This window comes from Chromobacterium rhizoryzae, assembly GCF_020544465.1.
Lineage (GTDB): Bacteria > Pseudomonadota > Gammaproteobacteria > Burkholderiales > Chromobacteriaceae > Chromobacterium.
This window is the reverse complement of record NZ_CP066126.1, coordinates 510970-625692: the sequence shown is the minus strand read 5'-3', so window position 1 is coordinate 625692 and position 114723 is coordinate 510970. Positions and strand designations below refer to the sequence as shown.

The 114723-nt window shown below is 61.8% G+C and carries 112 protein-coding genes, 5 tRNA genes and 1 riboswitch (1 of these 118 only partly in view); of the genes, 36 read left to right on the top strand and 81 right to left on the bottom strand.

All coding sequences use genetic code 11. The features are described from left to right. Nucleotides 1–54 precede the first annotated feature (54 nt). The 8 genes from JC616_RS02895 to JC616_RS02860 form a co-directional block, all read right to left on the bottom strand. Nucleotides 55–1089 carry an ABC transporter substrate-binding protein gene (locus JC616_RS02895; RefSeq protein ID WP_107797952.1) on the bottom strand — a complete coding sequence of 345 codons (1035 nt, stop codon included), beginning with the start codon at nt 1087–1089 and terminating at the stop codon, nt 55–57. 65 nt (nt 1090–1154) lie between these two features. After that, a complete protein-coding gene (locus JC616_RS02890) occupies nt 1155–2189 on the bottom strand; it encodes an ABC transporter substrate-binding protein (protein WP_227106605.1) in 1035 nt (344 codons plus the stop codon). A 65-nt stretch (nt 2190–2254) separates the two neighbouring features. Further along, nucleotides 2255–3283, bottom strand: a complete 1029-nt coding sequence (locus tag JC616_RS02885; protein WP_227106603.1) for an ABC transporter substrate-binding protein — start codon at nt 3281–3283, stop codon at nt 2255–2257. A 67-nt stretch (nt 3284–3350) separates the two neighbouring features. Then, nucleotides 3351–4160, bottom strand: coding sequence for a class II aldolase/adducin family protein (locus JC616_RS02880; protein WP_227106601.1), 810 nt, complete (start codon nt 4158–4160; stop codon nt 3351–3353). Nucleotides 4161–4239: 79 nt separating this feature from the next. After that, entirely contained in the window at nt 4240–5280 is a 1041-nt protein-coding gene (locus JC616_RS02875; RefSeq protein WP_227106600.1) for an ABC transporter substrate-binding protein, read from the bottom strand. Between the two features lie 40 nt (nt 5281–5320). Further along, nucleotides 5321–6424 (bottom strand): ABC transporter ATP-binding protein, encoded by a 1104-nt coding sequence (locus JC616_RS02870; protein ID WP_107797948.1) that lies wholly within the window; start codon nt 6422–6424, stop codon nt 5321–5323. 147 nt (nt 6425–6571) lie between these two features. Continuing rightward, a complete protein-coding gene (locus JC616_RS02865) occupies nt 6572–7201 on the bottom strand; it encodes a response regulator (protein WP_107797947.1) in 630 nt (209 codons plus the stop codon). Then, complete coding sequence (locus tag JC616_RS02860) at nt 7198–9585, bottom strand: PAS domain-containing sensor histidine kinase (protein ID WP_227106599.1); 2388 nt, start codon at nt 9583–9585, stop codon at nt 7198–7200. The genes JC616_RS02865 and JC616_RS02860 overlap by 4 nt, the downstream gene beginning before the upstream one ends. 334 nt (nt 9586–9919) lie before the next feature. Between JC616_RS02860 and JC616_RS02855 the strand changes: the two genes are divergently transcribed. Further along, the gene (locus JC616_RS02855; protein ID WP_107797945.1) at nt 9920–10468 is read left to right on the top strand and encodes a cupin domain-containing protein; all 549 of its coding nucleotides are present in this window, start codon (nt 9920–9922) and stop codon (nt 10466–10468) included. A gap of 154 nt (nt 10469–10622) precedes the next feature. On the opposite strand, the gene JC616_RS02850 is transcribed toward JC616_RS02855, so the two are convergent. The 3 genes from JC616_RS02850 to JC616_RS02840 all read right to left on the bottom strand — a co-directional run bounded on the left by JC616_RS02850 (nt 10623) and on the right by JC616_RS02840 (nt 14743). Continuing rightward, complete coding sequence (locus JC616_RS02850; RefSeq protein ID WP_227106598.1) at nt 10623–12059, bottom strand: sodium:solute symporter family protein; 1437 nt, start codon at nt 12057–12059, stop codon at nt 10623–10625. Nucleotides 12060–12390: 331 nt separating this feature from the next. Continuing rightward, a complete protein-coding gene (locus JC616_RS02845) occupies nt 12391–13611 on the bottom strand; it encodes a DUF2399 domain-containing protein (protein WP_227106597.1) in 1221 nt (406 codons plus the stop codon). A gap of 88 nt (nt 13612–13699) precedes the next feature. Then, nucleotides 13700–14743: a GGDEF domain-containing protein gene (locus JC616_RS02840; RefSeq protein WP_227106596.1), complete on the bottom strand. Its 1044-nt coding sequence runs from the start codon at nt 14741–14743 to the stop codon at nt 13700–13702. Nucleotides 14744–14937: 194 nt separating this feature from the next. Here JC616_RS02840 and JC616_RS02835 point away from each other — a divergent pair, with 194 nt between their 5' ends. The 9 genes from JC616_RS02835 to kynA all read left to right on the top strand — a co-directional run bounded on the left by JC616_RS02835 (nt 14938) and on the right by kynA (nt 22910). Next, nucleotides 14938–15453: a GNAT family N-acetyltransferase gene (locus tag JC616_RS02835; RefSeq protein WP_227106595.1), complete on the top strand. Its 516-nt coding sequence runs from the start codon at nt 14938–14940 to the stop codon at nt 15451–15453. A 115-nt stretch (nt 15454–15568) separates the two neighbouring features. After that, a complete protein-coding gene (locus JC616_RS02830) occupies nt 15569–15961 on the top strand; it encodes a hypothetical protein (protein WP_107797941.1) in 393 nt (130 codons plus the stop codon). Nucleotides 15962–16033: 72 nt separating this feature from the next. Then, complete coding sequence (miaB, locus tag JC616_RS02825; protein ID WP_107797940.1) at nt 16034–17368, top strand: tRNA (N6-isopentenyl adenosine(37)-C2)-methylthiotransferase MiaB; 1335 nt, start codon at nt 16034–16036, stop codon at nt 17366–17368. 84 nt (nt 17369–17452) lie between these two features. Then, a complete protein-coding gene (locus JC616_RS02820) occupies nt 17453–17740 on the top strand; it encodes a YciI family protein (protein WP_107797939.1) in 288 nt (95 codons plus the stop codon). Nucleotides 17741–17822: 82 nt separating this feature from the next. Next, complete coding sequence (locus JC616_RS02815; RefSeq protein ID WP_107797938.1) at nt 17823–18809, top strand: PhoH family protein; 987 nt, start codon at nt 17823–17825, stop codon at nt 18807–18809. Next, on the top strand, nt 18790–19296 hold the full coding sequence (gene ybeY, locus JC616_RS02810; protein WP_107797937.1) for an rRNA maturation RNase YbeY: 507 nt from the start codon (nt 18790–18792) through the stop codon (nt 19294–19296). Before JC616_RS02815 ends, ybeY begins: the two co-directional genes overlap by 20 nt. A 3-nt stretch (nt 19297–19299) precedes the next feature. Next, a complete protein-coding gene (locus JC616_RS02805) occupies nt 19300–20151 on the top strand; it encodes an HlyC/CorC family transporter (RefSeq protein ID WP_019102982.1) in 852 nt (283 codons plus the stop codon). A 269-nt stretch (nt 20152–20420) separates the two neighbouring features. Next, nucleotides 20421–21905: an apolipoprotein N-acyltransferase gene (lnt, locus tag JC616_RS02800; protein ID WP_227106594.1), complete on the top strand. Its 1485-nt coding sequence runs from the start codon at nt 20421–20423 to the stop codon at nt 21903–21905. A 162-nt stretch (nt 21906–22067) separates the two neighbouring features. Then, complete coding sequence (kynA, locus tag JC616_RS02795) at nt 22068–22910, top strand: tryptophan 2,3-dioxygenase (protein ID WP_227106592.1); 843 nt, start codon at nt 22068–22070, stop codon at nt 22908–22910. Between the two features lie 168 nt (nt 22911–23078). On the opposite strand, the gene JC616_RS02790 is transcribed toward kynA, so the two are convergent. From JC616_RS02790 to JC616_RS02775, 4 genes are all read right to left on the bottom strand, one after another. Next, nucleotides 23079–24716: a methyl-accepting chemotaxis protein gene (locus JC616_RS02790; protein WP_107797935.1), complete on the bottom strand. Its 1638-nt coding sequence runs from the start codon at nt 24714–24716 to the stop codon at nt 23079–23081. Between the two features lie 173 nt (nt 24717–24889). Then, nucleotides 24890–26377 (bottom strand): CoA-acylating methylmalonate-semialdehyde dehydrogenase, encoded by a 1488-nt coding sequence (locus JC616_RS02785; RefSeq protein ID WP_227106590.1) that lies wholly within the window; start codon nt 26375–26377, stop codon nt 24890–24892. Between the two features lie 42 nt (nt 26378–26419). Then, nucleotides 26420–27736, bottom strand: a complete 1317-nt coding sequence (locus JC616_RS02780) for an aspartate aminotransferase family protein (protein ID WP_227106588.1) — start codon at nt 27734–27736, stop codon at nt 26420–26422. 178 nt (nt 27737–27914) lie between these two features. Continuing rightward, a complete protein-coding gene (locus tag JC616_RS02775) occupies nt 27915–29771 on the bottom strand; it encodes a methyl-accepting chemotaxis protein (protein WP_227106585.1) in 1857 nt (618 codons plus the stop codon). 267 nt (nt 29772–30038) lie between these two features. Here JC616_RS02775 and JC616_RS02770 point away from each other — a divergent pair, with 267 nt between their 5' ends. From JC616_RS02770 to gmtX, 6 genes are all read left to right on the top strand, one after another. Then, nucleotides 30039–31436, top strand: coding sequence for an aminotransferase-like domain-containing protein (locus JC616_RS02770; RefSeq protein ID WP_107797932.1), 1398 nt, complete (start codon nt 30039–30041; stop codon nt 31434–31436). Nucleotides 31437–31471: 35 nt separating this feature from the next. Next, on the top strand, nt 31472–32269 hold the full coding sequence (locus JC616_RS02765; protein ID WP_107797931.1) for an MOSC domain-containing protein: 798 nt from the start codon (nt 31472–31474) through the stop codon (nt 32267–32269). Between the two features lie 52 nt (nt 32270–32321). After that, the gene (locus tag JC616_RS02760; RefSeq protein ID WP_227106583.1) at nt 32322–33233 is read left to right on the top strand and encodes a glutaminase; all 912 of its coding nucleotides are present in this window, start codon (nt 32322–32324) and stop codon (nt 33231–33233) included. 647 nt (nt 33234–33880) lie between these two features. Next, complete coding sequence (gene gmtY, locus JC616_RS02755; RefSeq protein ID WP_227106581.1) at nt 33881–35275, top strand: gamma-mobile-trio recombinase GmtY; 1395 nt, start codon at nt 33881–33883, stop codon at nt 35273–35275. 79 nt (nt 35276–35354) lie between these two features. After that, nucleotides 35355–37901, top strand: a complete 2547-nt coding sequence (gene gmtZ / locus JC616_RS02750; RefSeq protein WP_227106580.1) for a gamma-mobile-trio integrase GmtZ — start codon at nt 35355–35357, stop codon at nt 37899–37901. Next, nucleotides 37898–38560 carry a gamma-mobile-trio protein GmtX gene (gene gmtX / locus JC616_RS02745; RefSeq protein ID WP_227106578.1) on the top strand — a complete coding sequence of 221 codons (663 nt, stop codon included), beginning with the start codon at nt 37898–37900 and terminating at the stop codon, nt 38558–38560. The genes gmtZ and gmtX overlap by 4 nt, the downstream gene beginning before the upstream one ends. A 287-nt stretch (nt 38561–38847) precedes the next feature. Here gmtX and rplQ read toward each other — a convergent pair whose 3' ends face one another. The 48 genes from rplQ to rsmD form a co-directional block, all read right to left on the bottom strand. Next, a complete protein-coding gene (gene rplQ / locus JC616_RS02740) occupies nt 38848–39243 on the bottom strand; it encodes a 50S ribosomal protein L17 (protein ID WP_048411916.1) in 396 nt (131 codons plus the stop codon). 25 nt (nt 39244–39268) lie between these two features. After that, nucleotides 39269–40252 (bottom strand): DNA-directed RNA polymerase subunit alpha, encoded by a 984-nt coding sequence (locus JC616_RS02735; RefSeq protein ID WP_039755788.1) that lies wholly within the window; start codon nt 40250–40252, stop codon nt 39269–39271. 23 nt (nt 40253–40275) lie between these two features. After that, on the bottom strand, nt 40276–40896 hold the full coding sequence (gene rpsD / locus JC616_RS02730) for a 30S ribosomal protein S4 (protein ID WP_043594097.1): 621 nt from the start codon (nt 40894–40896) through the stop codon (nt 40276–40278). Between the two features lie 18 nt (nt 40897–40914). Then, on the bottom strand, nt 40915–41310 hold the full coding sequence (rpsK, locus tag JC616_RS02725; RefSeq protein ID WP_008955659.1) for a 30S ribosomal protein S11: 396 nt from the start codon (nt 41308–41310) through the stop codon (nt 40915–40917). 19 nt (nt 41311–41329) lie between these two features. Then, complete coding sequence (gene rpsM, locus JC616_RS02720; RefSeq protein ID WP_048411917.1) at nt 41330–41692, bottom strand: 30S ribosomal protein S13; 363 nt, start codon at nt 41690–41692, stop codon at nt 41330–41332. 70 nt (nt 41693–41762) lie between these two features. Beyond that, nucleotides 41763–41876: a 50S ribosomal protein L36 gene (gene rpmJ / locus JC616_RS02715; RefSeq protein ID WP_011137711.1), complete on the bottom strand. Its 114-nt coding sequence runs from the start codon at nt 41874–41876 to the stop codon at nt 41763–41765. Nucleotides 41877–42139: 263 nt separating this feature from the next. After that, entirely contained in the window at nt 42140–43459 is a 1320-nt protein-coding gene (gene secY / locus JC616_RS02710) for a preprotein translocase subunit SecY (RefSeq protein ID WP_039755684.1), read from the bottom strand. 11 nt (nt 43460–43470) lie between these two features. Further along, on the bottom strand, nt 43471–43902 hold the full coding sequence (rplO, locus tag JC616_RS02705) for a 50S ribosomal protein L15 (RefSeq protein WP_048413704.1): 432 nt from the start codon (nt 43900–43902) through the stop codon (nt 43471–43473). 3 nt (nt 43903–43905) lie between these two features. Then, nucleotides 43906–44091: a 50S ribosomal protein L30 gene (gene rpmD / locus JC616_RS02700; RefSeq protein WP_011137715.1), complete on the bottom strand. Its 186-nt coding sequence runs from the start codon at nt 44089–44091 to the stop codon at nt 43906–43908. After that, on the bottom strand, nt 44084–44602 hold the full coding sequence (gene rpsE / locus JC616_RS02695; protein ID WP_043594101.1) for a 30S ribosomal protein S5: 519 nt from the start codon (nt 44600–44602) through the stop codon (nt 44084–44086). The genes rpmD and rpsE overlap by 8 nt, the downstream gene beginning before the upstream one ends. A 13-nt stretch (nt 44603–44615) precedes the next feature. Beyond that, the gene (gene rplR / locus JC616_RS02690; protein ID WP_048411919.1) at nt 44616–44969 is read right to left on the bottom strand and encodes a 50S ribosomal protein L18; all 354 of its coding nucleotides are present in this window, start codon (nt 44967–44969) and stop codon (nt 44616–44618) included. A gap of 13 nt (nt 44970–44982) precedes the next feature. Next, complete coding sequence (rplF, locus tag JC616_RS02685) at nt 44983–45516, bottom strand: 50S ribosomal protein L6 (protein ID WP_019104496.1); 534 nt, start codon at nt 45514–45516, stop codon at nt 44983–44985. 9 nt (nt 45517–45525) lie between these two features. Beyond that, nucleotides 45526–45921: a 30S ribosomal protein S8 gene (gene rpsH, locus JC616_RS02680; RefSeq protein WP_019104495.1), complete on the bottom strand. Its 396-nt coding sequence runs from the start codon at nt 45919–45921 to the stop codon at nt 45526–45528. A gap of 14 nt (nt 45922–45935) precedes the next feature. Beyond that, nucleotides 45936–46241, bottom strand: a complete 306-nt coding sequence (gene rpsN, locus JC616_RS02675; RefSeq protein ID WP_081546296.1) for a 30S ribosomal protein S14 — start codon at nt 46239–46241, stop codon at nt 45936–45938. A gap of 4 nt (nt 46242–46245) precedes the next feature. Next, nucleotides 46246–46785, bottom strand: coding sequence for a 50S ribosomal protein L5 (gene rplE, locus JC616_RS02670; RefSeq protein WP_019104493.1), 540 nt, complete (start codon nt 46783–46785; stop codon nt 46246–46248). 10 nt (nt 46786–46795) lie between these two features. Further along, a complete protein-coding gene (gene rplX, locus JC616_RS02665) occupies nt 46796–47110 on the bottom strand; it encodes a 50S ribosomal protein L24 (protein WP_048413703.1) in 315 nt (104 codons plus the stop codon). A gap of 9 nt (nt 47111–47119) precedes the next feature. Next, entirely contained in the window at nt 47120–47488 is a 369-nt protein-coding gene (gene rplN / locus JC616_RS02660) for a 50S ribosomal protein L14 (RefSeq protein ID WP_019104491.1), read from the bottom strand. 203 nt (nt 47489–47691) lie between these two features. Further along, complete coding sequence (gene rpsQ / locus JC616_RS02655; protein WP_043594104.1) at nt 47692–47955, bottom strand: 30S ribosomal protein S17; 264 nt, start codon at nt 47953–47955, stop codon at nt 47692–47694. A 1-nt stretch (nt 47956) separates the two neighbouring features. Continuing rightward, a complete protein-coding gene (gene rpmC / locus JC616_RS02650) occupies nt 47957–48145 on the bottom strand; it encodes a 50S ribosomal protein L29 (protein ID WP_011137725.1) in 189 nt (62 codons plus the stop codon). Continuing rightward, the gene (rplP, locus tag JC616_RS02645; protein ID WP_019101458.1) at nt 48145–48561 is read right to left on the bottom strand and encodes a 50S ribosomal protein L16; all 417 of its coding nucleotides are present in this window, start codon (nt 48559–48561) and stop codon (nt 48145–48147) included. The genes rpmC and rplP overlap by 1 nt, the downstream gene beginning before the upstream one ends. Next, nucleotides 48545–49246 carry a 30S ribosomal protein S3 gene (gene rpsC / locus JC616_RS02640; protein WP_043594108.1) on the bottom strand — a complete coding sequence of 234 codons (702 nt, stop codon included), beginning with the start codon at nt 49244–49246 and terminating at the stop codon, nt 48545–48547. Before rpsC ends, rplP begins: the two co-directional genes overlap by 17 nt. Nucleotides 49247–49256: 10 nt before the next feature. Beyond that, nucleotides 49257–49586, bottom strand: a complete 330-nt coding sequence (gene rplV, locus JC616_RS02635) for a 50S ribosomal protein L22 (RefSeq protein WP_019099946.1) — start codon at nt 49584–49586, stop codon at nt 49257–49259. A gap of 9 nt (nt 49587–49595) precedes the next feature. After that, entirely contained in the window at nt 49596–49874 is a 279-nt protein-coding gene (gene rpsS / locus JC616_RS02630) for a 30S ribosomal protein S19 (RefSeq protein WP_019099947.1), read from the bottom strand. Between the two features lie 6 nt (nt 49875–49880). Beyond that, nucleotides 49881–50714 carry a 50S ribosomal protein L2 gene (gene rplB, locus JC616_RS02625; protein WP_082158849.1) on the bottom strand — a complete coding sequence of 278 codons (834 nt, stop codon included), beginning with the start codon at nt 50712–50714 and terminating at the stop codon, nt 49881–49883. Nucleotides 50715–50725: 11 nt separating this feature from the next. After that, nucleotides 50726–51034: a 50S ribosomal protein L23 gene (gene rplW / locus JC616_RS02620; RefSeq protein ID WP_019100830.1), complete on the bottom strand. Its 309-nt coding sequence runs from the start codon at nt 51032–51034 to the stop codon at nt 50726–50728. Further along, on the bottom strand, nt 51031–51651 hold the full coding sequence (rplD, locus tag JC616_RS02615) for a 50S ribosomal protein L4 (protein ID WP_048413700.1): 621 nt from the start codon (nt 51649–51651) through the stop codon (nt 51031–51033). The genes rplW and rplD overlap by 4 nt, the downstream gene beginning before the upstream one ends. Continuing rightward, nucleotides 51651–52295, bottom strand: coding sequence for a 50S ribosomal protein L3 (rplC, locus tag JC616_RS02610; protein WP_107797928.1), 645 nt, complete (start codon nt 52293–52295; stop codon nt 51651–51653). The genes rplD and rplC overlap by 1 nt, the downstream gene beginning before the upstream one ends. Before the next feature lie 158 nt (nt 52296–52453). Further along, nucleotides 52454–52765, bottom strand: a complete 312-nt coding sequence (gene rpsJ, locus JC616_RS02605) for a 30S ribosomal protein S10 (protein ID WP_011137734.1) — start codon at nt 52763–52765, stop codon at nt 52454–52456. 15 nt (nt 52766–52780) lie between these two features. After that, nucleotides 52781–53971 carry an elongation factor Tu gene (tuf, locus tag JC616_RS02600; protein WP_227106574.1) on the bottom strand — a complete coding sequence of 397 codons (1191 nt, stop codon included), beginning with the start codon at nt 53969–53971 and terminating at the stop codon, nt 52781–52783. 76 nt (nt 53972–54047) lie between these two features. After that, on the bottom strand, nt 54048–56144 hold the full coding sequence (gene fusA / locus JC616_RS02595; protein ID WP_107797909.1) for an elongation factor G: 2097 nt from the start codon (nt 56142–56144) through the stop codon (nt 54048–54050). Between the two features lie 27 nt (nt 56145–56171). Beyond that, nucleotides 56172–56642, bottom strand: a complete 471-nt coding sequence (gene rpsG / locus JC616_RS02590; protein WP_019103492.1) for a 30S ribosomal protein S7 — start codon at nt 56640–56642, stop codon at nt 56172–56174. 109 nt (nt 56643–56751) lie between these two features. Beyond that, nucleotides 56752–57123 carry a 30S ribosomal protein S12 gene (gene rpsL, locus JC616_RS02585; RefSeq protein ID WP_019103491.1) on the bottom strand — a complete coding sequence of 124 codons (372 nt, stop codon included), beginning with the start codon at nt 57121–57123 and terminating at the stop codon, nt 56752–56754. Between the two features lie 207 nt (nt 57124–57330). Further along, nucleotides 57331–61527 (bottom strand): DNA-directed RNA polymerase subunit beta', encoded by a 4197-nt coding sequence (gene rpoC, locus JC616_RS02580; protein WP_107797908.1) that lies wholly within the window; start codon nt 61525–61527, stop codon nt 57331–57333. 54 nt (nt 61528–61581) lie between these two features. After that, nucleotides 61582–65757 carry a DNA-directed RNA polymerase subunit beta gene (gene rpoB, locus JC616_RS02575; RefSeq protein ID WP_227106576.1) on the bottom strand — a complete coding sequence of 1392 codons (4176 nt, stop codon included), beginning with the start codon at nt 65755–65757 and terminating at the stop codon, nt 61582–61584. A gap of 158 nt (nt 65758–65915) precedes the next feature. Continuing rightward, nucleotides 65916–66287 (bottom strand): 50S ribosomal protein L7/L12, encoded by a 372-nt coding sequence (rplL, locus tag JC616_RS02570; protein ID WP_019102910.1) that lies wholly within the window; start codon nt 66285–66287, stop codon nt 65916–65918. 36 nt (nt 66288–66323) lie between these two features. Further along, nucleotides 66324–66821 carry a 50S ribosomal protein L10 gene (gene rplJ, locus JC616_RS02565; RefSeq protein ID WP_107797906.1) on the bottom strand — a complete coding sequence of 166 codons (498 nt, stop codon included), beginning with the start codon at nt 66819–66821 and terminating at the stop codon, nt 66324–66326. Nucleotides 66822–66907: 86 nt separating this feature from the next. Continuing rightward, nucleotides 66908–66982: transfer RNA gene (locus JC616_RS02560), tRNA-Thr, on the bottom strand. A gap of 179 nt (nt 66983–67161) precedes the next feature. Beyond that, nucleotides 67162–67857 (bottom strand): 50S ribosomal protein L1, encoded by a 696-nt coding sequence (gene rplA / locus JC616_RS02555; RefSeq protein ID WP_048416069.1) that lies wholly within the window; start codon nt 67855–67857, stop codon nt 67162–67164. After that, nucleotides 67857–68288 carry a 50S ribosomal protein L11 gene (gene rplK / locus JC616_RS02550; RefSeq protein WP_048416070.1) on the bottom strand — a complete coding sequence of 144 codons (432 nt, stop codon included), beginning with the start codon at nt 68286–68288 and terminating at the stop codon, nt 67857–67859. Before rplK ends, rplA begins: the two co-directional genes overlap by 1 nt. A gap of 99 nt (nt 68289–68387) precedes the next feature. Beyond that, complete coding sequence (gene nusG / locus JC616_RS02545) at nt 68388–68921, bottom strand: transcription termination/antitermination protein NusG (RefSeq protein WP_048411720.1); 534 nt, start codon at nt 68919–68921, stop codon at nt 68388–68390. Next, nucleotides 68921–69277: a preprotein translocase subunit SecE gene (gene secE / locus JC616_RS02540; protein ID WP_107797905.1), complete on the bottom strand. Its 357-nt coding sequence runs from the start codon at nt 69275–69277 to the stop codon at nt 68921–68923. The genes nusG and secE overlap by 1 nt, the downstream gene beginning before the upstream one ends. A 68-nt stretch (nt 69278–69345) precedes the next feature. Next, nucleotides 69346–69421 (bottom strand) — tRNA-Trp (locus tag JC616_RS02535). Between the two features lie 10 nt (nt 69422–69431). Further along, nucleotides 69432–70622 (bottom strand): elongation factor Tu, encoded by a 1191-nt coding sequence (gene tuf, locus JC616_RS02530; protein WP_227106574.1) that lies wholly within the window; start codon nt 70620–70622, stop codon nt 69432–69434. Nucleotides 70623–70662: 40 nt separating this feature from the next. Then, nucleotides 70663–70737, bottom strand: a tRNA-Thr gene (locus tag JC616_RS02525). 22 nt (nt 70738–70759) lie between these two features. Next, a tRNA-Gly gene (locus JC616_RS02520) sits at nt 70760–70833 on the bottom strand. Between the two features lie 53 nt (nt 70834–70886). Beyond that, nucleotides 70887–70971: transfer RNA gene (locus JC616_RS02515), tRNA-Tyr, on the bottom strand. Nucleotides 70972–71109: 138 nt separating this feature from the next. Continuing rightward, complete coding sequence (locus tag JC616_RS02510) at nt 71110–71361, bottom strand: YfhL family 4Fe-4S dicluster ferredoxin (RefSeq protein WP_107797927.1); 252 nt, start codon at nt 71359–71361, stop codon at nt 71110–71112. Nucleotides 71362–71465: 104 nt separating this feature from the next. Further along, the gene (gene rsmD, locus JC616_RS02505; RefSeq protein ID WP_107797926.1) at nt 71466–72023 is read right to left on the bottom strand and encodes a 16S rRNA (guanine(966)-N(2))-methyltransferase RsmD; all 558 of its coding nucleotides are present in this window, start codon (nt 72021–72023) and stop codon (nt 71466–71468) included. A 237-nt stretch (nt 72024–72260) separates the two neighbouring features. Here rsmD and ftsY point away from each other — a divergent pair, with 237 nt between their 5' ends. The 4 genes from ftsY (at nt 72261) to rpoH (ending at nt 76086) form a co-directional block, all read left to right on the top strand. After that, nucleotides 72261–73418 carry a signal recognition particle-docking protein FtsY gene (gene ftsY / locus JC616_RS02500; RefSeq protein ID WP_227106572.1) on the top strand — a complete coding sequence of 386 codons (1158 nt, stop codon included), beginning with the start codon at nt 72261–72263 and terminating at the stop codon, nt 73416–73418. Between the two features lie 60 nt (nt 73419–73478). Next, entirely contained in the window at nt 73479–74132 is a 654-nt protein-coding gene (gene ftsE, locus JC616_RS02495; RefSeq protein WP_043592279.1) for a cell division ATP-binding protein FtsE, read from the top strand. Beyond that, the gene (gene ftsX / locus JC616_RS02490; RefSeq protein ID WP_107797924.1) at nt 74129–75037 is read left to right on the top strand and encodes a permease-like cell division protein FtsX; all 909 of its coding nucleotides are present in this window, start codon (nt 74129–74131) and stop codon (nt 75035–75037) included. Before ftsE ends, ftsX begins: the two co-directional genes overlap by 4 nt. A gap of 185 nt (nt 75038–75222) precedes the next feature. After that, on the top strand, nt 75223–76086 hold the full coding sequence (gene rpoH, locus JC616_RS02485) for an RNA polymerase sigma factor RpoH (RefSeq protein ID WP_107797923.1): 864 nt from the start codon (nt 75223–75225) through the stop codon (nt 76084–76086). A 72-nt stretch (nt 76087–76158) separates the two neighbouring features. Here the strand turns inward: rpoH and JC616_RS02480 are convergent, their stop codons facing one another. From JC616_RS02480 to JC616_RS02460, 4 genes are all read right to left on the bottom strand, one after another. After that, nucleotides 76159–77943 carry a PglL family O-oligosaccharyltransferase gene (locus JC616_RS02480; protein WP_227106570.1) on the bottom strand — a complete coding sequence of 595 codons (1785 nt, stop codon included), beginning with the start codon at nt 77941–77943 and terminating at the stop codon, nt 76159–76161. A gap of 75 nt (nt 77944–78018) precedes the next feature. Beyond that, a complete protein-coding gene (locus JC616_RS02475) occupies nt 78019–79836 on the bottom strand; it encodes a PglL family O-oligosaccharyltransferase (RefSeq protein ID WP_227106568.1) in 1818 nt (605 codons plus the stop codon). A 53-nt stretch (nt 79837–79889) separates the two neighbouring features. Then, a complete protein-coding gene (locus JC616_RS24490) occupies nt 79890–80342 on the bottom strand; it encodes a pilin (RefSeq protein WP_256477540.1) in 453 nt (150 codons plus the stop codon). A 19-nt stretch (nt 80343–80361) separates the two neighbouring features. Continuing rightward, nucleotides 80362–80784 carry a pilin gene (locus tag JC616_RS02460; RefSeq protein WP_319792917.1) on the bottom strand — a complete coding sequence of 141 codons (423 nt, stop codon included), beginning with the start codon at nt 80782–80784 and terminating at the stop codon, nt 80362–80364. 192 nt (nt 80785–80976) lie between these two features. On the opposite strand from JC616_RS02460, the gene JC616_RS02450 reads away from it, so the two are divergent. From JC616_RS02450 to JC616_RS02435, 4 genes are all read left to right on the top strand, one after another. Further along, a complete protein-coding gene (locus JC616_RS02450) occupies nt 80977–82329 on the top strand; it encodes an adenosylmethionine--8-amino-7-oxononanoate transaminase (protein ID WP_227106566.1) in 1353 nt (450 codons plus the stop codon). A 102-nt stretch (nt 82330–82431) separates the two neighbouring features. Continuing rightward, on the top strand, nt 82432–83934 hold the full coding sequence (locus tag JC616_RS02445) for a hypothetical protein (RefSeq protein WP_227106564.1): 1503 nt from the start codon (nt 82432–82434) through the stop codon (nt 83932–83934). A gap of 189 nt (nt 83935–84123) precedes the next feature. Then, on the top strand, nt 84124–85242 hold the full coding sequence (proB, locus tag JC616_RS02440; RefSeq protein ID WP_107797916.1) for a glutamate 5-kinase: 1119 nt from the start codon (nt 84124–84126) through the stop codon (nt 85240–85242). A 79-nt stretch (nt 85243–85321) separates the two neighbouring features. Beyond that, complete coding sequence (locus JC616_RS02435) at nt 85322–86395, top strand: ABC transporter substrate-binding protein (RefSeq protein WP_227106563.1); 1074 nt, start codon at nt 85322–85324, stop codon at nt 86393–86395. A gap of 48 nt (nt 86396–86443) precedes the next feature. On the opposite strand, the gene JC616_RS02430 is transcribed toward JC616_RS02435, so the two are convergent. Beyond that, entirely contained in the window at nt 86444–86851 is a 408-nt protein-coding gene (locus tag JC616_RS02430) for a hypothetical protein (protein WP_107797914.1), read from the bottom strand. A gap of 117 nt (nt 86852–86968) precedes the next feature. Further along, nucleotides 86969–88003 (bottom strand): Holliday junction branch migration DNA helicase RuvB, encoded by a 1035-nt coding sequence (gene ruvB / locus JC616_RS02425; protein WP_107797913.1) that lies wholly within the window; start codon nt 88001–88003, stop codon nt 86969–86971. Nucleotides 88004–88091: 88 nt separating this feature from the next. Next, a riboswitch (FMN riboswitch) is annotated at nt 88092–88238 on the top strand. Nucleotides 88239–88363: 125 nt separating this feature from the next. Here ruvB and ribB point away from each other — a divergent pair. From ribB to JC616_RS02400, 5 genes are all read left to right on the top strand, one after another. Then, a complete protein-coding gene (ribB, locus tag JC616_RS02420) occupies nt 88364–89023 on the top strand; it encodes a 3,4-dihydroxy-2-butanone-4-phosphate synthase (RefSeq protein ID WP_227106561.1) in 660 nt (219 codons plus the stop codon). A 52-nt stretch (nt 89024–89075) separates the two neighbouring features. Next, entirely contained in the window at nt 89076–90485 is a 1410-nt protein-coding gene (locus JC616_RS02415) for an ATP-binding protein (protein ID WP_107797912.1), read from the top strand. Then, a complete protein-coding gene (locus JC616_RS02410) occupies nt 90482–91012 on the top strand; it encodes a hypothetical protein (RefSeq protein ID WP_227106559.1) in 531 nt (176 codons plus the stop codon). Before JC616_RS02415 ends, JC616_RS02410 begins: the two co-directional genes overlap by 4 nt. After that, nucleotides 91009–92358, top strand: a complete 1350-nt coding sequence (locus JC616_RS02405; RefSeq protein WP_107797910.1) for a sigma 54-interacting transcriptional regulator — start codon at nt 91009–91011, stop codon at nt 92356–92358. Before JC616_RS02410 ends, JC616_RS02405 begins: the two co-directional genes overlap by 4 nt. 300 nt (nt 92359–92658) lie before the next feature. Next, complete coding sequence (locus tag JC616_RS02400) at nt 92659–93345, top strand: BON domain-containing protein (protein WP_227106557.1); 687 nt, start codon at nt 92659–92661, stop codon at nt 93343–93345. A gap of 158 nt (nt 93346–93503) precedes the next feature. On the opposite strand, the gene JC616_RS02395 is transcribed toward JC616_RS02400, so the two are convergent. The 5 genes from JC616_RS02395 to amgK all read right to left on the bottom strand — a co-directional run bounded on the left by JC616_RS02395 (nt 93504) and on the right by amgK (nt 97347). After that, a complete protein-coding gene (locus JC616_RS02395; RefSeq protein WP_227106555.1) occupies nt 93504–94313 on the bottom strand; it encodes a substrate-binding periplasmic protein in 810 nt (269 codons plus the stop codon). A gap of 104 nt (nt 94314–94417) precedes the next feature. Further along, nucleotides 94418–95011, bottom strand: a complete 594-nt coding sequence (gene ruvA, locus JC616_RS02390; RefSeq protein WP_107797902.1) for a Holliday junction branch migration protein RuvA — start codon at nt 95009–95011, stop codon at nt 94418–94420. 38 nt (nt 95012–95049) lie between these two features. After that, nucleotides 95050–95601: a crossover junction endodeoxyribonuclease RuvC gene (ruvC, locus tag JC616_RS02385; RefSeq protein ID WP_227106553.1), complete on the bottom strand. Its 552-nt coding sequence runs from the start codon at nt 95599–95601 to the stop codon at nt 95050–95052. A 4-nt stretch (nt 95602–95605) separates the two neighbouring features. Beyond that, nucleotides 95606–96313, bottom strand: a complete 708-nt coding sequence (gene murU, locus JC616_RS02380) for an N-acetylmuramate alpha-1-phosphate uridylyltransferase MurU (protein WP_227106551.1) — start codon at nt 96311–96313, stop codon at nt 95606–95608. Between the two features lie 2 nt (nt 96314–96315). Then, on the bottom strand, nt 96316–97347 hold the full coding sequence (gene amgK / locus JC616_RS02375) for an N-acetylmuramate/N-acetylglucosamine kinase AmgK (protein ID WP_227106549.1): 1032 nt from the start codon (nt 97345–97347) through the stop codon (nt 96316–96318). 74 nt (nt 97348–97421) lie between these two features. On the opposite strand from amgK, the gene JC616_RS02370 reads away from it, so the two are divergent. Genes JC616_RS02370 through pdxA form a run of 3 tightly spaced genes read left to right on the top strand, consistent with a single transcriptional unit; the run spans nt 97422 to nt 101976 of the window. Beyond that, nucleotides 97422–99695, top strand: coding sequence for an LPS-assembly protein LptD (locus JC616_RS02370; protein ID WP_107797899.1), 2274 nt, complete (start codon nt 97422–97424; stop codon nt 99693–99695). Nucleotides 99696–99704: 9 nt separating this feature from the next. Next, complete coding sequence (locus tag JC616_RS02365) at nt 99705–100994, top strand: peptidylprolyl isomerase (RefSeq protein ID WP_227106548.1); 1290 nt, start codon at nt 99705–99707, stop codon at nt 100992–100994. A 1-nt stretch (nt 100995) separates the two neighbouring features. Continuing rightward, nucleotides 100996–101976 (top strand): 4-hydroxythreonine-4-phosphate dehydrogenase PdxA, encoded by a 981-nt coding sequence (gene pdxA / locus JC616_RS02360; RefSeq protein WP_227106547.1) that lies wholly within the window; start codon nt 100996–100998, stop codon nt 101974–101976. Between the two features lies 1 nt (nt 101977). On the opposite strand, the gene JC616_RS02355 is transcribed toward pdxA, so the two are convergent. The 3 genes from JC616_RS02355 to JC616_RS02345 are packed head-to-tail and all read right to left on the bottom strand — an operon-like array spanning nt 101978 to nt 103927. Beyond that, nucleotides 101978–102484: a TPM domain-containing protein gene (locus JC616_RS02355; protein WP_227106546.1), complete on the bottom strand. Its 507-nt coding sequence runs from the start codon at nt 102482–102484 to the stop codon at nt 101978–101980. Further along, complete coding sequence (locus JC616_RS02350) at nt 102484–103323, bottom strand: TPM domain-containing protein (protein WP_227106545.1); 840 nt, start codon at nt 103321–103323, stop codon at nt 102484–102486. The genes JC616_RS02355 and JC616_RS02350 overlap by 1 nt, the downstream gene beginning before the upstream one ends. A 1-nt stretch (nt 103324) precedes the next feature. Further along, the gene (locus tag JC616_RS02345) at nt 103325–103927 is read right to left on the bottom strand and encodes a LemA family protein (protein ID WP_227108514.1); all 603 of its coding nucleotides are present in this window, start codon (nt 103925–103927) and stop codon (nt 103325–103327) included. Nucleotides 103928–104244: 317 nt separating this feature from the next. On the opposite strand from JC616_RS02345, the gene JC616_RS02340 reads away from it, so the two are divergent. Then, on the top strand, nt 104245–108096 hold the full coding sequence (locus JC616_RS02340) for a DUF3683 domain-containing protein (protein ID WP_227106544.1): 3852 nt from the start codon (nt 104245–104247) through the stop codon (nt 108094–108096). 16 nt (nt 108097–108112) lie between these two features. Beyond that, on the top strand, nt 108113–108661 hold the full coding sequence (locus JC616_RS02335; RefSeq protein WP_227106543.1) for a cysteine hydrolase family protein: 549 nt from the start codon (nt 108113–108115) through the stop codon (nt 108659–108661). A gap of 48 nt (nt 108662–108709) precedes the next feature. On the opposite strand, the gene JC616_RS02330 is transcribed toward JC616_RS02335, so the two are convergent. The 3 genes from JC616_RS02330 to JC616_RS02315 all read right to left on the bottom strand — a co-directional run bounded on the left by JC616_RS02330 (nt 108710) and on the right by JC616_RS02315 (nt 112578). Continuing rightward, nucleotides 108710–110320 (bottom strand): glycosyl hydrolase family 18 protein, encoded by a 1611-nt coding sequence (locus tag JC616_RS02330; RefSeq protein ID WP_319792915.1) that lies wholly within the window; start codon nt 110318–110320, stop codon nt 108710–108712. A 527-nt stretch (nt 110321–110847) separates the two neighbouring features. Then, a complete protein-coding gene (locus tag JC616_RS02320) occupies nt 110848–111105 on the bottom strand; it encodes an acid-shock protein (protein ID WP_107797890.1) in 258 nt (85 codons plus the stop codon). 174 nt (nt 111106–111279) lie between these two features. Then, nucleotides 111280–112578, bottom strand: a complete 1299-nt coding sequence (locus JC616_RS02315) for a hemolysin family protein (protein WP_227106541.1) — start codon at nt 112576–112578, stop codon at nt 111280–111282. 178 nt (nt 112579–112756) lie between these two features. Here JC616_RS02315 and JC616_RS24550 point away from each other — a divergent pair, with 178 nt between their 5' ends. Further along, complete coding sequence (locus JC616_RS24550) at nt 112757–113422, top strand: HIT family protein (RefSeq protein ID WP_319792914.1); 666 nt, start codon at nt 112757–112759, stop codon at nt 113420–113422. A 39-nt stretch (nt 113423–113461) separates the two neighbouring features. After that, complete coding sequence (locus JC616_RS02305) at nt 113462–114298, top strand: sulfurtransferase (RefSeq protein WP_227106539.1); 837 nt, start codon at nt 113462–113464, stop codon at nt 114296–114298. A 2-nt stretch (nt 114299–114300) separates the two neighbouring features. Here the strand turns inward: JC616_RS02305 and JC616_RS02300 are convergent, their stop codons facing one another. Beyond that, nucleotides 114301–114723 carry the 3' portion of an RBBP9/YdeN family alpha/beta hydrolase gene (locus JC616_RS02300; RefSeq protein ID WP_227106537.1) on the bottom strand. Its footprint extends 171 nt past the window's final position, so the window shows 423 of its 594 coding nt (coding positions 172–594); the start codon falls outside the window, past its right edge — the gene reads right to left on this strand; it ends in the stop codon at nt 114301–114303.

Below are 114723 nucleotides of genomic sequence, written 5' to 3'. Positions count from 1 at the left end.
TTACTCCGTTATGGCCGCCGAAAGGCGGCCTCCGCTAAATGAAGGATGAGCGCCCTACTTCGCCGCCCAGGCGTTGAAACGCTGCTCCAGGTTCTCCGCGTGGTCGGCCCAGAACTCCAGATTGATCTTCAGCGCGTCCTTGATGTTCTGCGGCGCGGTCGGCAAATCCGGCAGCTCGTTCTTGTCCAGCAGCGGAATCGCCCGCTTGTTGCTGGGACCGTAGGCGATGTTCTGCGAATAAACCTTCTGGTTTTCCGGCTTGCTGGCGAAGGCGATGAACTGGTAAGCCTGGTCGCGCTTGGGCGTGCCCTTGGGAATCGACCAGTAATCGAAGTCGTAGAGATTGCCGTTCCACACCACTTTCAGGTTCTTGCCCTCCTTGCGCGCCACCGCGATGCGGCCGTTGAAGGCGGAGCTCATCACCACATCGCCGGAGGCCAGGTATTGCGGCGGCTGCGCGCCGGCCTCCCACCACTGCAGATAGGGCTTGATCTGGTCCAGTTTCTTGAAGGCGCGGTCCACGCCGGCCGGCGTGCCCAGCGCCGGATAGACGTCCTTGGCGGCCACGCCGTCGGCCAGCAGCGCAATCTCCAGCGTGCCCTTGGCGCCCTTGCGCAGGCCGCGCTTGCCGGGGAATTTCTTCAGATCCCAGAAATCCTTCCAGCCGGCCGGCGCGGTCTTCAGCTTGTCGGCGTTGTAGGCCAGCGCGGTGGACCAGACGAAGATGCCGATGCCGCAGGGCTGGGCCGCGCCGGGCACGAAGTCGGCCTTATTGCCGATGCGCGCGTAATCCAGCCGCTCCAGCAGACCTTCGTCGCAGCCGCGCACCAGTTCCGGCGACTCCACTTCCAACACGTCCCAGGACACGCTCTTGGTGTCCACCATGGCCTTGAGCTTGGCCATTTCGCCGTTGTATTCGCCGCTGACCAGCTTGAGCCCGCTGCTCTTCTGGAAGGGCGCGTAATAAGCCTTGGCCTGGGCGTCCTTGTTGGCGCCACCGTAGGAAATCACCGTCAAATCCTTGGCCGAAGCCGCGCCGGCCAAAGCCAGCGCGGCGCCCAGCAGCATGCATTTTTGTTTAAACGCCATCCTCATTCTCCTTGTTGACTGCATCGTGACGCCGGCCAGGCCGGCGTGGCTTTCAAAACCAACCATCAGCGCAGGGCCCAGGCATTGAAGCGCTGCTCCAGGCTTTCGCCGTGGTCGGCCCAAAACTCTATATCCACCTTCAAGGCATTCCTCATGTTCTGCGGCGCGGTGGGCAGCTCCGACACTTCCGCCTTGTCCAGCAGCGCCAAGGCTTTCTGATTGCTGGGTCCGTAGCTGATGTTCTGGGAATACACTTTCTGGTTTTCCGGCTTGCTGGCGAAGGCAATGAAGCGGTAAGCAGCGTCCTTGTTAGGCGAGCCCTTGGGAATGGCCCAGGAGTCGAAGTCGTACAGGCTGCCGTCCCAGACGATTTTCAGTTTCTTGCCCTCTTTCTGCGCCGCGGCGATGCGGCCGTTGTAGGCGGAACTCATCACCACGTCGCCGGAGGCCAGGTATTGCGGCGGTTGCGCGCCGGCTTCCCACCACTGGATATGCGGCTTGAGCTGGGCCAGCTTCTTGAAGGCGCGCTCCACGCCGGCCGGCGTGGCCAGCAGGCGATACACGTCCTTGGCCGGAACGCCGTCGGCCAGCAGAGCGATCTCCAAAGTGTATTTGGCGCCCTTGCGCATGCCGCGCTTGCCGGGATAACGCTTCACGTCCCAGAAATCGGCCCAGCCGCGCGGCGCGGTCTTGAGTTTGTCCGCGTTGTAAGCCAGCGCGGTGGACCAGACCAGGGTGCCGATGCCGCAGGCTTGGGCCGCGCCCGGCAGGAAATCCGCCTTATTGCCGATGCGCGCGTAATCCAGCCGCTCGAACAGCCCTTCGTCACAGCCGCGCGCCAGCTCCGGCGATTCGACTTCCAGCACGTCCCAGGACACGCTCTTGGTGTCCACCATGGCCTTGAGCTTGGCCATTTCGCCGTTGTACTCGCCGGCCAGGATCTTGATGCCGGTGGCTTGCTGAAACGGCTGGTAATAGGCCTTGGTCTGCGCCGCCTTGCTGGCGCCGCCAAAGGAAATCACGGTCAGATCCCGGGCCTGGGCGACGCCGGCCAATGCCAACGCGGCGCCCAGCAGGATGAACCCTTGTCCAACTGCCATCCTCATTCTCCTTATTGGCTGCATCGTGACGCCGGCCAGGCCGGCGCGGCTTTCAAAACCGACCATCAGCGCAGGGCCCAGGCATTGAAGCGCTGCTCCAGGCTTTCGCCGTGGTCGGCCCAAAAGTTGGAATCCACCCGTACCGCGCTTTGCAGATTTGCCGGCGCGGTGGGCAGTTCGAGTTGTCGCGCCGGCGCCAACAGCGCCATCGCCTGGCGATTGATCGGGCCATAGGCCATCTGTTGCGAATACGCCACCTGGGCTTCCGGCCGGCTGGCGAAAGCGATGAAACGCCTTGCCGCCGCGCCCTGTTGCGCGCCCTTGGGGATGGCCCAGTAGACAAAGTCATACAGGCTGCCGTCCCAAACTATCTTCAGATTCCGGCCCTCTTGCTGGGCCGAGGCGATGCGGCCGTTGTAGGCCGAACTCATTACCACATCGCCGGAGGCCAGGTATTGCGGCGGCTGCGCGCCGGCCTCCCACCACTGGATATGCGGCTTGAGCTGGGCCAGCTTCTTGAAGGCGCGCTCCACGCCGGCCGGCGTGGCCAGCAGGCGATACACGTCCTTGGCGGCAACGCCGTCGGCCAGCAGAGCGATCTCCAAAGTGTATTTGGCGCTCTTGCGCATGCCGCGCTTGCCCGGGTAGCGCTTCACGTCCCAGAAATCGGCCCAGCCGCGCGGCGCGGTCTTCAGCTTGTCCGCGCTGTAAGCCAGCACATTGGACCAGACGAAGAGGCCGATGCCGCAGGGCTGCAGCGCGCCATCGACCACCTCTGCGCGCGCGCCGGCCAGCGCCGGGTCCAGCTTTTCGAACAAGCCTTCGTCACAGCCCCGCGCCAGCTCCGGCGCTTCCACCTCCAGCACGTCCCAGGACACGCTCCGCGCCGCCACCATCGCCTTGACCTTGGCCATTTCGCCGTTGTATTCGCCAGCCAGCACCTTGATGCCGGTCGCGCGCTGGAAGGGCTGGTAATAGGCCTGAACCTGGGCCGCCTGGTTGGCGCCGCCAAATGACACGATGGTCAGCGCCTGCGCCTGACTGGCCGCCAGCGCGGCGCAAGCCAGAAGCAAGGATTTACCGTGTATCGCCATGACCCCTACCTCCTTTATGTCAACGCCGCTTGCCCGCTGGCCGGGCCGCGGCAGCCGCCCCTCCCGGTCAAAGTTTGTAGCCGGGATCGAGCCGGTCCAGCAGGCGCAGCAGCGCCGCCCAGGCCAGGTCGACGAACCTATCGTCCTTCAGCTCCCGCTCGCCCACCTCGCGCTCCGGCTCGTTGAACTGGCGCTCGGTCCGCCGGCAAACCGCCACGGACGGCAGGCGCAAGGCTCCGGCCGCCTGCGCGCTCAGCTGGATGTCGCAGGCCTTCTCCAGGTAGTACATGCGCAGGAAAGCCTGCTTGACCGTCTCCCCCACGGTCAGCAAGCCGTGGTTGCGCAGGATCAGCACCGGCTTGTCGCCCAGATCCCGCACCAGGCGCGCCTGCTCGTTGAGGTCAAGGGCGATGCCTTCGTAATCGTGGTACGCCGCCTTCCCGTAGAACTCCATCGACATCTGGTTCACCGGCAACAAGCCCTCCGCCAGCGCCGCCACCGCGCAGCCGGCCCGGGTATGGGTGTGCAGCACGCACTGGGCATCCGGTCTTGCCGAGTGGATGGCGCTGTGGATGACGAAGCCGGCCGGATTGACCAGGGCGTCGTTCTCGTCCAGCGCCCGGCCGTCGAGACCGATCTTGACCAGGCTGGACGCGGTGATTTCGTCGAACATCAGCCCGTAGGGATTGATCAGGAAATGGTGTTCCGGCCCTGGCAAGCGCACCGAGATATGCGTCGAGATCAGATCGCTCATGCGAAAGTGCGCGATCAGCCGATAACAGGCCGCCAGTTCTCGACGTAGTTGCCGCTCCCCTTCCGACTCCACTGGCTGGGCGGCTTGCTGCGGGGCAGGGCTGAGCTTTGCTGAGCGTTCCATCATGACCTCGGTGTGTTGTGCATCCGCCCCCATCCGGGGGGCCAACTGGCGACGCCGGCGGGCGCCGCGGCAACCGCGCTTACTTGGACTTGGCCACCCAGGCGTTGAAGCGCTGCTCGAGCTCCTCGCTCCTGTCCACCCAAAACGCCGTATCCTCGCTCAGCGCCACCGCGAGATTCCGCGGCGAGGTCGGCAGATCCCGGCTCCTTGTCGCGTCCAGCATCTGGATCGCCTTGCGGTGGGTGACGCCGTAATCGATGGTGTCGGCATAGACTTTCTGATTGGCCGGCTGCGTGGCGAAGCGGATGAACTTCAGCGCGTCGTCCTTGCGCGGGCTGCCCTTGGGAATCGCCCAGTAGTCGTAGTTGTAAACCGAGCCGTTCCAGACCGCCTTCAGGTTCTTGCCTTCCTTCCTCGCTTCGGAAATGCGGCCGTTGTAGGCCGAGCTCATCACCACATCGCCCGAAACCAGAAATTGCGGCGGCTGGGAGCCGGCTTCCCACCACTGGATGTTCGGCCTGAGCTGGTCCAGCTTGCGGAAGGCCCGATCGACGCCCGCCGGCGTGGCCAGCACCTTGTAAACGTCCTTCGGGGCGACGCCGTCCGCCATCAGCGCGAACTCCAGATTGTCCTGCGCGCCCTTGCGCAGACCGCGCTTGCCCGGGAAGGTCTTCACGTCCCAGAAATCCTTCCAGCCAGCCGGCGCCGTTTTCAGCTTGTCGGCGTTGTAGGCCAGGACGATGGACCAGACGTTCATGCCTATCCCGCAGCTTTGCACCACGCCGGCGAGAAAATCCGCGGGCTTGCCGATCTTGCTGTAATCCAGCTTTTCGAACAGGCCTTCGTCGCAGCCGCGCGCCAGCGCCGCCGGCTCGACTTCGACCACGTCCCACGACACGCTGCGGCTATCGACCATGGCCTTGATCTTGGCCATCTCGCCGTTGTATTCCGCCCCGATCACCTTGATGCCGGTCTCCCGCTGGAAGGGGCGGTAATACGCCTTGTCCTGGGCGGACTTTCCCGCGCCGCCGAACGAGATCACGGTCAGAGCGGCCGCCATGGCTTGGCCCGCGAAAGCCAAACCCAGGGCCGTGACGGCCAGCTTGATGCTTGCAGACATTCCAGGTCCTCCTGTGCAAAGGGAGCGGCGTCGCGCCTTGCTATTCGTGAACCAGCGGATCGAGCGCGCGCACATGCTCCACCTGCCAGCCCAGCGGCACCACGTCGCCGACGGCGAGCGTGGCGTCCAGTTCGGCGATGGCTTGTTTGACGAAGAAGTTGGGCTTGCCGCACACCTCCATGCGCACGCGCACGTGGTCGCCCAGATAGATGAATTCGGCCACCCGGCCGGAGAAGCGGTTGTCGCAGCGCTCGCTATGGCCGTTGAGCAGGATGCGTTCGGGGCGGATGGACAGCGACACCGGGCTGCCGGCCTCGCCCACCTTCACCGCCAGCGCCGTCACCCGTTCGCCGCGCTCCAGTTCCACCAGGCAGCGCTCGCCGTCCTGGCTCAGCAGGGTGCCTGGCAAGCGATTGTTCTCGCCGATGAAGTTGGCGACGAAGGCGTTGTCCGGCCGCTCGTAGAGCTGGGCCGGCGCGTCGATCTGCTGGATTTCGCCCTGATGGAACACCGCCACCCGGTCCGACATGGTCAGCGCCTCGCCCTGATCGTGGGTGACGTAGACCACGGTGACGCCCAGCCGCTGATGCAGATGCTTGATCTCCATCTGCATGTGTTCGCGCAATTGCTTGTCCAGCGCGCCCAGCGGTTCGTCCATCAGCACCAGCTGCGGCTCGAACACCAGCGCGCGCGCCAGCGCCACCCGCTGCTGCTGGCCGCCCGACATCTGGCCCGGATAGCGGCCGGCGAAGGCGTCCAGCTGCACCATGGCCAGCGCCCGCTTCACCTTGTCCTGGATGTCCGCCTTGGACACCCCGCGCACCGACAGCGGGAAGGCCAGGTTTTCCGCCACCGTCATGTGCGGGAACAAGGCGTAGTTCTGGAACACCATGCCGATGTTGCGCTTATGCGGCGGCACCCGGTTGAGGGAGCGGCCGGCCAGTTGGATCTCGCCGCCGGTGGGGGTTTCGAAACCGGCCAGCATCATCAGGCTAGTGGTCTTGCCGGAGCCGGACGGCCCCAGCAGGGTGAGGAATTCGCCGCGGCGGATGTCCAGGTTCAGGTTTTTGACGATGAGGTTTTCGCCGTCATAGCTTTTCTGGACGTTGAGGAAGCGGACAAGCACATCGCTGGCTGCGGACATGGCGGCGACACCTGAAAGTGAATGCGTACGCCAACCATGCTAGGGAGCGCGGCGCGCGCCCGCCATCGGCGGGCGGCGGATTTTGCCGTCGGGATAAACGGCGCGCGCTGTAGGGAAATTCTTAGTGCGCCGCAGCAGCCAAGCGCGTTAAAACAGCTGATGCTCGATCGCGTAGCGCACCAGATCCGCCAGCGACTGCGCGCGCAGCTTCTGCATCAGCCTGACCTTGTGGGTGCTGACGGTTTTGGCGCTGATCGCCAGCAGCTGCGCCACCTCGTTGACGTTGGCCCCCTGCGCCAGGCGCTGGAACACCTGGAACTCGCGCTCGGACAACTGGGCGTGCGGCGGCCTCTCGTCGCTGAGATTGACTTCGAACACCAGCCGGTCCGCCAGTTGCGGGTCGATGTAGCGGCCGCCGCCGGCCACTTTGCGGATCGCGGTCAGCAGCAGCGCCGGATCGCTGTCCTTGGTGGCGTAGCCGGCGGCGCCGGCCTTGAGCGCGCGCGCCGCCATCTGCACCTCGTCGTGCATGGACAGCACCAGGATGGCCGGCGGCTGCGCCAGCGCCCGCAAGCGCGGGATCACGTCCAGGCCGCTCAGGCCCGGCATGGAAATATCCAGCAGCAGCACATCGCAGGCGGCGGCGCGCAAGGCGTCGAACACCGCGGCGCCGTGGGCGGCTTCGCCGACCACTTGCAAATCGTCGGCCAGGCCGATCAACTGCTTGATGCCTTCGCGCACAATGGTGTGGTCTTCCGCCACAATCACTCGAATCATGTCTTCTCCTCCCCTTCATCCGGCCGCAAGGGCAGCCGGGCCGTCAAACTACAGCCCTGTCCCGGCGCGCTGGCCACGTCCAGGCCGCCGCCGAACATCAGCAGGCGCTCGCGCATGCCCACCAGGCCGTAGGAACTGCCCGCTTCCCCCGGCCGCCGCTCGAAGCCTTTGCCGTCGTCGATAATGCTCAGCACCAGTTCTCCCGGCAAGGCCTGCAAGTGCAGCGTCACCGTGTGAGCCTCGGCGTGACGCATCACATTGGTCAGCGCCTCCTGCAATACCCGGAACAGGCCCACCGCCTTGGCGTCGTCCAGGCGCAGCGGCGTGTCCGGCACCAGCACCAGACAGGGTATGCCGCTGCGGGCTTCGAAGCGGCGCGCCTGCCATTCCACCGCCGAGGCCAGGCCCGCGTCCAGGATGGGCGGCCGCAGCGCGGTGGCCACGTCGCGGACCAGGGCGAAGGTCTGGGCGATCAGCTTCTTGATGCTGGCCAGCCGCTCCGCCGCCGCGCCCTCCGGCCGCCCCAGACTCAGTTCCAGCATCGAGGTTTCCAGCTTGAGCACGGTCAGCACCTGGCCCAGCTCGTCGTGCACCTCGCGTGCGATATGGGCTTTTTCCTCCTCGCGCACCGTTTCGAGGTGGGCGGCCAGATCGCGCAGCATGGCGCGCGACGCGCTCAGCTCCAGTTCATTGCGCTTGCCGGCGCTGATATCCCACAGGATGCCATCCCACACCATGCCCGTCGCGCCGTGGCGGCGGGCGCTGGCGCGCAGATCGGCCCAGCGCTCCGCGCCGTCCCGGGTCAGAATCCGGCCCTGCCAGCTCCAGTCGCGCTGCTCGCGCCAGGCGGCTTGCCAGCTGTCGCGCAGCGCCGCGGCGTCCTCAGGGTGTGCCAGCGCTTGCAAGCCCTCCGGCCGCGCCAGCAAGTCCGCGGCCGGGTAGCCGGTCAGCGCCAGGCTGGCCTCGCTGACGAAGGCCAGCCGCGGGTCTTCCGCCGCGTCGGCGCGCTCCAGCCGGAACACCAGGCCCGGCACATTGCCGGCAATGCCCTTGAAACGCGCCTCGCTCTCCCGCAGGGCGGCGCGCGCCTGCCGCTTTTCGGTGACGTCGTGCATAAAGGCCACCAGGTAGTCGGCGCCGCCGAAGCGCAGAAAACTGAGCGAGACGTCCAGCGGCAGGCTGCCGCCGTCGGCGCGCAGGCTATCGGTTTCAAACTGCAGCAGGCCCCGGCTCCGCGCCCGGCCCCACAAGTCCAGCCAGCCGTCCATGTCCAAGCCCGGCTGGAAGCGAGACAGCGGCTGCCCCACCGCCTCCGCCTCCGCGCACCCCAGCATCGCCAGCGCGGCCTGATTGGCGTAACGCAGCCGGCCTTCCCAGTTCAGCCACAGAATGCCCACCGTGCTGTGATCCACCGAGAACTGGGTCAGCCGCAAGGCCTCGGCACCGGCTTCCCGCTGGGCCAGCGCCTGCCGCGCCGCCGCCAGCGCTTGCCGCGACTGCCGCTGCTGCCGGCCCTGCCACAGCAGCGCGCCGGCCAAGAGCAGGATGAGCAGCAGCGAGACCTGGCTCAGCCTGCGCCAAAACGGCAGGCTGTCGGCCAGCGGCGTCGGCTCCGCCTGCACCCAGCGCGTGTAGAGATGGCCGCGCTGCGAGGCCGGCAGCGCGCTCAAGGCCCGGTCCAGCAGCATCGCCAGCTGCGGCCAGTCCTGCCGCGACGCCACCCGCAGCAGCCGGGTGGCGCCGCTGTCGCCCACCGCGCGCAAGTGCGAGAATTCCGGCTCGCGCAGCAGCTGGTTCAGCTGCGCCTCGTCCACCACCGCGTAATCCGCCCGCTGCTGCTGCACCTGCTGCAGCGCGTTGCGGTCCGAGCCGGCCGGCAAGCGCCGCAAGGCCGGATAATTGGCGATCAGAAAGGCCGCCGCCGCGCCCGGTTCGAGCACCGCCACCCGCGCGCTGTCCGGCAGCTGTTCCAGTTCCAGCGCCGCCGCCGGCTCGCCGCGCCCGACCAGTTTGTAGGGGATGCGCAGGAAGGGACCGGAAAACAGCCAGTAACGCAAGCCGGCCGGGGTTTGTTCCAGGCCGGGCGCGACATCCACCCGCCCCGCCCGCGCCGCCGCGCTCAACTGCGTCTTGTTCGGATAGAAGGTCCAGGCCAGTTTGAGGCCCAATTCGGCGGCCAGCCGGTTCATCAGTTCCACATGCGCGCCGCTCAGCGCCTGCCGGCGCGCGTCCAGCACCGCGTACGGCGCTTGCGGCACCACGCCCACCCGCAGCACCGGGTGCCGGCTCAGCCAGTCCCGCTCCGCCGCCGACAGGCTCAGCGCCCAGCTCGCCGGCGCCAGCCATAGCGCCGCCCATCCCGCCATCCACAATAAGGCTCTCAATGCGTCTCTCCGGCGCGCCGGACGGCGCGCATGCCACCATACTGTGGCAGCGCGGCGACGCTGTCTAAAAAATCAAACACAAAGCGGGAAAGTCTGTGGCAAGCGGCGCAGGCGACGGGCCTGGCGGGACGGCGACGGGAGGATTGAGAACGCGGGCAGACGCGGCGACGGTCCGGAGAATGGTCCCAGGCTTCGAAAATGCGCCGCCGCCGGCCGGAAAACGCGAATTGCTCTGCATCGCCGGCGGCGACATCAGTATACTGTGACGCTATTCGAAAAATTGTCGAAAATACTAAGCAGAGGCCGACAAGGGCACGCCACCGAGGTTACAGGCATGGATATTGGATTACGCGTCAAACAAGTGCGCGAGCACTTCGCGCTGTCTCAACGCGAGCTGGCGAAACGGGCCGGCATGGCCAACGCCACCATCTCGCTGATAGAACAGAACCGGGTCAGCCCGTCCATCAGTTCGCTATTGAAGCTGATTCAGGGTTTCCCCATGACGCTGACCGAATTCCTGACCTTTGGCGAACCGCCGCCCAGCGACCCTTACACCTTCCGCCGCGAACAACAGCCGGATCTGGGCCGCGACGGCCTGAAGCTGCTGATCATCGGCGCGTCCAATCCCAATCGCCAGATGCGCATGCTGCGCGAGCTGTATTCGCCGGGCGCGGACACCGGCAAGGAAATGATCACCCATCCCGAGGGCGAGGAGTGCGGCGTAGTGGTGCGCGGCAGCGTGGAGCTGACCGTGGACGGCCACATCAGCATCCTCTCCGCCGGGGACGGCTATTACTTCCCCAGCACCCTGCCGCACAAATTCCGCAATATCGGGCCGGACGAGGCGGAGATCATCAGCGCCAACACCCCGGCCAACTTCTGATAATCCGTTTACGATCCGCTGCGCGTCGAGGACGCCTTACACGGTGAGTACCGCTTCGAAATGCTCATCTACCGTATGACCATTCCGCTGTCTCGGCCGCTTTCGCCTTAGCTCGCCTTGGCTCGCGAGATCGTAAACAGGCTCTAAGGCCGGGTCAGGCCCGGCCCATCCCCGCCAAAGCCTGCCGTCCCAGCCGCTGCGGCAGCAGGCTGCCGGCCACCATGCCGACAATGCTGAAACCCAGGCCCACCAGCTGCGGCGGCCAGAACGGATCCGCCGGGCCGAACCAGTCCAGCGCCAGCCAGCTGCCCAGGCCCAGCGCGATGGCCAGCAAGGCGCCCTGCGGCGTGGAGCGCTTCCAGAACAGGCCGGCGAACAGCGGCGCCACCGCCGACACCAGCGTCACCTTGTAGGCGTTGCCCACCATCTCGTAGATGGTGGCGTCGGACAAGAGCGCGAACACCGTGGTGACGATGGCCAGGCCCACCACGGTCAGCCGCATCGCCAGCAGGAACTGGCGGTCCGACATCACCGGGATGAAACGGCTGAGCACGTTCTCGGTAAAGGTCACCGACGGCGCCAGCAAGGTGCCGGACGCGGTGGACATGATGGCGGACAGCAGCGCGCCGAAGAACATCACCTGCGCGAACAGCGGCGTGCGCTCCAGGATCAGGCTGGGCAGAATCATCTGCGCGTCCTGCTGCATCCAGCGGCTCACCATGGTCGGGTCGATCAGCGTGGCGGCGAAGCCGATGAAGATGGGCAGCATGCAGAAGGTCAGGTACAGGCCGCCGCCGACGATGGACGCGCGCGCGGCGACGTTCTCGTTCTTGGCCGACATCACCCGCTGGAAAATATCCTGCTGCGGAATGGAGCCCAACATCATGGTCAGCAAGGCGCCGACGAAGCCGACCACGTCCTTGGGCGCCATGCTGGGAATCATGGTGAACTTGTCCTGCGCCGCCGCGTGCTGCAACACCTTGACCGGGCCGCCGGCCATGTCGCCGATCAGCCAGGTCAGATAAAGCAGGCCGGCGACGATCACCGTCATCTGGAAAAAGTCGGTCAGCGCCACCGACCACATGCCGCCGAACAGCGTGTACACCAGCACGATGCCCGCGCCCAGCAACATGCCGGCGTTGGCGCTGATCGCGCCCTGGGACAGCACGTTGAACACCACGCCCAGCGCGGTCAGCTGCGCCGCCACCCAACCCAGGTAGGAGGCGATGATGCACAGCGACACGAACAGCTCCACATTGCGGCCGAAGCGCTGCTTGTAGAAGTCGCCTATGGTCAGCAGATTGAGCCGGTACAGCGGCCGCGCGAACAACAGGCCCACCAGCACCAGGCACATCGAGGAGCCGAACGGGTCTTCGACGATGCCGGCGAAGCCCTTGTCGATGAAGGTGGCCGGAATGCCCAGCACCGCCTCCGAGCCGAACCAGGTGGCGAACACCATGGCGGTGACGATGGGAAACGGCAGGCTGCGGCCGGCCACGGCGAAATCGCGGGCGTTGCGCACCCGGGTGGCGGCGTAGAGGCCGATGCCCACGGACAGCAGCAGATAGACGACGACGAAGCCAATCAACATGGGAAGGATATTCCTCTTCTTCTGGCGGCGCGCGCACGCGCCAAAACGGCGGCCCAAAAGCAAGAGGCCGGCGGGGGTGCCTGACACCCCGCCAGCCTCTCTCAATTCCTGAAAACCCTGATATCTTGCCTTTGCCATCAAGGGTTTGGGGGGCGATGATAACGCAGCTTTTTCCCGCTGTGTACCCATCGCCGGGCAGTTTTTTCACACCCGCCCCAATTTGCCCGAATGTCATTGCCGGCGCGCCGCCGCCCGCCGGTATTTTCCGCCGCCCGCCCGTCGGCCAAGCCGGATTTCCGCGCCCGTTTTCAGCGGGCCGGACGGCCGGCGCTCAGTCCCCCCAGTCCTCGATGAACAGCGCCTCTTGCTCCACCTTGCACTGCTTCTCCTGCATCTCCATCGCCAGGCCGTGCAGCAAGGGCGGCAGGCCGCCGCCCATCAGGCGCGCCAGCTGCGCCTGCTCCGCCTCGCTCAAGGGCTGGGCGCCGTTGGCCAGGGTCAGTTGCTCCGGCTGCATCCGCCACGGCGACCACGGCCGTCCGGCCTGCTCCGCCACCTGGCCGGCGGCCATGGCGACGGCGATGCCGGACGGGGCCAGGTCGCAGGCGATCTGCACCGGCACCCGCAGCAGAGTCAATAAATGGCGCACCGCCTCGCGCCAGCGCTGATGCGGCTGGCCCGGCACCCAGATGGTCAGCACCGGCAGCGCCTGCTGGCTCAGCGTCTGAAACACGCTGAGATTCTCCACGATGCGCACGCTGCGGATCGCGCCCTCCACCGCGCTCACGCTCATCAAAGCCTCCGGCCCCAGGGCCACGCCTTGTTGCAGCAAGGCGGCGGACAGCAGGCACTGCTGCCCGGCCCACAGGCCCAGCGGCCCGGACAGGAAGACGTGCGGGGTGTGACGGGCGATGCCGCAGGCTTCCAGATCGATGCCGAATTCCGCCAGCCATTGCCGGTCCGCCGCGCCGAAGGCTTTGCTGCGCCCCAGCGCGCGCTGCGAAAACTGGCGCTCGGTGCCCCAGCAGCCGTCCAGCAGCCATTGGTCCAGCGCCTGGGCCAGCTTCAGCCGGCGCTCCAGCGTGGAGAATTGCAGATGCGGGCTCAGGCTTTCCGCCAAGCCCAACAGCAGCGGATGGCGCGGCTGCCAGCCGCGCCACAGCTCCACCACCTCGGTCTGGGGCCGCGCGTCGGCCATGCCCAGCAAATGGCGCAGGCCGTACATGTCCAGCCATTGCACCCAGAACGGTTCCAGCTGACTGAGGCGCAGGCCGGTTTCGGCGTGCAGCTCCACCTCGCACCAGCCGGCCTCCAAGAGCCGGCGCAGCAGGTTCGCCGCCAGAGCGTGACTGTCCGCCAGCGCGAGCAGGCTGCTCCAGCGCATGCGATTGCGGCGCGATTTGAGCCAGCCGTCCACCAGTTCCTGCTCCTCCTGGCTCAGCAACAGCGGCTGCGGCGCGGCCTGCGGCGTCAGCAGCAGATTATGGCCGCGCGCGCCCAGCGGGGTGCGGCGAACGGAATCGGGATCGATCTGGGACAACCAATGCGACATAGCGGGCGACTCGGTGAAAAGGCGGATGAGGAATAGACCATTTTTCCGCCAGAAATTCAATGCCGCGCCGCGTATCGGGAGCCGGCCCTCAAGCCGCTTGCCAGGCGATCACCCGGTCCCGGCCGCCGGCCTTGGCCTGGTACAAGGCCTGATCCGCCCGGTGAAAAGCCTGCTGCAGCCCGCCGTTCCCCACTTGGCAAACGCCGGCGCTGACCGTCACCTGGCCATGGGAAAAAGGCGCGGCGCGCACCTGCTGGCGGAAACACTCCAGCCGCGCCTGCCCCGCCGCGTCGCTGCGCGCCGCCAGCAGCACGCCGAACTCCTCGCCGCCGATGCGGCCGTAAATCTGATCGTGGAAGGTCTCGGCCAGCAAAGCGCTGACATCGCGTATCGTCTGATCCCCCACCGCGTGGCCGTGGGTGTCGTTGATGCACTTGAACAGATCGATATCGATGATGGCCAGATAGAAGGCGATGTCCTCGTGCCCCAGCGCGTATTCCGCCTGTTGCAAAAAGGAGCGCCGGTTGGGCAGGCTGCTCAGCGAATCGTAAAAGGCCTGCCGCCGCAGCTTGTTCAGCAGCAGGTGGTTGCTGCGCAGGGTCTGCACCACCTGCACATGCACCAAGACCATGCCGCCGATGATGAGGGCCAGAAAGCCGAAGCCGTAAATCGTCTGTTCGCCGCCCAAACGCAGAAACACCCGCGCCGGGTCGAACACCAGCAGCAGCAGCCCCCAGAAGCTCAAGGTGTGCCATACGCTGGACATGCTGATCGACATCACCAGCGCGGACACGCCCAGCGTCGGCAACAACAGGAATTCGCCGTAGCCGCCGGCATCCAGCGCGCGCTTCATCGCCAGGCAATAGCCAATGGCGAACAAGACCTGCCACAACAGCAGGGAACGGCCGCGCCGCGCCCAGATCTGCAGCAGGATCAGGCCGCCCAGGCCCAGGCCTACCGCCAGAAACAGCCATCCCGGCACCATGCCGCCGTACAGGCGGCGCACCAGCAGAAAGCCCAGCGCGGCCAACACCCCCACCCCCTGAAAGCCCAGGCTGCGCCATTGGAAGGCGTCGATCAGATAAGCGTCGAAATCTTGTTCCAGCGGCCGCACCGGCGCAGGTATCGTCATCGCATCATGCTCCCGCCCACACGCGTCTGACATCGCGTCTTGCTGTGGTATAGGCGCCTGGACCGCCCCCATGCAATCCTCTCCGGGGCCGGCTGGCCCCCCGCTCTCCCGGAGGCTATAATCGCCGCCTTCGACACCGCGCGGCTCCGGCCGCGCGCTTTGCTTTTTGTCTTCCATGGATTGGCCCGCACCCGATGTCCGCAGTCTGTCGCCGGCAGGACGCCATTGTCCTGCGCCCGATGCAAGTTCAAGATTTTCCCGCCGTGCTGCAAGTTCAGCAACACTGCTATCCGCCGTCGCTGATCGAGAGCCGGGACGCGCTGGCCTCGCGCCACCGCCTGTCGCCGGACACCTGTTGGGTGGCGGAGCGTCCCGGCCAGCTGCTGGGCTATGTGTTCGCCCATCCCTGGACCGCCGGCCGGCCGCCCAGCCTCAACCACCCGCTGGAGAGGCTGCCGGACGCGGTGGACACCCTGTTCATCCACGATCTGGCGCTGCATCCGGACGCGCGCGGCCACGGCCTGGGGCCGCGGCTGGTGCAAACCGTGCTGGGCCAGGGCCGGCGGCGCGGGCTGCGCCAGGCGCGGCTGGTGGCGGTTCAGGGCGCCGCGCGCTATTGGAAACGCTTTGGCTATCAGCCCTGCGCGCGCGACGATTACACCCGCCGGGCTTACGGCGAAGGCGCGGTCGGCATGCGGCGCTCCTTGTGAACGCAGGGTGAACGCGGGCCGCGTCGGCGCGCCAAAACGCCTATGCTGCAAGGAAGATTTGGCCAGCCCCATGGCCAAGCTATGATAGAATCGCGCGCAACGTATTCAATTCCTTATGAAAATACTCATAGTCGCCCTTTGCGCGGCATGGCTCGCCGCCCCGGCCCTGGCCGGCCGTTTGCTGCCGATGGAACTGAAGGCCGGCACGGTCCGCGCCGCTAACGACGCCACCATCGAGTTCGTCAAGAAAGACCGCTCCTTGCTGGAAAGTCTGCTCGGCATCTTCATCCGCTCCGAGCGCCAATTCCCGTTGGCGCCCGGTCTGCGCATCTTCGACGAGAACAACCGCTTCCTGCTGCGCGGCCAACTGGACAATCTGGAAGGCCGGCCGGTGGGGGTCACCTTCAATATGCAAGGCCAGATCAACCGGATCTGGGTGCTGCGCCCCGAGGAAGTGGACTTGCTGAAGCAAAGGGAAGCCGAAGCGGCCGCCCAGCCGTCCCAATAAACTCAGCCGCTCGCGGCGCGCTTGTCGGGTCCGGCCCGGCGGCGAACTGAAACACGCTGGAATCTAGCTGCAATGAAAAAGGTATACATCAAGACGTTCGGCTGCCAAATGAACGAGTACGACTCGGACAAAATGGCCGACGTGCTGTCCGACTCCGAAGGCATGATCAAGACGGACAAGCCGGAAGAAGCCGACATCATCCTGTTCAACACCTGTAGCGTGCGCGAAAAGGCGCAGGAAAAAGTGTTTTCGGACCTGGGCCGCATCCGTCCGCTGAAAGAGGCCAAGCCCGATCTGATCATCGGCGTCGGCGGCTGCGTGGCGTCGCAGGAAGGCGAAACCATCGTCAAGCGCGCGCCTTACGTCGACGTGGTGTTCGGCCCGCAAACCCTGCACCGCCTGCCGGACCTGATCAAATCGCGCCAATCCAGCGGCAACTCCCAGGTGGACATCTCCTTCCCGGAAATCGAGAAGTTCGACCACATCCCGCCGGCCAAGGTGGAGGGCGGCGCGGCTTACGTATCCATCATGGAAGGCTGTTCCAAGTATTGCTCCTTCTGCGTGGTGCCCTACACCCGCGGCGAGGAAGTCAGCCGCCCCTTCGACGACGTGCTGACCGAAATCGCCGGTCTGGCCGTCCAGGGCGTCAAGGAAATCACCCTGCTGGGCCAGAACGTCAACGCCTATCGCGGCATGATGGCCGACGGCGAAATCGCCGACTTCGCGCTGCTGCTGGAATACGTGCACGAAGTGCCGGGCGTGGAGCGCATCCGCTTCACCACCAGCCACCCGCGCGAGTTCAGCCAGCGCATCATCGATTGCTACGGCAAGCTGCCCAAGCTGGTGTCCCATCTGCACCTGCCGGTGCAAAGCGGCGCCGACCGCGTGCTGGCCGCGATGAAGCGCGGCTACACCGGCCTGGAGTACAAATCCATCATCCGCAAGCTGCGCGCGCTGCGGCCGGATCTGTGTCTGTCGTCCGACTTCATCGTCGGCTTCCCCGGCGAGACCGAGGCCGACTTCGAACAGACGCTGAAGCTGGTCAAGGACATGGAAGTCGACTTCAGCTATGTGTTCATCTACAGCCCGCGTCCGGGCACGCCGGCGTCCAATCTGCCGGACGACACCCCGCACGCGGAAAAAGTGCGCCGGCTGGAAGCCCTGAACGAGGTGATCGAGGCCAAGGGCTTCGCCATCAACCAGGCGATGGTGGGCACGGTGCAGCGCGTGCTGGTGGAAAGCGTGTCCAAGAAAGACGCCGCCATGCTGGCGGCGCGCACCGCCAACAACCGCGTGGTCAACTTCGCCGGCCACCCGCGCCTGCTCAATCAGATGATCGATCTGCGCATCACCGAAGCCCGCCCCCACTCGCTGGTGGGCGAGGCGCTGATCGCGGAAACCGCCTGAGCATGACGCCCGTCCGCCATTTTTTCGCGCCGGCCGCCGCGGGCCGGCGTATGCTTGGCGCTTTCCCTTCACGCTGACGCCGCCATGTTCATTGTTTCGCTAAGCTACATCGCCCCGCTGTCCGACATCGACGCGCAGCTGGAAGCGCACGTCGCCTGGCTGCGGCAGGGCTACGCCGCCGGCCTGCTGCTGGCCTCCGGCCGCAAGACGCCGCGCACCGGCGGCGTGATCCTGGCGCGCGGCGAACGCGCCGAGCTGGAAGCGCTGCTGGCGCGCGACCCCTTCGCCGTCGCCGGCCTCGCCCGCTACGAAATCACCGAGTTCCACGCCAGCATGAGCGCGCCGGAACTGGATTGTCTGCGGAACATTTAATGAGCGCCGCAGCCCTAACCCTTGTCCATCGGCCATCCCGCCCCGCGGCGGGCCGCCGACAACGACCCAGACTACGAGCCGCATGACTACATCGCACGCCGAACCCCTGAGCTTCAACCCTGTCGACAATGAACGGCTGGCCCGCCTGTGCGGCCCGCTGGACGAAAACCTGAAACAGATAGAAACCGGCCTGGACGTGACGGTGCAGCGCCGCGGCGAAAGTTTCCGCGTCCAGGGCGAACAGGCCAAGACCGCGGTGGAGGCGCTGACCCGGCTCTATCTGCTGGCGGAAAAACAGGAGCTGTCGATAGACGACGTGCAACTGTGCCTGGTGGAACTGCGCCGCCACGCGCCCCACGGCGCCGCGGCCGCGACCGACGACGAAGACGCGCCGGTGCTGGTGACCCGCCGCGGCGATCTGCGCGGCCGCACGCCGCGCCAGAGCCGCTACATCAAGGCCATCCAGCAACACGACATCACCTTCGGCATCGGCCCGGCCGGCACCGGCAAGACCTATCTGGCGGTGGGCTGCGCGGTGGACGCGATGGAGCGCGACGCGGTCAAGCGCATCGTGCTGGTGCGCCCGGCGGTGGAGGCCGGCGAGAAGCTGGGCTTCCTGCCCGGCGACCTGGCGCAGAAAGTGGACCCGTATCTGCGGCCGCTGTACGACGCGCTGTACGATCTGATGGGTTTCGACCGCGTGACCCGGCTGTTCGAAAAGAACCTGATCGAGATCGCGCCGCTGGCCTATATGCGCGGCCGCACGCTGAACAACGCCTTCATCATTCTGGACGAGGCGCAGAACACCACGCCGGAGCAGATGAAAATGTTCCTGACCCGCATCGGCTTCGGCTCCAAGGCGGTGATCACCGGCGACGTGACCCAGATCGATCTGGCCCGCCATCAGAAAAGCGGCCTGGTCGAAGTGGAACGCATCCTGGACAAGGTCCGCGGCATCCATTTCCACCATTTCCAGAGCGACGACGTGGTGCGCCACCCGCTGGTGCAGAAAATCGTCGACGCCTACGACCAATACCAAAGCAAGCAAGATGAAAAGAGCCAAGCGTAACCCGCTGCTGGCGCGGCTGGCCGCGCGCCTGGAACTGAGCCTGGACGTGCGCAGTCAAACCGCCGCGCTGCCGCGGCCCGCCGATCTGCGCCGCTGGAGCCAGGCGGCGCTGCAAGCCGGCGTCAAACAGGCCCAGGTCAGCATCCTGATCGTGGATGCCGACGAAGGCCGCCAAATGAACCATGACTACCGCGGCAAGGACTACGCCACCAATGTGCTGAGCTTCGCCCTCAACGAGGGCGAGCCGGTGCCCGGCCTGCCCTTGATCGGCGATCTGGTGCTGTGCGCGCCGGTGGTGGAAAAAGAGGCGGCCGAGCAAAACAAGCCGCTGCAAGCGCATTACGCCCACCTGTTGGTGCACGGCATGCTGCACCTGCAAGGCTTTGACCACGAACAAGACGACGAAGCCGAAACCATGGAGGCGCTTGAAACCGTCATCATGCAGAGGCTAGGATATCCCGACCCTTATCGAGAGGAGCAGTTCTAAGAAATGGAAGACCCCAGTAAACCGCGGCCGACTTGGCTGGAACGCCTGTCCACCATGTTGCTGCGCGAGCCGGAAGATCGCGAAGAGTTGATCGAGCTCTTGCACAACGCCTTCGAGCGCAATCTGCTGGACGCGGAAGCGCTCGGCATGATCGAGGGCGTGCTGGAAGTCAGCGAGCTGACCGTGCGCGACGTGATGATTCCGCGCAGCCAGATGAACGTGATCAGCTGCGACGACCCGATCACCCGCTTCCTGCCGATGGTGATCGACTCCGGACACTCGCGTTTTCCGGTGATAGGCGACAGCAAGGACGACGTGCTGGGCATTCTGTTGGCCAAGGAACTGTTGCGCTATTTCCACGCGCCGGCCAGCTTCGACTTGAAGGCGGTGCTGCGCCCGGCGGTGTTCGTGCCGGAGTCCAAGCCGCTGAACGTGCTGCTGCGCGATTTCCGCGCCACCCACAATCACATGGCGGTGGTGGTGGACGAATACGGCGGCGTGTCCGGCCTGGTGACCATCGAGGACGTGATCGAGCAGATCGTCGGCGACATCGAGGACGAATACGACACCGAGGACGACGAGGAAGACATCCTGCCGGTGCGCGGCCATCAACGCTACCGAGTCAAGGCGCTGACCGAGATCGAGGACTTCAATCATTACTTTGAAACCGATTTCGAAGACGACGACGTCGACACCGTCGGCGGCCTGGTGATCTCGCTGACCGGCCACCTGCCCAAGCGCGGCGAGGCGGTGGAAGCCGCCGGCCTGCGCTTCACCGTGCTGCGCGCCGACAACCGCCGCGTCGACACCCTGCTGGTGGAGCGGATTCAGGCCGGGGAAACCAGCGAGGTCTGAGAAGCGGCGCGCCTTCCGCTTCGCGGCGGAGGCCTGGCTTGAGCACGGCTGAGAAACGCCCATGCGCCGCCTGCGCATTGCGCTTTCCCAGCCGTTTCGGCCTTGTCTCGCCCACGCTCGCAAGAGCGTGAACAGACGCTGAACGCCGCTGCCGGAAGCCGGCGGCCGGATTGGGCTTGGAGCCCGCGCCGCCCGCTCCTAAGATGAAGATCAGCTATTTGACAATCCGTCGGCCGGCTTTTGCCGGCCGGCTTCGCCTGATGCCTACCATGCGCACTTTACTGGTCCTGCTGGCAGCCGCCTTGGCTGGCAGCCTCACACTGTTCGCCTTCGCCCCCTATCGGCTATTCTGGATCATGCCGCTGTCTTTGGCGGCGCTGGCCGACCTGACTCAACGCCACCCGCAGCGCGCGTTCTGGATCGGCTATGTCTGGGGTCTGGCCGCCTACACCAGCAACTTCAACTGGATCTACAACAGCCTGCACGACGTGGCCGGCCTGCCGGCCTGGATCGCCCTGCCGCTGGTGCTCTTGCTGCCGGCCTATCTGGCGCTCTACCCGGGCCTCGCGATGTGGCTGAGCGCCCGCGTCACCGCCAAGCCGTGGCAGCGCTGGCTGCTGGCCTTCCCGGCGCTGTGGGAACTGGGGGAATGGCTGCGCGGCTGGGTGCTGACCGGCTTCCCCTGGGCCGCCGCCGGCTACTCGCAGATCACGGAAAGCCCGCTGGCCGGCTATACGCCGCTGGGCGGCTCCCACCTGGTCACCTACCTGGTGGCGCTGTCCGCCGGCGCGCTGGCCTTGATGGTCCACAGCGGCTGGAAGATGCGCGCCGGCCTGCTGGTCGCCGCGCTGGCGGTGTGGGGCAACGGCTTCTGGCTCAAGAGCGTGGAATGGACCCAGCCGCAGGGCAAGCCGATCAGCGTGGCGCTGGCCCAGGGCAATATCGCTCAGGAACTGAAATGGTCGCCGGAAAACCTGGAAGAATCGCTGCGCGTGTATTACCAGCAAGTGGCCACCACCCGCGCCGACCTGATGCTGCTGCCGGAAACCGCGCTGCCGCTCTTCCTCGACGACCTGCCGTCCGGCTATCTGAGCATGATGGAAGGCCAGGCCCAACGCGCCGGCATGGCGCTGGCCACCGGCGTGCCGCGCCGCACCAACGACGGCCGCGGTTATTTGAACGCGGTGGTGGCGCTGACCACGCCGGGCCGGCCCTTCTTCGCCAAAGACCATCTGGTGCCCTTTGGCGAGTTCATCCCGGTGCCCGGCCTGATCGGCTGGATCTACCAGTTCATGAATATGCCGATGTCCGGCTTCAGCAGCGGCGGCGCCAATCAGCCGCCGCTGGCGCTGGCCGGCGAGAAGATCGCCTTCAACGTCTGCTACGAGGACAGCTTCGGCGAAGAGCTGACAGGCCCGGCCTCCCAGGCCAGCATCATGGCCAACGTCAGCAATCTGGCCTGGTTCGGTAAGAGCGTGGCGATGAGCCAGCACCTGCAGCTGTCCCAGGCCCGCGCGATGGAAAACGGCCGCTACATGCTGCGCGCCACCAATAACGGCATGACCGCCATCATCCGCCCGGACGGCGAAATCGCCGCGGTGGCCGCGCCCTACACCCGCCAGGTGCTGCAGGGCTTCGCCCAGGGCCGCCAGGGGCTGACGCCCTATATGCGCCACGGCAATATGCCGGTCTTGATAGGCTGCGCGGCGCTGCTGCTGCTGGCCATGCTGCTGGGCCGCAAACACCGGCCTTGAACGGTCCCTCCCCTTGCTAACGCGCGATGTTTCCACACAGGAACATCGCGCGTTTTGACATTCGGCCCCGGATTCCCGATCATCATTCGCCGGCGACGCGAAACCGGTCCCGTACCGGACACACACCAAGAAACGACGCGCCGCCTCTACAAGGGAAACACCATGAACGAGAGAAAACTGGAAGCCGGGATCGTCACCAACTTTTCCGAGCGCATGAGCTACGGCGGCTATCTATGCCTGGACGAGCTGCTGGCCTGTCAGAAACCGCTGTCCAACCCGCCGCATCACGACGAGTTGCTGTTCGTGATCCAGCATCAGACATCGGAATTGTGGATGAAGCTGATGCTGCACGAGCTGCAGGCCGCGGTGCGCTTCGTCCAGCAGGACACGCTGGGCCCCAGCTTCAAATGCCTGGCGCGGGTCAAACAGATCCAGCGTCTGCTGTTCGAGCAATGGGCGGTGCTGGAAACGCTGACGCCGTCGGAATACATGGAATTCCGCGACGTGCTGGGCAATTCCTCCGGCTTCCAGTCGCATCAATACCGCTCCATCGAATTCCTGCTGGGCAACAAGAACCAGGCGATGCTGAACGTGTTCGCCCATGAAGCGGACAAACACGCTTCGCTGAAGGCCATCCTGGACGCGCCCAGTCTGTACGACGAATTCCTGCGCCATCTGGCGCGGCGCGGCCTGCCGGTGCCGGCCTCCAGCCTGGAACGCGACTGGTCGCAGCCCTATCAGCGCAACCCGGAACTGATCCCGCTGTTCAAATTGATCTACGACCAGCCCCAGCAGCACTGGGAAGCCTATGAGATGGCGGAAAAACTGGTGGACGTGGAGGAATACTTCCACCTGTGGCGCTTCCGGCACATGAAGACGGTGGAGCGGGTGATCGGCTTCAAGCAGGGCACCGGCGGCTCCAGCGGCGTGCGCTTCCTCAAGCAGGCGCTGGAGCTGACTTTCTTCCCGGAGTTGCTGGACGTGCGCACCGAGATCGGCCGCTAAGAACCTGCTTACGATCGGCTGCGCGTCGTGACGCGTTGCACGGTGAGTACCGCTTCGAAACGCTCATGCAGTAAACCTGCATTCGGCGTTCTCAGCGGTTTTCACCTTATCTCGCTCTCGCCCGCGAGATTTCGAATCGGCTCTAAGACCGCCTAGCGCGCCGCCGGCTCAACAGCGGAAGCGCGACACCAGCCCGCGCAGATTGCCGGCCAGCTGGTTCATGTCCGCCAGCGCCGCCGAAGCGGTGGACGCCGCCTGCGCGTTCTTGCTGGAGCTCATTGCGATCTGTTCAACGTACTGGGCGATGTCCTGGCTGGCGGTGCCCTGCTCCTTCAGCGCGTGGGAAATATCGTTGACCACGCCCAGCACCCCGCCGGCGCTCTGACGGATCTCGCCCACCGCCTCGCCGCCCTGCTCGGCCAGTTCCAGGCCGTTCTTGGCGCGCCGCACCGCCTCTTCCATCGAACCGTGAGACTGGGTGGAGCTTTGTTGGATCTCGGCGATCATGCCGGCGATCTCCTCGGTGGCCTGGGCGGTGCGTTCGGACAGCTTGCGCACCTCGTCCGCCACCACCGCGAAGCCGCGGCCCTGCTCGCCGGCGCGCGCCGCCTCGATCGCCGCGTTCAACGCCAGAAGATTGGTCTGATCGGCGATGTCCTTGATCACCTGCATGATGCCGGAGATCACTTGCGCCTTGTCCACCAGCTCGTTGATGGTGCCGGCGGCCAATTCCACCGATTCATTGATGCGGCGCATTTCCGCCACCGCGCGCGAAATCACCTCGCTGCCCTGCTGCGACGATTCGCCGGATTGCTCGGACAGATTGCGGGCGTCCTGAGCGCGGTCGGAAATATGGTTGATGCTGACGGTCAGTTCTTCGATCGACGCCGCCATCGAGGTGGCCGCCTCGCTTTGCTTCTCCGAACCGTTGGCCACTTCGCTGGCGTGGCTGCTGACGTCGGCGCTCATCTCCGACACCCGGCTGGCCGCGGCGGCGATGTCGCCCACCAGCTGCCGCAACTGCCCCTGCATGCCGGCCACATTGGCCAGCAGGCTGTCGCGGTCGCCGGCTTTCACCGGCACGTCCATATCCAGCTGTCCGGCGGCGATGCGTTTGACGATGTCCACGGTGACCGCCGGCTCGCCGCCCAGCTGGCCCAGCACGCTGCGCATGATGTAGCCGCCGAGACCGGCCAGCAGCAGCAGGATCACGCCGACTTCCAGCGCCAGGTTGAACAGCGATTTGTGATAGGCGGCCGCCACATCGTCCAGATAGATGCCGGTGCCCAGCACCCAGCCCCAGCCGGGCGAGGTCATCAAATAGGATATCTTGGGCTGCGGCGCGTCGAAGCCCGGCTTGTCCCAGACATAAGCGGCATAACCCTTGCCGCCGCCGGCGCTCAGCGCCTGGTCGAACAACTGGCCCATGTCCTGGCCGCTGCCCTCCTTGACCCCGTGCAGATTCTTGCCGATCAAGGCCGGCTTCACGCCGTGGGCGACATAGGTCAGGCCCTTGTCGAAGGCGAAGAAATATTCGCGCTCGTCGTAACGCATGCTGCTCAGCGCCGCCGCCGCCAGTTGCTTGGCCTGCGGCTCGCTCATCTTGCCGTCCGCCGCCATCTTCTCGTAGGACGTCACCAAGGCCGCCGCCGATTCCACCAGATTGCGCGTCTTGTCCTTGCGGTCCAGCAACATGGTGTCCCGCTCGCGCATCACCGACAACACGCCTATCGCCGTCACCAGCAGGGCCATCGCCACCAAAAGCAGCAGCAAACGGCCGCGCAGGCTCATTGTTGTTTTGTTCATTTCCATCTCCCCACACCTTGTTAGCTTATTCTAGACAGCGCTGATCGCTCTTTTTATGCGATTAATCCCAGTTTGATACATTTCGATGAAAAATATCAACAGCATAAAAAAAACCCGGATCGCTCCGGGTTTCAACTGAACGCGAGCACGCGTCCAGAGTCGTCATTCCATCCTTACTTCATCGTCGGCATCACGAATTCGGCGGTCATCTTGGCCGGCCAGCGGCTGGTCACCGTCTTCATCCGGGTATAGAAGCGCACGCCTTCCGGGCCGTGCATATGATGGTCGCCGAACAGCGAAGCCTTCCAGCCGCCAAAGCTGTGGAAGGCCATCGGCACCGGGATCGGCACATTGATGCCCACCATGCCCACCTGGATGCGGTGGCTGAATTCGCGCGCGGCGCCGCCGGAGCGGGTGAAAATACTGGTGCCGTTGGCGAAGGGATGGGCGTTGATCAGGCTGACCGCGCTGTCGAAGTCCGGCACCCGCACCACCGCCAGCACCGGCCCGAAGATTTCCTCCTTGTAGATGGTCATCTCCGGCGTCACATGGTCGAACAGGCAGCCGCCCAGGAAAAACCCGTCCTCGTGGCCGGGATGGCGGTAGCCGCGGCCGTCCACCACCAGCTGCGCGCCTTCGGCCACGCCCTGATCGACATAGCCCGTCACCTTGTCCAAGTGCTGGCGCGTCACCAGCGGCCCCATTTCCGCCGCCGCGTCGTCGCCCACGCCTATCTTCAGACTGCGCGCGCGCTCGGCCAGCCGCTCCACCAGCGCGTCGCCGATGTCGCCCACCGCCAGCACCACCGAGATCGCCATGCAACGCTCGCCGGCCGAGCCGTAAGCGGCCCCGATCAAGGCCTCCACCGCGCCGTCCAGATCCGCGTCCGGCATCACCACCAGGTGGTTCTTGGCGCCGCCCAGCGCCTGCACCCGCTTGCCATGGCGCGCGCCGGTTTCGTAGATGTACTGGGCAATCGGCGTGGAGCCGACGAAGCTGAGCGCGGCGATGTCGGGATGGGCGAGCAAGGCGTCCACCGCCTGCTTGTCGCCGTGCACCACGCTGAACACGCCGGCCGGCAGGCCGGCCTGCTGCAACAGATCGGCCAGCAGCAGCGCGGCGGACGGGTCGCGCTCGGACGGCTTGAGAATGAAGCAGTTGCCGCAGGCCAAGGCCACCGGGAACATCCACAGCGGCACCATGGCCGGGAAGTTGAACGGGGTGATGCCGGCCACCACGCCCAGCGGCTGACGCATGGAATGGCTGTCGATGCCGCCGCCCACCTGTTCGGTGAACTCGCCCTTCAGCAACTGCGGAATGCCGCAGGCGAACTCCACCACTTCCAGGCCGCGGGCGACTTCGCCGATGGCGTCGGACACCACCTTGCCGTGCTCGCTGGAAATCAGCGCCGCCAAGCGCTGCTGATTCTGCTCCAGCAGCTCCTTGAACTTGAACATCACCCGCGCCCGCTTCAGCGGCGAGGTTTCCGCCCAGGCCGGAAAGGCCTTGCGCGCCGCCGCCACCGCGGCCTGCACCTCGTCCGGGCTCGCCAGCGGCACGCGGGCGGCGACGCTGCCCAGCGCCGGGTTGTAGACATCGCCAAAGCGGCCGCTCCGGCCTTCGCAGCGTTCGCCGCCGATGTAATGAGGAATGGTTTGCATCTTATGTTCCGATTCGAATGAGTTGAGTATTCGGCGCCGCGCTTACTCGCAGGCGCGCAAGGCGGAGGCGATGGTGTCGAACAGCCGGTCGATCTCGTGCTTTTCGATGATCAAGGGCGGCGACACCGCCAGGATGTCGCCGGTAAAGCGCACCAGCACGCCTTGTTCCCAGCACTTGAGGAAGACGTCGAAACCGCGCTGCCCGGCCGCGCCGGGGCGGCTGTCCATTTCGATGCCGGCCACCAGGCCGAGGTTGCGGATGTCCTTGACGTAGGGCTGGCCGCGCAAGGCGTGCGCGCGCTCCTCGAAATAAGCGGACAAGCCGGCGGCGCGCTCGAACAATTGCTCCTCGCGGTACAGGTCCAGCGAGGCGATCGCCGCGGCGCAGGCCAGCGGATGGGCGGAATAGGTGTAGCCGTGGGGGAACTCGATCATGCGCTCGCCGGCGGCGGCCATGAAGGCGTCGTGGATCTCCGGCTTCACCAGCAGCGCGCCCATAGGCACCACGCCGTTGGTCAGGCCCTTGGCGCAGGTGATGATGTCCGGCAGCACGCCGAACTTGTTGGCCGCCCAATCCGCGCCCAGGCGTCCGAAGCCGGTGATCACCTCGTCGAAGATCAGCAGGATGCCGTAGCGGTCGCAGATTTCGCGCAGGCGCCGCAAATAGCCCTTGGGCGGGATCAGCACGCCGGTGGAGCCGGCCATCGGCTCGACGATGACGGCGGCGATGGTGGACGGGTCGTGCAGGGTCAGGATGCGCGCTTCCAGTTCGTCGGCGAACTCGGCGCCGTGCTCCGGCTCGCCGCGGCTGAAGGCGTTGCGCGCAAGATCATGGGTGCTGCGCAAATGGTCCACCGCCGGCAGGGACACCGGAAAGTGTTTGCGGTTGCCGGCCATGCCGCCCACCGAGACGCCGCCGAAGTTGACGCCGTGATAGCCGCGCTCGCGGCCGATCAGCTTGACGCGGGCGGCGTCGCCGCGCACGCGGTGATAGGCCACCGCCATCTTCAGCGCGGTGTCCACCGCCTCCGAGCCGGAGCCGACGAAGAAGGCCTTGCTCAAGCCCTTGGGCGCCATCGCCACCAGCTTGTCGGCGGCCTCGAAGGCCTTGGGGTGCGCCATCTGGAACGGCGGCGCGTAATCCAGCGTCGCCACCTGGCGCTGCACCGCCTCGACGATGGGCTTGCGGTTGTGGCCGGCGGTCACGCACCACAGGCCGGCGCTGCCGTCCAGGATCTGGCGGCCTTGGTCGTCGGTGTAATACATGCCGTCGGCGCTCACCAGCATGCGCGGAGCGCTCTTGAACTGGCGGTTGGCGGTGAAGGGCATCCAGAACGCGTCCATCTGCGGCTGATTCATCGTTGTCTCCCCTGGCTCTTGGCCGAATGATGACAACTAATCTAGCGGCTGCACCAATACAATTACAGGTACAGTTTGCGCGGATTTGCCCAATCCCGTACCGGCCAAATCGCCAATACAGTCCAAGACCATGAAAAAACCCGGCCGCAGCCGGGTTTTCTGTGTCGCGTCAGCTCGCTTAAACGCGGAAGCTGGAGAACAACTGGCGCATATCCTTGGCCGCCTGCGACAAATCGTTCAAGGTGTCGTGCACGGTCTGCAGGGCACCGTCGCTGTCGACGATGCGGCCGTTGATCTGCTCGGTGCTCTGCGCGATCAAGGTGGTGGCCTTGTGCTGCTCGCTGGTGGACAAGGTGATCTCGTTCATCTTGGCCATCACTTCCTGCATCGCCTGCTGGATCTGCTCGATGCGCTGCACCGCGCTGTCGGTCAGTTCCACGCCGTCGTCCACCGAGCTGACGGTGCGCTGCATATTGGTCACCGCCTGGCTGGTTTCCTCGCGGATGGTACTGACCATGCTGGAAATCTCCACCGTGGCCTGGCCGGTGCGCTCGGCCAGTTTGCGCACTTCGTCCGCCACCACCGCGAAGCCGCGGCCCATTTCGCCGGCGCGCGCCGCTTCGATCGCCGCGTTCAAGGCCAAGAGGTTGGTCTGATCGGCAATGTCCTTGATCACATTGGTGATGCCGCTGATTTGCTGCGAGCGTTGATCCAGCGACACCAACATGCCGGACAAGCCCTTCACCGCCTCCACCGTGCTGTTCATCTCGCGGGAGATGCGCTGCATTTCGTCGGCGCTTTCGCTGGACACGGTGCCGGTGTGGTTGACCAGCGAATCCGCCTCGCGCGCGGCGTCGGCGATATGGGAGATGCTGACGGTGATTTCCTCCAGCGTCGCGGCGTTGGAGCTGGACACGTCGGAAATCTGCCGGGAATCGCGCGCCACCTGATCCACCGTGGTGGCCACGCTCTGCACGCCGTTGGTGACGTTTTCCGCCTCGGTGCGCACCGCCACGAACATGCTTTGCAAACGATGGATGAAGCTGTTGAACGCGGTCGCGGTTTCGGCGATCTCATCCTGGCCCTGCACCTCGATGCGTCGGGTCAAATCGCCCTCGCCCTTGGAGATCTCCAGCATCGCGTTGCGCAAACGGCCCAAGCCGGCCAACATTTTGCTCAGCATCACGCTGGCCACCGGGATCAGCACCACCACGCACAGCGCGCCCAGGCCCACCACGGTCAGCAGCAGTTTTTCCAGCGGCTCGCTGACCACGGACTTGTCTATCATCACGCCCAGCAGCCAGTTGGTGCCCTCCACCGGGTCCACCTGCACCAGCTTGGTTTCGCCGTTGACCTCGATCTCCTCCATCGCGCTGCTGGTGGACAGCTGCACCAGCTTCTCGCCGGTCAGCGCCGGTACTTTCTCCGCCAGAGGCTTCAGCGTCAGCGTGGTGTCCGGATGGGCGATCACCTTGCCGGCCTTGTCCACCAGGAAGGCGTAGCCGTTGCCGCGCAGCTTGGCGGACAGCACGGTTTTGACCAAGTCGTCGATGAAGATGTCGCCGCCCACCACCGCTTTCAGCGTGGAGCCGTCGAACACCGGCGACACGAAGGTCACCACCAGTTTCTTGGTGTCGAAGTCTACATAGGGATCGGACACGCCCGGCTTGCCGCTGGCCTGCGCCTGCTGATACCAGGGCCGCGCCACCGGGTCGTAGCCCGCCGGCTGCGGCTTGAAGTCGGAACGGATCATCTTGTGATCGGCGGTGCCGATATAGGTCATATCGTAGCCGCCGGCCTGGCTCAGGCGCGCCAGCATCGGCATGGGCTCGGGCGTGCCCACCACCGGGTTGCCGGCGATCACCACCTTGACCTTGCTGCCGTACCAATCCTTGACCAGGTTGGCGTAGCCGCGCGAGGTGCTGGACAACTCGTTATCCACGCCCTGGACAATCTCGTTGCGCATCTGGGTGTAGACCAGGGTCGTAATGATGGCGCCCAGCAGAACCAGCAGCACCGCAATGAATACAATCAACTTTACACGCAAAGAGCGCATTTCCGTCCTCCATCCCCAATTCGACTTGGCTTGCCGCGATTGCTTGTCAATTCACGACAAAGCGCTGTTATGATCATTCTCGATGCCGGTAGGCTCTGTTCTTGTCTTAGCCGTTTCGCCTGCAAAGCTCAACAAAAAACATACAGATTGGCGGCTGCAACATGCCATCCGGCTTATGACGAGATATTTATCACAAGCTGTTCTCAACGGACAGGCCCAATATCAATGATGCTCAATTAACGCGCAATGGCCAGCCTGAATCTTATGCCCGCGGAAGGCATTACCCTGGTGGAAAATATAGTCAATTCAGCTATTTCCGCCATTCAATGCGGTCAGTGGCGCAAAGGCGCAAAAATCCCATCTATTCGCAGAATGGCCGGGGAGCTGGGCGTCAGTCCCTTCACCGTGGTCGAGGCCTACGATAGGCTGGTGACCTTGGGCTATCTGGCGGCGCGGCCGGGCTCCGGCTTTTACGTGGAGGGAAGGCGGGAAAGCCGGCCGCCCGATCTGCCCGCCGCGCCGCGCGTCTGGCCGGTGGACGAATACTGGCTGCTGCGCAAGATTTACCAGCAGGACGCCAACACCCTGTTCGCGGGCTGCGGCTGGCTGCCCTCGCACTGGTACGACGCCGAGGCCCAGCAAAAAGCGCTGCGGCAGCTGGCCCGCGACGCCGTCGCCGCGCCCGGCTACGGCGACCCCAAGGGCTTTCTGCCCTTGCGCGAGCATTTGGCGGACCGGCTGGCCGAGCGCGGCATCCCCGCCCGAGCCGACGACATCGCGCTGACCCAGGGCGCCAGCCGCGCGCTGGACATGGCCGCCTGCGCGCTGCTGCAGGCCGGGGACACCGTGCTGGTGGACGATCCCGGCTATTGCAATCTGCTGTCCTGCCTGGCGTTTCGCGAGTTCAAGCTGGTGCCGGTGCCCTGGACCGAGCACGGCCCCGACTTGGAACATCTGCGCGCGCTGCTGCTCCAGCATCGGCCGCGCGCCTTCTTCACCAATCCCTGGCTGCAAAACCCCACCGGTGCCAGCTACTCGCCGTCGGTCGCCCACCAGGTGCTGCGCCTGGCCGAGGAGCACGATTTCCTGATCGTGGAGGACAATGTGTCCGCGGACTTCGCCGGCGGCCGCCAACCCGCGCTGGCGGCGCTGGACGGCCTCAAACGCGTGCTCTACATCGACAGCTTCTCCAAATCGCTGTCGCCGGGACTGCGCGTCGGCTATCTATGCGGCCCGTCCGATCTGCTCGAACGCATCGTCCATTACAAGATGATGTCCGGACTGACCTCGCCGGAATTGAACGAGAGGCTGGCGCTGGAACTGGTGTCCGAGGGCCGCTACCGCCGCCAACTGGAACGGCTGCGCGCGCGCTTGTCCGAGGCTCAGGCCCAATGCCAGCAGCTGTTTCTGGAACACGGCTGGCAGTTGTTCGCGCGGCCGTCCAACGGCCTGTTTCTGCTGGCGCGCCCGCCCGGGGAGCTGGACGCCAGACGCTTGGCCGAGCAGGCCCAGCAACACAAAATCCTGCTCGCGCCCGGCCATCTGTTCCGCGCCTACGGCATGCCCTCGGATTGGCTGCGCTTCAACGTCGCTTTCAGCCAGGATCGTAGGCTGTGGGATTTTCTGAGTTGCCCGCCGCAGTGATACCATGCCCTGACCACAGCTTAGCGGAGCCCTCCATGCAACTTGTCGAAATGTTCGTCCATCCGTTGAAATCCTGTCGCGGCCTGTCCTACAGCCGCGCCTTCGCCGGCAAGCAGGGCTTGCTGCACGACCGCGAATGGCTGCTGGCCGGCGACAACGGCCGCTTCTTCACCGCCCGCTCCCACCCGCAGCTGGTGCGCGTGGAGGTGGACCTGATTCCCGGCGGCGCCCTGTTCAAATTTCCGGGCAAGGCGCCGGTGCTGGCGATGAGCACCCAATACCAGCAAGAAGCGCCGGCTACGGTATGGAAGGACAACTTCGCCGCCTATCACGGCGACGCCGCCGTCGATCTCTGGTTCAGCGAGGTGCTGGGCGAGCCCTGCCAGTTGCTGTGGCTGGGCATGCGCTCCAATCGCCGACTGAAGGACAGCGAGCACGCGATGTCCTTCGCCGACGGCTACCCCTATCTGCTGGTGAACCAGGCCTCGCTGGACGCGCTCAACGACGAGCTGGACCAGCCGGTATCGCTGCGCCACTTCCGCCCCAATCTGGTGGTCAGCGGCGATTACGCCTGGGAAGAGGACGATTGGAAGGTGGTCCAGATCGGCGAGGTGGTGTTCGACGTCGCCAAGCCCTGCTCGCGCTGCGTGCTGACCACGGTGGATCCGGATACCGGGATCAAATCGCCGGAACAGCAGCCGCTGCGCACCCTGGTCAGCATTCGCACCTTGCCGGAAGGCGTCTGCTTCGGCGTCAACCTGGTGCCGCGTAATGAAGGCTTGCTGGAATTGGGCGCCGAGTTCAGCGTGCTGGAAACCCGCTACGAGTTCTGATTGTCCAACGCCGGTCCGCCGGCGTTTTTACCGCTTTATGCTGAATAGATTAATGAATCTGCAAGACCTACTCGATCAAATCCACGGCGAAGTCCTCGCCTATTACGGCCAGGGCCGCGTCGCCGATTACATCCCGGCGCTGGCCGAAGTGCCGCCCCGCCAGTTCGGCATGGCCGTCACCACTCTGGACGGCCGGCACTACCGTTGCGGAGACGCCGCCGTCCCCTTCTCCATCCAGAGCATTTCCAAGGCCTTCATGCTGGCGCTGACGCTGGAGGCGGACGGCGACGCCCTGTGGAGCCATGTCGGCAAGGAGCCGTCCGGCAACCCGTTCAACTCGCTGGTACAGCTGGAGTACGAGGACGGCGTGCCGCGCAATCCCTTCATCAACGCAGGCGCCCTCGTGGTGACCGACCGCGCCGTCAGCCATTTTGAAGACGCCCACGGCGCGCTGCTGGCCCGCCTGCGGCAGGAGTCCGGCAACGCCACCTTGTGCGGCAACGCCCGCGTCGCCGAATCCGAACGCGCCCACGGCCACCGCAACGCGGCGCTGGCCCACTTCATGAAAAGCTACGACAACCTCGACAACGAGGTGGAGACCGTGCTGCAGCAATACTTCAACAGCTGCAGCATCGCGATGAACTGTGTGGAACTGGCCAATGCCGGGCTCTTTCTCGCCAACCGCGGCATTACCCGCGACGGCCGGCAATCGCTGAGCCGCAGCCAGGCCAAGCAGATCAACGCGGTGATGCTGACCTGCGGCACTTACGACGCCGCCGGCGAATTCGCCTACCGCGTGGGCCTGCCGGTGAAAAGCGGGGTTGGCGGCGGCATGCTCGCCATCATCCCCGGCAAGATGAGCATCGCCGTATGGAGCCCGGAACTGGACGGCAAGGGCAACTCGGTGTTGGGCCTGGAAGCGCTGGATCGCTTCACCACGCGTACCGGCTTATCGATTTTTTAAGCGCGGGCCTTTATAAAAGCCCACAAAGAAAAACCCGCTCTAGGTTATTCCCCCCAGGTAGGGATACATAGTTAGGGTCTTTTTAGGCAAATTTCTCACCGACACCCCTCTCTGAGGGGTATTTTTTCGCACCGCTACATACAAAGCTATACCCTGATTTGACATAGTATGTAAAAAGAACCCGGTTCTATGCACGACCGCTCTGATCTATAAGTCAGGGTCAGACCCACTCCCAACTCGTTGCCCGCCCAGTACGGTCAGTTGGCTGACTAGCCTGATTGCCTTCCACTACTGCCCTTAATCTTTCTGACAGGCATCTGACGAGAGCGCTTTGACCTTTGGCGTCGTTGCTACGCTTGCGTGTGTGCTGTATAACGTCTGCCCGCTAGCGCCTCATAACTTCTCGATTGGAGCAATGCGATGCCTCCGGCTACTACTTGGCGTGCCACGAAACCCACCGCTATGTCTGGATTGGTACTCTTAGCGACACAACGTCCACAGCCGGTGTCGACGCTGACCTCATGCCGAGCTTCTGCTTGGTGCATCGTGGCAAGACGCTCATCGTGGTCAGCGAGACGCATCAGGTCGTTGGAGAAGGCCGCGGATGGGTGTTTTGACCAGCGCAATGTACAGATAGAGCCCACTTTGTGTTCGTAAAAGTCAAAGCCCGCGTCTACACCGACGCTACGGGTATCTATACGGAGCTTCCGGTTCTTCTGACGCCAGTTGGCGTGCTAGAGCCACTGCTCGACTACTTCCTCTATCGCAGCCACGACCGCAGCCTGGCGTGGATGACGAAGGTAATCCGGTCGGTGCGGATGTTCCTCGAGTACCTGCAGACGAATCCGGCTGAAAGTGACACTTACCGACTATTTCAGAACTTTGCCCAGCGGCTCTACACCGGGACCTTCGATCGGGAGACTGGCCTCGACCCTAGCAACCTGTGCTGGTCACCACGTTCACCGCAGGATGCTTCGCACATCATCACCCACCTGACCGACTTCTTCGACTGGCTTGGCGAGATGCGCCCTGAGGCGGCCAAGGTGAATCCACGCTATGTAGGTGGGGCCTTCGACCGACAGACCGACCAGGCTGCTTACCAATACCGACGCAGCAAGGCCTTCCTGGGTCACACGTGGGCAGCGAACACCTCTCCCGCCGGGAGCGGACACCACGTCCGGAGCCGGCGCCTACCCAAAGTTGAAAAGGGCGAGCCGCCAGCCTTCCCAGAGGAGCACTTCGAGAAGCTGCTGGTCCAAGGATTCTGCGCAGCCGGGCGCTACGACTATCGCAGCATGCTTATCACTCTGCTGCTGCACGGCGCGGGCTTCCGCGAATCGGAGCCTTTCCACCTGTACATCTCGGATGTGTTCCCGGACTCCACCAATCCATCCCAGGCCAAGGTCCTCATCCATCACCCGAGCTACGGTGCCGCACCCGCCGATTGGCGCGACGAGCGGGGACGACCACGTAAAGGTAACCGAGCGGAATACCTCGCCCATCAGTTCGGCCTCGCACACCGCACCGACCTAATGAACTGCCGGCACGCCGGCTGGAAGGGGGGCACACACGATGGGGCCTACTACAAGCAGGCGTACTGGTTCTTGCCGGAATACGGCGAATGGTTTCAACTTCTCTGGTACCGCTACCTGGAACAGGTCGCACGTATTGAGCGCGACCACCCCTTCGCCTTCATCAACCTGCACCGCGAGCCCATCGGTGCCATGTACTCGCTCTCCCAGTACAACAAGGCTCATGCCGCTGCGTGCGAGCGCATCGGACTTACGGTGGGCAAGGCTCTGGGCACGACGCCACACGGCCACCGCCACGCCTACGGCCGCCGCCTGCGAATCGCCGGCGTCGACAAGGCTCTCATCCGTCGTTTCATGCATCACGCCTCGCTGGAAAGCCAGGAGGTCTACACCCAGGCCAGCACCCACGAAGCCCTGGCTGCGCTCGAAGCAGCCATGCAGCGACTGCAAGGCAATCACACCAGAATACAGTCTGCATTTAGCCTATTGCCAGGCATTGAACTTAAATAACTCATTGACTTTCATGACAAAAAAGACGAACACAACTGAGTCGAAAGCATCTACCATTCCGGCCCCAAAAGCCAAAAGAGTGAAGCGTAGTACGGATGTGACCCTCGGCTGGGTTGCGCGGGACTATCCACAGCTCGATTCTTGGCGAATCCTGGCGGTAGAGTGGTTAAAGGGGGAGACCAAGCGTGTTCACGGGCGGCTGGAAGCCTTGGCAGTCTTCTTTGTGCGCTACCTTATCCAGCAGAAGCTGCCGCTCGCCCCTGCAGTGTTCCTCGCACGTGATACGGTCCTGCCCGATTTTTACCGAACATCCTGCCCAGACTCTGGCAGCGGCATCGAATACAATAATTACATCCATACCTTTCTGCACTTTGTGCTACTGAGCGAGTTCAGCGAAGCAGATGATGACTTCAGCCCCCCTGTGGTCTCGCCGGTATTCCATAACCCGGTGCCAAGGATGTCCAAGAGTGGCCTACCGAAGCGCGACGAGAGTGTCCATTCGCCGCTACCCTACGGCTACATAGACGAACTGCGACAGATGCTCGCGGCAGGACCTCACTTTCGTGACTGGCAGTGGGCGCAGAGTGGACTGGGCGCTGAAATTGGCCAGCGTGGGCGAAGCGGTCCTGATTGGTTTGAGGTATCCGAAACCGAGATTGACCGGAGTGACCCAGACTGCGTGTGGCGTGAGCGTACAATGAAAAATGGCACTACCCGCCTGGAAATGTGGAGTCCGGTCCGCTGGGTAGCCCTGCTTGTGAAACTCATCTTACCGTTGCGCACCTTCCAGGTCCGTATGCTGGACTCGGGCGAAGCGGATACCTGGCGCTACGCGGCAGGGAGTTGGACGTTGAATTCGAGCCGGCTCGCGCATGGCAATGAACGGAGACCGCTGCAACAGGGGGTGTTCCGCCGCCGCAGCTTACTCACCGATGGCGAGTCCATATCGACCGTACTCTACATCAATACCAACAAGACCGCTGATATCGCCAAGTCCGGTCCCGAGAAGGGTTACGTATTACCGTGGTCCTTTGGTGGGCCGGTGCAGCAGGATGTCTTCTACTGGCTGGAAAAGCTGCGTAACTGGCAGGAGCAATATAACCCCATCTCGCAGCGTTCCTCTTGGAGGGATCTGGACGGCCGTCACCTCAATGGAAAGAGCGAGATGCAACTCGCAGGCTATCCTGACACTTGCTTCCTCTTCCGCTTGCCCGAGGCAGCCGAGAGCGAGCGTCAGCTTCCCCTGAGGATACATACTTTATTCGCAACGTGGTTTCCTCTGTTGGAAGCACTAGAGCAGCGACTCGCCGACCGAGGTGAAACTCATCGCAACGGCATGCCGATTCGATTCCTCCCACCAGAGGAAGATCAGAACAGAAGGCTAACAACGCTCTTCCCGCTGCACAGCCTGCGCGTCTCCCTCATCACCGCGCTGGCCCTGGAAGGGCAAGTGCCTTTCCCTGTCCTCCAGAAACTCGTTGGCCACAGTCGCCTGTTAATGACCTTGTATTACATCAAACCTGGCGCAACGCACATCCGCGACGTGCTGCTCCGCGCGGCGGAGCGGCTGGAGATGAACAAGGAGGCGAGCATCCAGCACTTCCTGCTCGACACCGAGCATAACGAACTCTTGCAAAAGACCATCTGCAACAGCGTACCCAGCCTCGCCGCCGCAATTCCGCAGCATCCGGCCGCACGCAACCCGGCGGGCTGGATGCCGATGCACCACGGCCTGTGCCTAGTCGGCGGCAATACCAGTGAGGTCGAAGAGAACGGTGCGGTGGGCGGCTGCTATAACGGTGGGTCGATGATTGCCAAGGGTTCTTCGTCAATGAATCCGAAGTACGGGCCCGTTCCGGGCGGAAGTCGGAACTGCGTGCGTTGTCGCTGGTTTGTGACCGAGCCGCACTACCTGCCGGCGTTGGCCGCCCACTTCAACACACTTGCCTACCACTTCGACGAAGCGCGCAATGCCTGTCTCACTCGCGAAAATGAGCTTCAGGGCTTGAAGAAACAGAAAGCTGATGCAGAGGATGCGGGCCGGCCGTTCGCCCGGATGGATGCTTACCAGAAGGCCGAACGGGTGTGGGAGGGCGCCATGAAGCACTTCAGCGACTTCGCGGAGGACCTCGTAGCCTGCTGGCGTCTCATCGAACGCTGCAAGGCGGCGCTCGACGCACCGCAGGAAAAAGGTACCCCGTTGGTGGCCACCGGCACGGTGTGCGACGTGCATGTCGCCTTCGAGGAAACGGAGTCGGAATTGCTCCAGCTCGCCAGTGTATGCGAAAACGTCGAGGTCTACCCCGACCTGGAACCGGGCAAGGCGGTGTTCCGCCGCAGCCAACTGCTCGATGCGGTCCTTTACCGTGAAAACCGGCCTCCCATGTTCATGCTGTTGAACGAACAGGAACAACTGCTCGTAGGCAACGCCTTCATGCGCCGCCTCGCCCAGCAGATGAACCCAGCGAATCCAGCACTTGGCCAACGGGATGTGATCCGCCTAATGGATGCCGGCGTAAGCCTTAGCCAGCACTTCGACATGGACCTTTCCTCACTGCTGGCCACGACAAATCGCGCCCAAGCGTTTCCCATCGGGCACCAGGCCCTCACGGGAGATGATGCATGAATGGTGTGACAGACATCCACCCGGACGCAGTACTTGAGTCGCTACTCGCCAAGGGCGGGCGCTCCAATAAACGGGCGAACTTGACGAAGATGCACGAACTGTGTCGCAAGCAGCATGCCACCGGCTCCCGTGACTTCTCGCTGCCTACCATCGGTCGCTTGGCTGAAGCAGAAGGCATCCTGAAAGGTCGAGCGCTCTACAATGCCCAGTCCGCCGACTACCGGGCGCTTATCGAAGCCTGGGTGGCCTACGCCGGGCCGCCCGCGTCTAAGCCTCCAAAGACGCTGGCGAGCCACGAATACCTGATGCGAATTGAGGACCCAGCCATTCGCTCCATCATGCAGGCTATTATCGTCGAACGGGATAAGCTCAAGGCGCAACTCAATGTCCTAAGGGGCAACACGCAAGTGACCGTCGACCGTCGTCCACTGGGAGCAACTTTCTCGACTGTCCCCAGCGTGTCTCCAGTGGCCGTGCTAGAGCTGGCAGCACAGCTGACTCCATCAGAGCGTGAAGCCTTACAGAAGGCAGTATCGACCGACTATCTGGAAGAGCGCGGCCTGCGCGAAGGCAGCCACGGCGAAATCGTCAACGAACGTGGGCGGACGGTTTTTGAGGTGGGCTTTGCCCGGGGAATCCGCAAGGTGCTGGGCGAATGACACCGGCTGCGCCCTCACGACGAGTATGGAATCTGGCCCCCCAGAGATACAAGTCGCATAATACGAAAAGCGCCGACGTTACCGCCGGCGCTTGGAAGTTACTATGCATTATGATGTATTTCTACATCGCAAGACTTTGATGCAGAGAAGGCTTTACTAAAAAGCTTTCGTAGCCACTTACTCACGAACTATGTACCGTTAGGATATAAGTTCCATTGGCGGGTCTTTTCTTTTACGGCAATGAAAAAAGCCAGGCTTGCGCCTGGCTTTTTCCTCAACTTCGTCGATTACTCGGCGGAGTTGTCTTCAACCGCTACGGCATCTTCCGGACGGTCCACCAGCTCTACCAGAGCCATCGGGGCGTTGTCGCCCTTGCGGAAACCGTACTTCAGGATACGCACATAGCCGCCGTTGCGGGCGGAGAAGCGCGGGCCGAGCACGTCGAAGAGTTTAACCACGATATCGCGGTCACGAGTGCGGTCAAACGCCAGACGACGGTTGGCGAGAGACGGCTTTTTGCCGAGCGTGATCAACGGCTCGGCCACACGACGCAGTTCCTTGGCTTTCGGCAGCGTGGTCACGATCACTTCGTGCTTCAGCAGCGAGTTGGCCATGTTACGCAGCATCGCCAGACGATGGCTGGTCGTGCGGTTCAGTTTACGATTACTGTAACGATGACGCATTGTTAATGTCCTTTTATCTCAAACCTTACGGCTTTTCGAGGCCAGCAGGCGGCCAGTTCTCGAGTTTCATCCCGAGAGTCAGGCCTTTGGAAGCGAGAACTTCCTTGATCTCGTTCAGCGACTTGCGGCCGAGGTTCGGAGTCTTCAGAAGCTCGGTTTCAGTACGCTGGATCAGATCGCCGATGTAATAAATGTTCTCAGCTTTCAGGCAGTTGGCCGAACGAACCGTCAGTTCAAGATCGTCTACCGGACGCAGCAGGATCGGATCGATCGGCGGCGCCTTTTCAACGACTTCTTCAACCGCTGTGCCTTGGAGATCGGCAAAGATCGACAGTTGATCCATCAGAATACGGGCAGCGTTGCGCACTGCCTGTTCCGGCTCGATTACGCCGTTGGTCTCGATATCGAGTACCAGGCGGTCGAGGTCGGTACGCTGCTCAACACGGGCGCTTTCCACAGCAAAGCTCACGCGGCGAACCGGCGAGAAGGAAGCGTCCAGTTGAATGGTACCGATGGAACGGTTGTCTTCATGATTGGATCGAACCGACACCGGCTGATAGCCGCGGCCTTTTTCGATCTTGATCTCCATGTCGATCTTACCGCCAGAGGAGATGTGACAAATCACGTGGTCCGGATTGATCACTTCCACATCGTGCGGCAGTTCGATATCGCCAGCCAAGACAGCGCCTTCGCCGTCCTTTTTCAAGGACAGAACGACACTGTCACGACCATGCAGCTTAAGCACTACGCCCTTGAGGTTGAGGAGGATGTCAACGACATCCTCGCGCACGCCATCAAGTGCGGAATACTCATGCAAAACGCCAGCGATAGTCACTTCGGTCGGAGCATAGCCCGGCATCGACGACAGCAGAATCCGGCGCAGCGAGTTACCCAGAGTATGAGCGTAGCCGCGCTCGAACGGCTCCATCGACACACGAGCGTGAGTGGCGGAAACCGGCTGAACGTCGATAAGACGAGGTTTCAGAAATTCCGAAGCGCTGTTTTGCATAGTCATTCCCTAAGAGCTAGCGATTACTTGGAGTAGAATTCCACAACGAGTTGTTCGTTGATATCGCTAGACAGTTCGGAACGTTCCGGAGCGGATTTGAAAGTGCCTTCCATTTTCTTGGAGTCAACCAGGACCCAAGACGGGAAACCACCCTGCTCGGCCAGAGCCAGACCTTCTACGATACGGGCCTGTTTCTTGGCTTTTTCACGGACGGACACTACGTCACCGGCTTTAACCTGGTAGGACGGAATGTTCACAACCTGGCCGTTCACAACGATAGCCTTGTGGCTAACCAGCTGGCGCGCTTCGGCGCGAGTGGAGCCAAAGCCCATGCGATATACAACGTTGTCCAGGCGGGCCTCGAGCAGCTTCAGCAGGTTTTCACCCGTGGAGCCTTTACGACGCACAGCTTCCGCAAAGTAATTGCGGAACTGACGCTCGAGTACACCGTAAATACGACGGATTTTCTGCTTTTCACGCAGTTGCACACCGTAGTCAGACAGGCGGCTCTTACGAGCACCATGCTGGCCCGGAGGGCTATCCAGTTTGCACTTGGAATCCAGTGCACGACGTGCGCTCTTCAGGAAAAGGTCGGTGCCTTCACGACGAGCGAGTTTGCACTTAGGGCCGATATAACGTGCCATGTTCTCACACTCTCCGAATTAGATACGACGTTTTTTGGGCGGACGGCAACCGTTGTGCGGTACCGGCGTCACGTCGGAGATGCTGGTGATCTTGAAACCCAGCGCGTTGAGTGCGCGAACAGCGGATTCACGACCCGGACCCGGGCCCTTGATACGAACTTCGAGGTTCTTCACACCGTATTCTTGGGCAACTTTACCAGCGTGCTCTGCTGCTACTTGAGCAGCAAAGGGTGTACTCTTGCGCGAGCCCTTGAAACCAGCGCCGCCAGAGGTAGCCCAAGACAATGCATTGCCTTGACGGTCGGTGATCGTGATGATGGTGTTGTTGAACGAAGCGTGCACGTGCACGATACCTTCGCTAACAGACTTGCGCACTTTCTTGCGTACACGAACTGCTGTGTTTGCTTTAGCCATTATCTGTTGTTCCTATTGATTACTTCTTGCCGGCGATCGCCTTACGCGGTCCCTTGCGGGTACGAGCGTTAGTGCGAGTGCGCTGACCGCGGCACGGCAGGCCACGACGATGGCGGAAGCCGCGATAGCAGCCCATGTCCATCAGACGCTTGATGCTCATGGTGACTTCGCGGCGCAGATCACCTTCAACGGTGAACTTGGCGACTTCGTCACGCAGAGTTTCCATCTCGGCGTCCGTCAGATCCTTCACTTTCGTGGAAGGGTTCACGCTGGCAGCAGCACAAATCTGCTGGGCGCGAGTCTGACCGATGCCAAAAATTGCCTGCAGGCCGATAACGGCATGCGCATGATTGGGGATGTTTACCCCTGCAATACGGGCCATACTCTTTCCTTAAGCCTTAAGACCTTGAAAAGTTTGCGATTGTAACACGCAAATCCAGGTCTAACAAATGTTAGCCTTGTTTTTGCTTGTGACGCGGATCCGTGCAAATCACGCGAACTACGCGATTGCGACGAATGATTTTGCAGTTGCGGCAAATCTTCTTTACCGAAGGCTGTACTCGCATGTCAGTTCCTTTCAATCCTCTAAAAGAGCAAGTGCGTTATTTCGCACGGAACACTATCCGGGACAGGCAGGACCGCGGGGGGATTCCCCTCGCCCCAAACCGCCGTCAGATTGGATGCGAATGCCTTCGCAATCGCACCCCGTCTGAAGTGCCCGGTTACCACGTGTCCATTCACAAGCAAAACTCCGAAGCGAACTTCGGAATTTCGCACTGCATCTGGATGGTGTCTTCCTTAGCCAATAACCCAGCGTGAGCTCAAGTTGTCAGCGCGTGAGCGCGTTGCCTTTGAAGTTGGCCTTCTTCAGCAAGCTCTCGTACTGATGCGACAGCACGTAAGACTGTACCTGCGCCATGAAATCCATGGTAACCACCACGATGATCAGCAGCGAGGTGCCGCCGAAGTAGAACGGTACGTTCCACTTCAAGATCAGGAATTCCGGCAGCAAGCAGACCAGTGTGATGTAGATCGCACCAATCAGCGTCAGCCGCAGAATGATCTTCTCGATGTATCGGGAAGTCTGCTCACCTGGACGAATACCCGGGATGAAAGCACCGCTCTTCTTCAAGTTGTCAGCCGTTTCCTTCGGGTTGAATACCAACGCCGTGTAGAAATAGCAGAAGAAGACGATGGCCGCCGCATACAGCAGCACGTAGATCGGCTGACCGGGATGCAGTTTGTCTGCAATGCCCTTCAACCAGCCCATGTGCTCGCCCTGGCCAAACCAACCGAGAACGGTGGCCGGGAACAGGATGATGCTGGACGCGAAAATCGGCGGAATCACCCCCGCCATGTTGAGCTTGAGCGGCAGATGCGTGCTCTGGCCCTGCATGACGCGATTGCCTACCTGCCGCTTGGCGTAGTTCACCAGGACTTTGCGTTGGCCGCGCTCGGCGTACACCACCACATAAGTCACTACGATCACTCCGACAAACAACACTACGGCAAACAGGATGGGCAAAGAACCCTGACTGGTCAGAGTCAAGGTCTTGCCGATCGCAGCCGGAACGCCTGCGGCGATACCCGCGCAGATGATCAACGAAATACCGTTGCCAATTCCGCGCTCGGTGATCTGCTCGCCCAGCCACATGAGGAACATGGTGCCGGTTACCAGCGATACGACTGTCGTCAGGTAGAACTCCCACTGCGGAGTCACCACCAGGTTAGGCTGCTTGTACAGCATCACCGCAATGCCGAAACTTTGGAAAGTCGCGAGCAAAACGGTGGCGTAACGTGTGTACTGGGTTATCTTACGACGTCCCGCATCGCCCTCCTTCTTCAGCTGCTTGAGGCTCGGAAGAACCTCGGAGGCAAGCTGAAGAATGATGGAGGCGGAGATGTACGGCATGATGCCGATGGCAAACACCGTAAACCTCGAGAGGGCGCCGCCCGAGAACATGTTGAACATGTCGAGCAGGCCCGTCTGCGATGAGTGGAACAACTTCGCTAGCTCGGCAGGGTTGATACCCGGAACCGGAATGTGGGCACCGATGCGATAAACGATCAGGGCACCAATCAGGAACCAGATTCGACGCTTGAGATCACCAAACTTATTGGCATTTGCCACTAGAGAAGTATTCGCCACAGATTATTGCCTTATTCTACGCTGCCGCCGGCAGCTTCGATGGCGGCGCGAGCGCCGGCAGTTACGCCAACGCCGCGCAGTTTTACTGCGCGCTCAATCTTGCCGGACAGCACCACCTTGGCGGACGTCACCTGGATGGAAGCCAGACCAGCTTGCTTGAGAGAGAGCAGGTCGATTTCATCAACCGGCAGCAGGTTCAGTTCGGACAGGCGAATCTCGGCAACCTTGCCTGCGTTCAGCGACTTGAAGCCGCGCTTCGGCAGACGACGTTGCAGCGGCATTTGACCGCCTTCGAAACCAACCTTGTGGAAACCACCTGCACGGCTCTTCTGACCTTTGTGACCGCGGCCACAAGTCTTGCCCAGGCCGCTGCCGATGCCACGGCCTACACGGCGCTTGGCATGCTTGGCGCCGGCACCCGGCTGTACAGTGTTCAGCAGCATCGCTTAGCCCTCGAATTTCAACAAGTAGCTGATCTTGTTGATCATGCCACGGTTTTCAGGGGTATCGAGCACTTCAACAGTCTGGCGAATCTTCTTCAGACCCAGACCACGGGCGCAAGCCTTGTGAGACTCCAGGCGACCGATCAGGCTCTTTACCAGAGTGACCTTTACAGTCTTGGCGTTACTCATGGCTCACCCCCAGGATGTCCTCGACGCTCAGGCCACGCTTGGAGGCGATTTGCGCCGGGGTGTTGATGTTGCTCAGACCATCCAGAGTTGCACGCACCACGTTGTACGGGTTGGTGGAACCATGAATTTTCGCCGAGACGTTATGAACACCCATAGCATCAAAGATAGCGCGCATCGGGCCGCCGGCTTTCACACCGGTACCTTCTTTAGCGGGCTGGATGAATACAGTAGTAGCGCCGTGCTTGCCAACCACAGTGTGGTGGAAAGTGCCGTTTTTCAACGGAACCTTAACCATGTTGTGGCGAGCTTGTTCCATTGCCTTTTGTACGGCAACCGGAACTTCCTTGGAACGGCCCTTACCCATGCCGATTCCGCCATCGCCATCACCAACCACGGTCAAGGCGGAGAAAGCCATGATACGGCCGCCTTTAACCACTTTGGTGACGCGGTTGACGCTGATCATTTTCTCGACCAGACCGTCGCCACGATCTTCCGTTTCGTGTTTAGCCATTCTTCACTCCGAATTAGAATACGAGACCGTGTTCGCGAGCGGCGTCAGCCAGCGCTTTCATACGACCGTGGTATTTGAAACCAGAGCGGTCGAAAGCAACTTTCTCGATGCCAGCAGCTTTTGCTTTTTCAGCAATGCGCTTGCCGATCACGGCTGCAGTTGCCACGTTGCCGCCATTTTTGAGATCAGCGCGCACGTCGGCTTCCAGCGAAGAAGCGCTGGCCAGTACTTTGCTGCCGGTCTCATCAACGATCTGGGCATAAATGTGGCTATTGGTGCGATACACAGTGAGACGCACCATCTTGAGCTCCGCGATCCGGGCACGGGTTTTACGTGCGCGGCGGAGTCGAGCTTGTTTCTTGTCCATATCAGTGCCTCAGTTACTTCTTCTTGGTTTCTTTCAGAACCACAACCTCATCAGCGTAACGAACGCCCTTGCCTTTGTACGGCTCAGGAGCGCGGTAAGCGCGGATTTCGGCAGCCACCTGGCCAACGCGCTGTTTGTCAGCGCCTTTGATCAGGATCTCGGTCTGACTCGGGGTCTCAGCTTTAACGCCTTCAGGCATTTGATGAGCCACCGGGTGGGAGAAACCCAGAGACAGGTTCAGGGTGTCGCCTTGAGCCTGGGCACGATAGCCCACGCCTACCAGCTGCAGCTTCTTCTCGAAGCCTTTGGACACGCCGGTAACCATATTGTTCAGCAGCGCGCGCAGGGTGCCGGACATGGCACGAGCGAATTTGCTGTCGTTCTTGGCGGCGAATGTCAGTTGGCCGTTGTCCAGCTTGACATCTACCTCTTCGCACAGAGCGGTGCTCAGGGAGCCCAGGGCGCCCTTAACAGTCACTTCTGCAGCGCCGAACTTCACTTCGACGCCAGCCGGGATGACTACGGGATTCTTAGCTACGCGAGACATTTGACCCCCTTAAGCCACGACGCACAGCAACTCGCCGCCGATGCCGGCCGCGCGCGCTTTGCGATCAGTCATAACGCCTTTGGAGGTGGACAGGATAGCCACGCCCAAGCCATTCATGACTTTCGGGATTTCGGTGGAGCCCTTGTACACACGCAGGCCAGGGCGGGAGACGCGGTCAATGCGCTCAATCACCGGACGGCCAGCATAGTACTTGAGCTGGATATCGAGAACAGGCTTCTTCTCTTCGCCGGCAACGGCGAAGTCTTCGATGTAGCCTTCTTCTTTCAACACCTGCGCCAGCGCAATTTTCAGCTTGGAAGACGGCATGGAAACTGCCACCTTGGAAGCCATTTGGCCGTTGCGGATGCGGGTCAACATATCGGAAATAGGATCGTGCATGCTCATTTATGTGTCTCCTATTACCAGCTGGCCTTCACAACCCCCGGAATCTCGCCCTTCAGAGCGATTTCACGGAGTTTGTTACGACCCAGACCGAATTTGCGGAATACGCCACGCGGACGACCGGTGATGGCGCAGCGACGACGCTGGCGAACCGGGGAAGCATTGCGCGGCAGCTGCTGCAGTTGCAGGCGAGCTGCAAAGCGCTCTTCTTCCGAGAGGCTTTGATTGTTGATAGTCGCGATAAGGGCTTCGCGCTTGGCAGCAAATTTTGCAGCCAGCTTGACACGCTTCTCTTCGCGCTGAATCAGTGCAAGTTTTGCCATGTGCTTAACCCTTGAACGGGAACTTGAACGCGGCCAGCAAAGCGCGGGCCTCTTCGTCAGTCTTCGCGGTGGTGGTAACAGTAATGTTCATACCACGCAGAGCATCGATCTTGTCGTACTCGATTTCCGGGAAGATGATCTGTTCTTTAACGCCCATGTTGTAGTTGCCGCGGCCGTCGAAAGACTTGGCGGAAACACCACGGAAGTCGCGAACGCGCGGCAGCGCGATCGTCACCAGGCGGTCCAGGAACTCGTACATGCGTTCGCGACGCAGAGTTACCTTGCAACCTACCGGGTAGTGATCGCGAATCTTGAAGCCTGCGATGGATTTGCGAGCGGTGGTGACAACCGGCTTCTGGCCGGCGATCTTTTCCAGGTCGCCCACGGCGAAATCCATTACCTTTTTATCGGCAACAGCTTCGCCCACACCCATGTTCACAGTGATCTTCTCAATGCGCGGGACTTGCATGATCGACTTGTAGCCGAACTGTTTCATCAGTTCAGGCACTACGGTGTCTTTGTAGAAATCGTAGAGACGTGCCATGTTTTGTTCCTTACGCGCCAATGACTTCGCCGTTGGACTTGAACACGCGTACCTTGCGGCCGTCTTCAAGAACCTTGAAGCCTACGCGGTCAGCCTTTTGGCTTGCCGGATTGAAAATGGCGACGTTCGATGCGTCAACAGGCATGGTCTTTTCAACGATGCCGCCGGCCACGCCACGCACCGGATTCGGCTTCTGGTGTTTCTTGGCGACATTCACGCCTTCAACAACCAGTTTCTCGTCCAGAACGCGCAGAACGGTGCCGCGCTTACCTTTGTCTTTGCCGGTGATTACTACGACTTCATCACCCTTGCGAATTTTGCGCATGCGATCTCCTTACAGTACTTCAGGAGCCAGCGAAACGATCTTCATGAAGCGCTCGGTACGCAGTTCACGCGTAACAGGCCCGAAGATACGAGTGCCGATAGGCTCAAGCTTGTTGTTGAGCAGGACGGCGGCATTGCCGTCGAACTTGATCAACGAGCCATCCGGACGACGCACGCCTTTGGCAGTGCGAACCACAACCGCGTTGTAAACGTCGCCTTTTTTGACGCGTCCGCGCGGAGCAGCATCCTTGATGGTCACCTTGATGATGTCGCCTACGCTTGCATAGCGACGCTTGGAACCGCCCAATACCTTGATGCACATAACGTGACGCGCACCTGTATTGTCAGCGACCTCAAGCATGGTCTGCATTTGGATCATGTGATGATTACCTTTCTAATCCAACTTTATCCGTCACTCTCACCTGCCGGTTTCTCGCATAAGAGCAAGACCAAACAGACGAAACGCCACAGAAACTGTGGCGTATCCAACGGCCAGTTTTGGACCCCGTAAGGGCGGAACTCCTACTCGATAGGAGTAGGAAGATGGCCATTATACAGGGAGCTCTCGCCCCCTGCAAGTCTTTACACCTGGCGGGATTTCTCTACCAGGGCAGTTACCACCCACGTCTTGGTCTTCGAGAGCGGACGGGACTCGCTGATAACAACGATATCGCCGGCCTTGAACTCGTTGTTCTCGTCGTGCGCGTGGAACTTCTTAGAACGACGGATAATTTTGCCGTAGATCGGGTGCTTTACTTTGCGCTCGACCAGTACGGTCACGGTCTTATCCATCTTGTCGCTGACTACGGTACCGGTCAGCGTACGTACCACTTTGGTTTCGCTCATCTTAAACTGCCTTTTCTTTCAGAACGGTGCGCACGCGAGCGATGTCGCGACGTACTTTCTTCAGTTCAGAGGTCTTGGCGAGTTGCTGAGTGGCGTGCTGCATACGCAGAGCAAACTGGGCCTTCAAGAGGCTAAGCAGTTCCGCCTTCAGCTCGTCAACAGTTTTGGCTTTCAGTTCGGACGCTTTCATTACTGACCTACCTGTCTAGTTACAAACACAGTGGCGATCGGCAACTTGGCTGCGGCCAGACGGAAAGCTTCACGAGCGAGTTCCTCGGAAACACCATCCATTTCATACAGCATCTTGCCAGGCTGGATTTCGGCCACGTAGTACTCCGGAGAGCCTTTACCCCCGCCCATACGAACTTCAGCAGGCTTGGAGGTGATCGGCTTGTCCGGGAAGATGCGGATCCAGATGCGGCCGCCACGTTTGATGTGACGGGTCATCGCGCGACGCGCAGCTTCGATCTGGCGCGCGGTCAGACGACCACGACCAACCGCCTTCAGACCGAAATCACCAAAGCTCACTTTGTTGCCACGAGTAGCGATACCCGTGTTGCGGCCTTTATGCTGTTTACGGTACTTGAGTCTAGTTGGCTGCAGCATTTCGAGCACCCTTTCTCGATTTCTTCTCGGTCGCTACCGGAGCCGGCTGAACTTGACCCGGCTTGAGCTCGCCCTTGTATACCCATACCTTGATGCCGATGATCCCGTAGGTGGTCTTGGCTTCGGAGGTTGCGTAGTCTACGTCTGCGCGCAGGGTATGCAGCGGCACGCGGCCTTCGCGGTACCATTCGCTACGAGCGATGTCGATACCGTTCAGACGGCCGGAGCTCATGATCTTGATGCCTTGAGCGCCCATGCGCATTGCGTTTTGCATAGCGCGTTTCATGGCGCGACGGAACATCACGCGCTTCTCCAGCTGGGAAGCGATGCCGTCGGCGATGATTTGAGCGTCCAGTTCCGGCTTGCGAACTTCTTCGATGTTCACATGCACAGGAACGCCCAGGCGCTTTTGCAGTTCTTGCTTGAGCAGCTCGATGTCTTCGCCTTTTTTACCGATCACAACACCCGGACGGGCGCTGTGGATGGTGATGCGGGCGGACTTAGCCGGGCGCTCGATGGTCACACGGCCAACCGAAGCGTGACCCAGACGCTTTTTCAGGAATTCGCGAACTTCGATATCCTGCTTCAGCATTTCCGGGAAGTTCTGCGAATTCGCGAACCACTTGGAAGACCAGTTTTTGTTAACGGCAAGACGGAATCCCGTCGGATGAATCTTCTGACCCATTTCTTACCCCTTAATTGCCAACGGTCAACGAGATGTGGCAGGTCTGCTTTTCGATGCGATTACCACGACCCTTAGCACGGGCAGTGAAACGCTTCAGACTAGCGCCTTTGTCAACGAAGATGCCGGTGACACGCAGGGTGTCAATGTCGGCGCCTTCGTTGTGCTCGGCGTTAGCGATGGCAGATTCCAGCACTTTCTTGATGATTACCGCGCCCTTCTTCGGGGAGAAGGCCAAGATATTCAGAGCCTGATCAACGGACTTGCCGCGGATCAGATCGGCCACCAGGCGGCATTTTTGTGCCGACAGGCGAACGCTTTTCAGATTTGCAGATACTCTCATCGCTTCACCTTATCTCTTCTTCGCCTTCTTATCGGCCGCGTGGCCTTTGAAGGTACGAGTCAGGGAGAATTCGCCCAGTTTATGGCCGACCATGTTTTCGGAAACATAAACAGGCACATGGGTGCGACCGTTGTGCACAGCGATGGTCAGACCAATGAAATCCGGCAGGATGGTCGAACGACGGGACCAAGTCTTGATCGGACGCTTGTCGCTGGTTGCCCGCACCGCATCTACTTTTTTCAGCAGATGCAGATCAACGAACGGGCCTTTTTTCTGCGAACGTGCCATTGTCAATTACCCTTTTTTGGAATAGCGACGGCGTACAATCATATTGTCGGTACGCTTGTTGCGACGGGTACGGAAGCCCTTAGTCGGAGTACCCCACGGGCTAACCGGCACGCGGCCTTCGCCAGTACGGCCTTCACCACCACCGTGCGGGTGGTCAACCGGGTTCATGGCAACGCCACGAACGGTCGGACGGATACCGCGCCAGCGAGTAGCGCCAGCCTTGCCCAGCTTGCGCAGGGAGTGCTCTTCGTTACCCACTTCACCAACAGTCGCTCGGCAATCAACGTGCACCAGGCGAATTTCGCCCGAACGCAGACGCAACTGAGCGTAAGCGCCTTCGCGAGCCAGCAGCATCGCGGATGCGCCAGCGGAACGAACCATCTGGGCGCCCTTGCCAGGCTGCATTTCCACGCAGTGGATAGTGGTACCCACCGGGATATTGCGGATCGGCAGAGCGTTACCGGCCTTGATCGGAGCTTCCGCGCCGGACAACAGCTCGGCGCCGGCCTTCACACCGCGCGGGGCGATGATGTAGCGACGCTCGCCATCGGCGTAGCACAGGAGGGCGATGTGGGCGGTGCGGTTCGGATCGTATTCGATGCGTTCCACTTTCGCCGGGATGCCATCCTTGTTGCGACGGAAGTCGATGATGCGGTAGTGCTTCTTATGGCCACCGCCACGATGACGCGTGGTGATGTGACCATTGTGGTTACGGCCACCGGTGGAAGATTTCTTTTCCAACAGGGCGGCGTGCGGAGCACCTTTGTGCAGGTCAGGGTTTACTACCTTGACAACGGCACGGCGGCCCGCGGAAGTCGGTTTTACCTTAACGATAGGCATGCTCTATCTCCTTACTCCGCTGCGGCCGGGGTAGCGGTCAGATCAATTTCTTGACCTTCCACCAGGCTAACGTAGGCCTTTTTCCAGTCACTGCGACGACCGATGGAACGGCCAAAGCGCTTAACCTTGCCCTTGACATTGACAGTGGAAACACCTTCAACTTTTACATTGAACAGCATTTCAACAGCAGCCTTGATTTCCGGCTTGGTCGCATCTTTAGCAACGCGGAACGCCATTTGCTGGTTCTTCTCAGCAATCATGGTGCTCTTTTCGGAAACGATGGGAGCAAGAATTACTTGCAACAGACGTTCTTGATTCATGCCCACTGCTCCTCAAGTTGCTTCACAGCGTCGCGAGTGATCACGGTCTTCTTGAAGCGCAACAGGCTGTACGGGTCAGCTTGAACCGCCTCGATAACCAGCACGTTCGTCAGGTTACGCGAAGAGAGATAGAGGTTTTCGCTCAGCTCGCTAGTGATGAACAAAGCTTGCTCCAGGCCCATGGGCTGAACGGCGCCAACGAATTCTTTGGTCTTCGGGCTTTCAACGTTCAGTTCGTCAACCACGATCAGACGCTCGTCGCGGACCAGCTGCGACAGAATCGCGGCCATGCCTGCACGGAACATCTTGCGGTTAACTTTCTGGGTGAAGTTCTCGTCCGGCTTGTTCGGGAAGGCACGGCCACCACCACGACGGTTCGGGGTGGAAGTCATACCGGCACGAGCGTTACCAGTACCTTTCTGACGGAAAGGCTTCTTGGTCGAGTGCTTCACTTCAGCACGGGTCAGCTGGGCGCGGTTGGCGCTACGAGCATTCGCCAGGAATGCGGTAACGACCTGGTGCACCAGAGCTTCGTTGTACTCGCGGCCGAACAAAGAGTCGGACACTTGCAGGCTGCCAACAGCCTTGCCTTGGGTATTGATTACATTCAATTCCATCACGCACCTGCCTTCACGCTAGGACGAACGACAACGTCACCGTTCTTGGCGCCAGGAACAGCACCTTTAACCAGAATCAGTTGACGCTCGGCATCGACACGAACGATTTCCAGGCACTGCACGGTGCTCTTGACGTTACCGTATTGGCCCGCCATGCGCTTACCCGGGAAAACGCGGCCCGGATCTTGCGCCTGACCGATGGAACCCGGCGTGTTATGCGAACGCGAGTTACCATGGGAAGCACGGTTGGAAGAGAAGTTGTGACGCTTGATCACGCCGGAGAAGCCTTTACCTTTGGAGGTGCCGGTTACATCAACCAGTTGACCAACGGTGAAGATCTCAACAGCGATGGCATCGCCCGGCTTGAAGTTGGACAGATCGGAGGCGGTCAGCGGAAACTCGACCAGACCCAGACCTGCTTCAACGCCAGCCTTGGCGAAGTGGCCCGCGGCAGCCTTAACAACACGGCTGGCCTTTTTGGAGCCATAGGTAACCTGCACGGCATTGTAGCCGTCGGTTTCAGCAGTTTTGATTTGCGTGACGCGGTTAGCGGACATGTCCAGCACAGTTACCGGGATGGTTGCGCCATCTTCGGCAAAAATGCGGGTCATGCCGACTTTGCGACCGACAAGACCTAAACTCATGTTTATTTCCTTTTTCAGGCGCCGATTACGATTGACCGGCATAAAAAACACGACAGAAAAAACAAAAACGGACTCGCCAAAATGGCGAGTCCGCTAATGTATCACAGAAAATTCAAGAATCGCAAGAACTTAGCTCGCAAACCCTTGAACTTAAGCGATTACTGCAGCTTGATTTCCACATCAACACCGGCCGGCAGGTCGAGCTTCATCAGAGCGTCGACGGTCTTGTCGGTCGGATCCACGATGTCCATCAGACGCAGGTGAGTGCGGATTTCCAGCTGGTCGCGGGAAGTCTTGTTCACGTGCGGGGAACGCAGAACGTTGAAACGCTCGATTTTGGTCGGCAGCGGAACCGGGCCCTTAACAACGGCGCCGGTGCGCTTGGCGGTTTCAACGATTTCCTGAGCAGAGCGATCGATCAGGTTGTAATCGAAAGCTTTCAGGCGGATGCGGATTTTCTGGCTAGACATTAGATTCTCCGATCCTTAAGCGATGATCTTGGCAACAACGCCGGCGCCGACGGTACGACCGCCTTCGCGGATGGCGAAACGCAGACCATCTTCCATGGCGATCGGAGCGATCAGCTCAACCGTGATCTCCACGTTGTCGCCCGGCATTACCATTTCCACGCCTTCCGACAGAGTAACGGCGCCCGTTACGTCGGTGGTGCGGAAGTAGAACTGCGGACGGTAGTTCGCGAAGAACGGGGTGTGACGGCCACCTTCGTCTTTGCTCAGTACGTATACCGAAGCCTGGAACTTGGTGTGCGGGGTGATGGAACCCGGCTTAGCCAGTACCTGACCACGCTCAACGTCTTCACGCTTGGTGCCGCGCAGCAGCACGCCCACGTTGTCGCCGGCTTGACCTTGGTCCAGCAGCTTGCGGAACATTTCCACGCCGGTGCAAGTGGTCTTCGCGGTAGCCTTCAGGCCCACGATTTCCAGTTCTTCGCCGACTTTAACAATGCCGCGCTCTACGCGACCGGTTACCACGGTGCCGCGGCCGGAGATCGAGAACACGTCTTCGATCGGCAGCAGGAACGGCTTGTCGATGGCGCGTTCCGGAGTCGGGATGTAGGAATCCAGAGCAGCAGCCAGCTTGAAGATGGCCGGTTCGCCGTATTCGGACTGGTCGCCTTCCAGCGCCAGACGAGCGGAGCCGATCACCACCGGGGTGTCGTCGCCCGGGAAGTCGTAGGAAGACAGCAGATCGCGAACTTCCATTTCAACCAGTTCCAGCAGCTCAGCGTCGTCCACCAGGTCGGCCTTGTTCAGGAACACGATGATGTACGGAACGCCAACCTGACGGGACAGCAGGATGTGTTCGCGGGTTTGCGGCATCGGACCGTCAGCGGCCGAGCACACCAGGATAGCGCCGTCCATCTGGGCAGCACCGGTAATCATGTTCTTAACGTAGTCGGCGTGACCCGGGCAGTCTACGTGAGCGTAGTGACGGGACTCGGTTTCGTATTCTACGTGAGCGGTATTAATGGTAATACCACGAGCCTTCTCTTCCGGCGCGCTGTCGATCTGGGAGTAGTCTTTGGCTTCGCCGCCGAACTTCTTGGACAGAATGGTGGTGATAGCAGCGGTCAGAGTGGTTTTACCATGGTCCACGTGACCGATGGTGCCTACGTTTACGTGCGGTTTGGTCCGCTCAAACTTTTCTTTTGCCATTTTGCAAAAATCCTTAATTAAAGAACATTAGATCGGGACTGACCGGACCTTTCGGCCCGGCCAGCCTCAGCGCGCATTACTTGCGAGCGGCCATTACGGCGTCGGCAACATGCTTCGGAGCTTCGGAGTAGTGCTTGAACTCCATGGAGTAAGTCGCACGACCCTGGGTAGCGGAACGCAGGTCGGTGGAGTAACCGAACATCTCGGCCAGCGGTACTTCGGCCTTGATCTTCTTGCCACCCAAACCATCGTCGTCCATACCCTGAACGATGCCGCGACGACGGTTCAAGTCGCCCATCACATCGCCCATGTACTCTTCCGGAGTTTCCACTTCCACCGCCATCATCGGCTCGAGGATGCACGGACCGGCACGGCGCATGGCTTCTTTGAAAGCCAGGGAACCAGCCAGTTCGAACGCGATCTGCGAGGAGTCGACGTCGTGGTAGGAACCGAAGGTCAGACGCACGGTAACGTCCACCACCGGGAAGCCGGCGAGAATACCGCTGGACAGGGTGTTCTGAATACCCTTGTCCACGGACGGGATGAATTCGCGCGGAATCACACCACCCTTGATCTCGTCGACAAACTTGTAGCCATTGCCCTCGCCGGACGGCTCCAGAGTAATGACTGCATGGCCGTACTGACCCTTACCACCGGACTGCTTGACGTGCTTGCCGTCAACGTCGGTAACGACTTTGGTAATGGTTTCGCGGTAAGCCACTTGCGGAGCGCCAACGTTGGCTTCAACGCCAAATTCACGCCGCATGCGGTCAACCAGAATTTCCAGGTGCAGTTCGCCCATACCGGAAATAATGGTCTGGCCGGATTCTTCGTCGGTACGCACGCGGAACGACGGGTCTTCCTTGGCCAGGCGGTTCAGGGCAACGCCCATCTTCTCCTGGTCGGCCTTGGTCTTCGGCTCAACGGCAACGTGAATCACCGGCTCCGGGAACTCCATGCGCTCCAGGATGATTTCGGCGTTCAGATCGCACAGGGTTTCGCCGGTGGTTACTTCTTTCAAGCCGATGGCGGCGGCGATGTCGCCGGCACGCACTTCTTCCAGCTCGATACGGTCGTTCGCCATCATCTGCACGATACGGCCGATACGTTCTTTCTTGCCCTTGATGGAGTTCAGCACGGTATCACCGGACTTCACCACACCGGAGTAGACGCGGAAGAAGGTCAGCTGACCAACGTACGGGTCGTTCATCAGCTTGAACGCCAGAGCCGAGAACGGCTCGTCGTCGGAAGCGTGACGCTCGGCCGGCTTGCCGTCGGTTTCACCCGCGATGGCCGGAATGTCGATCGGCGCCGGCAGCAGTTCAATCACGGCGTCCAGCATGCGCTGAACACCCTTGTTCTTGAACGCGGAGCCGCACAGCATCGGCTGAATTTCGCAACGCAGGGTACGCTCGCGCAGGCCGGCGATGATTTCTTCCTCGGTCAGCGTTTCGCCGCCCAAGTACTTGTCCATCATCTCGTCGCTGACTTCGGCAGCGGCTTCGACCATTTTCTCGCGCCACTCTTCGGCCACGGAAACCAGATCGGCCGGGATGTCGCCGTATTCGAATTTCATGCCCTGGGACGCTTCATCCCAGATGATGGCCTTCATCTTCAACAGATCGACCACGCCGGTGAAACCATCTTCAGCGCCAATAGGCACGACGATGGGCACCGGATTGCCGCGCAGGCGAGTCTTCACCTGTTCAACCGCACGGAAGAAGTTGGCGCCTTGACGGTCCATCTTGTTCACGAAGGCGATACGCGGAACTTTGTACTTGTTAGCCTGACGCCATACGGTTTCAGACTGGGGCTGAACGCCACCCACCGCGCAGTACACCATCACCGCGCCGTCCAGTACACGCATGGAACGCTCTACCTCAATGGTAAAGTCCACGTGTCCCGGGGTGTCGATGATGTTGAAGCGGTGCTCGGGGAACTGCATCCCCATACCTTTCCAGAAGGTGGTCACAGCAGCGGAGGTGATGGTAATGCCACGCTCCTGCTCCTGCTCCATCCAGTCGGTGGTGGCAGCGCCGTCATGAACCTCGCCCAGCTTGTGGTTCACACCGGTGTAAAACAGAATACGCTCGGTAGTGGTCGTCTTACCGGCGTCAATGTGAGCGGAGATACCGATGTTACGGTAACGCTCAATGGGGGTTTTCCTTGCCACGATCTACACCTTAAATAGTGGGTCTGCTTAGAAGCGGAAGTGCGAGAAGGCCTTGTTGGCTTCTGCCATACGGTGCACTTCGTCACGCTTCTTCATCGCGCCGCCACGGCCTTCGGCCGCGTCGAGCAACTCACCAGCCAGGCGCAGGTCCATGGACTTTTCGCCGCGCTTGCGCGCAGCGTCGCGCAGCCAACGCATGGCCAGAGCCATACGACGCGACGGACGTACTTCAACAGGAACTTGATAGTTGGCACCGCCTACACGGCGGCTTTTTACTTCAACAACCGGCTTGGCGTTGGCCAGAGCGGTGTTGAATACTTCCAGGGCATTCTTGCCGGATTTCTTTTCGATCTGTTCCAGAGCACCGTAGATGATGCGTTCTGCAACGGATTTCTTGCCATCGATCATGACTACGTTCATGAACTTGGACAGGTCCTGGGAACCGAACTTCGGATCCGGCAGGATTTCGCGCTTGGGGACTTCTCTGCGACGTGGCATGTTACTTCCTTAGATTATTCAGTTGAGCTTTGGCTCATGACTACCCAATGGAGCAGTCACTTACTAGACGACCCTGAGTGTTGATCAGGCCGCCTTGAGTGCAACCCAATTACTTGGGACGCTTGGCGCCGTACTTGGAACGAGCCTGTTTACGGTCTTTAACACCTGCGGTGTCGAGGGAGCCGCGAACGGTGTGGTAGCGAACACCCGGCAAGTCTTTTACACGACCGCCGCGGAGCAGCACTACGGAGTGTTCCTGCAGGTTGTGGCCTTCACCACCAATGTAGGAAATCACTTCGAAACCGTTGGTCAGACGAACCTTGCACACTTTACGCAGAGCCGAGTTCGGCTTCTTCGGAGTGGTGGTGTAGACACGGGTGCACACGCCACGCTTCTGCGGGCAGGCTTCCAGCGCAGGCACCTTGCTCTTCGCCTTGATGGCGACGCGGCCTTTGCGAACGAGTTGGTTAATGGTTGGCATTACTATCAGTTCCTAGTTGAAGCTCTCCAGCGGCAACACGCCGCCAGAAAGGACGGAGGATTATATTTTAGTCAACGTCCTACCGTCAATGAAAACAACGCCGCCCCATCACCTTAACCGTTGATAGGGCAGCGTTTTTTCAACACTTTGCGTCAGGGCCTTCCGAGGCGGGCAATTCCGCCCCTTTCCGGCCAGGACGACTAAGCGTTATTCGTTGCTGTCGAGCGCGTCGGCCGGGGCGATGTCGAAGAACTGAGCTTCGGCCGCTTCCAGCGTATGCTGCGTCGAACCGCGACGGGTGCGGTGGTAAGCCAGGCCGGTACCCGCCGGGATCAGACGACCGACGATCACGTTTTCCTTCAGGCCGCGCAAGTCGTCCTTCTTGCCCATGATCGCCGCTTCGGTCAGCACGCGGGTGGTTTCCTGGAAGGAAGCCGCGGAGATGAAGGAGTCGGTGGACAAGGACGCCTTGGTGATACCCAGCAGCACGTTTTCGTACTGCGCAGGCTCACGGCCTTCCGCCAGCATCTTGTCGTTCATTTCCAGCGCGTCGGCGCGTTCCACCTGCTCGCCCTGGATGAACTCGGTGTCGCCGCTGTCGGAGATGATCACGCGACGCAGCATCTGGCGAATGATCACCTCGATGTGCTTGTCGTTGATCTTCACGCCCTGCAGACGATACACCTCCTGCACCTCTTGAACGATGTAGCGAGCCAAGGCCTCGATACCCTGCAGACGCAGAATGTCGTGCGGATCCACCGGACCGTCGACGATGGATTCGCCGCGGTTCACCACCTGACCGTCGTGCACCAGCACGTGCTTGTCTTTCGGGATCAGGTTTTCGTAACCATTGCCTTCCAGATCGGTGATGATCAGGCGCTGCTTGCCCTTGGTGTCCTTGCCGAAGGAAATCGTACCGGTCACTTCCGCCAGCATGCCGGCGTCTTTCGGCGAACGCGCTTCGAACAGCTCGGCCACACGCGGCAGACCACCGGTAATATCGCGGGTCTTGGACGATTCTTGCGGGATGCGGGCCAGCACTTCGCCCTTGCCCACTTCCTGACCGTCGCGCACCGTGATAATGGCGCCCACCTGGAAGGTGATCGATACCGAGGCTTCGGAACCGGCCAGCTTCACTTCGTTGCCGTTGTCGTCCAGCAGCTTCACCAGAGGACGCAGCATCTTGGACTGCGAACCGGCGCGGCGCTTCGGATCGATCACCACCAGCGTCGACAGACCCGTCACTTCGTCGGTCTGCTTGGCTACGGTGTTGCCCTCTTCCACGTTTTCGAACTTCACGCGGCCCGCGTACTCGGTGATGATCGGACGGGTGTGCGGGTCCCAAGTGGCCAACACCGCGCCCGCCTTGATCACCAGACCGTCGGTGACCATCAGGGTCGCGCCGTACGGCACTTTGTGACGCTCGCGCTCACGGCCCATATCGTCGTGGATCACCACTTCGCCGGAGCGGGTGATGACGATCAGCTCGCCCTTGGTGTTCGCCACATAGCGCATCTGACTGGAGAAGCGCACGGTGCCGTTGGACTTGCCCTCCACCTGGCTGGCGGCCGCGTTTCGCGACGCCGCGCCACCGATGTGGAAGGTACGCATGGTCAGCTGGGTGCCCGGTTCGCCAATGGACTGGGCGGCGATCACGCCGATGGCTTCGCCGGCGTTGACGCGCTTGCCGCGCGCCAGGTCGCGACCATAGCACTTGGCGCACAGGCCGTAGCGGGTGTCGCAAGTGATGGCGGTACGCACCTTCACTTCGTCGATGCCCAGGCTGTCCACCACGTCCACCAGATGCTCGTCCAGCAGGGTGCCGGCTTCGATCACGGTCTCGCCGGTGGACGGATCCACCAGGTCGATCGCGGCCACGCGGCCCAGGATGCGGTCGCGCAGCGGTTCGATCACGTCGCCGCCTTGCAGCACGGCCTTCATGGTGAAGCCGTTGCTGGTGCCGCAATCGTCCTCGATCACCACCAAGTCCTGGGTCACGTCGACCAAACGACGCGTCAGGTAACCGGAGTTCGCGGTCTTCAAAGCGGTATCCGCCAGACCCTTACGCGCACCGTGAGTGGAAATAAAGTACTGCAGTACGGTCAGGCCTTCGCGGAAGTTCGCGGTAATCGGCGTCTCGATAATCGAGCCGTCCGGCTTGGCCATCAGACCCCGCATGCCGGCCAGCTGCTTGATCTGGGCGGCGGAACCCCGCGCGCCCGAGTCGGCCATCATGTAAATGGAGTTGAAGGATTCCTGATCGACTTCCTTGCCTTCGCGGTCCAGCACCTTCTGCTTGGACAGCTCGTCCATCATCGCCTTGGCGATCTTGTCGCCGGTGCGGCCCCAGATGTCCACTACCTTGTTGTAGCGTTCGCCCTGGGTCACCAGACCTTGACGGTACTGCTCTTCGATCTCTTTGACTTCCTTCTGCGCGTCGGCGAGCAGGTCGACCTTCTTGGCCGGGATCTGCATATCGTCCACGCAAATGGAGATGCCGCCGCGAGTGGAGTAGGCGAAACCGGTGTACATCAACTGGTCGGCGAAGATCACGGTATCGCGGATGCCGCAACGGCGGAACGATACGTTGATCAGCTTGGAGATTTCCTTCTTCTTCAGCGCCTTGTTGATGTGCTCGAACGGCAGGCCTTTCGGCAGGATGTCGGACAGAATGGCGCGGCCCACGGTGGTGTCGTAACGCTTGATCACCGGCTGGAACTCGCCCTGCTCGTCTTTTTCCCACTCGCGCAGACGCACGGTGATGCGCGTCGCCAGCTCAACCTGACGGGTTTCGTAGGCGCGATGCACTTCCTTGGTGTCCGCAAACACCATGCCTTCGCCCTTGCCGTTCACCTTATCGCGGGTCATGTAGTACAGACCCAACACGATATCCTGTGACGGCACGATAATCGGGTCGCCGTTGGCCGGGGACAGCACGTTGTTGGTGGCCAGCATCAGGGTGCGGGCTTCCATCTGCGCTTCCAGCGACAGCGGCACGTGAACAGCCATCTGGTCACCGTCAAAGTCGGCGTTGAACGCCGCGCAGACCAGCGGGTGCAGTTGGATGGCCTTGCCTTCGATCAGCACCGGCTCGAACGCCTGAATACCCAGGCGGTGCAGCGTCGGCGCGCGGTTCAGCAGCACCGGATGCTCGCGGATCACGTCTTCCAGGATGTCCCAGACTTCCGGCACTTCCTGCTCTACCAGCTTCTTGGCCGCCTTGATGGTGGAGGCCAGACCCATCACTTCCAGCTTGTGGAAGATGAAGGGCTTGAACAGTTCCAGCGCCATTTTCTTAGGCAGGCCGCACTGATGCAGACGCAGGGTCGGGCCCACGGTAATCACGGAACGACCGGAGTAGTCCACGCGCTTACCCAGCAAGTTCTGACGGAAACGACCGCCCTTGCCCTTGATCATGTCGGCCAGCGACTTCAGCGGACGCTTGTTGGCGCCGGTCATCGCCTTGCCGCGACGGCCGTTGTCCAGCAGCGAGTCAACCGATTCCTGCAGCATGCGCTTCTCGTTGCGCACGATGATGTCCGGCGCGCGCAGTTCCAGCAGGCGCTTCAGACGGTTGTTACGGTTGATCACGCGGCGGTACAGATCGTTCAGATCGGAAGTCGCGAAGCGACCGCCGTCCAGCGGCACCAGCGGACGCAGTTCCGGCGGCAGCACCGGCAGCACTTCCAGGATCATCCATTCCGGCTTCATGCCGGAACGTTGGAAGGCCTCCAGCACTTTCAGGCGCTTGGAGATCTTCTTGATCTTGGTGTCGGAGCTGGTGGCCTTGAGTTCGGCGCGCAGAGTCTCGATCTCGCTGTCCAGGTTCAGCTTCTTCAGCAATTCCTTGACCGCTTCGGCGCCCATCATGGCGACGAACTCTTCACCGTACTGGTCTTCCTTGTCCAGGAAGTCCTCTTCGGTCAGCAGCTGACGGTATTGCAGCGGGGTCATGCCCGGATCGGTCACCACGAACGCTTCGAAGTACAGCACGCGTTCGATGTCGCGCAGCGTCATGTCCAGCACCATGCCCAGACGCGACGGCAGCGACTTCAGGAACCAGATGTGCGCGGTCGGGCTGGCCAGCTCGATGTGGCCCATGCGTTCGCGACGCACCTTGGACAAGGTGACTTCCACGCCGCACTTCTCGCAGATCACGCCGCGATGCTTCAGGCGCTTGTACTTGCCGCACAAGCACTCATAGTCCTTCACCGGTCCGAAGATGCGCGCGCAGAACAGGCCGTCGCGTTCCGGTTTGAAGGTACGATAGTTGATGGTTTCAGGCTTTTTTACTTCACCATAAGACCAGGAACGGATCTTGTCAGGCGAGGCGATGCCGATCTTAATCGCATCAAACTCTTCTTCTTGCGTAACTTGCTTAAAGAGGTCGAGCAGAGCTTTCATTGCGTCTCCAGTCAGGGGACAGGCGCGGCGGCTTGCCGCGCCCATTCAACCCAATCAATAACGTTCCAGGTCCATGTCGAGGCCGAGCGAACGGATTTCCTTCACCAGCACGTTGAAGGATTCCGGCATGCCGGCATCGATCTTGTGCTCGCCCTTGACGATGTTCTCGTACACCTTGGTACGACCGGTCACATCGTCCGACTTCACGGTCAGCATTTCCTGCAGGGTGTAGGCGGCGCCGTAAGCTTCCAGCGCCCAAACCTCCATCTCACCGAAACGCTGGCCGCCGAACTGGGCCTTACCGCCCAGCGGCTGCTGAGTCACCAGCGAGTACGGGCCGGTGGAACGCGCGTGCATCTTGTCGTCGACCAGGTGATGCAGCTTCAGATAGTGCATCACGCCCACGGTGACCTTGCGGTCGAAGGCTTCGCCGGAGCGGCCGTCGTACAGGGTCATCTGGGTCTTGGACTCATTAAAGCCCATTTTCTCGGTCAGCGGGTCAGCATCCGGGTAGGCCAGATCCAGCATGTGCTTGATCTCGGTCTCCTTGGCGCCGTCGAACACCGGCGTCGCGAACGGCATGCCCTTGCGCAGATTGTCCGCCAGGGCCAGCACTTCGTTGTCGCTCAGCGAGGCGATGTCCTCGACCTTGCCCGCTTCGTTGTAGATGCGCTCCAGATAGCCGCGCACCAAGGAAGCGTTCTGCTGATCCGTGATCATGCGGTCGATTCGCTCGCCGATACCCTTGGCGGCCCAACCCAGATGCACTTCCAGGATCTGACCGATGTTCATACGCGACGGTACGCCCAGCGGGTTCAGCACGATGTCGACCGGACGGCCGTCGCCCATGTAAGGCATGTCTTCGATCGGCAGGATGCGCGATACCACGCCCTTGTTGCCGTGACGGCCGGCCATCTTGTCGCCGGCCTGCAGGCGGCGCTTAACGGCCAGGTAAACCTTGACCATCTTCTGCACGCCCGGCGGCAGCTCGTCGCCCTGGGTCAGCTTGCGCTTCTTGTCTTCGAACTTGAGGTCGAATTCTTCGCGCTTCTGCGCCAGGCTTTCCTTGATCAGTTCCAGCTGCTTGGCGATGTCTTCATCGGCCATGCGGATGTCGAACCAGTCGTGCTTGGACGGCAGATCGGCCAGGTATTCCTGATCGATCACAGTGCCTTTCACCAGACGCTTCGGACCGCCGTTGGCCACTTTGCCGACGATCAGACGCTCGATACGGCTGAAGGCGTCGTTGTCGAAAATACGCAACTGGTCGTTCAGGTCCAGGCGATAGCGCTTCAGTTCCGAATCGATGATGGACTGGGCGCGCTTGTCGCGCTCAATGCCTTCGCGGGTGAACACCTGAACGTCGATCACGGTGCCCACGGTGCCGGTCGGCACGCGCAGCGAGGTGTCCTTCACGTCGGAAGCCTTCTCGCCGAAGATCGCGCGCAGCAGCTTCTCTTCCGGGGTCAGCTGGGTTTCGCCCTTAGGCGTCACCTTGCCCACCAGCACGTCGCCGGCTTCGACTTCGGCGCCGATGTACACGATGCCGGATTCATCCAGACGGCCGGCCATGCGCTCGGACAGGTTCGGGATGTCGCGGGTGATTTCCTCGGGGCCCAGCTTGGTGTCGCGGGCAACCACGGACAGTTCTTCGATATGGATCGAGGTGTAGCGGTCTTCGGCGACCAGCTTCTCCGAGATCAGGATCGAGTCCTCGTAGTTGTAACCGTTCCACGGCATGAAGGCGATGGTCATGTTCTGACCCAGCGCCAGCTCGCCCAAGTCGGTGGAGGCGCCGTCGGCCACCACGTCGCCGCGGGCGATGTGGTCGCCCACTTTCACCACCGGACGCTGGTTGATGTTGGTGTTCTGGTTGGAGCGGGTGAACTTGGTCAGGTTGTAGATGTCCACGCCCACTTCGCCGGCAACGGCTTCTTCGTCGTTGACGCGAACCACCACGCGGGTCGCGTCGACATAGTCGACCACGCCGCCGCGGCGCGCCACCACGGTGGTGCCGGAGTCAACCGCCACCGAGCGCTCGATGCCGGTGCCCACCAGGGCTTTTTCCGGACGCAGGCAAGGCACGGCCTGGCGCTGCATGTTGGCGCCCATCAATGCGCGGTTGGCGTCATCGTGTTCCAGGAACGGAATCAGCGAAGCGGCGACGGACACCACCTGACCGGTGGCCACGTCCATGTACTGTACGCGGTCCGGAGTCGCCAGAATGGTTTCGCCCTTCTCGCGGCAGGTCACCAGCTCGTCGATCAGCGCGCCTTCTTCGCTCAGCTCGGCGTTGGCCTGAGCAATCACGTAGCGGCCTTCTTCGATCGCGGACAGGTAGTCGATCTCGTTGGTGACCTTGCTGTCCACTACCTTGCGGTACGGGGTTTCCAGGAAGCCGAACTCATTGGTGCGCGCATAGACGGACAAGGAGTTGATCAGACCGATGTTCGGGCCTTCCGGCGTTTCGATCGGGCACACGCGGCCGTAGTGGGTCGGGTGTACGTCGCGCACTTCGAAGCCGGCGCGTTCGCGGGTCAGACCGCCCGGGCCAAGAGCCGATACGCGGCGCTTGTGGGTGATTTCCGACAGCGGGTTGGTCTGGTCCATGAACTGGGACAGCTGCGAGGAGCCGAAGAACTCCTTGATCGCGGCGGACACCGGCTTGGCGTTGATCAGGTCGTGCGGCATCAGGTTGTCGGATTCCGCCTGATTCAGGCGTTCCTTGACCGCGCGCTCCACGCGCACCAGGCCGGCGCGGAACTGGTTTTCGGCCAGTTCGCCCACCGAACGCACGCGACGGTTGCCCAGGTGATCGATATCGTCCACTTCGCCGCGGCCATTGCGCAGCTCGGTCAGGATGGCGATCACGGACACGATGTCTTCAGTCGACAGCGTGCCTTCCATCACATCGCGACGCTCGGCGAACTTCTCGCCGATCAGCACCTTGAACCACTCAGGGGTCTTGTCGTCGAATTTGTACTGGTAGGTGCGCGAGCTGAACTTCATGCGGCCCACGCGCGACAGATCGTAGGTTTCTTCGCTGAAGAACAGACGCTGGAACAGCGCTTCCACCGCGTCTTCCGTCGGCGGTTCGCCCGGACGCATCATGCGGTAGATGGCCACGCGGGCCTGCAGCTGGTCCTGGATGTCGTCGGCGCGCAGCGTCTGGGAGATGTAGGAGCCCTGATCCAGATCGTTGGTGAACAACACTTCCACCTGCTGGATATCGGCCAGCGCCAGCTTGGCCAGCACTTCCTCGGTCACTTCGTCATTGGCGCGCGAAATCAGCTCGCCGGTGTCGGCGTTGGCGACGTTGTGCGCCAGCACCTTGCCCAGCAGCGCGTCGGCCGGCACTTCGATGCGGTCCAGCTCAGCGGTCTGGATGTCGCGGATGTGCTTGGCGGTAATACGCTTGTCCTTGGCCACGATCAGCTTGCCGTCGGCGGCAACGATGTCGAACTTGGCCACTTCGCCCTTCAGACGATCCGGAACCACGCGCATGAACACGCCGCTCTTGGTCAGGTAGAAGGTGTCGAAGCTGTAGAACTCGGACAGGATTTCTTCGTTGGTGTAACCCAGCGCCTTCAGCAGGATGGTCACCGGCATCTTGCGGCGACGGTCGATACGGAAGTACAGCAGGTCTTTCGGGTCAAACTCGAAGTCCAGCCAGGAACCGCGGTAAGGAATCACGCGGGCGGAGAACAACAGTTTGCCGGAGGAATGAGTCTTGCCGCGGTCGTGCTCGAAGAACACGCCCGGGGAACGATGCAACTGAGAAACGATGACGCGCTCGGTGCCGTTGATGATGAACGAACCATTGGTCGTCATCAGCGGGATTTCGCCCATGTACACTTCGTTCTCGCGCACTTCCTTCACCACCGGCTTGGAAGACTCTTTGTCGAAGATGGTCAGGCGGATGCGCGCACGCAACGGAGCGGCGTAGGTAATGCCGCGCAGCTGGCACTCCTGCACGTCGAACGGCGGCTCGCCCAAGACGTAATGAGCGAAGTCCAGACGCGCATAGCCATTATGGCTGATGATCGGATAGATCGATTTGAACGCAGCCTGAAGGCCCACATCCCTACGCTGGTCAAGCGGCACACCCAACTGGAGAAATTCGGTGTAGGAATCAATCTGGGTCGCCAACAGGAATGGGACATCGAGAACACTGGCACGCTTCGCAAAACTTTTACGAATACGCTTCTTCTCAGTAAACGAATAACTCATAGAGTCTCCATCGAGGTGGGGTGGCGCAAGCAAGAAACCAAAAGTCAGCAGCCACGCTCAATAATTGCTGGCTTTTACCTTCTTCGTTTCGGCCAACTACAAGCGCAATAAGGCTGGCGGATTTCTCCGCCAGCCTCACCCTCTTTTTTCAAAGAAGATTATTTGATTTCAGCCTTAGCACCGGCTTCGGTCAGCTGTTTCAGGATGTCGTCGGCTTCAGCCTTCGCCACGCCTTCTTTCAGGGCTTTCGGAGCGCCGTCAACCAGGTCTTTGGCTTCTTTCAGGCCCAGACCGGTGATTGCGCGCACAACCTTGATCACGCCAACCTTGTTGTCGCCAGCGCCAGTCAGGATAACGTCAAACTCGGTTTTTTCTTCAGCGGCAGCAGCGCCGGCGCCAGCCGGGCCAGCAACAGCAACAGCAGCGGCGGAAACGCCGAACTTCTCTTCGAACGCCTTAACCAGGTCGTTCAGTTCCATCACGGTCAGACCAGCAACGGCCTCGAGGATGTCTTCTTTGGTGATTGCCATGTGAAAATCTCCTGAATTCTATAAGAATCAAATAAGTTAAGCGGCTTCGGCTTGCTTCTTGTCGGACAGGGCGGCCAGCGCGCGGGCGAAGCCAGCGACCGGAGCCTGCATAACGTAGAGAAGCTTGGACAGCAGTTCTTCGCGGCTCGGGATGGACGCGAGCTCAGCAACCTGAGCGGCGTTCAGCACCTGGCCATCGTAGGAACCTGCTTTGACGATGATTTTGTCGTCAGCCTTGGCATATTGATGCAGCACCTTGGCAGCAGCTACCGGGTCGGTGGAAACAGCGTAAACCAGCGGGCCGACCATTTGGTCAGCCAGACCGGCAAACGGAGTGCCTTCCACAGCACGGCGAACCAGCGTGTTCTTCAGAACGCGCAGGTATACGCCATTCTCGCGCGCCTGAGCGCGGAGTTTGGTCATGCTGCTTACCTCGATGCCCCGATATTCAGCGATAACGAGGGTCTGAGCGTCTGCCAGCGTGGCAGATACTTCAGCTACGACCGCCTTTTTATCTTCGATATTGAGACTCAAGGTCTACCTCCTAGACTGAAATGAAGCGAAAGGATTTTCGCTTCGCTTTGCAGCGGCGACCTACATCAGGAGACATCATAAAGAACTGGTGCTCATGGGCGGAATTGAACCGCCGACCTCTCCCTTACCAAGGGAGTGCTCTACCCCTGAGCTACATGAGCTTGAACTTTGTTCAGAAGCCTGTTTCGGGTACACCATCTGCGTAGGGTGCGGACTTCCATACCGGCAAATCTGCGATTAAGCCTTTCGGCGCCTACGGTCTTTGACAACCTGGCAAGCGAACTTGCCAGCCCAAAGCCTTGGCGAGGCGGCGAACCGCCCCGCCAAACTCAAACAGCGATTAAGCGCTGATCGAGTTGGTATCTACACGAGCGCCGACACCCATGGTGCTGGATACGGCGATCTTTTTCAGATACACGCCCTTGGAAGCTGCCGGCTTGGCTTTCACCAGGGCATCAACCAGAGCGGAGAAGTTTTCACGCAGAGCTTCGGCTTCGAAAGAAGCACGGCCGATGGTGGCGTGAACGATACCGGCCTTGTCGGTACGGTACTGAACCTGACCGGCCTTGGCGTTTTTCACGGCCTCGGCTACGTTCGGGGTCACGGTGCCCACCTTCGGGTTCGGCATCAGGCCGCGCGGGCCCAGGATCTGACCCAGCTGACCCACAACGCGCATGGCGTCCGGGGAGGCGATCACGATGTCGAAGTCCAGATTGCCGGCTTTAACCTGCTCGGCCAGATCGTCGAAACCAACGACTTCGGCGCCAGCGGCTTTAGCGGCTTCAGCGTTCGCGCCTTGAGCGAACACGGCAACGCGTACGGACTTGCCGGTGCCGCGCGGCAGAACCACGGAACCACGAACCACTTGGTCGGATTTACGCGGATCCACGCCCAGATTCACGGCCACGTCGATGGACTCGTCGAATTTGGCGGTGGCGGCGGCTTTCACCAGGGAGATCGCTTCGTCGATAGCGTACAGCTTGTTGCGATCAACGCCAGCCTTCAGAGCTTGCAAGCGCTTGGAAACCTTAGCCATTACACGCCCTCCACTTCCAGACCCATCGAACGGGCGGAGCCGGCGATGGTGCGAACAGCGGCGTCCAGATCGGCAGCGGTCAGATCCGGCTGCTTGGTCTTGGCGATTTCTTCCAGCTGAGCGCGAGTCACTTTACCCACCTTGTCGGTATTGGCCTTGGCCGAACCGGACTTGATGCCAGCAGCCTTCTTCAGAAGGATGGTGGCCGGCGGGGTCTTCATCACGAAGGTGAAGGACTTGTCCGCGAATGCGGTAATCACTACGGGAATCGGCAGACCCGGCTCAACGCCTTGGGTCGCGGCGTTGAACGCCTTGCAGAATTCCATGATGTTCAGACCACGCTGACCCAGGGCCGGACCGATCGGCGGCGACGGGTTGGCTTTGCCAGCGGGCACTTGCAGCTTGATATAGCCGACAATTTTCTTTGCCACGATTAAACTCCTAGTTTGGGTATAGCGCGAGCGTCAACTCGCTTCCCGACGAAAGCGCAACAGTATACACGCTTAAAAAAAGCTTGCCAAGAGGCAGACTTACAACTTCTCAACCTGACTGAATTCGAGCTCAACCGGGGTGTCGCGGCCAAAAATCTGCACCGACACGCGCAGCTTGTTGCGCTCGTAGTTCACTTCGTCGACCGAACCGTTGAAGTCGTTGAACGGGCCGTCGATGACGCGCACCTTCTCGCCCACTTCGAACAGCACCTTCGGCTTCGGCTTTTCCACGCCCTCTTGCATCTGCTGCATGATGGCCTCGACTTCCTTCTTGGAAATCGGCGCCGGGCGGTTGGCGGTACCGCCAACAAAACCGGTCACTTTCGGCGTGCTCTTGACCAGATGCCAGGTATCGTCGGTCATTTCCATCTCGACCAACACATAGCCCGGGAAAAACTTGCGCTCGGTAATGGAGCGACGGCCATTCTTGACGTCGACAACCTCTTCCACCGGCACCAGGATTTGACCAAATTGATCGGCGACATGAGAACGCTCGATGCGCTCGCGCAACGCCTTTTGCACGCTTTTTTCAAAGCCAGAATAAGCGTGAACCACATACCAGCGCATTGCCATTATTTACCTCGACCGAGAATCACATCATAAAACAACCAGGACAGACTGGAGTCCACCAACCACATGAACAAGGCCAGCACCAGCACGAAAACAAACACCATGCCGGTCATCTGCATCGCCTCTTTGCGAGTGGGCCACACCACCTTACGAGCCTCGACCAGAGACTCGTTGGCGTAAGTGACGAAACTCTTGCCCGGCTGCGACAGCCAAACCGCCCCAACCGCCAGAATCACGCCGGCCACAAACGAAAGCGCGCGCAAAATACCCTGATCCGCCGGAATCATGTAAAAGCCGACGATACCGGCCGCCACCAGCAAACCGGCCAGCGCCAGCTTGATTTTATCTTGCATTTCCATGTCGATATCTTCTCTTGCGCGTATGCGACAAAAGACCAACCGGCGCACAAGCGCCGGCTGGTCTTAATTGGCAGGCCAGGAGGGTCTCGAACCCCCAACCCTCGGTTTTGGAGACCGATACTCTACCAATTGAGCTACTGGCCTTTAAACCTGATTAAGCGATGATCTTAGCTACCACACCGGCGCCGACGGTACGACCGCCTTCGCGGATGGCGAAACGCAGACCATCTTCCATGGCGATCGGAGCGATCAGCTCAACAGTGATCTCCACGTTGTCGCCCGGCATTACCATTTCCACGCCTTCCGACAGGGTAACGGCGCCCGTTACGTCGGTGGTGCGGAAGTAGAACTGCGGACGGTAGTTCGCGAAGAACGGGGTGTGACGGCCACCTTCGTCTTTGCTCAGTACGTATACCGAAGCCTGGAACTTGGTGTGCGGGGTGATGGAACCCGGCTTAGCCAACACCTGACCACGCTCAACGTCTTCACGCTTGGTGCCGCGCAGCAGCACGCCCACGTTGTCGCCAGCTTGACCTTGGTCCAGCAGCTTGCGGAACATTTCCACGCCGGTGCAAGTGGTCTTCGCGGTAGCCTTCAAGCCCACGATTTCCAGTTCTTCGCCGACTTTAACAATGCCGCGCTCTACGCGACCGGTTACCACGGTGCCACGGCCGGAGATCGAGAACACGTCTTCGATCGGCAGCAGGAACGGCTTGTCGATGGCGCGTTCCGGAGTCGGGATGTAGGAATCCAGAGCAGCAGCCAGCTTGAAGATGGCCGGTTCGCCGTATTCGGACTGGTCGCCTTCCAGCGCCAGACGAGCGGAGCCGATTACCACCGGGGTGTCGTCGCCCGGGAAGTCGTAGGAAGACAGCAGATCGCGAACTTCCATTTCAACCAGTTCCAGCAGCTCAGCGTCGTCCACCAGGTCGGCCTTGTTCAGGAACACGATGATGTACGGAACGCCAACCTGACGGGACAGCAGGATGTGTTCGCGGGTTTGCGGCATCGGACCGTCAGCGGCCGAGCACACCAGGATAGCGCCGTCCATCTGGGCAGCACCGGTAATCATGTTCTTAACGTAGTCGGCGTGACCCGGGCAGTCTACGTGAGCGTAGTGGCGGGACTCGGTTTCGTATTCTACGTGAGCGGTATTAATGGTAATACCGCGAGCCTTCTCTTCCGGCGCGCTGTCGATCTGGGAGTAGTCCTTGGCTTCGCCACCGAACTTCTTCGACAGAATAGTGGTGATCGCAGCGGTCAGAGTGGTTTTACCATGGTCCACGTGACCGATGGTGCCGACGTTTACGTGCGGTTTAGTCCGCTCGAACTTTTCCTTAGCCATGGCAAAATTTCCTGGATACGAAACAACACAAAGTAAATGGTGGTGCCCATGGGCAGAATTGAACTGCCGACCTCTCCCTTACCAAGGGAGTGCTCTACCCCTGAGCTACATGGGCCCTTTAAAACAGGCTACACGCTTGGAGCGGGTGAAGGGAATCGAACCCTCGTCGTAAGCTTGGAAGGCTTCTGCTCTACCATTGAGCTACACCCGCCTGCAACAACAACCTCGAGCGACTTTCATCGCACACGCCAAGACGCTAAATTCTGGTGGAGGGAGAAGGATTCGAACCTTCGAAGGCAGAGCCGTCAGATTTACAGTCTGATCCCTTTGACCGCTCGGGAATCCCTCCTGAAAGAGACCCGAATATTATAGATAGCCCCGATGGCCGTCAACCGGTTTTTGCATTTTTTTCTAATTATTTTGCCCGCAAAAGCAAAGCGCCCCGGCAAACCCGGGGCGCTTCCAATAAATTCAAAAACTTAGCGCGTCACGCCTGGCCGGATATCCGCAGATACTTCTGATGCAAGACCTCTTGAGTCTCCTCGTGAGACGGATCCAGAGGGATGCAATCGACCGGACAGACCTGCTGGCATTGCGGCTCGTCGTAGTGGCCGACGCACTGGGTGCACAGATTGGGGTCGATTTGATAGATTTCCTCGCCTTGGGAAATCGCGTTATTGGGGCACTCCGGCTCACAGACGTCGCAGTTGATGCATTCGTCGGTAATCATCAAAGACATAGTAAATTCCTCAAGTATTCCACAACATGAATTTTGTCACCCGACAGTCGGGCTCGCAAGTTCGCCCCGTTATATATTTATGAGACTGACTGCAGGCAAACCGCTCAGGCCGGCTCCGCCGCCCGGCGCAGCAAACCGTAGTGCACCTGACCGGCCTTGGCCCGCTTCAGCACCTCCCAGCCCGGCAGCTCTTCGGGCCAACGGCGGCTTTCGATATACGCCAGGCCGTCCTCGCTCATCACCTGAGCCAGCAAAGGCAAAACCTGCGTCAGCAAATCGGTGTCGAACGGCGGATCGACGAAGACGACGTCGAAACGATCGCGGCAGCCCTTCAGATAGGCCAGGGCATCGAACTGCGCCACATCGATGCTCGCGGCGGACAATAACTGCCGGTTGGCTTTCAAGGACTCGGCCACCACGCGGGATTTCTCCACCATCACCACGCGCCGCGCCTCGCGCGAAGCCGCCTCAAAGCCCAGAGCCCCGCTTCCGGCGAAAAGATCCAGGCAGGATTTGCCGTACAGTTGCTGGCCCAACCAGTTAAACAAAGTCTCCCGCACACGGTCCGGCGTTGGCCGTAAACCCTGAGCGTCGGGAAACGGCAATAGCCGGCGCCGATACTCGCCACCGATGATTCTGACCGTGTTACGCGACTGACTCATAATTCCAAGCTCAAAAAACAAGGGGCTGAGTGTAACCCGATCCGCGCCGTCGCGCCTCATTGTCGCGCAAACCGGCCGCCATCTGTCGCCGCTCACGCCACAAAAAGCCGTCTATTCCTTATATATAGATTTCAACGATGCGACGCCTCCGTCTCCCGCCGCGCAGCAACAATTGGGTAAGCACCTCCATTTGAGGATACAATTTAGCCATTTACCGAATTCCGCCGGCCTTTACGCATGTTTAGCTTCTTCAAAAGAAAAACCCAATCCGAGCCCACGCCTCCGGCAACCGCCCCTGCGGAGCCGACGGCCGATATTCAGCCCACCGCGCTGCCCGATGCGGGCGCGCCAGCCACCCAGTCCGAAACGCGGACACCCGAGCCGCCGCAAGCGCAGCCCGAGCCGACGCCCCCGACGCCCGCCCCCATCGCACCGGCTTCGCCGCCGGCGGCCGAGCCGCTTGAAGCCGAGCCGCTTTCGCTGAAGAAAATGAGCTGGGCCGAACGCCTGAAGGCCGGGCTGTCCAAAACCCGCGACAAGCTGGGCAAATCCCTGGCCGGCCTGTTTGGCGGCGGCAAGATAGACGAGGAGCTGTACGAAGAGCTGGAAACCGTGCTGCTCACCGCCGACATGGGGGTGGACGCCACCTTGCACCTGCTTGGCGACGTGCGCGAGCGCGTTTCGCTGAAAGGACTGAAAGACGCCTCGGAACTGAAAGACGCGTTGAAGGATTCGCTCGGCGACCTGATCTCGCCGCTGGAAAAGCCGCTGGACGTCAGCGGCAAGAAACCTTTCGTCATCATGATGGCCGGCGTCAACGGCGCCGGCAAGACCACGTCGATAGGCAAGCTGGCCAAGTACTACCAGAGCCAGGGCAAGAGCGTGCTGCTCGCCGCCGGCGACACCTTCCGCGCCGCCGCGCGCGAACAGCTGATGGCCTGGGGCGAACGCAACAACGTCACCGTGATCGCCCAGCAAGGCGGCGACTCCGCCGCCGTCTGCTATGACGCGATCCAGGCCGCGGTCGCCCGCGGCATCGACATCGTGCTGGCCGACACCGCCGGCCGCCTGCCCACCCAGTTGCACCTGATGGAGGAAATCAAGAAGGTGAAGCGGGTGATCCAGAAAGCCTTGCCCGACGCGCCGCATGAAATCATCCTGGTGCTGGACGCCAATATCGGCCAGAACGCCATCACCCAGGTCAAGACCTTCGACGACGCCCTCGGCCTGACCGGGCTGATTCTGAGCAAGCTGGACGGCACGGCCAAGGGCGGCGTGATCGCGGCCATCGCCAAGCAACGTCCGGTTCCGCTGCGTTTTGTCGGCGTGGGCGAAAGCATAGACGACCTGCGGCCGTTCAAGGCCAAGGACTACATCGACGCGCTGTTCGACTGAACGCATCAGCCATTGCAAGCTCTCACTCTTGCCGTCACCAGCTAACGCGGGAACAGAATAATGATCCAGTTCGACCAGGTCACCAAGCGCTACCCAGGTGGCAATGAAGCTCTGAAAAACCTGTCTTTCAACATCGACACCGGCGAGATGGTCTTCCTCGCCGGCCATTCCGGCGCCGGCAAGTCCACCTTGCTCAAGCTGATCGCCGGCATAGAGCGCGCCACCGCGGGCGGCGTCGTCGTCAACGGCCAGAACCTGTCCAAGCTGCGCTCCAGCCAGATCCCCTATGTGCGCCAGCACATCGGCCTGGTGTTTCAGGACCACAAGATCCTGTTCGACCGCAGCGTGTTCGACAACGTGATGCTGCCGCTGGACATCATCGGCTTCGATCGCCGCGACGCGGCCAAGCGCGTGCGCGCCGCGCTGGACAAAGTCGGCCTGCTCGGCAAGGAAAAGAGCATGCCGATCCGCCTGTCAGGCGGCGAGCAGCAGCGCCTGTGCATCGCCCGCGCCGTGGTGCACCGCCCCAGCATCCTGCTGGCCGACGAACCTTCCGCCAACCTGGACCGCGCCTATGCGCTGGACATCATGGAATTGTTCAAATCCTTCCACCAAGTGGGCGTCACCGTATTGATCTCCGCTCACGACGAGACCCTGATGGAAGACTACGGCCGCCGAATCATTCGCCTGCGGGAAGGACAATTTGCCGCATGAAACATTATCTCTATCTGAACTGGCAAAGTGCCAAACTCGCGCTGATCAAGATTCTGCGGCAACCTTTCGGCAGCTTGCTGACCTTGCTGATGCTGTCGCTGGCGCTGGCCTTGCCGCTCTCGCTTTATCTGGCCGTCAGCAGCGTGCAAGACTGGGTGGGCCGGCTGAGCGCCACGCCACAAGTCACCCTGTTCATGGAACAGTCATCGGAAGAGGCGGACCTGGCCGCGGTGACCTCCACGCTGACGCATCACCCCAAAATCAAGAGCTACAGCTTCGTCAGCAAGAGCAAGGCGCTGGCCGATATGGAAAAGCGCAACGGCCTGCCGGGCCTGGCCGACGGTCTGGACAGCAATCCGCTACCGGATGCCTTCGTGGTCACGCCGAAGGCGCTGGAGCCGCGTGAGCTGGAGATGCTGCAAAAAGAGCTCTCCGGCCTGCCCATGGTGGAACAGGCGCAATTCGACGCGGACTGGGCCAAACGTTTGTACGGCATGGTGGAAATGGGCAAGCATCTGACCTGGTTCATGGCCATCGCCCTGGGCCTGGCGCTGGTGCTGGTGACCAATAACGCGATCCGGATGCAAATCCTGGCGCGCCAGGACGAAATCGAGGTGTCCAAATTGATAGGCGCGCCGGACAGTTTCATCCGCCGCCCCTTCATGTACCACGCGATGTGGCAAGGCATCCTGGCCGGCTTGGCCGCCTGGGCGCTGACCGGTTGGCTGACCTCGGTGGCCAATCCGGCGATTCGCGAATTCGCCCAGTTGTACGGCGAACGGGTGGAACTGCGCAATCTGAACCCGATCGAACTGGCAGTCGCCGTCGCCGTCTCCGCCCTGCTGGCGATGCTGGGCGCCCGCCTCGCCTCCGACCATCATCTGCGCAAGATAGAACCCAAATGAAACGCGGCCGTTTGCACGCGCATGTAAGCGGCGCAACAACTGTTAATCAGAGCAAACGGCGTCGGCGCACCGGCTGCGCTACTATCGAGACGATAGAAAAAATCATTGGCGCTGGAACCTTTCATTGCTAGCACTCTCCATATACGAGTGCTAACATATCACTACCCAAGGAGGTAGTTATACAGATGACCACAACATTTGCTTTGCCCGTCCCGTCCACCAGCGGCAGCCTGGAGCAATACATCCAAGCTGTGAACAGCGTACCCATGCTGACGCCTGAGCAGGAAAACGAGCTTGCAACGCGCTTCCAGGAGCAAAACGACCTGGAGGCCGCGCGCCAGCTGGTGCTCTCGCACCTGCGCGTGGTGGTATCGATTTCCCGCGGCTACTCCGGATACGGCCTGCCGCAAGCCGACTTGATTCAGGAAGGCAATATCGGCCTGATGAAAGCCGTCAAACGCTTCGAACCCGATCGCGGCGTGCGCCTGTTTTCCTTTGCCGTGCACTGGATCAAGGCCGAGATTCACGAATTCATCCTGCGCAACTGGCGCCTGGTGCGCATCGCCACCACCAAGCCTCAGCGCAAGCTATTCTTCAACCTGCGCAGCATGAAGAGCAGTTTCTCCGCGCTGTCGGAAAACGAGGCCCGCCAAATCGCTGCCGATCTGGGCGTCAAGCCGGAAGAAGTCCGCGAGATGGAAACCCGCATGAGCGGTCAGGACATCGCCTTGCTGGCGGACGACAACGACGACGACGGCTACGCGCCGATCGACTGGCTGGCCGATCATCACAATGAGCCCACCCGCGAGATGGAGCGCCGCGCGTTCGACCATCTGCAGACCGAAGGCCTGCAACAGGCTTTGGCCACGCTGGACCCGCGCAGCCGCCGCATCGTTGAAGCGCGCTGGCTGGCCGACGACAGCGGCTCCACGCTGCACGAGCTGGCCGCCGAATTCGGCGTGTCCGCCGAGCGCATCCGCCAGATCGAAGCCAAGGCTTTGGGCAAAATGAAGACCGCGCTCAGCCAAGGCGTGGTGATAGAAGGCTAAGCGTCTTCCGCTCAATAAAAAACCACAGGCCTCAGCCTGTGGTTTTTTTGTGTCCCGAGCACTAGAAAGCGCTTACTCCAACATGGTCTGGTACTTGGCCGGCAGCTTGGCGTAGGCCTCGCGGGCCACTGCGCGCAGGGGTTCCCATTCAGCCCTGTCATCGTCCAGCGTACCCAGAAACACGCCGGCGTAAGTGGGGAACGATGCCAGCGTCGTCCGCAAGGTCTGCTCCGCCTGAACCTGCCTCCCCGCCAAGATTTCCAACTGCGCGCGCTTCAGCATCACTTCCGGATAAGGACGGAACGCGGTCAGCCGGTTCTCCAGCGTCAGCTTGCGCTCAAGTTGCTCCGGCCCTACTTTCAAGTAGTCGTCCACGGTGTAAAGCGCATGGTAGGCGAACAGCGGCTTGGTGTCCGCGATCTCGATCAGACGCTCCATCCGCGTTGCATCGCGCTTGGCGTCATTGGTCGGCGTATACAAGCCCACCAGCTCCCAGAACATCGACAGACTGCTGATCGACAGCCAACCCACCCAGACCAGCGCCGCGAACAGCGGCAGACGCAGCGGCCAAGCCAATTGCCTATCGCCGCGCGGCGCCATTGCGGCGAAGATCACCAGCATTGCCAGGAAGTAGTAATACCACAGCGGATACTCCAACATGCTGTGCGTCAGCGTCACCGCCAGGCAGCCCAAAGCCAACACCCCTTCCAGAGTGGCGCGTCGGCCAAAGAACGGCCACAGCGCCCAGGCAAAACCGCCGACGATCAATAAGGTGGCCACGCCGCCCATCTCGGCCAGCAATTGCAGCACCAGGTTATGGGAATTGGTGAACAAGCCGCTGTTGAAGCCGGATGCGGCGAATTGCGGCAGAGGCTGCAAACGCACGCTCTCCGCGGCAAACTGCGACCAACCCACCCCCGTCAGCGGATGCGACTGGAAGCTCAACCATGCTTTGTGCATTTCGGCGAAACGCCGCGAACCCATATCGTCGCCATTGGCCGCCAGACGGGCCAGGCCGGAAGTATTCTGCAAGTTTTCATGCGTCAGCCAGGAAATCAGCTGATTGAACCAAGGCAGGGCGAACTGCATCGCCAATACTACCAGGCAAGACAACCACATCGCCCACAGCATCCGGCGCGACTCCGCGCTGCCGATGCGCCAATGCCACAGCGCGGCCAGACCGGACAAAGCCACCAAGTACAATAGAATGGTTCGCGAACCTGCCCAGCCCAACATCAAGGCCAGGCCGAGCACCAGTATCGCCAAACCCCAACGCGGCAGCCGGCCGGCCGCGTACAAATACACGCCGGCCACTACCGACCACATCAAATAATGCGCGTATTGATTGCGCTGGCCGATATGGCCAAAAATATTACTGGTAGGATGCGAGCCATCGTAAAACAAGCCCAGCTCCGCGGCGTAACCGGTCAACTGAGCCACGCCTATCGCCGCCTGCACCAAGCCGCCCACAATCAAGGCCCAGGCCAACCAGACCGCGAACGGCCGCTCCCCCATTTCCTCGCGCAAGGACACGGTGACCGCCGCGAGCAAGCCCGCAGCCAGCCAGGCCAAGGCGGTGGCGTAATTCATCCCGGGGAACAAGGCCTCCACCCAGAACGGCTGCCCGGCCCACAGCAGGCCCATGGCCAGACACCACCAGGCGCTGCGCGGCATGTAGCGGAATAACGATCCGCTAGGCAACAAGAAGACCGCCGCCGCCAGCAGCAGCCAGACCACATTGATTTCGCCAAACCACTGCGGCAGCGGCACATAGTGGATGCGCGAGGCGAAAGGCAGGATGGCGATGAGGCATAGGGCCAGCATCGCCAGGAATGTGGAAAATCTTTGAGCGCTCATATTACGGCAGTCGTTTGCTAGATGGAGGACGCAGGATACCGCAAGCAGGCGCTCAAACAAACCGGATCCTGGCGGTCAAAACAAGGGCTTGCGCGTCACGGGCGCGGCCACGGTCATTGTTGCTGCACGCTGAGCCTCCTCACTATGTGCGGGATATTTGGCATATGCCCGTCCAGCAACTTCCGCCATCTCTCGCAGTGGTAGGATCTCAGGCTCAGAGCGCATCCTCAGAGCAACGATAAAACCCGCAACATACTCAGGGTAGCTGGCGATTGCCATTGCAAGCCCTTGCTTCGCTCTATCCGGATCTCCATTTAAAGCACGCAAAATCGCAAGCTTAACCAATATATTAGGATAAGGCCGATAACGCGCCAAACGCTCGAACAGCGCCAACTTTAATGGCAGTTCCTCTTTGGAGGGCTGCAAATAATTCGCCAGCGCCATATCTGCATCCCATGCCCAAAACGGATGCAGGCTGGCTACGTTAAGTGCCTTGACAGCCACCAATCTATCGCCAAGCAAAGGCGCGGGCTTGCTATATTTCACAATCCCCCAGTAAATAGGCATACTAGTAGCCACATAAGTCCAGCACATTACAACAGCGGTCACAATAAGCACTCGCCTTAGCACAGGCCTAACAATTAACTCGAACTTAAAAATAGGAGAAGCTGAAAAAATCACAATCAGCATAATCAAAAATGGAAGATACCATAGTGGGTACTCAAACAAGCTATGAATCAAAATCATAGACAGAATAGAAATCAGCAGTAAATTTTCAGCGCTTTGCTTCCCTCGTTTAAAGTAAGGCACAACACCAAAAACACCCCCCATCAAAACAATCAAAAAACCAATGCCACCTGTTTCCGCCAACAACTGGAAAATCAGATTATGGCTATTTGTAAAAAGCCAGCTTTCTGGCACCTTTGGAAAACCAGAAAAAGCCTCTGCCCAAACAGACTCAGCTGCATACCCCCCCAGACCAACACCAAGCATAGGATGCTCCATAAAAACATCCCATGCTTTAGCCCACTCTACTCTTCTTCTTGCCCCCAACCCGCCTTCTAGAATCCGCTCCACTCCACTATGCGTATTTAGATCAATTCCCAAAAATCTCAATAACGCAATAATTTCCCCACTAAATAACTGAGTCAGAATAATCACAAAAACTGTAAATACAATAGCCACAGCCATTCGACGCACATCACAACTTCTACAATTTGACCGCAGCCATAGCCATGCCAATAAAACCACCCCCAAGCTATACGCCAGAGGCAACCTGGCACCAGTCCAGGATATCAATAATGCCAAAACAACTATGCTCACAGCAAAAACCGTGCAACCCAATCGCTCTATCGCTCGTAAATAACATGCAGAGAGGCAACCCCACATCAAGAATTGCGCATACTGATTCCGCTGCCCAATATTACCCATAATATTGCCAGCCGGATTATTCATATCAAATAAAACTAAACCATGCATTTCCCTGGCCAGGCCCAACAACTGTATCCAGCCCAAGCATGCTTGCAATAGAGAGCTGACTAAAACAAAGCTAGATAGAATATAAAAAAAAGTCGATATGTTTTTTTCAAAATAAAATGGAATACACAATGCCACCAGAAAAATAAGCAGAAAAACAAGCCCTATTTCCAAAGAGTCAAATTTATTTTGAGCCACTCCTAAAACAGCAAAAGCAAGCAGAGAAATTGCAAACGGGCTCAGATACAACTTTACGTCATCGATCAAAGTACAGATCAAACACAGGCTAAGAAAAGTCAATGCTACTGCGCTAGAAACCCAATCTGGTAACGGGTAAAATCTAGCAAAACTAAAAAATGGCAATATAATTGCCAAAAACAAAAAACAGAAAAACCAATGAAATGATTTTTTAAACATAGCTATCCGTCAAAAAAGGCCCCCACAGGAGCCTTCTTGATAAACGCAACTACTTAGCGGCAGTTTGCAGGCAGATACTGAGATGGAATCGGGTTGGAAGTTCCAGCGCTACATGTCCATGCCACCGAGCCACTAGCCAAGGTTCCTGTCAAAGTGAATTGATTAGCTGTACTGGTTACATTTCCACCAACAGCAGAAGCATTAAGCGCCACTGTTAGTACACCATTTGAACTGCTTAATGCATAAGTTACACCCGACACATACTTAGTGCTTGGCGATGTAAATGCAGCAAGTCCAGAAGCATTACTTGGCATAGAGCCATTGGAGATGGCCATTTCAGAAATAGCCGTTTTTGCTGCGGCCGCTGCAGACAGCCCTTCCGTCACTTTAGCCCGAACCGTATAATCTTGGTAAGCAGGAATAGCAATTGCAGCAAGAATACCGATGATGGCTACGACAATCATCAGCTCGATCAGGGTAAAGCCCTGTTGCACACGAATCTTCATAAAATAACTCCTGTAAAAATTACCGACACGATGACGGTAAGTATTGAATATTTTGCCCTTGCCCTGAACACAACCACTGCACTGCATTACCGCTTGCCACACTTGGGGTGAACACTACAGTCAACCCAGGCACTGCACTTGCCTGAAATGTAGCAGTAATGATACTCACCCCATTACTTAGACTAATTCGAACATCACTAACAGTCTTGCCAGACAGAGAGCTTGGCATCCCAGCACTAGCATTATTAGCCGGCCATGTATTATTCGCTAGATAAGACTCACTAACCGTGGTTTTTGCATGATCCAAAAAAGTCAGCCCTTCAGAAACTTTTGAACGAATGACATAGTCCTGATAAGCCGGAATCGCAATCGCCGCCAAAATGCCGATAATGGCGACAACAATCATTAGTTCAATCAAGGTAAAACCAGCCGCCTTCCTCATTGCTCGGCTCCAAGGCTTGTTTTATAGGGAGCGACTTATGCAGAAACCATGCCACCCCCTCTTCCACCACCATCTCACTCAATCCGACAAGCATAAATAGCGCAACAGGTAGAAATGTGACGTTTTTGGTCAGTCCGCGCTCTTTATCCCTGTGATAGCATCGGATGCTTAGTCTGAATACATAGAACAGATATGAGTGATAACCAAGACTGGCTGCAGCGCAGCTTCAACACCGTCTGGCACCCCTGCACCCAGATGAAACGTCATGAGGCTTTGCCCATCGTGCCCATCGCCAGCGCTGACGGCGTCTGGCTGAGCGACTTCGACGGCAAGCGCTATCTGGACGGGGTCAGCTCCTGGTGGGTCAATCTGTTTGGCCATGGTCAGCCTCGGATCAAGCAGGCGATCAAGGATCAGCTGGACAAGCTGGAGCACGTGATGTTGGCGGGCTTTACGCATCAGCCTGTGGTGGAGTTGTCGGAACGTCTGGCCAAGCTCAGCGGCCTGGCCCACGTGTTCTATGGATCCGACGGCGCCAGCGCCACGGAAATTGCGCTCAAGATGAGCTTTCACTATTGGCGCAACCAGAGACAAACGGACAAGACCCGCTTCATCAGCCTGGAAAACAGTTACCACGGAGAAACCGTCGGCGCCCTGGCCGTGACCGACGTTCCCTTGTTTTCCAACACTTACGCCGGCTTGCTGAAGCCGGGCCTGCGCGCGCCGTCTCCGGACGCCCGCCGCACGCTGCCCGGAGAAAGCGCGGCCGATGCCGCGCTCAGAGCGATCCAGGCGCTGGAAAGCCTGCTGGCCAAACACGCGGGGGAAGTGGCCGCCGTCATCGTGGAGCCCTTGGTTCAAGGCGCGGCCGGGATGGCGATGTACGATCCGCTGTATCTGAGCGAGCTGCGCCGGCTGTGCGACCAATATCAGGTGCACTTGATCGCCGATGAAATCGCCGTCGGCTTTGGCCGGACCGGCAGTCTGTTCGCCTACCAGCAAGCCGACATCACGCCGGACTTTCTCTGCCTGTCCAAAGGCATTACCGGCGGCTTCCTGCCGCTCTCCTGCGTGTTGACCAGCGATCCGATTTACCAGGCCTTCTATCACGACGACGTCACCCGGGGTTTCTTGCATTCGCACAGCTATACCGGCAATGCGCTGGCCTGCGCCGCGGCCCTGGCGGTGCTGGATATCTTTGCGGAGGAAGATGTTCTGGCCGTCAACGCCGCCAAGGCCCAGCGCTTCAACACGCTGATGGCTGGCTTGCGGGCACGGCCGGATGTCAGGGATTTCCGTCACCGCGGCATGATCTGGGCCTTCGAGGTCGACACCGCTCGAGCCGATTTCGCCCAGGCCTGCTTTGCCGCGATGCTGCGCCGCGGATGCCTGCTGCGTCCGATCGGCAACACCGTTTACTTCATGCCGCCCTACTCGATCACCGACGAGGAAATGGCTTTCCTGATCGCCGCCGCCGAAGCCATGCTGGAGGAACTGGCGCGCGCATCCAACACCGCCGACGGCCAAAGCATCGCTTTGCCGTGATCCTCCTTGCCATGGCGGGGTGAGTGCCCATAGCATGCGATTTGGCAAGATTTACATTGTGAATCGCCTTGCATGCCGCCGCTCATCCTGCCAGAACAAACTATGGATCCTCTGCTGATAGATACTCAACCGGATAGTGTGGCGGCATGGCTGGAGCGGCTGCCCTTCACCGACCTGCCCGAATGCGGACGCTTATTGAGCCAGTCCCTGCAAAACCTGTCCCGGGTTCCGCTGGACAGCCATTTGCGCCACAAGCTGCTGAAGCTGTATCTAAAAGCGGTGGACCGCTATTACCCGCTGCTGGAAAACGAGATTCGTCAGCACGACAGCCTGGGCACGCCAAAAGTGCGACAGCTGGCCTTGCTCAGCGTCGAGCTGTTTGCAATGATTTTCATCACTTTCAAACAGACGCTGCACGATCGCCTTGCCAAGCGCAGCCTGCTGGATCGCGAACATCCGAAAATCGAGCTGATGGCCTACACCATGATGGCGGCGCGCCAGTTGCTAAGCATCAGCCAGCAATGTTATAGCCCGATCACGCCGGACTTCTGGTATGACTGCCACCAGCTGCATATCTTCGCCAGCAGCCGCGGCTGGCAGGACAAGGGTCTGGCCAACGACGACTCCATCCAGACCATTTATCTGCAAATTCTGCTGATGGGACTGACGCCCAGCAATCGCCTCGCCCCCACCGAACAGGCCTTGTCGCGGCAGTTGATCTTCGACCTGGCCGCCAAGGCCCGGCTGATCCCGGTGGAAGCCTTGACTCAGCCGGTGCACGGCTATCTGGTGGACCAACAGATCGATTCCCCGCCGCGCTTTCTGCCGATTTCCGCAAGCAAATTGGGCCCCGGCTGCTTTCTGCTGGATCTGGAGCCGCTGCGCGACATTCTGGAGAAAAGCCGCGAAGCGCTGCAAAAGGCGCAGAACAATCGCCAACAAGGCCTGATGATAGACGAGTTGCAGCTCTTGTCCCTCTTGGTGGAGGAGTGGCATCAGCCCAAACGCCGCCGCCACCCGCGGCTCAAGACCCAAACCATTATTGAAATCGTCGCCGCGCTGCCGGGCATCTGGTTCCATCGCAACGATCTGAGCTGGCAGTTGCCCGGCATCGCCGCGGAAGAGGACACGCCGCGCCAACGCCCGCCGCCGCCGCCCTGCTTGCTGGCTATTTCCAACCAGAGCGACAACGGCTTGCTGCTGCACGGCCAACCGCGCGATCAATCCTTGCGCGCCGGCGAGTTGCTGCTGGTCACGCCGCCCAATCAGCCGGAAAACGCCAAGCTGGGCATCGCTCGCTGGGTCGCGCTGCGCGCGGACGGGCGGGAGATCGAATGCGGCGTGGAATTCATCGGCGGGCCGCCCCGGCCCGCGCTGGCCGTGCCCAGCATTACCCATCCCGGCGACAGCTTTCAGTTCGTCTTGCTGCTGGCCACGCCTGCCGGCGCGCCCAAACTGCTGTTGATGGCGGGACGCCCGTATAGCCAGTTGCGCGAATTCCGCCTGCACGACGGCGAACGGGAAAGCCTGATCCGGGTGTCGCGTCTGCACGCGCAGACTCCGCTGTTCCAGATCATGGAATACCGCGACAGCGAGCATTTCTGATCCAGATCAAGCTTTTATCGTGCCGCCTGGCCGGCCGGATGCCGCGGTCCGGATCAAAGCCCTTGTAATCAACGGGCTGGCGCCGTCGCTTGGCCGCCGGCGGACGCCCTCGCCGCTGGAGACGGTCCGCCCCCCGCTTTTTCGGGTACACTCCCCCGCATCTATCGTTTTCGACTTATGGAGTTTTGGATGCGCTCGGTTATTCACGCCGCAGACCGGATTGTGGTCAAGGTCGGCTCCAGTCTCGTCACCAATGACGGCAAGGGCCTGGACAGGGCGGCGCTTGATCGCTGGGCCGCGGAGATCGCCGAGCTGAAGCGGCGCGGCAAGCAGGTGGTGCTGGTTTCCAGCGGCGCGATCGCCGAGGGCTGCCAGCGCTTGGGCTGGACCGTGCGCCCCAAGGGCGTGCACGAATTGCAGGCCGCGGCGGCGGTCGGCCAGATGGGCCTGTGCCAGGCCTACGAAACCGCCTTCCGCGGCTTTGGCCTGCAAACCGCGCAAATCCTGCTGACCCACGAGGACCTGGCCGACCGCACCCGTTACCTGAACGCCCGCTCCACGCTGACCAGCCTGTTGAACCTGAACGCGGTGCCCATCATCAACGAGAACGACACCGTCGTCACCGACGAAATCCGCTTCGGCGACAACGACACCCTGGGCGCGCTGGTGACCAATCTGATCGAGGCCGACGCGCTGATCATTCTCACCGATCAGCAAGGCCTGTACAGCGCGGACCCGCGCAAACACCCGGACGCGGAATTCATCCACGAAGCCGTCGCCGGCGAAGCCCGGCTGGAAGAGATGGCCGGCGGCGCCGGTTCCAGCGTGGGCACCGGCGGCATGATCACCAAGATTCTCGCCGCCAAGCGCGCGGCGCGTAGCGGCGCGGCCACCGTGATCGCCTGCGGCCGCGAGCATCAAGTGCTGTCGCGCCTGGCGGACGGCGAAGGCATCGGCACCCAGTTGCTGCCGCCCACCAGCCGCATGGCGGCGCGCAAGCAATGGCTGGCGGATCATCTGAAGCTGTCCGGCCGTCTGGTGCTGGACGCCGGCGCGGCGCTGGCGGTGCGGGAACGCGGCACCAGCCTGCTGCCTATCGGCGTTTGCGCAGTGGAAGGCGACTTCCTGCGCGGCGAGGCGGTGGCCTGCGTCGATCAGGAAGGCAAGGAAGTGGCGCGCGGCCTGGTCAACTACAGCTCCAGCGAAGCGCGCACCATCATGCAAAAACCCACCCGCGAGATCGAGGCCGCGCTCGGCTACATGATCGAACCGGAACTGATCCATCGCGACAATATGGTCGCGCTGTGACGGAGGCGGAGGCGCCGCGGCGCCTTCGCTCCGCTTCCCTTTTTACCCTCCCATTCTTTGAACTTAAGGATTCACGCGTATGAAAAAGCTGGCCCTTTCGGCGCTTCTGGCTCTGACTTGGGGCTCGGCAATGGCCGAGGACGTACTCCATATCTACAACTGGAACAACGCCTTGTCCGCAGACACCGCCAAGCGTTTCGAACAATCGTGCAAATGCAGGCTAGTGCAGGACTATTACGGGGACAACGAGGAAATGCTGGCCAAGCTGGCCGCCGGCGCCAAAGGCTACGACATGGTGTTTCCCACCGCCTTCGCCGTCAGCACGCTGATCAAGCAGGGCAAGACCCAGCCGCTGAACAAGGCGCTGCTGCCCAACTGGAAAAACCTCAATGCCGGCTATCTGAACTTGAACGCGCCGTTCGACGCCGGCAACAAGGTGGCCGCGCCCACCGTGGTGTCGCTGACCTTGCTAGGCTACAACGAAACCCAGTTGCAAAAAGCCGGCGTGCTGCCGCAGGCCAACAGCTGGGCGCTGATCTTCGATCCGGCGGTGCTGACCAAGATCAAGGGCAGGGTCACCGTGCTGGATTCTCAGCGCGAACTGATGTCCGCCGCCCTGCTCTATCTGGGCAAGGACGCCAACTCCGTCCAGCCAGCAGACTGGAAGGCCGCGGCCGACGTGATCCGCAAAGCCAAGCCCTATTGGGCCGCCTTCAACAACCAGAGCTATATCAAAGAGCTGACCGTCGGCAATATCTGGGTGGCACACGGCTATTCCAACGATCTGTTCCAGGCGCAGCAGGACGCGCAGCACGCCAAACGCCCGTTCAAGCTGGCTTACCAGCCGCAGAAAGAAGGCAATATCCTGGCGGTGGATAATATGGTGGTGTTGAAGGACGCCCCGCGTCCGGACCTGGCGCACCGCTTCATCAATTTCATGCTGGACGGCAAGAACGCCGCCGAGATTTCCAACCAGATCGGCGCAACCAATCCGGTCAAGGCGGCCGAGGCCTTCTTCAAACCGCAGATCAAGGCCAATCCGGTGATCATGCTGGAGCCGGCCAAGGGCAAATACGTGGCGCTGAAAGATCTGGACGTGAAATCCCGTCGCGATCTGAACCGCTTGTGGTCGCAAATCAAAATCGGCCGCTGAGCCGCGCCGCGCTTCAAAGAAAAATCCCGGTCATGGACCGGGATTTTTTCATTCGTCGGAGGCCTGCTCGCCTTTGCGCATCTCCACCGCCTTCATGATCACATAGGCCAGCATCGCGCACAGGAAGAACAACAACATCACCCAGGCAATCGAGCGCAGGGTGTCGATGAAGGTATTGAACAGCTCCAGCAACCAGCGTTCGCCGGTCAGCTCCATCACCGTGCTGCCCTTGCCCGCCGCCGGCGGCAGATACTTCTCCAGCGCCCACTGCCGCACGCCGCCGGACACGCCGGTGACCACGATGGCGAAGAAAATGTACTTGCGCCAGGCATCGGTCAAATCCCGTCCCAGGACTCGCGCCAGAATCTTGTTGACCGCCGGATCGAAAAAGCGCGCGGTGAAAATCGAAGTGGCGATCGCCACCGCCAAGGTCAGGCCGAACAAAGCGTAGAACATAATCATCCCCCGCCGCAGCGGAATGCGTGAAAGCAGGCATTGTACGCCCGCGCGGCGGCGGCGGCGATCAAGGGATGGCCATGCTGCTGCGCGCAAGCGACAGCGCCGGCCGGCGCGTCAATCCCGCAACGGCAGCCCAAAGTGCTGATAGGCCAGCGCCGTCGCCATCCGGCCGCGCGGAGTGCGCTGCAGATAGCCTTGCTGAATCAGGAAGGGCTCGATCACGTCTTCTATGGTGTCGGTGGATTCGCCGATGGCGGCCGCGACGTTGTCCAGCCCCACCGGCCCGCCGGAGAACTTCTCCAGAATGGCTTGCAGCAGTTTGCGGTCCATGACGTCCAGGCCGGCCGGGTCCACGTCCAGCATCGCCAGCGCGGCGTCCGCCACCTGGGCGCTGACCACCCCGTCGGCCCGGACCTCGGCGTAATCCCGCACCCGGCGCAGCAACCGGTTGGCGATGCGCGGCGTACCGCGGCTGCGGCGCGCCACTTCGAACGCGCCGTCGTCGGCCAGCTTGACGTTCAACAAGCCGGCGGAACGGCTGACGATGCGGGTCAGTTCCTCCGCGTTGTAGAACTCTAGCCGCGCGACGATGCCGAAACGGTCGCGCAGCGGATTGGTCAGCATGCCGGCGCGGGTGGTGGCCCCCACCAGGGTGAACGGCGGCAGATCGATCTTGACCGAACGCGCCGCCGGCCCCTCGCCTATCATGATGTCGATCTGATAATCCTCCAGCGCCGGATAGAGGATTTCCTCCACCACCGGGCTCAGCCGGTGGATCTCGTCGATGAACAGCACATCGTGCGGTTCCAGATTGGTCAGCAAGGCGGCCAGATCGCCCGCCCGCTCCAGCACCGGCCCCGAGGTCTGGCGCAGATTCACCCCCATTTCGCGGGCGACGATGTGCGCCAGCGTGGTCTTGCCCAGGCCGGGCGGGCCGAACAGCAGCACGTGGTCCAGCGCTTCGCTGCGGCGCTTGGCCGCTTCGATGAAGATTTCCAGCTGTTCGCGCGCCTTCTTCTGGCCGACGTACTCGTCCAGCTGCTTTGGCCGCAAGGCGCGCTCCAGCGCCTCCTCCTGGCTGGACAGGCTTTGCTGGGTGACGATGCGCGGCTCGGGCGCGCCGCCGTACAGGTTGTCGGTTTCAATCATGGTGTCAGCCGCCGGCCAAAAAAACGAATGCCCAATCTTACCACCGCGCTATAATCGCCGCTGGCCCGCCCATCATCGCGGGCCAACGCAACGTCTTCAGGGCGGGGTGCAATTCCCCACCGGCGGTATGATCGCAAGATCGAGCCCGCGAGCGCTTCCGCTTCCCGGCGGAAGGTCAGCAGATCTGGTGACAGGCCAGAGCCGACGGTAATAGTCCGGATGAGAGAAGACGACATGGCCGCCTGCCGCGCTACGCGCGGCCGCGGCGTGTTCGCTGCGCGCTGGTGCGCGCGGGTTGGCTTGCGCCGGCCCTTTTCACGCCCTGGAACCTGTTTCTCAAACGACCCGAGGACCGTTTCCATGAGTATCGCCACACACCCCGACATCTTGTCCCAACGCGTAGAAGCGGCGCTGAACGCCTTGCGCCGCGGTCTGCCGGTCATTGTTCCCGATGATCACGACCGCGAGAACGAGGCCGACCTGATCCTGGCCGCCGACGCGCTGAGCGAGGCCGAAATGGCGCGTCTGATCCGCGATTGCAGCGGCATCGTCTGCCTGTGCCTGACCGCCGAGCACGCCGCCCGGCTGCAATTGCCGCCGATGACGCAACGCAACGGCAGCCGCTACGGCACCGCCTTCACCGTCAGCATAGAAGCCGCCCAGGGCGTGTCCACCGGCGTGTCCGCCGCCGACCGGGTGCGCACCATCCAGGCCGCCGTCCACCGGCAAGCGCAGGCGGACGACGTGGTCAGCCCCGGCCATGTCTTCCCGCTGGTGGCCGCCGCCGGCGGCGTGCTGAGCCGCCGAGGCCATACCGAGGCCGCGGTGGAACTGGCGCGCCTGGCCGGCTTCCAGCCCGCCGGCGTGCTCTGCGAGCTGATGAACCCCGACGGCAGCATGATGCGCGGCGCGCAAATCGCGGACTACGCTCAAACGCACGCGCTGCCCGTTCTGAGCGTGGCCGAACTGGCTGAATGGATTTCCCGCCAGAACTTAGCCGCCGCTCCGCTGTCTGCTTGATCTTTGCCCTTAGCCGCGGGCCTGCGCCCGCGGCGTCGACGCCGACCCCATCATGCTTCGTTTCGTTTCATTCCGCAGCCTGTTGCTGGCCAGCTTTCTGATCGTCGCCGTCGTGCCCTCGGCCGTGCTGATCCAGCTGCGCAACGAGCTGGGACACGCCGCCTCCACGCTGCGCTCGCATCAGGAGCAAGCCAAGGAATGGCTGGACGCCAACCGCGTGTCGCGCGAGCAATCCATTCAATTCGAACGCGCCACCCGCCAGGCTCAAATCCTGAAAGACCGCGCGCTGGCCAAAACCGCCGCCGGCGCCTGGCAGGAGATCGAGCTGGCGCAACGCAAATTGCAACGCGGCGACGACGACGAGTTGACGCTCAGCGCCCGGGCCATTCTGGCGATCCAGCCGCAACTCCAGGCCCTGCCGGCGCGCGCCGGCGCGCAACGCGACCGCTTGTTCCGCCAGCTGGACCTGCACCTGACCGCGCAAGGCCAATTGATCAACCGCCAACTGGAACAAAGCCAGCGCCAATGGCAGGACTCGATCACGGAAATGCGCCGCACCGCCGACCGCCTGGCCTGGCTGTCGCTGGCCTCCGCGCTGGCGCTGGCGCTGGCGATGACCTTGTTGATCAGCTGGCCGCTGCGCAAGCTGCAAGCCAAGATCGCGCGGATGAGCGACGGGGCGCGGCTGCAGGACTGGCGCCAGTCCGGCCCCGCCGACCTGCAGCGTCTGGCGCGCGAGCTGGCCCAGCTAGACCGCCGGTTGGCGGCGCTGGAAGAACAGAAAGGCCGTTTCTTCCGCCAAGCGTCCCATGAGCTGAAAACGCCGCTGGCCGCCATCCACGAAGCCGCCGCGCTGCTGCGCGAAGAAGTGATAGGACAGCTGTCCGCGCAGCAGCAGGAGATCGTCGCCATCCTGCAGAACAATGCGCAAACCCTGCGTCAGCGCGTGGAAGCCTTATTGCGCTATGATGCCGGCCAATGGCTGTCCGAGACGCTGACCGTGGAAACCTTCGACCTGCCGGCGCTGATTGCGGAGCGGCTGCAGGCCAGCCGTCCGCTATTGCAGGCCAAACGCCTGGCCGCCGACGTCCTGGGCGATGCGGACCGGGTCAACGGCGACCGCTCCAAAGTGGAAACCATTCTGGACAATCTATTGATCAACGCCATCCGCCACAGCCCCGCCGGCAGCGCCTTGAGCCTGCGCCACGGCCGCGACGCCGGCGGCGTCTGGCTGGAAATCCGCGATCAAGGCCCCGGAGTGCCGGACGCCTATCGGGAAAAAATTTTCGAACCGTTCTGGAGCGGCTCGCCGCCGCCGGGCGAACTGCCCGGCACCGGGCTGGGCCTGGCGATGGCGCGCGGCTTCGCCCAATTGATGCGCGGCGAACTGACGCTGGAATCCAAACCTCAGGCCGGCGCCTGCTTCCGCCTGCAGTGGCCGGAACCGGAGAACAAGACATGAAGACATCTCGCTTTTGGGCCCTCAACACGCGCCGGCTGCTTTGGCTGTGCGGCCTGCTGGCCCTGAGCGCCTGCGCTCATCAAGGCCAGCCGGTCGCCGTGCCCGCCGCGCCCATCATACGTTGCCCGGACGCCAACCAGATCCTGCTGCTGCTGAGCCAGACGCGGGAAATCCAGGCGCTGAGCCTGGCCGGACGGGAAAGCTGCGGCAGCGCCCGCTTGCTGACTCTGCTGCAACAGGCGCAGACGGCGGAGAGCCGCGCCGATGTTCAAAAACTGCAGGCCCAATTGGAAAGTCTGCTCGCCAAAACCGATAATCTGGACCCCGCCAGCCAGGGTCTTGCGCGGCTGCCGCTTCAACAGCTGCAGGAAAGACGCAAGCTGGCGGAAGCGCTGGAGCGACAGCAGGCGCAGAACCGCGATCTGCAAAAACGCTACGACGACTTGAACGGCAAGCTCAACGCCTTGCGCGAAGTCGAGCGCGAACTCCAGCTGAAACCCAGCAAAACCAAAGGAGGCCAGCCATGAGCGCCATCGCCCGCATCGTCTTGGTGGACGACGATCCCGATCTGTTGCGCTTGCTCGGCCTTCGCCTCGGCGCCGCCGGCTACGAGGTCGAAGCGCTGGATAGCGCCGAAGCGGCCTTGAACGCGCTGGCGGCCCGCCGTGCCGACTTGCTGCTGACGGACTGGCGCCTGCCCGGCATGGATGGTCTGGAGCTGTTTGAGCAAGTCCGCCAGCGCTACCCCGCGATGCCGGTGATTCTGCTGACCGCCCACGGCACGGTGCCGGACGCCGTGGAAGCGGTCAGCCGCGGCGTATTCGGCTATCTGGTCAAACCCTTCGACGGCAAGGCGCTGCTGGACAAGGTGGCCCAAGGGCTATCGCTGGCGGGCCCCGGACGCGCGGTCGATCAAGCCGCCGCCGGCTGGCGCTCCGGCCTGGTCAGCCGCAGCCCGGCGATGGAGGAACTGCTGGCCGAGGCCCGCATGGTCGCCGCCACCGGCGCCAGCGTGCTCTTGCGCGGCGAAAGCGGCACCGGCAAGGAAGTGCTGGCCAAGGCCATCCACCTGGCCAGCCCGCGCGCCGGCCAGCCCTTCATCGCGGTCAACTGCGGGGCGATTCCGGACAATCTGCTGGAAAGCGAATTGTTCGGCCATGAAAAAGGCTCGTTCACCGGCGCCAACGCGCGCCAGACCGGCCTGATCCAACAGGCGGACGGCGGCACCCTGTTCCTGGACGAGATCGGCGATATGCCGCCGCCGCTGCAGGTCAAACTGCTGCGCGTGCTGCAAGAGCGCGAGGTGCGTCCGGTCGGCGCGACGCGGGCGACCCCGGTGGATATCCGTCTGGTGTCGGCCACGCATCGCGAGCTGGAAGCGCTGATTCAGGAAGGCAGCTTCCGAGAGGACCTGTTCTACCGCCTGAACGTGGTGTCGCTGCGCCTGCCGCCGCTGGCGGAACGCCGCGAAGACATTCCTCTGCTGGCCGCGCATTTCCTGGAAAAAATCGCCACCCGCTATCAAAAGGCCGTCAGCGGTTTCGCCGCCGACGCGCTGGAATACCTGAGCGCGGCGCCCTGGCCGGGCAATATCCGACAATTGGCCAATGTGGTTGAACAATGTTGCGTGCTGACCACCGGCTCTTTGGTAACGCTGGCGCAAGTACAGAAAGCCGTCGCCAGTGAAGAAAGCGCGATTCCGACGCTGGCGGAAGCCAAGCGGCAATTCGAACGCGACTATCTGGAACGCCTGTTGCGGCTGACCGGCGGCAATGTCAGCGACGCCGCGCGCCTGGCGGACCGCAACCGCACCGAGTTTTACCGCTTGCTGCAAAAACACGAACTGACGCCGGCCGCCTTCAAGCTGGAATAAGCACGGCGACGCGATCGGCGTGACGGAAACGGAGCGCCTCTACGCCTGTCGCCGATCGGCGACAGGCAAAATCCCAAGCAAATCAAAGCCCTGCCCATCTCCACCGACATTCTGTCGCCTAACGGCGACAGAATGGCCGCTTCCTGCAAGCGAACTCAAGCCAAAAAAAGCACAAGGCTTTGAAAAATAAGAAAAAACCAAAGCTGGCACGCCTTTTGCCATAGGGAAAGCGCAAATGATCGAAGCGCGGCAGACTCAAGCGCAAGCGATGTGACTCACTCTCTCGAAAAGGTTAATCCCATGAAGAAATCCACTCTTGCCATTGCTCTGATGACTTCCCTGTTCGCCGGCGCCAGCTGGGCGGCTCAAGACGCCAGCGCTCCGGCTGAACAAGCTCAACGCGCCACCGCCGCCAAGGGCGATGCCAGCGCTCCGGCCGAACAAGCTCAACGCGCCACCGCCGCCAAGGGCGACGCCAGCGCTCCGGCCGAACAAGCTCAACGCGCCACCGCCGCCAAGGGCGACGCCAGCGCACCGGCCGAACAAGCTCAACGCGCCACCGCCGCCAAGGCTGACGCCAGCGCCCCGGCTGAACAAGCTCAACGCGCCACCGCCGCCAAAGGCGACGCCAGCGCCCCGGCCGAACAAGCTCAACGCGCCACCGCCGCCAAGGGCGACGCCAGCGCCCCGGCCGAACAAGCTCAACGCGCCACCGCCGCCAAAGGCGACGCCAGCGCGGCTGAAGCCCTGATCGCCGAAGCCGCGCCGAGCGCCGCCGCCGGCCTGAATCAGGCGGTGCAGGAAGCCGTGACCAAAGCCGCAGCCCAGGTTGGCGCCAATATCCAGACCAGCGTGAAGGCCGGCGAAGTCACCCTGAGCGGCACCGCGCCCAGCGAAGAAGCGCTGCGCCGCGTAGCCGAAGAAGCCTCCCGCGTGCCGGGCGTGACCGCGGTTCGCACCAACGTCACCCTCAAAGCCGCAGGCTAAACCCCTCTAGTTCGTCGGCGCGCTGCCCGTCTGGCTCGCTTGCCCTAAGTACAGCAGCGCCGACCCTCGCTTTACCCGGAGTCGTCCCAAGGAACGCACGCAAGTGTGCCCGCCTCCATTCGCCGCCCTTCTGGGCGGCCTTTTTTTATTCGCGGGCGCTATCGTTTTCCGCCGGCCCACACCGCTGCAGCGGCTTCGTCCCTGCTCATATAGCGGTTGATCAGACGCAGCATGGTGCCGTCGCGGTTCATGCCGTCAACCAACTGGCGCCAGGCTCTGGCTTCGCTGTCGGGGAAAGCCCGCTTGGTCAACACCAGGCTGCGCGGGCTGGGCGCGTCGTCCTTCTCCCAGTCCGCCACTTTCACCCTGTCTTCCAAACCGTGTTGTCTGATTTTCTGCCGATACACCATGGGCGTGGAGAAAATGCCCGCAACGCGGCGCTGGTCCAGCATGCGGAACAGGACATCCTCCTCCGCCACTTCCACCAAACGGCGCTGCACGCCCAATTGCAAGACCAAGGGATCGAAATAACGGCTGGTGCTGTAACTGCGCACAATGGCCCAGCGGCTGGATGGAGCATCCTGGATGAAGGACTCCATCGAGCGGATGGAGTCGGGCACGTCTATCGATAAAATCGCGTACTGACGCAGCTGGATGTAGTTGAAAAACCAATAGATTTTGCTGCGTTCCGGAGTCTCGATCGCGGAACCGGTCATATCCAGCGAGCCGGCCTCCAGTTCCTGCCAGATGCGAGCCCGCGGCATCACCACGAACTCGAACTCGCAACCGCTGCGCCGCCGCAATTCCTCCGCCACGTCTCGATCCAAGCCGCGGCCGGCGCTGTAGAACTGGCCGATCTCGTAAAAAGCGAAACGGATCGGCCGCTGCGGACACGACACGCCGCCATGAGCGCCGCCGGCCCAGCAGGCCGCCAGCAACAGACATGCTCGCGCCAGTCCTGTTTTCACGGTGGGTACGCCTCCCGGCCATGCCGGATTCATCGCCATGCCCAGCGCACGGCACTCCCCACTATAGGCAAAGCGCCGCCGGCTTTAAGAGCCGGCTCGCGTTTTCAGAACTTCATCAGGCTCTTCAAGGCGAGACGCACGCCCTCGCTCACCGTCACCTCGGCCGGCAGGCCCTTGGTGGCGGCCGCGGCCTCCTTCTCGTTGTAACCCAAGGCCAGCAAGGCGTTGACGATGTCGCCCTTCTCATCCGGCGTGGCGGCGAAAGCCAGGCCCCCCGGCGCGGTCAGCGTGCTGCCGGTGGCCAATTTGCCGCGCAGCTCCAGCACCAGACGCTCGGCGGTCTTCTTGCCTATGCCCGGCACCGCGGACAAGCGCTTGATGTCTTCGCTGGCCACCGCCACCGCCAGTTCATCGGTGGTCATGCCGGACAGAATGGCCAGGGCGATCTTGGCGCCGATGCCGGTCACCTTGACCAGTTGCCGGAAGGTCTGTCTATCCTCCTTGCTGGCGAAGCCGAACAGCAGATGGGCGTCTTCCCGCACCACCAGATGGGTGAACAGCGTGGTTTTCTGACCCAAGGCCGGTAATTGATAAAAAGTGGTCATCGGCACATCGACTTCATAGCCGACCCCGTTGACGTCCAGCACCACTTGCGGGGGCAGTTTTTCGATGAGATTGCCGCTCAGGCGTCCAATCATGTTCCGGTTCTTTCTTCAAGCGATTACAGGCGCGTCGGCTAGACCAGCCGGCCGCCGCGAATTTTCAGGCCGCTCTGCGCCAGCTGGCCCAAGGCGCCGGCACTGAGATTGGCGTGCGCCAAGGCCACCGCCAGCGCGTCGGCGGCGTCGGCCTGGGGCGTGCCGGACAAATTAAGCATCCGCACCACCATGTGCTGCACCTGCTCCTTGGCGGCCTTGCCGTGACCGGCGACGGACTGCTTGACCTGCAGCGCGGTGTATTCCGCCACCGGCAGGTCCCGCAACACCAGCGCGCTGATGCAGGCGCCGCGCGCCTGACCCAGCATCAGCGTGGCCGCCGGATTGACGTTGACGAACACTTGCTCGATCGCCGCCGCCTGTGGTTGGTAGGTGTCGATCACGCCGAACAGGCCGTCGACGATCACGCGGATGCGATCGCTCAAAGGCGCGCCCGGCGGCGTGCGGATGCAGCCGGAGGCCACGTAATGGCGTTGCTGGCCGACCAGATCGATCACCCCGAAGCCGGTGATGCGGCTGCCGGGGTCGATGCCGAGGATGCGGCGCGCGCCGGGAAGAAGCTGAGCCGACATCGCCTCAGCCCGGGACGGCGCGCAATTGCGCATCCAACTGCCGCAATTGCTGCGGCGTGCCCACATTGTGCCAGACGCCGTTGAAATACTCGCCGCTGGCCCGTCCGGCCGCGATCGCGGCGTCGTAAAACGGACGCATCGGCGCGAAGCGGCCTGCGGAAAGGCCGGCGAACATGCGGGTATCGTAAAGGCCGATGCTGGAGAAGGTCAGCTTGCGCTCGCCGTCGGCGCGCAGGCCGCCGTCCGGCTCCAAGGCGAAATCCCCGCCCGCGTGGAAAACCGGATTGTCCGTCATCACCAGGTGCATGCCCGGTTCCTCAAGCCCCTCCAGCGCGTCCAGCCGCGGCAGCAGGCTTGCGTAGTCGTAATCGGTATAAATGTCCGCCGCCACGCACAGAAAAGCGCGCTCCCGTCCCGCCCGCAAGCTGGGCAAGGCCTTGGCGATGCCGCCTGCGGTTTCCAGGGGCTCGCCCTCGGCGGAATAGGCGATGCGCGCGCCAAAGCGGCCGCCGTCTCCCAGCACCTGTTCTATCTGCGCGCCAAGCCAGGCGTGATTGATCACGATGTCGGCGAAACCGGCCGCCACCAGGCGCTCGATCTGCCAGACGATCAGGGGCTTGCCGCCCACCTCCAGCAAGGGCTTGGGCGCATGGTCGGTCAGCGGCCGCATCCGCTCGCCGCGGCCGGCCGCCAGAATCATGGCTATCGGCATGCTCATCCCTTGTAGCTCAAGGCCGGGTAGGTCGATTGCAGCTCGTCATCGGTCTGGTCCTTGCCCACCAACTGCAGCAACAGCTGATAGAGCGGCGCCAGTTCCTGGTAACGGCGGGTGGTCCGTTTCAGATACTTGATGAAACGCGGAATCTCGGCGCGGTACTTGTCCTTGCCGTCGCGATGGAACAGACGCGCGAAGATGCCAGCCACTTTCAGGTGGCGCTGCACGCCCATCCATTCGAAATCACGATAGAAGACGTCGAATTCGGCCGGCACCGGCAGGCCGGCGGCGCGCGCCTTTTCCCAGTAGCGGATCGCGATATCGAGCACGAAGGGCTCGTCCCACTCGATGAAAGCGTCGCGCAGCAGGCTGACGATGTCGTAGCTGACCGGGCCGTACACCGCATCCTGGAAATCCAACACCCCGGGCTTGCCCGGCGTCAGCATCAGGTTGCGCACGATGAAATCCCTGTGCACGAACACCTTGGACTGGGCCAGCAACACCGGCAGCAAGGCCTTGACCCCGGCGTCCCACAGCTGGCGTTGCGCGAAATCCAGCGGCCGGCCCAATTCCTTGGCGCAGAACCACTCCGGAAACAGGTTCAACTCGCGCGTCAGCAGCGCTTCGTCGTATTCCGGCAACACTCCCGGCTGACTGGCGGACTGGATCTCCACCAGGGTGTCCAGCGCCTCCAGCAATAGATGGCGCCGCACCTGTTCGCGCCCATCATGCTCCAAGGCGGCCAGATAGGTGACCCGGCCCAGGTCCTCCAGCAGCAGCAGACCCTGCTCTCTATCCCGCGCCAGCAGCTTGGGAACATTGACCATGGCGAAAACGTCGCGCACTTGCACATAGGCGTCGGTGCTCATTTTTTCCGGCGGCGCGTCCATCACGATGCAACTCGCGCCGTCCGGCCAGGTCGCACGGAAGTAGCGCCGGAAGTCGGCATCCGCGGCGGCGAATTCAAGCCCGATGTCCTGTCCCGGGTACAAATCTGCCAGCCATTTTTTGATGAGTTCCTGTCTATGCATGTCGCTTCGTCTTGGTGCTGATAGAATTGGCTGATTTTATACTGCCCCGCCGCCCCTTAGATATGGCTTTGTGCATGCCCAGAATCAAACCCAATCCGCTGGCCCTGGCGCTGGCGGCCGCGTTCTCACTACAGCCGGCGCTGGCGCTGGCCGATGAAGACGCCCCTATCGCCCTGCCCACCCCGCCCAAGGCCGAAGGCCAGACCCACGTCACCGCCGACGATATGGACGGCGAGATGAATGTGGAGCTGAAAGCCCGCGGCAATGTGGTGGTCACCCGCGACGACCAGAAACTGGAGTCCGACTGGCTGGACTATTACCAGAACAAGGACCGGGTCAAGGCCGGCGACCGCTTCAAGATGACGCGCGGCGTCGACGTGGTCACCGGCACCACGCTGGATTACAACGTCGCCAACTACAGCGGCACCGGCATGAACCCGGTGTTCGCCATGGGCAAACCGGCGCCCGCAGCCAAGGGCGCGCCGGCCGCCACCCGTCCGATGAGCACGGTGCCGATGCGCGGCGACGGCCAGCAAGTGGATTTCCGCGGCCAGAACGAGTACCGGGTCTACAACAGCCGCATCAATAGCTGCGAACCCGGCGACGACTCCTGGTATCTGAACTCCTCGCTGCTGGACCTCGACTACAACAACGGCGTCGGCACCGCCCGCAACGCGCGGCTGAATTTCTACGGCGTGCCCATCCTGTACACACCGTGGATGGACTTCCCGCTCAACGGCAACCGCAAGAGCGGTTTCCTGCCGCCCACCTTCAAGACCGGCAGCAACGGCACTGAAGTCGCGCTGCCCTATTACTGGAATATCGCGCCCAACTACGACGCGACCATCACCCCGCATTTCAACGACAAGCACGGCACCATGCTAGGTGCGGAATTCCGCTATCTGCAGCCCAATTACGCCGGCTCGATCTACACCGAACAATTGCCCAAGGACAAGGTCACCGACAAGAATCGCTACGCCTGGTATGCGACCCATGGCCAGACGCTGGCGCCGGGCCTGACTTTCGGCTACAACGCCAACTACGTCTCCGACCCCAACTATTTCAAGGATTTCGGCGACCGTCTCAGCATCGCCACCAACGTCAACCTGGTGCGCGAGGCCTGGCTCAGCTACGGCTTCGGCTGGCAGGGCGGCTCGGCCAACGCCACCTTGCGCGCTCAGCGCTACCAGACCCTGCTGGCAAACCCCTCACCAGGGGACATTCCCTATGCGCGGCTACCGCAGCTGACGTTCAGCGCCAGCCAGCAATTGCCGCAGGGCTTCAGCGCCAATCTGCAAAGCGAGCTGACCCGCTTCTCCCATCCGACTCTGCAAACCGGCGACCGCCTGGTCGCCTATCCCAGCCTGACGTGGAGCCTGGACAAAAGCTGGGGCTTTCTGCGTCCCAAGCTTGGCCTGCACCTGACCGAATATAATCTGGACGCGCTGCCCGGCCAGCAAAGCCGTTCGGTGTCGCGCAGCCTGCCCATTTTCAGCACCGACGCCGGCCTCTATTTCGACCGCGATACCGAGTTTCTGGGCCAGGACCATCTGCTGACGCTGGAGCCGCGTCTGTTCTACGTCAATATCCCGACTCGCAGCCAGAACAATCTGCCCAACTTCGACACCTCGGAAAACGATTTCAATTTTGCGCAGTTGTTCACCGAAAACCGCTTCTCCGGCTCCGACCGCATCAACGGCGCCAATCAGCTGACCACGGCGTTGACCAGCCGCCTGATCAGCCAGCAAAACGGCCTGGAACGAATCCGTCTGACCGTGGGCAAACGCTATTATTTCAATCAGGACGACATCTCCCTGACCGGCGTGCCGCAACAGCGCACCGTCAGCGGCTCCAATCTGCTGCTGGGCGCCAGCGGCGATCTGGCCCAGGGCTGGCGCTTGGACAGCTCCTATGAGTGGAACGAGGCGCTGAAAACCACCGAACGCTACAATGCCCAGCTGCGCTACAACCCGGCGCCCGGCAAGGTGCTCAGCGCGCGCTATCGCTACGGCCGCTACGAACAGCAGGACAACTCATCAAAGTACGGCCCCTTGCGTCAGGTCGACATCGGCGCCCAATGGCCTATCGCCAAGAAATGGTATGCGCTGGGCCGCTACAACTATTCGCTGGCCGACCGCAAGCCGCTGGAACAACTGGCCGGATTCGAGTACAACGACGGTTGCTGGTCGGCGCGCCTGGTCGGTCAGCGCTATGTCAGCGACCTGACCACCACCAAGAACGCCATTTATTTCCAGCTGGAATTCAAGGGCCTTGGCGGCTTCGGCAACAATCCGCTCAACACGCTGAAGCTGGCGATTCCCGGCTATAGCAAGACTAACGATTTATAAGCGATGATCATGAAACAGACTCTGCTCGCCCTGCTGCTGGCCGGCGCCCTGCAAGGCGCCGTCGCCGCTCCCGCCGCCCCGGTCAAAGAAGTGGACCGCATCGTCGCGGTGGTCAACAAGAACGTGATCACCTGGCTGGATCTGCAATCCCGCGTCGACGAAGCCATCAAACAGCTGCAAGCGCAGAAAGTGACGCCGCCGGCGCGCGCCGTGCTGGAAAAACAGATGCTGGAACAGATGATCACCGAGGAGGTTCAGCTGCAGTACGCCGCCAGCGGCGGCCTGCGCATCGACGACGCCGCGGTGGATCAGGCGGTGGCCAATCTGGCCAAGCAGAACAAGATGGACGTGGCCGGCCTGAAAGCCCAGCTGGCCAAGGAAGGCCTGGCCTTCGACAAACTGCGCGCCGAAGTGCGCAAGGAACTGACCATCGCGCGCCTGCGTGACAGCGAAGTCGCCGCCAAGGTCAACGTCAACGAGACCGAAGTCGATCAGGTGCTGAAAAGCGCGCAGAGCGGCAACCGCGCCGAATACCACCTGGCCAGCATCCTGATCAACGTGCCGGAACGCGCCGACGCCAAGCAGATCGACGCGCTGTCGAAGAAGGCCGAGAAAGCGCTGACGGATCTGGAGGCCGGCCAAGCCTTCGCCAAGGTATCGGCCAGCTACTCCGACGCCCCCAATGCGCTGAAAGGCGGCGACATGGGCTGGCGCAGCGCGGTGTCGCTGCCGGTTGAGTTCGTGCAGATGCTGGAACAGCTGAAAACCGGCCAGCACACCAATGTGATCCGCACCCAGCAAGGCTTCTTCATCTTCCAATTGCAGGACAAACGCGACAGCGGCGCGCCGCTGATGGTGGAGCAATACCATGTGCGCCACATCCTGATCCGCACCAACGAGGCGGTGTCGGCCAACGACGCCAAAACCCGCATCGAACAGGTGCGCGACCGCATCCAGCGCGGCGCCAAGTTCGCCGACATGGCCAAGCTCTACTCCGAAGACGGCAGCAACGCCAAGGGCGGCGATCTGGGCTGGGTCAATCTGGGCGATCTGGTGCCGGATTTTGAGAGCGCGATGACGCAACTGCCTATCGGCCAATTGTCGCCGGCGGTGCGCACGCCCTTCGGCTGGCATTTGATCCTGGTGGAAGGCAAGCGCAATCAAGACGTGTCCGGCGACCGCGAGCGGCTGGCGGTCAAACAACAGATCCGCTCCCGCAAGATCGAACAGGCGTACGCCGACTGGGTGCGCCAGCTGCGCGACTCCGCCTTCGTCGAAGAACGGCTGGACGAGAAGTAAGATGAGCCTCCCCATATTGGCCGTCACCACCGGAGAACCGGCCGGCGTGGGGCCGGATCTGGCGCTGCGGCTGACGGAGGCCGGCGTCGGCGCACGCTGCGTGCTGATCGGCGACAAGACCTTGCTGGCCGCGCGCGCGCGGCAGCTGGGCCTCTCGCTTTCGCTGTACGATTACGCGCCGGACACGCCCGCGCCGGCGCAAGGGCTGGAAGTTTGCCATGTGCCGCTGGCGGTTCCGGCCGTTCCCGGCCGGCTGGACCCGGCCAACGCCGGCTATGTGCTGGCGACGCTGGACCGCGCCATCGACGGCTGCCTTAGCGGCGAATTCGCCGCCATGGTAACCGCGCCGGTGCACAAGGGCGTCATCAACGACGGCGGCGTCGCCTTCTCCGGCCACACCGAATACCTGGCCGAGCGCACGCACACGCCCAAGGTGGTGATGATGTTGGCCGGCGGCGGCATGCGCGTGGCGCTGGCCACCACCCATCTGCCGCTGCGGGACGTCGCCGACGCCATCACCGCGGACAGCCTGGAGCAGGTCATCCGCATCCTGCACGGGGATCTGCGCGCCAAGTTCGGCATCGCCGCGCCGCGCGTGCTGGTGGCGGGCCTGAATCCGCACGCGGGCGAAGGCGGCCATCTGGGGCGCGAGGAAATCGAGGTCATCGAACCGCTGCTGGCGCGGCTGCGCGGCGAGGGCATGGACCTGATCGGCCCCTTGCCGGCCGACACCCTGTTCAACCCCGACAAGCTGCGGCGCTGCGACGCGGTGCTGGCGATGTATCACGATCAAGGCTTGCCGGTGCTCAAACACGCCAGCTTCGGCGCCGGCATCAATATCACCCTGGGCCTGCCCATCGTCCGCACCTCGGTCGACCACGGCACCGCGCTGGATCTGGCCGGCAGCGGTCAGGCCCACCCGGGCAGTCTGTTCGAGGCCGTGCAGCTGGCGGCGCAACTGGCCGCCTCCGCCGCGAACTGACTCAGCGGACGATCACCTCGTCCGGCAACTCGTTGACGCTGGGCCCGCCTCGGAGCGGCGCATGCTCGATCAACAAAGCGTGTATCCGCCACAAGCCGGCCTCCAGGCCGGCCACTCGCTTGCCTTCCGCCATCGCGCGTCCGACTTCGGCGCAAATCTCCTCCCAGGCCCGCGACGGCACCCGCCGGTCTATGCCGCGATCGGCGACGATTTCAATGCGGCGCTCCGCCAGCAACACATACACCAGCACGCCGGTGTTCTCCTCGGTGTCCCATACCCTCAGCAGGCCGAACCACTCCAGCGCCCGTTCTCGAGCGCTCATGCCGCGCCAGGCGTCGCGCCAATCCAGCGCCGACTCCACCACAAAGCGCAGTTGGCCGGCATGTTCGCGTTCCGAAGCCGCGATGCCTTGCTGCAAACGCGCCAGTTCCGCGGCGGGAAAACGCCGTCGCGCCAAGTAGCCGGTGCTGGCCAGATGACGCAGCGCTCTATGCCATGATTTCCACATCACCAATCTCCCGAAGCGCCGCCGCCGCCAAATCCCCCGCCGCCGCCGGACCAGCCGCCTCCGCGGCCGCCGCTGCTTCCGCCGCGCCAACTCCCGCCGCCTCCGCCGCCGAACGACAAGCCGTGGGCGCCGATCACCAGGCACAGGAGCGCCGCCACCGCCCCGGCCAGCAAGGCGAACACGATGCCTGCGCCCAGCAGCAAGGCCGCGGCGACGCCCAGGCCGCCCATGATGAGGCTGCCGATCAAGCGTCCGAACAGGCGGCTGACGACGCCGGCGCCGAACAAGACCGCGAACGCCAGCGCCGGCCAACTGTCTTCCCAGCCCTGCTGCTGAGTCCGCGTCAGCGGGGGCAGCTTTTCGCCGTCGATCAGGCCTTCCAGCTGCGACGCCGCCGCTTGAATGCCCTGAAAGCGCAACCCCTGCTTGAACAGAGGCCTCAGCGTGTCCTGCAGAATGCGCTTGGCGTAGATGTCGGGAATCGCGCCCTCCAGGCCGCGGCCCACCAACAACTGGGTCTTGTGCTGATCCGCCACGATCAGCAGCAGCACGCCGTCGTCCACCCCCTTGCGCCCCAGCTTCCAGGCGTCCATCACCCGGGTGCCGTAGTCAAAAGGCGTTTCCGGCTCCACCGACGGCACGATCAAGACCGCCAGCTGACTGCCTTTGCGCTGATGAAAGCTCAGCAATTGCCGTTCCAATTGTCCGCGCTCGTCCGCCGATAAAAAACCGGCCAGATCCACCACCGGCGAACTGGGCGGCGGCACCGCCAGTTCCGCCCGCGCCAACTGCGCGCACAGCAGCAACGCGATGCCCAAGCAACGCCATAGCGCCCTCATCTTATTTGCTCGCCTCCGGCTCGCCGAAGCTGACCTGCGGCGCGGTGGAAATGGCCTTCTCGTTCTCCACGGTGAAATTCGGCCGGGTCTTCAGGCTGAACATCATCGCGGTCAGATTATTGGGAAAGGTCCGCACCGTGCTGTTGTACGCCTGCACCGAATCGATATAACGCTTGCGCGCCAAGGTGATGCGATTCTCGGTGCCCTCCAGCTGCGCCTGCAGATCACGGAAGGATTGATCCGCCTTCAGCTGCGGATAGTTTTCCGACACCACCAGCAAGCGGGACAAGGCCGAGCCCAGCTGATTCTGCGCCGCGGCGAAATCATTGAGCTTTTTCTCGTCCGTCGCCATCGATGCATCCATCTGGATGCTGCCCACCCGCGCCCGCGCGGCGGTGACTTGGGTCAGCACCTCTTTTTCATGCTTGGCGTAGCCTTGCACCGTCTTGACCAGATTGGGAATCAGATCCGCGCGCCGCTGGTATTGATTGATCACCTCGGACCAGGCCGCGTTGGCCGCCTCGTCCTGAGTCTGCATCGCGTTGTAACCGCAGCCGCTCAGCGACGCCGCCAATAACAAAGCCATCGCCCACTTCTTCCACATCATCCTGTTCTCCATTCCCGTCGTGGCTGCGCCATCCCGATCAGCGCAACGCGTTCGAGCTTCAGTTTACCCATAAAAAGCATAAAACCAGCAGTTTTCGCCCCGCCTATGGAATAGCGCGCACCATTCCCTCCCCTGCGCGACCAGACCGGCAAGACCGGCGCGCTCCGCCCCCGGCCCTCCTTGCCCAACAATATACAATTCACGCCAATATCTTGAAGTAAAGAGGGAAATCCCTAGTGAATACGGGTTTTTCGCAACGCAACAATTGGGCTACACTGGTGGACGTTTTTCCAATAATGACAGCTGCACGGACAATGACCACCACCACCCAAGCCCGTGTGCGGGAGATCCCGTACAACTACACCTCGTATTCCGACCGCGAAATCTTCATCCGCCTGCTGGGCGCGCCGATGTGGAAGCTGCTGGAAGAACTGCGCGCCGAACGCAAGACCGGCCGCTCCGCCCGCATGCTGTTCGAGGTCTTGGGCGATATCTGGGTGGTGGACCGCAACCCCTATCTGGTCGACGACCTGCTGGACAATCCCAAGCGGCTGGCCGCCTTGGTGGACGCGATGCGCCACCGGCTGGCCGAAGTGGAAAAACGCCGCGAAGGCAACGACAAGGTGGGCAAGATGCTGACGGCGGCCCGCGCCGCCGTCGAGCGCTTCGCCGAGCAATTCGAGGATACCCGCGAACTGCGCGCCAAGATCCTGAAGAAGCTGTCCCGGCTCACCCGCCGCGACAATATCCAGTTCGACGGCCTGTCCCGCGTCGCCCACGTCACCGACGCCACCGACTGGCGCGTCGAATACCCCTTCGTGGTGCTCAGCCCGGACAGCGAAGCCGAAATCGCGCCGCTGGTGCGCGCCTGTATCGAGCTGGGCCTGACCATCATTCCGCGCGGCGGCGGCACCGGCTACACCGGCGGCGCGGTGCCGCTGGATCGCATGAGCGCGGTGATCAACACCGAGAAGCTGGACCGCCATCTCGGCGTCGAACAGGTGGAACTGCCCGGCCTGGACGGCCCCCGCGCCACCATACAATGCGGCGCCGGCGTGGTCACCGCCCGCGTCGCCGAGGCCGCGGCGGCGGCCGGCCTGGTGTTCGCGGTGGACCCCACCTCGGCCGAGGCCTCCTGTATCGGCGGCAATATCGCGATGAACGCCGGCGGCAAGAAGGCGGTGCTGTGGGGCACCACGCTGGACAACCTCGCCAGCTGGAAAATGGTGGACGCCGACGGCCAATGGCAGTTCATCGAACGCCTGGGCCACAACTACGGCAAGATCCACGACGTCGACGTCGCCCGCTTCCGCGTCAGCCAACTCAAGGACGATGGCCAGACCGTGGTGTCCAGCCGTCAGCTGGACATCCCCGGCAGCGCCTTCCGCAAAGTGGGCCTGGGCAAGGACGTCACCGACAAATTCCTGGCCGGCCTGCCCGGCGTGCAGAAGGAAGGCTGCGACGGCATCATCACCAGCGCCCGCTTCGTGTTGCACCGCATGCCCAAGCACATCCGCACCGTCTGTCTGGAATTCTTCGGCACCGTGGCCGAGGCCACGCCGGCCATCGTCGAAATCACCGACCTGTTCAAACCCGGCGGCGCCGGCCTCGCCGCCGGCGTGCAGCTGGCCGGCCTAGAACACCTGGACTGGCGCTATGTGCGCGCGGTGTCCTATGTGACCAAGGCCAAGAGCAAGGGTCGGCCCAAGATGGTGCTGATCGCCGATCTGGTGTCGGACCACGAGGACGCGGCGGCGGAAGCCGCCAGCCAGGTGGTGCGGCTGGCCAACGCACGTCACGGCGAAGGCTTCATCGCCATCACCCCGGAAACGCGCAAGCGCTTCTGGCTGGACCGCAGCCGCACCGCCGCCATCGCCAAACACACCAACGCCTTCAAGATCAACGAAGACGTGGTGATCCCGCTGCCGCGGCTGGGCGATTACAGCGACGGCATCGAACGCATCAATATCGAACTGTCGATCCAAAACAAGCTGCGCTTGCTCGACACCCTGACCGAATATTTCCACGGCCGGCTGCCGGTGGACAAGCTGGACACCAATCTGCCGTCGGAAGAACTGATCGGCGACCGCCGCGCCTCGGCGCTGTCCCAGCTCGCCATCACCCGCGACCGCTGGCAATGGCTGTTGGAACACCTTGACCGACCCTTTCACGAATACCGCGAACGCTGGCCGCACGCGCCGCTGGAAGACGCCGCCGCCGCTCCGGATACCGTGTTCCACGCGCTGCGCGACCTGATCGTGCGCGTCAGCTGGAAGCGCGAAATGCAGGCCGAGCTGGAGCAGCTGTTCTCCGGCAACACCGACGGCCCCATCCTGGCCGCCATCCGCGCCATCCAGCAAAAAGTGCTGCGCAGCCGCGTCTTCGTCGCGCTGCACATGCACGCCGGCGACGGCAACGTTCACACCAACCTGCCGGTCAACTCCGACGATTACGAGATGCTGCAGACCGCGCACAAGGCGGTGGAGCGCATCATGGCGCTGGCGCGCGCGCTGGGCGGCGTGATCTCCGGCGAGCACGGCATCGGCATCACCAAGCTGGAATTCCTCAGCGAAGAAGAAATCGCCCCCTTCCGCGCCTACAAGCAGCAAGTGGACCCCAACGGCCACTTCAACCGCGGCAAGCTGCTGCCCGGCGCCGACCTGGCCATGGCCTACACCCCGTCCTTCTCCTTGTTGGGCGCGGAGTCGCTGATCCTGGAACAATCCGACATCGGCGCCATCAGCGACTCGATCAAAGACTGCCTGCGCTGCGGCAAGTGCAAGCCGGTGTGCTCCACCCATGTGCCGCGCGCCAATCTGCTGTACTCGCCGCGCAACAAAATCCTCGGCGTCGGCCTGCTGACCGAGGCCTTCCTCTACGAAGAGCAGACCCGCCGCGGCGTCAGCCTCAAACATTTCGAGGAATTGTCCGACGTCGCCGACCATTGCACGGTTTGCCACCGCTGCGTCAAACCCTGCCCGGTCAAGATCGACTTCGGCGATGTTTCGGTGGCGATGCGCAACTTCCTGCGCAAGACCGGCAACAAGAGCTTCAATCCCGGCACCGCCGTCGGCATGGCCTTTCTCACCGCCAAGGACCCGGCCACCATCAAAGCGCTGCGCACCGGCCTGGTCGGCGTCGCCTACAAGGCGCAGCGGCTGGGCAACGCGGTGGGCAAGCGCCTGGGACTGATAGGCTCCCAGACCCGGCAGCCGCCGGCCACCGTCGGCAAGGCCCCGGTCAAGGAGCAGGTGATCCACTTCATCAACAAGCCCATGCCCGGCGGCCTGCCCAAGAAAACCGCGCGCGCGCTGCTGGACGTGGAAGACGCCAGCATCGTGCCCATCATCCGCAACCCCAAGCTGTCGGAAGACGCGGAAGCGGTGTTCTACTTCCCCGGCTGCGGCTCGGAGCGCCTGTTCAGCCAGGTCGGCCTCGCCACCCAGGCCATGCTGTGGCATGTCGGCGCGCAGACCGTGCTGCCGCCCGGCTATCTGTGCTGCGGCTATCCGCAGACCAGCGCCGGCTATCAGGACAAGGGCGACGCCATCACCACCGAGAACCGGGTGCTGTTCCACCGCGTGGCCACCACGCTGAACTACCTGGACATCAAGACCGTGGTGGTCAGCTGCGGCACCTGCTACGACCAATTGTCGCAATACCGCTTCGAAGACATCTTCCCCGGCTGCCGCATCATCGACATCCATGAATACCTAATGGAGAAGGGCGTCAAGCTGGACGGCGTCGGCGGCCAGCAATACCTGTATCACGACCCCTGCCACACGCCGATGAAGGCCTATCAGCCGATGAAGGTGGTCAACGAGCTCTTGGGCGGCGGCGTGGCGCTGTCGGACCGCTGCTGCGGCGAATCCGGCACCTTCGCCGCCAGCCGGCCGGACATCGCCACCCAGGTGCGCTCGCGCAAGGAAGAGGAAATCAACAAGAACCTGCAGGCGCTGACCGGCGGCGCCAAGCCTGCCCAGCCGGTAAAGATCCTGACCTCCTGCCCGTCCTGCCTGCAAGGCTTGTCGCGCTACGGCCCGGACACCGGCACCGAGGCCGACTACATCGTGGTGGAAATCGCCAAGCATGTGCTGGGGCCGAACTGGTTGAAACAGTATGTGGATCAGGCGCGCGATGGCGGCATTGAGCGCGTGCTTCTATAAGGTTGGAGAACAATCCATGGGCAACAAAGCGTTGATCGTCATCGACGTGCAATACGGCCAGATCGAAGGCCAGCCCCGCGCCGGCCGCGCCGATGCCGTGCTGGCCAATCTCAACCGCGCCATCGCGCTGGCGCGCCGCCAAGACATGCCGGTGATTTTCATCCAGCACGACAGCGGCCCCGGCAGCGATCTGGCGCGCGACAGCGAGGCCTGGCAGCTGCATCCGGCGCTGGCGCGGCTGGACGGCGACGCCGTGGTGCACAAACGCTTCAGCGACAGCTTCCAGCGCACCGCGCTGACCGAGCTGCTGCGCGGCGGCGATGTCGACGAGCTGTGGCTGGCCGGTTCCGCCCCCGAGTTCTGCGTGGACAGCACGCTGCGCTCGGCGATGTCGCAGGAATACGCCGTCACCCTGATCGCAGACGCCCACACCTGCAAACCGCGGCCGCGGCTGAACGCGGAACAGGTGATCGATCACTTCAACTGGGTCTGGTCCAATCTGGACGAAACGCCCAAGCCCCTACGCGTGCGCAACATCGCCGAACTGGAAAGCGGCGCGGCCTAAACAAAAACCGCCGGGCACGCCCGGCGGTTTTTCTTTGCGGCTTCCGTTTTACTTCAACGGCGACGCGGCCGAGGCCTTGGCGGCCGCCTTCTTCTTGGCCGCGGCGGCGTCCTGACGGACTTCGCTGGTGGTCTTCAGCAAAGTGCCCTGAGCGTCATCGCCGTCCAAGGACCAGCTGAACACCCCGCCCAGCTGCTGTTGACGCACGTAATCCAGCTTGGTGCGGATGGTGGCGGGGTCGTCGTAGCTCCAGAACTCGTTGCCGTCGTAAGTCCACAGCTGCTTGCTGACCGGATGCACGAACTGCTTGGCGGAACGGCTCTTCAGCACCTTGTAGTCCTCGATGCCGGCTTCGTAAGTGCCTTTGCCTGCGCCGGTGGCCACCTGGTACAGACCATCGGCCTTGGGTCCGGCTGCCACGCCGGCCCAGCCGCGGCCATAGAACGGGATGCCCACGTTCAGCTTGGCCTTGGGCACGCCGCCCTTGACCAGAGTCTGGATCGAGTCGTCGACGTTGTAGTAGACGCGGTCGCCGGTCACCGGAGCCGCCGGATCGCGGAACAGATTGGACTGGAAGTTGGTCGGCCCCTTGGCGTCCCAGCCGCCATTGAAGTCGTAAGTCATCACATTGATCCAGTCCATATAGGCCGCGTACTTGGCCGGCTCGGTCTGGCGGATCTTGTCGACGCCGGAGCCAATCGCCGCGGTCAGGTAGTAGCGGCGCTTGTTCTGCGCAGTCAGCGCGTCCAGCTGGCTGCGGAATTCCGCCATCAGCAAGGTGAAGTTCTGCTTATCGTTGGGATCCACGCTATTGGTCGGCAGACCGCCGCCGCCCGGGTATTCCCAATCGATGTCGATGCCGTCGAACACGCCCTTGGCCGCGCCGGCGCCGCCGGCGTTCTCGCCCACCGGCAGATTGCCTTTCAGGTACAGATCGATGCAGGACGCGACCATGGTCTTGCGGCCGGCGTCGGTGGCGGCGAATTTGCCGAAATTCTTCGACCAGGTCCAGCCGCCCAGCGAAATCAGCACTTTCAGCGAAGGATTGGCCAGCTTCAGCTTGCGCAGCTGATTGAAGTTGCCGCGCAGCGGATCGCTCCAGGCATCGGCCTTGCCGTCCACCGACTCATTGGCGCCGAAGGATTTCTGGTAATCGGCCCAAGCGTCGCCGCCGTCGCCGTTGCCGTTCTCTGCACGGGTCACCATGCCGCACTTGCCGTCGGCGTAGACGTTGCCGAAGGCGTAGTTCAGGAAGGTCAGCTTCTTGTCGCCGCCGGCGTCCACCAGATTGCGCAGCTTGTAATTGCGGCCGTAAATGCTCCATTGCGCAAAATAAGAGCCGACATGACGGCCCACGGTCGGCGTCGGTTCCGGCGGCACGCCGGTGCCCGGTCCGGGGCCGGGATCGCCGCCGCCCGGCGTGCATTCGCCGGCAGGCCGCTCTTCCCACGGCCCCCATTGATCCGCGCCCGGCTGATTGTTCTGCGTCCACCACTTGGCGCGCCAGGTCTTGTTGGCGTACAAGGCGTAATCGCCGCCGTTATAGGTCTGCGCATTGCTCCACGCACTGCAGGCCGGCGCAGCGAACACCGCCGCGCTGCTCAACAACAAGCCAGCCCCCCCAAACAGCGCCGACAACGTCAACGAAAGTTTCGACATTCGGACCTCCTCAATTCTGTCAGTGATCACGGCAGCGTCATGCTGTCCCCGCTGCAACACCGCAAGCCGGCGTTTTAGTTCGGACATGTGGTATTACAGTGGTATCAGATTCGAGCAATCACTCCACTGCTGCCAACCCAAATTTCACCAACCTGTCCTTAATAACAGTTAAAACAGGTCAAAAGGATTGTCTTACGCCGACAAGGGCGCAGCTGTGGCTCAAAAATGCGGGAAAGTTCAGGCTTACGCGAATTTAGGCGAATTTATCGCGCAAATAGCCAAGAAAAGGAGATAAACAGCGCACTTGGCGATGTCTATTTTTTCAGTGAGAAAGCCACTTAAGCACAGGAGAAATGCCTGTTGGCAATTTGAGACAAAACTTCACAGCAAAAGCATGGGCTTCACAAAACCATGCCACTACAAAACCATTACGTTTTCAATCGCAGGCCAAACGCATGCCGCAACCGGCCAGAAACGCAAAGAGGAGGCCTTGGCCTCCTCCCGATACCCTGCCTGTAGCCGCAGAATCAAGCCGCTTTTTTCACCTGTGCTTTTTTGTGGTGATGCTTCTTAACGTGCTTCTTGGCGGCCTGGGCTTTCTGCGCGGCCGGAGCGGAAGCCGCTTTCTTGGCGTGCTTCTTGTGATGGTGTTTCTTGGCGTGATGCTTCTTGGCGTGCGCCGGAGCGGCGGCTTTGGCGGCCGGGCCGGAGGCGTCGGCGGCGAAGGCGGCGGCGGAAGTCAGGCCGATTACGGAAGCCAGGATCAGTGCGGTGATCTTTTTCATGATGTTTCTCCAAGTCTGCGACTTATCGGTTGTCAGGGCACCGTCCTGGTGCGTCCTTGAATTCATCATATGCAAGCCGCCTCGCCGCAGTCTGTGAGGCCTGTGTTAAATCATGTAACCGATCGTACAAGGCCTCAGCGCCGCGCCTCTCCACGCGAGCGGAGTCAAACCTTCTCAGACCGGCGCCGGCTCCTTGGCCGCCACCCGCGTCACCAGGATCTGATCGATCTTGTGATTATCGATGTCCACCACTTCGAACTTGTAGCCCGCGTATTGCACGCAATCGGTGCGGCGTGGAATCTTGCGCAGCATATACATCATGAAGCCGGCCACGGTTTCGTAGTTCTGATCGTCCGGCAATTCGTCGATCTCCAACACCCGCAGCACATCTTCCACCGGGGTGATGCCGTCCACCAGCCAGGAATTCTCGTCGCGTTTGACGATTTGCTCCTCCTGTCCCTGGCCCACCAGATCGCCCATCACCGTGGACATCACGTCATTGAGCGTGATCAGGCCGACGACAAAAGCGTATTCGTTCAAGATCACCGCGAAGTCCTCGCGCGTGCCCTTGAATTGATCCAGCGACTCCGACAAGGTCAAGGAGTCCGGAATCAGCAGCACCGTCTTCAACAAGCCGGGCTCCTTCAAGGAGATCGCCCGGCCGGCCAGCACCCGGCGCAGCAAATCCTTGGAATCGACGTAGCCGACCACATTGTCGATGCCGTTGTCGCAGACCAGAAACTTGGAATGCGGCTGCTCGGCCACCTTGGACTTGATGCTGTCCTCCGCTTCGTCCAGCGTGAAATAGATGATGCTCTCCCGCGGCGTCATCGACGACGGCACCAGCCGGCTTTCCAGCTCGAACACGTTCTCAATCACCTGATGTTCCTGCCGGTGCAGCACGCCGGCTTCCGCGCCGGCGTCCATCATCGCCGAGATATCGTCGCTGGTGATCTCGTCGCGCGGGCTGGTCGGCATGCCCACCAGCCGCAGCAGCAGGCCGGACAATTCGTTGAACAGCCACACCAGCGGCTTGAACAGCAACACCATGAACAGCATGGGCCGCACAATGCGCACCGCCACCGTCTCCGCGGCCACCATGCCCAGACGTTTGGGCGTCAAGTCGGCGAACAGGATGAACAGGCTGGTCACCAGCAGGAAGGACGAGAGAAAACCCAGGCTCTGAGCCAGATCCGGGGACAGGAAAAACCCCAATACGCGGGCGAAGAAGGGCGTGAACGCCGCCTCGCCGACAATGCCGCCCAGGATGGCCACCGCATTGACGCCTATCTGCACCACGGTGAAGAAATGTCCCGGATGCTCCTGCAAAGCCAGCACCTTGCCGGCATTGACGTTGCCCTCGTCCATCATCTGACGCAAGCGGATCTTGCGGGAAGCCGCCAGCGATATTTCCGACACCGAGAAAAAGGCGCTGGCCAGAATCAGCGCCAGAATAATCATCATATCCGTCATCAAGCTCTCCATTGTGCCCGCCGCTGCGCCTGAACACCGCACAGGCGACGGCATACGGCAGAAGGCATGATAAATAGTTCAAATCATAATTTCTGTAATGATAGCAGCGAACCGGGCTTTAGCCGAAGCCCGCGGCAACCGTTACAATAAGGTTTCCGCATTTCAAAAGGCCGCCATCATGGATTGTGAATTGTGCCAGGCCCCGGCCGGGCAAGTATTGCACGAAGACGATCATCTCAAAGTCCTGCTGGTGGACGAGGAAGGCTACCCCGGTTTCTGCCGCGTGATCTGGAAGGCCCACGTCAAGGAAATGACGGACCTGTCCGCCTGCGACCGCCTGCACCTGCTGGACTGGGTCCATGACGTGGAAGCCGCGCTGCTGCACTGCATGCAAGCCGACAAGATCAACCTGGCCAGCCTCGGCAATATGGTGCCCCACCTGCACTGGCACGTGATTCCCCGCTTCGCCGACGACGCTCATTTTCCCGCCCCGATCTGGGCCGCGGCCCGCCGCCAAAGCGCTCCGCGCGCCTGGCCGCAACTGGCGGAGCAGTTGCGCCGACAGCTCGCCGCCGCCCAGACTCATTGCTGGCTGGACTATCAAATCCAGGTGGACCAGGTTCCGGACGGGCTGGAAGGCGCCGATCTGGCCTGCTACCGCTTCTTCGCCGAATCCGGCCTGAGCTGGCCGGTCGACAGCGTGGACGCCGACGGCCGGCACTGGCTGGCCTTGCGCCGCTGCGGCCCGGACGGCACGGAACAAGTGGACAGCCTGCGCCTGGAGCCCGGCAGCTACCGGCTGCTGCCCTGCCCGCGTCCTTATCAGGCCGGACGGCTGCGCTAAGCGCCCGTCCTCGGCCATCCATCAAGAAAGAGGAATGCCATGCACCAAACCTTGATCTCCGCGGAACAGCTGGCGGCTCTGCCGACAGAACGCCTTGTGATTCTGGATTGCCGCTTCCGGCTGGAACAAGCGGATTATGGCTTGACCGCCTATGAGGCCGGCCACCTGCCGAACGCGCATTACCTGAACCTGGATTACCATCTTTCCGGCAGCAAGACCGGCGCCAACGGCCGCCATCCGCTGCCCGACGGCAGCCGCTTGGCGGTGGACCTTGGCGCGATCGGCATCACTCCGGACACCCAGGTGGTCGCCTACGACGACGCCGCCGGACAATACGCGGCCCGCGCCTGGTGGCTGTTGCGCTGGCTGGGACACTCCGCGGTCGCTGTGCTGGACGGCGGCGTCCAGGCCTGGACCCGGACCGGCCGCGCCCTCGACCAGCAAACGGCGGAACGCCGTCCCTGCCGTTTCTCGATCAAGCCCGCGCTGGAAGACACCGTCGACGCCGCCGCCGTGCTGAGCAATATCGAGCAGCCGGCCTTCACCGTGGTGGACGCCCGTTCCGCCGAGCGCTTCCGCGGTGAAGGCGAAACGCTGGATCCGGTGGGCGGCCATATTCCCGGCGCGGCCAACCGCTTCTTCATGCTCAACGTCGACGCCGACAACCGCTTCAAGCCGGCGGAACAGCTGCGCGCCGAATGGCAGGCGGCGCTCGGCGACCTCGATCCGGCGTCCATCGTTCATCAATGCGGCTCCGGCGTCACCGCCTGCCACAATCTGCTGGCGCTGCGCCACGCCGGCTTCGAAGGCAGCCGGCTCTACCCCGGCTCCTGGAGCGAATGGTGCAGCGACCCGGCAAGGCCGGTGGCGCGCTAGGCTCAGGCCAGCATCAGTTCCTGCAGCAAATCCTGGCCGAAGCGCCAATGCCCAAGGCGCGCGGCGCTGCCCAAGTGTCCATGCGCGCCGGCGTCCACCAAGGGACAGCCCCAGGCTTGCGCCATCGCCTCGGCCTCGGCCATGTCGCAGAACAAGTCGTCGCGGCTGGCCACCAGCAAGGCCGGCGCCGGCAAGCGCAGCGTCGGCGCGTTGAAGCCGGCGAAAGCGGGCAAGGGCGCGTCCTCCGGCAGTTCGCCGCTGGCGCGCGCCCGCGCCTCGCTGATGGGCAAGGCCGGCGGCGCCACCAGCAGCAGCCCTTGCAGCCGCTTCTGTTCGCGCAAGGACAAGGTCCGCAGCCAGGCCGCCGCCGCATGGCAGCCCAGGCTGTGCGCCGCCAGCATCCAGCGGCCCGGCACCTGCTCCAA

Coding starts and splice junctions, on each gene's coding strand:
- rplD (WP_048413700.1), bottom strand. CDS start 51,651: ATGGAATTGAATGTAATCAATACCCAAGGCAAGGCTGTTGGCAGCCTG.
- rpmD (WP_011137715.1), bottom strand. CDS start 44,091: ATGAGTAACGCCAAGACTGTAAAGGTCACTCTGGTAAAGAGCCTGATC.
- tuf (WP_227106574.1), bottom strand. CDS start 70,622: ATGGCTAAGGAAAAGTTCGAGCGGACTAAACCGCACGTAAACGTCGGC.
- rplQ (WP_048411916.1), bottom strand. CDS start 39,243: ATGCGTCATCGTTACAGTAATCGTAAACTGAACCGCACGACCAGCCAT.
- JC616_RS02405 (WP_107797910.1), top strand. CDS start 91,009: ATGAGCGCCATCGCCCGCATCGTCTTGGTGGACGACGATCCCGATCTG.
- JC616_RS02480 (WP_227106570.1), bottom strand. CDS start 77,943: ATGAGCGCTCAAAGATTTTCCACATTCCTGGCGATGCTGGCCCTATGC.
- rpoB (WP_227106576.1), bottom strand. CDS start 65,757: ATGAGTTATTCGTTTACTGAGAAGAAGCGTATTCGTAAAAGTTTTGCG.
- JC616_RS02735 (WP_039755788.1), bottom strand. CDS start 40,252: ATGCAAAACAGCGCTTCGGAATTTCTGAAACCTCGTCTTATCGACGTT.
- murU (WP_227106551.1), bottom strand. CDS start 96,313: ATGCCGATAGCCATGATTCTGGCGGCCGGCCGCGGCGAGCGGATGCGG.
- JC616_RS02460 (WP_319792917.1), bottom strand. CDS start 80,784: ATGAGGAAGGCGGCTGGTTTTACCTTGATTGAACTAATGATTGTTGTC.
- ftsE (WP_043592279.1), top strand. CDS start 73,479: ATGATCCAGTTCGACCAGGTCACCAAGCGCTACCCAGGTGGCAATGAA.
- JC616_RS02340 (WP_227106544.1), top strand. CDS start 104,245: ATGACCACCACCACCCAAGCCCGTGTGCGGGAGATCCCGTACAACTAC.
- rpsQ (WP_043594104.1), bottom strand. CDS start 47,955: ATGAGCGAAACCAAAGTGGTACGTACGCTGACCGGTACCGTAGTCAGC.
- rpsK (WP_008955659.1), bottom strand. CDS start 41,310: ATGGCTAAAGCAAACACAGCAGTTCGTGTACGCAAGAAAGTGCGCAAG.
- JC616_RS02415 (WP_107797912.1), top strand. CDS start 89,076: ATGCTTCGTTTCGTTTCATTCCGCAGCCTGTTGCTGGCCAGCTTTCTG.
- ruvA (WP_107797902.1), bottom strand. CDS start 95,011: ATGATTGGACGCCTGAGCGGCAATCTCATCGAAAAACTGCCCCCGCAA.
- amgK (WP_227106549.1), bottom strand. CDS start 97,347: ATGCATAGACAGGAACTCATCAAAAAATGGCTGGCAGATTTGTACCCG.
- rplX (WP_048413703.1), bottom strand. CDS start 47,110: ATGCGCAAAATTCGCAAGGGTGATGAAGTCGTAGTAATCACCGGCAAA.
- rplB (WP_082158849.1), bottom strand. CDS start 50,714: ATGCCTATCGTTAAGGTAAAACCGACTTCCGCGGGCCGCCGTGCCGTT.
- lnt (WP_227106594.1), top strand. CDS start 20,421: ATGCGCACTTTACTGGTCCTGCTGGCAGCCGCCTTGGCTGGCAGCCTC.
- JC616_RS02320 (WP_107797890.1), bottom strand. CDS start 111,105: ATGAAAAAGATCACCGCACTGATCCTGGCTTCCGTAATCGGCCTGACT.
- secE (WP_107797905.1), bottom strand. CDS start 69,277: ATGGAAATGCAAGATAAAATCAAGCTGGCGCTGGCCGGTTTGCTGGTG.
- rpsS (WP_019099947.1), bottom strand. CDS start 49,874: ATGGCACGTTCGCAGAAAAAAGGCCCGTTCGTTGATCTGCATCTGCTG.
- JC616_RS02370 (WP_107797899.1), top strand. CDS start 97,422: ATGCCCAGAATCAAACCCAATCCGCTGGCCCTGGCGCTGGCGGCCGCG.
- JC616_RS02445 (WP_227106564.1), top strand. CDS start 82,432: ATGGATCCTCTGCTGATAGATACTCAACCGGATAGTGTGGCGGCATGG.
- ruvB (WP_107797913.1), bottom strand. CDS start 88,003: ATGATTGAAACCGACAACCTGTACGGCGGCGCGCCCGAGCCGCGCATC.
- JC616_RS02410 (WP_227106559.1), top strand. CDS start 90,482: ATGAAGACATCTCGCTTTTGGGCCCTCAACACGCGCCGGCTGCTTTGG.
- ftsX (WP_107797924.1), top strand. CDS start 74,129: ATGAAACATTATCTCTATCTGAACTGGCAAAGTGCCAAACTCGCGCTG.
- JC616_RS02780 (WP_227106588.1), bottom strand. CDS start 27,736: ATGAATCAGCCGCAGATGGACGCGTTCTGGATGCCCTTCACCGCCAAC.
- JC616_RS02815 (WP_107797938.1), top strand. CDS start 17,823: ATGACTACATCGCACGCCGAACCCCTGAGCTTCAACCCTGTCGACAAT.
- JC616_RS02875 (WP_227106600.1), bottom strand. CDS start 5,280: ATGTCTGCAAGCATCAAGCTGGCCGTCACGGCCCTGGGTTTGGCTTTC.
- ribB (WP_227106561.1), top strand. CDS start 88,364: ATGAGTATCGCCACACACCCCGACATCTTGTCCCAACGCGTAGAAGCG.
- rpoH (WP_107797923.1), top strand. CDS start 75,223: ATGACCACAACATTTGCTTTGCCCGTCCCGTCCACCAGCGGCAGCCTG.
- JC616_RS02430 (WP_107797914.1), bottom strand. CDS start 86,851: ATGTTCTACGCTTTGTTCGGCCTGACCTTGGCGGTGGCGATCGCCACT.
- JC616_RS02850 (WP_227106598.1), bottom strand. CDS start 12,059: ATGTTGATTGGCTTCGTCGTCGTCTATCTGCTGCTGTCCGTGGGCATC.
- gmtX (WP_227106578.1), top strand. CDS start 37,898: ATGAATGGTGTGACAGACATCCACCCGGACGCAGTACTTGAGTCGCTA.
- rpoC (WP_107797908.1), bottom strand. CDS start 61,527: ATGAAAGCTCTGCTCGACCTCTTTAAGCAAGTTACGCAAGAAGAAGAG.
- rpsN (WP_081546296.1), bottom strand. CDS start 46,241: ATGGCAAAACTTGCACTGATTCAGCGCGAAGAGAAGCGTGTCAAGCTG.
- rpsL (WP_019103491.1), bottom strand. CDS start 57,123: ATGCCAACCATTAACCAACTCGTTCGCAAAGGCCGCGTCGCCATCAAG.
- rpsE (WP_043594101.1), bottom strand. CDS start 44,602: ATGGCTAAACACGAAACGGAAGATCGTGGCGACGGTCTGGTCGAGAAA.
- JC616_RS02315 (WP_227106541.1), bottom strand. CDS start 112,578: ATGACGGATATGATGATTATTCTGGCGCTGATTCTGGCCAGCGCCTTT.
- JC616_RS02400 (WP_227106557.1), top strand. CDS start 92,659: ATGAAGAAATCCACTCTTGCCATTGCTCTGATGACTTCCCTGTTCGCC.
- rplP (WP_019101458.1), bottom strand. CDS start 48,561: ATGCTGCAGCCAACTAGACTCAAGTACCGTAAACAGCATAAAGGCCGC.
- JC616_RS02880 (WP_227106601.1), bottom strand. CDS start 4,160: ATGGAACGCTCAGCAAAGCTCAGCCCTGCCCCGCAGCAAGCCGCCCAG.
- JC616_RS02790 (WP_107797935.1), bottom strand. CDS start 24,716: ATGAACAAAACAACAATGAGCCTGCGCGGCCGTTTGCTGCTGCTTTTG.
- rpsC (WP_043594108.1), bottom strand. CDS start 49,246: ATGGGTCAGAAGATTCATCCGACGGGATTCCGTCTTGCCGTTAACAAA.
- JC616_RS02770 (WP_107797932.1), top strand. CDS start 30,039: ATGGCCAGCCTGAATCTTATGCCCGCGGAAGGCATTACCCTGGTGGAA.
- JC616_RS02805 (WP_019102982.1), top strand. CDS start 19,300: ATGGAAGACCCCAGTAAACCGCGGCCGACTTGGCTGGAACGCCTGTCC.
- JC616_RS24490 (WP_256477540.1), bottom strand. CDS start 80,342: ATGAAGATTCGTGTGCAACAGGGCTTTACCCTGATCGAGCTGATGATT.
- rplC (WP_107797928.1), bottom strand. CDS start 52,295: ATGAGTTTAGGTCTTGTCGGTCGCAAAGTCGGCATGACCCGCATTTTT.
- JC616_RS24550 (WP_319792914.1), top strand. CDS start 112,757: ATGGATTGTGAATTGTGCCAGGCCCCGGCCGGGCAAGTATTGCACGAA.
- JC616_RS02895 (WP_107797952.1), bottom strand. CDS start 1,089: ATGGCGTTTAAACAAAAATGCATGCTGCTGGGCGCCGCGCTGGCTTTG.
- JC616_RS02365 (WP_227106548.1), top strand. CDS start 99,705: ATGAAACAGACTCTGCTCGCCCTGCTGCTGGCCGGCGCCCTGCAAGGC.
- rpmJ (WP_011137711.1), bottom strand. CDS start 41,876: ATGCGAGTACAGCCTTCGGTAAAGAAGATTTGCCGCAACTGCAAAATC.
- JC616_RS02355 (WP_227106546.1), bottom strand. CDS start 102,484: ATGTGGAAATCATGGCATAGAGCGCTGCGTCATCTGGCCAGCACCGGC.
- JC616_RS02830 (WP_107797941.1), top strand. CDS start 15,569: ATGAAAATACTCATAGTCGCCCTTTGCGCGGCATGGCTCGCCGCCCCG.
- JC616_RS02475 (WP_227106568.1), bottom strand. CDS start 79,836: ATGTTTAAAAAATCATTTCATTGGTTTTTCTGTTTTTTGTTTTTGGCA.
- rpmC (WP_011137725.1), bottom strand. CDS start 48,145: ATGAAAGCGTCCGAACTGAAAGCCAAAACTGTTGACGAGCTGAAGGCG.
- rplW (WP_019100830.1), bottom strand. CDS start 51,034: ATGAATCAAGAACGTCTGTTGCAAGTAATTCTTGCTCCCATCGTTTCC.
- rplE (WP_019104493.1), bottom strand. CDS start 46,785: ATGGCACGTCTCTACGATTTCTACAAAGACACCGTAGTGCCTGAACTG.
- rplO (WP_048413704.1), bottom strand. CDS start 43,902: ATGCTGCTGAACACTGTACAGCCGGGTGCCGGCGCCAAGCATGCCAAG.
- nusG (WP_048411720.1), bottom strand. CDS start 68,921: ATGGCAATGCGCTGGTATGTGGTTCACGCTTATTCTGGCTTTGAAAAA.
- rpsM (WP_048411917.1), bottom strand. CDS start 41,692: ATGGCCCGTATTGCAGGGGTAAACATCCCCAATCATGCGCATGCCGTT.
- ruvC (WP_227106553.1), bottom strand. CDS start 95,601: ATGTCGGCTCAGCTTCTTCCCGGCGCGCGCCGCATCCTCGGCATCGAC.
- rplN (WP_019104491.1), bottom strand. CDS start 47,488: ATGATCCAAATGCAGACCATGCTTGAGGTCGCTGACAATACAGGTGCG.
- JC616_RS02835 (WP_227106595.1), top strand. CDS start 14,938: ATGTCCGCAGTCTGTCGCCGGCAGGACGCCATTGTCCTGCGCCCGATG.
- JC616_RS02510 (WP_107797927.1), bottom strand. CDS start 71,361: ATGTCTTTGATGATTACCGACGAATGCATCAACTGCGACGTCTGTGAG.
- rpsH (WP_019104495.1), bottom strand. CDS start 45,921: ATGAGCATGCACGATCCTATTTCCGATATGTTGACCCGCATCCGCAAC.
- ybeY (WP_107797937.1), top strand. CDS start 18,790: ATGAAAAGAGCCAAGCGTAACCCGCTGCTGGCGCGGCTGGCCGCGCGC.
- JC616_RS02855 (WP_107797945.1), top strand. CDS start 9,920: ATGGATATTGGATTACGCGTCAAACAAGTGCGCGAGCACTTCGCGCTG.
- JC616_RS02820 (WP_107797939.1), top strand. CDS start 17,453: ATGTTCATTGTTTCGCTAAGCTACATCGCCCCGCTGTCCGACATCGAC.
- JC616_RS02345 (WP_227108514.1), bottom strand. CDS start 103,927: ATGTGGAAGAAGTGGGCGATGGCTTTGTTATTGGCGGCGTCGCTGAGC.
- JC616_RS02330 (WP_319792915.1), bottom strand. CDS start 110,320: ATGTCGAAACTTTCGTTGACGTTGTCGGCGCTGTTTGGGGGGGCTGGC.
- JC616_RS02435 (WP_227106563.1), top strand. CDS start 85,322: ATGAAAAAGCTGGCCCTTTCGGCGCTTCTGGCTCTGACTTGGGGCTCG.
- rpsJ (WP_011137734.1), bottom strand. CDS start 52,765: ATGTCTAGCCAGAAAATCCGCATCCGCCTGAAAGCTTTCGATTACAAC.
- JC616_RS02840 (WP_227106596.1), bottom strand. CDS start 14,743: ATGACGATACCTGCGCCGGTGCGGCCGCTGGAACAAGATTTCGACGCT.
- rpsD (WP_043594097.1), bottom strand. CDS start 40,896: ATGGCACGTTATATCGGCCCTAAGTGCAAACTCGCTCGTCGTGAAGGC.
- rplR (WP_048411919.1), bottom strand. CDS start 44,969: ATGGACAAGAAACAAGCTCGACTCCGCCGCGCACGTAAAACCCGTGCC.
- rsmD (WP_107797926.1), bottom strand. CDS start 72,023: ATGAGTCAGTCGCGTAACACGGTCAGAATCATCGGTGGCGAGTATCGG.
- JC616_RS02785 (WP_227106590.1), bottom strand. CDS start 26,377: ATGCAAACCATTCCTCATTACATCGGCGGCGAACGCTGCGAAGGCCGG.
- JC616_RS02350 (WP_227106545.1), bottom strand. CDS start 103,323: ATGAGGGCGCTATGGCGTTGCTTGGGCATCGCGTTGCTGCTGTGCGCG.
- ftsY (WP_227106572.1), top strand. CDS start 72,261: ATGTTTAGCTTCTTCAAAAGAAAAACCCAATCCGAGCCCACGCCTCCG.
- JC616_RS02765 (WP_107797931.1), top strand. CDS start 31,472: ATGCAACTTGTCGAAATGTTCGTCCATCCGTTGAAATCCTGTCGCGGC.
- JC616_RS02845 (WP_227106597.1), bottom strand. CDS start 13,611: ATGTCGCATTGGTTGTCCCAGATCGATCCCGATTCCGTTCGCCGCACC.
- JC616_RS02450 (WP_227106566.1), top strand. CDS start 80,977: ATGAGTGATAACCAAGACTGGCTGCAGCGCAGCTTCAACACCGTCTGG.
- rplF (WP_019104496.1), bottom strand. CDS start 45,516: ATGTCTCGCGTAGCTAAGAATCCCGTAGTCATCCCGGCTGGCGTCGAA.
- JC616_RS02885 (WP_227106603.1), bottom strand. CDS start 3,283: ATGGCGATACACGGTAAATCCTTGCTTCTGGCTTGCGCCGCGCTGGCG.
- JC616_RS02870 (WP_107797948.1), bottom strand. CDS start 6,424: ATGTCCGCAGCCAGCGATGTGCTTGTCCGCTTCCTCAACGTCCAGAAA.
- JC616_RS02890 (WP_227106605.1), bottom strand. CDS start 2,189: ATGGCAGTTGGACAAGGGTTCATCCTGCTGGGCGCCGCGTTGGCATTG.
- rplA (WP_048416069.1), bottom strand. CDS start 67,857: ATGGCTAAGGTTTCCAAGCGCTTGCAAGCTCTGAAGGCTGGCGTTGAT.
- JC616_RS02305 (WP_227106539.1), top strand. CDS start 113,462: ATGCACCAAACCTTGATCTCCGCGGAACAGCTGGCGGCTCTGCCGACA.
- rpsG (WP_019103492.1), bottom strand. CDS start 56,642: ATGCCACGTCGCAGAGAAGTCCCCAAGCGCGAAATCCTGCCGGATCCG.
- rplV (WP_019099946.1), bottom strand. CDS start 49,586: ATGAGAGTATCTGCAAATCTGAAAAGCGTTCGCCTGTCGGCACAAAAA.
- miaB (WP_107797940.1), top strand. CDS start 16,034: ATGAAAAAGGTATACATCAAGACGTTCGGCTGCCAAATGAACGAGTAC.
- tuf (WP_227106574.1), bottom strand. CDS start 53,971: ATGGCAAAAGAAAAGTTTGAGCGGACCAAACCGCACGTAAACGTAGGC.
- kynA (WP_227106592.1), top strand. CDS start 22,068: ATGAACGAGAGAAAACTGGAAGCCGGGATCGTCACCAACTTTTCCGAG.
- rplL (WP_019102910.1), bottom strand. CDS start 66,287: ATGGCAATCACCAAAGAAGACATCCTCGAGGCCGTTGCTGGTCTGACC.
- pdxA (WP_227106547.1), top strand. CDS start 100,996: ATGAGCCTCCCCATATTGGCCGTCACCACCGGAGAACCGGCCGGCGTG.
- JC616_RS02865 (WP_107797947.1), bottom strand. CDS start 7,201: ATGATTCGAGTGATTGTGGCGGAAGACCACACCATTGTGCGCGAAGGC.
- JC616_RS02335 (WP_227106543.1), top strand. CDS start 108,113: ATGGGCAACAAAGCGTTGATCGTCATCGACGTGCAATACGGCCAGATC.
- JC616_RS02760 (WP_227106583.1), top strand. CDS start 32,322: ATGAATCTGCAAGACCTACTCGATCAAATCCACGGCGAAGTCCTCGCC.
- proB (WP_107797916.1), top strand. CDS start 84,124: ATGCGCTCGGTTATTCACGCCGCAGACCGGATTGTGGTCAAGGTCGGC.